Source organism: Rhizobium sp. 18055 (genome assembly GCF_902706285.1).
GTDB lineage: Bacteria > Pseudomonadota > Alphaproteobacteria > Rhizobiales > Rhizobiaceae > Rhizobium.
This window is the reverse complement of the sequence record NZ_CACSKD010000008.1, coordinates 173,014-259,688: the sequence shown is the minus strand read 5'-3', so window position 1 is coordinate 259,688 and position 86,675 is coordinate 173,014. Positions and strand designations below refer to the sequence as shown.

At 58.0% G+C, this 86,675-nt stretch carries 72 protein-coding genes, 1 tRNA gene and 6 pseudogenes (1 of these 79 running past the window's edge); 42 read left to right on the top strand and 37 right to left on the bottom strand.

The genetic code is table 11. The annotated features are described in order from the left end of the window. The first annotated feature begins 269 nt into the window (after positions 1-269). From GVL52_RS16315 to GVL52_RS16305, 3 genes and pseudogenes are all read left to right on the top strand, one after another. Positions 270-346 (top strand) — tRNA-Met (locus tag GVL52_RS16315). Between the two features lie 402 nt (positions 347-748). Then, positions 749-1,087, top strand: a pseudogene (locus GVL52_RS16310) (transposase); the annotation flags it as partial. 80 nt (positions 1,088-1,167) lie between these two features. Then, a complete protein-coding gene (locus tag GVL52_RS16305; protein WP_160008916.1) occupies positions 1,168-1,623 on the top strand; it encodes a hypothetical protein in 456 nt (151 codons plus the stop codon). 370 nt (positions 1,624-1,993) lie between these two features. On the opposite strand, the gene GVL52_RS16300 is transcribed toward GVL52_RS16305, so the two are convergent. The 22 genes and pseudogenes from GVL52_RS16300 to GVL52_RS16200 all read right to left on the bottom strand — a co-directional run bounded on the left by GVL52_RS16300 (position 1,994) and on the right by GVL52_RS16200 (position 26,837). Further along, positions 1,994-3,205 carry an IS110 family transposase gene (locus GVL52_RS16300; RefSeq protein ID WP_244619201.1) on the bottom strand — a complete coding sequence of 404 codons (1,212 nt, stop codon included), beginning with the start codon at positions 3,203-3,205 and terminating at the stop codon, positions 1,994-1,996. A gap of 155 nt (positions 3,206-3,360) precedes the next feature. Next, positions 3,361-3,508: pseudogene (locus GVL52_RS30905) on the bottom strand (sugar ABC transporter ATP-binding protein); the annotation flags it as partial. Between the two features lie 174 nt (positions 3,509-3,682). Next, complete coding sequence (locus tag GVL52_RS16295; protein ID WP_160008912.1) at positions 3,683-6,016, bottom strand: membrane-bound PQQ-dependent dehydrogenase, glucose/quinate/shikimate family; 2,334 nt, start codon at positions 6,014-6,016, stop codon at positions 3,683-3,685. Between the two features lie 181 nt (positions 6,017-6,197). Then, positions 6,198-7,370, bottom strand: a complete 1,173-nt coding sequence (locus GVL52_RS16290) for an acyltransferase (RefSeq protein WP_160008910.1) — start codon at positions 7,368-7,370, stop codon at positions 6,198-6,200. A 43-nt stretch (positions 7,371-7,413) separates the two neighbouring features. After that, positions 7,414-8,376, bottom strand: a complete 963-nt coding sequence (locus GVL52_RS16285) for a glycosyltransferase family A protein (protein WP_160008908.1) — start codon at positions 8,374-8,376, stop codon at positions 7,414-7,416. Between the two features lie 37 nt (positions 8,377-8,413). Then, on the bottom strand, positions 8,414-9,511 hold the full coding sequence (locus GVL52_RS16280; RefSeq protein ID WP_160008906.1) for an O-antigen ligase: 1,098 nt from the start codon (positions 9,509-9,511) through the stop codon (positions 8,414-8,416). 197 nt (positions 9,512-9,708) lie between these two features. After that, positions 9,709-10,932, bottom strand: a complete 1,224-nt coding sequence (locus tag GVL52_RS16275; RefSeq protein WP_160008904.1) for a lipopolysaccharide biosynthesis protein — start codon at positions 10,930-10,932, stop codon at positions 9,709-9,711. Further along, entirely contained in the window at positions 10,929-12,032 is a 1,104-nt protein-coding gene (locus tag GVL52_RS16270) for a glycosyltransferase family 4 protein (RefSeq protein WP_160008902.1), read from the bottom strand. The genes GVL52_RS16275 and GVL52_RS16270 overlap by 4 nt, the downstream gene beginning before the upstream one ends. Positions 12,033-12,146: 114 nt before the next feature. Further along, positions 12,147-13,454: a hypothetical protein gene (locus GVL52_RS16265; protein WP_160008900.1), complete on the bottom strand. Its 1,308-nt coding sequence runs from the start codon at positions 13,452-13,454 to the stop codon at positions 12,147-12,149. Between the two features lie 271 nt (positions 13,455-13,725). Beyond that, on the bottom strand, positions 13,726-14,142 hold the full coding sequence (locus GVL52_RS16260; RefSeq protein ID WP_160008898.1) for a hypothetical protein: 417 nt from the start codon (positions 14,140-14,142) through the stop codon (positions 13,726-13,728). 294 nt (positions 14,143-14,436) lie between these two features. Then, entirely contained in the window at positions 14,437-15,492 is a 1,056-nt protein-coding gene (locus GVL52_RS16255) for a hypothetical protein (protein ID WP_160008896.1), read from the bottom strand. A gap of 449 nt (positions 15,493-15,941) precedes the next feature. Continuing rightward, positions 15,942-16,598, bottom strand: a complete 657-nt coding sequence (locus tag GVL52_RS16250) for a GntR family transcriptional regulator (protein WP_160008894.1) — start codon at positions 16,596-16,598, stop codon at positions 15,942-15,944. Between the two features lie 60 nt (positions 16,599-16,658). Further along, complete coding sequence (locus tag GVL52_RS16245) at positions 16,659-17,429, bottom strand: ABC transporter ATP-binding protein (protein WP_160008892.1); 771 nt, start codon at positions 17,427-17,429, stop codon at positions 16,659-16,661. Continuing rightward, the gene (locus tag GVL52_RS16240; RefSeq protein ID WP_160008963.1) at positions 17,429-18,250 is read right to left on the bottom strand and encodes an ABC transporter ATP-binding protein; all 822 of its coding nucleotides are present in this window, start codon (positions 18,248-18,250) and stop codon (positions 17,429-17,431) included. The genes GVL52_RS16245 and GVL52_RS16240 overlap by 1 nt, the downstream gene beginning before the upstream one ends. A gap of 5 nt (positions 18,251-18,255) precedes the next feature. Continuing rightward, positions 18,256-19,089, bottom strand: coding sequence for an ABC transporter permease (locus GVL52_RS16235; protein ID WP_160008890.1), 834 nt, complete (start codon positions 19,087-19,089; stop codon positions 18,256-18,258). 28 nt (positions 19,090-19,117) lie between these two features. After that, complete coding sequence (locus tag GVL52_RS16230; protein ID WP_160008888.1) at positions 19,118-20,158, bottom strand: ABC transporter permease; 1,041 nt, start codon at positions 20,156-20,158, stop codon at positions 19,118-19,120. Further along, the gene (locus tag GVL52_RS16225; RefSeq protein ID WP_160008886.1) at positions 20,155-21,753 is read right to left on the bottom strand and encodes an ABC transporter substrate-binding protein; all 1,599 of its coding nucleotides are present in this window, start codon (positions 21,751-21,753) and stop codon (positions 20,155-20,157) included. The genes GVL52_RS16230 and GVL52_RS16225 overlap by 4 nt, the downstream gene beginning before the upstream one ends. A gap of 30 nt (positions 21,754-21,783) precedes the next feature. Continuing rightward, positions 21,784-22,977 (bottom strand): dipeptidase, encoded by a 1,194-nt coding sequence (locus GVL52_RS16220; protein ID WP_160008884.1) that lies wholly within the window; start codon positions 22,975-22,977, stop codon positions 21,784-21,786. Between the two features lie 60 nt (positions 22,978-23,037). Beyond that, positions 23,038-24,222: a dipeptidase gene (locus tag GVL52_RS16215; RefSeq protein ID WP_160008882.1), complete on the bottom strand. Its 1,185-nt coding sequence runs from the start codon at positions 24,220-24,222 to the stop codon at positions 23,038-23,040. A 52-nt stretch (positions 24,223-24,274) separates the two neighbouring features. Next, positions 24,275-25,063, bottom strand: coding sequence for an aldolase (locus GVL52_RS16210; RefSeq protein WP_160008880.1), 789 nt, complete (start codon positions 25,061-25,063; stop codon positions 24,275-24,277). Between the two features lie 282 nt (positions 25,064-25,345). Beyond that, positions 25,346-25,621 (bottom strand): annotated as a pseudogene (locus tag GVL52_RS16205) (transposase); the annotation flags it as partial. Positions 25,622-25,688: 67 nt separating this feature from the next. Further along, positions 25,689-26,837 (bottom strand): helix-turn-helix domain-containing protein, encoded by a 1,149-nt coding sequence (locus GVL52_RS16200; protein ID WP_244619200.1) that lies wholly within the window; start codon positions 26,835-26,837, stop codon positions 25,689-25,691. Positions 26,838-26,883: 46 nt separating this feature from the next. Between GVL52_RS16200 and GVL52_RS16195 the strand changes: the two genes are divergently transcribed. The 10 genes from GVL52_RS16195 to GVL52_RS16150 all read left to right on the top strand — a co-directional run bounded on the left by GVL52_RS16195 (position 26,884) and on the right by GVL52_RS16150 (position 40,419). Then, entirely contained in the window at positions 26,884-29,118 is a 2,235-nt protein-coding gene (locus tag GVL52_RS16195; RefSeq protein WP_160008876.1) for a TonB-dependent siderophore receptor, read from the top strand. A gap of 27 nt (positions 29,119-29,145) precedes the next feature. Then, positions 29,146-29,784, top strand: coding sequence for an O-methyltransferase (locus GVL52_RS16190; protein WP_160008874.1), 639 nt, complete (start codon positions 29,146-29,148; stop codon positions 29,782-29,784). A gap of 52 nt (positions 29,785-29,836) precedes the next feature. Further along, the gene (locus tag GVL52_RS16185; protein ID WP_160008872.1) at positions 29,837-30,964 is read left to right on the top strand and encodes an ABC transporter substrate-binding protein; all 1,128 of its coding nucleotides are present in this window, start codon (positions 29,837-29,839) and stop codon (positions 30,962-30,964) included. A 67-nt stretch (positions 30,965-31,031) separates the two neighbouring features. Further along, positions 31,032-32,240, top strand: a complete 1,209-nt coding sequence (locus tag GVL52_RS16180; RefSeq protein WP_200847837.1) for an isochorismate synthase MenF — start codon at positions 31,032-31,034, stop codon at positions 32,238-32,240. Between the two features lie 86 nt (positions 32,241-32,326). Beyond that, positions 32,327-33,877, top strand: a complete 1,551-nt coding sequence (locus tag GVL52_RS16175) for a (2,3-dihydroxybenzoyl)adenylate synthase (protein WP_244619199.1) — start codon at positions 32,327-32,329, stop codon at positions 33,875-33,877. A 1-nt stretch (position 33,878) separates the two neighbouring features. After that, the gene (locus GVL52_RS16170; protein ID WP_160008868.1) at positions 33,879-34,529 is read left to right on the top strand and encodes an isochorismatase family protein; all 651 of its coding nucleotides are present in this window, start codon (positions 33,879-33,881) and stop codon (positions 34,527-34,529) included. Continuing rightward, positions 34,526-34,777 carry a phosphopantetheine-binding protein gene (locus GVL52_RS16165; protein WP_160008866.1) on the top strand — a complete coding sequence of 84 codons (252 nt, stop codon included), beginning with the start codon at positions 34,526-34,528 and terminating at the stop codon, positions 34,775-34,777. The genes GVL52_RS16170 and GVL52_RS16165 overlap by 4 nt, the downstream gene beginning before the upstream one ends. A gap of 2 nt (positions 34,778-34,779) precedes the next feature. Continuing rightward, complete coding sequence (locus GVL52_RS16160) at positions 34,780-38,730, top strand: amino acid adenylation domain-containing protein (protein WP_244619198.1); 3,951 nt, start codon at positions 34,780-34,782, stop codon at positions 38,728-38,730. Beyond that, positions 38,727-39,488: a 2,3-dihydro-2,3-dihydroxybenzoate dehydrogenase gene (locus GVL52_RS16155; protein WP_244619197.1), complete on the top strand. Its 762-nt coding sequence runs from the start codon at positions 38,727-38,729 to the stop codon at positions 39,486-39,488. The genes GVL52_RS16160 and GVL52_RS16155 overlap by 4 nt, the downstream gene beginning before the upstream one ends. Positions 39,489-39,510: 22 nt before the next feature. Then, a complete protein-coding gene (locus GVL52_RS16150) occupies positions 39,511-40,419 on the top strand; it encodes an alpha/beta hydrolase (RefSeq protein WP_244619196.1) in 909 nt (302 codons plus the stop codon). 33 nt (positions 40,420-40,452) lie between these two features. Here GVL52_RS16150 and GVL52_RS16145 read toward each other — a convergent pair. Next, positions 40,453-40,698, bottom strand: a pseudogene (locus GVL52_RS16145) (transposase); the annotation flags it as partial. A gap of 24 nt (positions 40,699-40,722) precedes the next feature. After that, a complete protein-coding gene (locus GVL52_RS16140; RefSeq protein ID WP_160008860.1) occupies positions 40,723-41,712 on the bottom strand; it encodes an ABC transporter substrate-binding protein in 990 nt (329 codons plus the stop codon). A 152-nt stretch (positions 41,713-41,864) separates the two neighbouring features. Here GVL52_RS16140 and GVL52_RS16135 point away from each other — a divergent pair, with 152 nt between their 5' ends. Continuing rightward, positions 41,865-43,049, top strand: coding sequence for a M20 aminoacylase family protein (locus tag GVL52_RS16135; RefSeq protein WP_160008858.1), 1,185 nt, complete (start codon positions 41,865-41,867; stop codon positions 43,047-43,049). A 15-nt stretch (positions 43,050-43,064) separates the two neighbouring features. Here the strand turns inward: GVL52_RS16135 and GVL52_RS16130 are convergent, their stop codons facing one another. Both GVL52_RS16130 and GVL52_RS16125 read right to left on the bottom strand, forming a co-directional pair. Then, positions 43,065-43,829 (bottom strand): ABC transporter permease, encoded by a 765-nt coding sequence (locus GVL52_RS16130; RefSeq protein WP_160008856.1) that lies wholly within the window; start codon positions 43,827-43,829, stop codon positions 43,065-43,067. A 4-nt stretch (positions 43,830-43,833) separates the two neighbouring features. After that, complete coding sequence (locus GVL52_RS16125) at positions 43,834-44,658, bottom strand: ABC transporter ATP-binding protein (RefSeq protein WP_160008854.1); 825 nt, start codon at positions 44,656-44,658, stop codon at positions 43,834-43,836. 303 nt (positions 44,659-44,961) lie between these two features. Here GVL52_RS16125 and GVL52_RS16120 point away from each other — a divergent pair. Further along, positions 44,962-45,321: pseudogene (locus tag GVL52_RS16120) on the top strand (transposase); the annotation flags it as partial. Positions 45,322-45,378: 57 nt separating this feature from the next. Here the strand turns inward: GVL52_RS16120 and GVL52_RS16115 are convergent. The 3 genes from GVL52_RS16115 to GVL52_RS16105 form a co-directional block, all read right to left on the bottom strand. Beyond that, on the bottom strand, positions 45,379-45,597 hold the full coding sequence (locus GVL52_RS16115) for a hypothetical protein (RefSeq protein WP_160008852.1): 219 nt from the start codon (positions 45,595-45,597) through the stop codon (positions 45,379-45,381). A gap of 26 nt (positions 45,598-45,623) precedes the next feature. After that, on the bottom strand, positions 45,624-47,543 hold the full coding sequence (locus tag GVL52_RS16110; protein WP_160008850.1) for a hypothetical protein: 1,920 nt from the start codon (positions 47,541-47,543) through the stop codon (positions 45,624-45,626). A gap of 404 nt (positions 47,544-47,947) precedes the next feature. Then, on the bottom strand, positions 47,948-48,241 hold the full coding sequence (locus GVL52_RS16105; RefSeq protein ID WP_244619195.1) for an NAD(P)-dependent oxidoreductase: 294 nt from the start codon (positions 48,239-48,241) through the stop codon (positions 47,948-47,950). Positions 48,242-48,689: 448 nt separating this feature from the next. Between GVL52_RS16105 and GVL52_RS16100 the strand changes: the two genes are divergently transcribed. From GVL52_RS16100 to GVL52_RS16085, 4 genes are all read left to right on the top strand, one after another. Continuing rightward, entirely contained in the window at positions 48,690-49,412 is a 723-nt protein-coding gene (locus GVL52_RS16100) for a response regulator (RefSeq protein ID WP_160008848.1), read from the top strand. Between the two features lie 470 nt (positions 49,413-49,882). Then, complete coding sequence (locus tag GVL52_RS16095) at positions 49,883-50,776, top strand: ATP-binding protein (protein ID WP_306440363.1); 894 nt, start codon at positions 49,883-49,885, stop codon at positions 50,774-50,776. A gap of 103 nt (positions 50,777-50,879) precedes the next feature. Beyond that, positions 50,880-51,590, top strand: a complete 711-nt coding sequence (locus GVL52_RS16090) for a DUF3313 domain-containing protein (protein ID WP_244619194.1) — start codon at positions 50,880-50,882, stop codon at positions 51,588-51,590. Between the two features lie 149 nt (positions 51,591-51,739). Further along, a complete protein-coding gene (locus GVL52_RS16085; RefSeq protein WP_160008844.1) occupies positions 51,740-52,357 on the top strand; it encodes an outer membrane protein in 618 nt (205 codons plus the stop codon). Positions 52,358-52,743: 386 nt separating this feature from the next. Here GVL52_RS16085 and GVL52_RS16080 read toward each other — a convergent pair whose 3' ends face one another. Further along, complete coding sequence (locus GVL52_RS16080; protein ID WP_160008842.1) at positions 52,744-53,472, bottom strand: GntR family transcriptional regulator; 729 nt, start codon at positions 53,470-53,472, stop codon at positions 52,744-52,746. Positions 53,473-53,651: 179 nt separating this feature from the next. Between GVL52_RS16080 and GVL52_RS16075 the strand changes: the two genes are divergently transcribed. The 3 genes and pseudogenes from GVL52_RS16075 to GVL52_RS16065 all read left to right on the top strand — a co-directional run. Beyond that, on the top strand, positions 53,652-55,679 hold the full coding sequence (locus GVL52_RS16075; RefSeq protein ID WP_200847836.1) for a hydantoinase/oxoprolinase family protein: 2,028 nt from the start codon (positions 53,652-53,654) through the stop codon (positions 55,677-55,679). 3 nt (positions 55,680-55,682) lie between these two features. Further along, entirely contained in the window at positions 55,683-57,596 is a 1,914-nt protein-coding gene (locus tag GVL52_RS16070) for a hydantoinase B/oxoprolinase family protein (RefSeq protein ID WP_244619193.1), read from the top strand. Positions 57,597-57,752: 156 nt separating this feature from the next. Next, a pseudogene (locus GVL52_RS16065) lies at positions 57,753-57,995 on the top strand (ATP-binding cassette domain-containing protein); the annotation flags it as partial. Between the two features lie 81 nt (positions 57,996-58,076). On the opposite strand, the gene ltrA reads toward GVL52_RS16065, so the two are convergent. Further along, the gene (ltrA, locus tag GVL52_RS16060; protein WP_160008840.1) at positions 58,077-59,618 is read right to left on the bottom strand and encodes a group II intron reverse transcriptase/maturase; all 1,542 of its coding nucleotides are present in this window, start codon (positions 59,616-59,618) and stop codon (positions 58,077-58,079) included. Between the two features lie 578 nt (positions 59,619-60,196). Between ltrA and GVL52_RS16055 the strand changes: the two genes are divergently transcribed. From GVL52_RS16055 to GVL52_RS16030, 6 genes are all read left to right on the top strand, one after another. After that, positions 60,197-61,498, top strand: a complete 1,302-nt coding sequence (locus GVL52_RS16055) for a sugar ABC transporter ATP-binding protein (protein ID WP_280179107.1) — start codon at positions 60,197-60,199, stop codon at positions 61,496-61,498. 14 nt (positions 61,499-61,512) lie between these two features. After that, positions 61,513-62,505 carry an ABC transporter permease gene (locus tag GVL52_RS16050; RefSeq protein ID WP_244619192.1) on the top strand — a complete coding sequence of 331 codons (993 nt, stop codon included), beginning with the start codon at positions 61,513-61,515 and terminating at the stop codon, positions 62,503-62,505. Then, a complete protein-coding gene (locus GVL52_RS16045; RefSeq protein WP_160008834.1) occupies positions 62,502-63,494 on the top strand; it encodes an ABC transporter permease in 993 nt (330 codons plus the stop codon). The genes GVL52_RS16050 and GVL52_RS16045 overlap by 4 nt, the downstream gene beginning before the upstream one ends. Before the next feature lie 60 nt (positions 63,495-63,554). Then, positions 63,555-64,529, top strand: a complete 975-nt coding sequence (locus GVL52_RS16040) for a sugar ABC transporter substrate-binding protein (protein WP_160008832.1) — start codon at positions 63,555-63,557, stop codon at positions 64,527-64,529. 90 nt (positions 64,530-64,619) lie between these two features. After that, positions 64,620-66,131 carry a UxaA family hydrolase gene (locus tag GVL52_RS16035; RefSeq protein WP_160008830.1) on the top strand — a complete coding sequence of 504 codons (1,512 nt, stop codon included), beginning with the start codon at positions 64,620-64,622 and terminating at the stop codon, positions 66,129-66,131. 306 nt (positions 66,132-66,437) lie between these two features. Continuing rightward, positions 66,438-67,244: a transglutaminase family protein gene (locus tag GVL52_RS16030; RefSeq protein ID WP_160008828.1), complete on the top strand. Its 807-nt coding sequence runs from the start codon at positions 66,438-66,440 to the stop codon at positions 67,242-67,244. Positions 67,245-67,265: 21 nt separating this feature from the next. Here the strand turns inward: GVL52_RS16030 and GVL52_RS16025 are convergent, their stop codons facing one another. After that, positions 67,266-68,120, bottom strand: a complete 855-nt coding sequence (locus tag GVL52_RS16025; RefSeq protein WP_160008826.1) for a transglutaminase family protein — start codon at positions 68,118-68,120, stop codon at positions 67,266-67,268. Between the two features lie 384 nt (positions 68,121-68,504). Between GVL52_RS16025 and GVL52_RS16020 the strand changes: the two genes are divergently transcribed. After that, positions 68,505-68,714 (top strand): cold-shock protein, encoded by a 210-nt coding sequence (locus GVL52_RS16020; RefSeq protein WP_160008824.1) that lies wholly within the window; start codon positions 68,505-68,507, stop codon positions 68,712-68,714. A 132-nt stretch (positions 68,715-68,846) separates the two neighbouring features. Further along, complete coding sequence (locus tag GVL52_RS16015) at positions 68,847-69,077, top strand: hypothetical protein (RefSeq protein ID WP_160008822.1); 231 nt, start codon at positions 68,847-68,849, stop codon at positions 69,075-69,077. A gap of 364 nt (positions 69,078-69,441) precedes the next feature. Here the strand turns inward: GVL52_RS16015 and GVL52_RS16010 are convergent, their stop codons facing one another. Together GVL52_RS16010 and GVL52_RS16005 are read right to left on the bottom strand one after the other, a co-directional pair. Then, on the bottom strand, positions 69,442-69,933 hold the full coding sequence (locus GVL52_RS16010) for a hypothetical protein (protein WP_160008820.1): 492 nt from the start codon (positions 69,931-69,933) through the stop codon (positions 69,442-69,444). A gap of 131 nt (positions 69,934-70,064) precedes the next feature. Further along, positions 70,065-70,739: a transcriptional regulator gene (locus tag GVL52_RS16005; protein WP_160008818.1), complete on the bottom strand. Its 675-nt coding sequence runs from the start codon at positions 70,737-70,739 to the stop codon at positions 70,065-70,067. 124 nt (positions 70,740-70,863) lie between these two features. Here GVL52_RS16005 and GVL52_RS16000 point away from each other — a divergent pair, with 124 nt between their 5' ends. The 5 genes from GVL52_RS16000 to GVL52_RS15980 all read left to right on the top strand — a co-directional run bounded on the left by GVL52_RS16000 (position 70,864) and on the right by GVL52_RS15980 (position 74,868). Then, positions 70,864-71,856: an ABC transporter ATP-binding protein gene (locus GVL52_RS16000; protein WP_160008816.1), complete on the top strand. Its 993-nt coding sequence runs from the start codon at positions 70,864-70,866 to the stop codon at positions 71,854-71,856. Between the two features lie 43 nt (positions 71,857-71,899). After that, on the top strand, positions 71,900-72,454 hold the full coding sequence (locus GVL52_RS15995; protein WP_160008814.1) for a twin-arginine translocation signal domain-containing protein: 555 nt from the start codon (positions 71,900-71,902) through the stop codon (positions 72,452-72,454). After that, positions 72,454-73,029 carry an extracellular solute-binding protein gene (locus GVL52_RS15990; RefSeq protein ID WP_160008812.1) on the top strand — a complete coding sequence of 192 codons (576 nt, stop codon included), beginning with the start codon at positions 72,454-72,456 and terminating at the stop codon, positions 73,027-73,029. The genes GVL52_RS15995 and GVL52_RS15990 overlap by 1 nt, the downstream gene beginning before the upstream one ends. Positions 73,030-73,102: 73 nt before the next feature. After that, positions 73,103-74,023 carry an ABC transporter permease gene (locus GVL52_RS15985; RefSeq protein WP_160008810.1) on the top strand — a complete coding sequence of 307 codons (921 nt, stop codon included), beginning with the start codon at positions 73,103-73,105 and terminating at the stop codon, positions 74,021-74,023. 2 nt (positions 74,024-74,025) lie between these two features. Next, positions 74,026-74,868, top strand: a complete 843-nt coding sequence (locus tag GVL52_RS15980; RefSeq protein WP_160008808.1) for an ABC transporter permease — start codon at positions 74,026-74,028, stop codon at positions 74,866-74,868. A 264-nt stretch (positions 74,869-75,132) separates the two neighbouring features. Here GVL52_RS15980 and GVL52_RS15975 read toward each other — a convergent pair whose 3' ends face one another. Next, positions 75,133-76,155 (bottom strand): LacI family DNA-binding transcriptional regulator, encoded by a 1,023-nt coding sequence (locus tag GVL52_RS15975; protein ID WP_160008806.1) that lies wholly within the window; start codon positions 76,153-76,155, stop codon positions 75,133-75,135. A gap of 292 nt (positions 76,156-76,447) precedes the next feature. Here GVL52_RS15975 and GVL52_RS15970 point away from each other — a divergent pair, with 292 nt between their 5' ends. The 7 genes from GVL52_RS15970 (at position 76,448) to GVL52_RS15940 (ending at position 83,668) form a co-directional block, all read left to right on the top strand. Further along, positions 76,448-77,782, top strand: a complete 1,335-nt coding sequence (locus GVL52_RS15970; RefSeq protein ID WP_160008804.1) for an ABC transporter substrate-binding protein — start codon at positions 76,448-76,450, stop codon at positions 77,780-77,782. 93 nt (positions 77,783-77,875) lie between these two features. Further along, positions 77,876-78,823, top strand: a complete 948-nt coding sequence (locus GVL52_RS15965; protein ID WP_160008802.1) for a carbohydrate ABC transporter permease — start codon at positions 77,876-77,878, stop codon at positions 78,821-78,823. Further along, positions 78,820-79,761, top strand: a complete 942-nt coding sequence (locus GVL52_RS15960) for a carbohydrate ABC transporter permease (protein ID WP_160008800.1) — start codon at positions 78,820-78,822, stop codon at positions 79,759-79,761. Before GVL52_RS15965 ends, GVL52_RS15960 begins: the two co-directional genes overlap by 4 nt. After that, complete coding sequence (locus GVL52_RS15955; protein ID WP_160008798.1) at positions 79,758-79,946, top strand: hypothetical protein; 189 nt, start codon at positions 79,758-79,760, stop codon at positions 79,944-79,946. Before GVL52_RS15960 ends, GVL52_RS15955 begins: the two co-directional genes overlap by 4 nt. A 3-nt stretch (positions 79,947-79,949) precedes the next feature. Further along, entirely contained in the window at positions 79,950-81,047 is a 1,098-nt protein-coding gene (locus GVL52_RS15950) for an ABC transporter ATP-binding protein (RefSeq protein WP_160008796.1), read from the top strand. Then, on the top strand, positions 81,040-82,035 hold the full coding sequence (locus GVL52_RS15945) for an ABC transporter ATP-binding protein (protein WP_160008794.1): 996 nt from the start codon (positions 81,040-81,042) through the stop codon (positions 82,033-82,035). Before GVL52_RS15950 ends, GVL52_RS15945 begins: the two co-directional genes overlap by 8 nt. A 10-nt stretch (positions 82,036-82,045) precedes the next feature. Continuing rightward, complete coding sequence (locus tag GVL52_RS15940; RefSeq protein ID WP_160008792.1) at positions 82,046-83,668, top strand: dihydroxyacetone kinase subunit DhaK; 1,623 nt, start codon at positions 82,046-82,048, stop codon at positions 83,666-83,668. Between the two features lie 87 nt (positions 83,669-83,755). Here GVL52_RS15940 and GVL52_RS15935 read toward each other — a convergent pair whose 3' ends face one another. Further along, a complete protein-coding gene (locus GVL52_RS15935; RefSeq protein ID WP_160008790.1) occupies positions 83,756-84,016 on the bottom strand; it encodes a formate dehydrogenase subunit delta in 261 nt (86 codons plus the stop codon). A gap of 176 nt (positions 84,017-84,192) precedes the next feature. Beyond that, positions 84,193-86,675: the 3' portion of a formate dehydrogenase subunit alpha gene (fdhF, locus tag GVL52_RS15930; RefSeq protein WP_160008788.1), read on the bottom strand. 397 nt of this gene lie beyond the right edge of the window; the window shows 2,483 of its 2,880 coding nt (coding positions 398-2,880); the start codon falls outside the window, past its right edge; it ends in the stop codon at positions 84,193-84,195.

The following is an 86,675-nucleotide window of genomic DNA, read 5'->3' as shown; positions in this document are numbered from 1 at the left end:
CTTAAGACGCGGGAGAGTCGGTCGCTGCCAGGTCTGCGAAACGCAACAAATCTTCTCTAAACGAATTCTTCGGCCCAGCCGATACCAAAGGGCCGCCCAAAAGCGGTCCTTTCGTGTTATAAAGGGCCAGGAGCAGAACCTAACATGAGACGACTTGGCTGAGCCACGTCGCTCAGGCAGTAAGAGCAAACCGCAAGCGGTTCGCTCGGACGCGATAAATCCCATAGGGATTTACGCTCGATCGGGACGACAAGTGGTCGCCCTGTTGGCGCGGGGTGGAGCAGCCCGGTAGCTCGTCAGGCTCATAACCTGAAGGCCGCAGGTTCAAATCCTGCCCCCGCAACCAAACATTCGTAAGTTCAGATCAGATGCGAAACCAAAGCAGCCCGCGTGGAGAAATCCACCGGGCCGTGCCGCGTTGCGGATAAGTCAGTCGCGGGGTCGCTGACCTGCCTTTGAACTTCCGGTCATGGGGCCTCTCGCTCGCGCACCATCGCGCTCAAGCGCTCATCACGTGTGAATTGCGCGAGGCGTGGTGCGGCAAACCCTATCGTCGATCGATGGTAGGCTTGCACGTAGCGCGGCGGCAACTGACGAACCACATACCGACGAAGCGATCGGCCTGCACGGGAACCAACGCGATACACCCATGGCCGTGCTTCGGGGCGTGGGTATGACGAGACCAAAGTCGTTGGTCGTTGACACGGGGCGTTCGGTCGAAGTGGCTGCATCAGGTTCAGCGATTGACACGAAGTCGCCACTTGGCGAGGCATTGGCCTACATCACCAAATACTGGGATGGTCTCAAGCTCTTCTTGACCGACGGCCGCATTGAGATCGACAACAATAGCGTCGAGCGAACCATCCGGCCGATTGCCCTCAATCGGAAGAACGCACTCTTTGCAGGCCATGACGCGGGAGCAGAGAACTGGGCGACAATCGCCTCGCTGATCGAAACCTGCAAATTCAATGCCGTCGATCCGCTGGCCTATTTGAATGCGACGCTCACCGCCATCGTCAACGGTCACAGGCAGAGTTGCATCAATGAGCTTTTGCCGTGGAATTATTCGAGACGAACAAACGGCTGAAGTCTGCTGTCGGCCCATTGCGGACATTCATCGGAGTGTCACGTTCCTCACCTATCAGACCCAAAATGACAGTACCCTCCATGAGTCATGAATTCGCTGATACGCTAGAGCGCATGGCTGCATGTCTCAACAAGCTTGATGAGGAGTGGATGGTCTTCGGCGGAGCGGCTCTGGCCTTACATGGCATCGCTTCTCATACGCTGAAGGACATTGACGTTATCTTGACCGATGCCGCAGCCGTGCAACTGAATCGGATGTTCTCATGGGAAAACCATGCGGATTGGAATTCAGATCGCTTTCGCTCCGATTTTCTCTTCAGGCCTGACTTCGGTGCAGCTCCTGTTGAGTTGCTTGCTGGGTTCAAGGTGAAGAAAGATGAGTGCTGGATTTCCGTGGACTGTAGCGACACGGTCTCTGTAGTGGTTGGTGCACAATCCGTATTCATCCCCACTCGCAGCCGCCTCGCCAGCATCTTTCGACTTTGCGGGCGCGAGAAAGATTCGCATCGGGCAAGGCTACTTTTACATCCTCAATGACCGCTTCTGGCGCATTCCTGCCATCAATGCCGTAGCGGCATTTTTGGGAAAGCCCAATTGAGCTTGGTCAATGTGCGAGGAAAACACCGCTCTGATGTCCTTTGTCAATGCTCGGGGCGAGTGCAACCACCCGTTCTGACAAACGGTTGTTCATGATGATGATCGCGCATGGGTGGAGGCGGAACTCAAGGACGTCGGTGATCAAGCTCTGATGCGCGGGTTGGCTACCGCATTCCCGATTGTGCGTCCGGGGCTGTTCCTATCTTACTGCGGGCGTCGGTCATTTGCCGGCCACAAAGCGGCTGACGGATGTTCCCCTGCCGTTGTCCCGCCTCCGCCCATGCGCGAGGTGCAAGTTCGTTGCGGCGATCTACGATTTGATGGTTTGCGCCTCCCTTGCAACAGCCCACATAAACCCGGCCAGCTCTCGGGCAATGGCGGTGCAAACCACTGTCGTTCGCTTTCCTCGTGCGGCCAGCATACGATAGCGAGCCGTCAGCCGGCTCTGAGCTTTCCAAGCAATCTCTCGCACTTTTGGTGGCGCGGCCTCCAGGCGGTAAAGCTTTTTCGCGCCAACCTTCGGAGGATGTCGATATGTCCAGGCGCTCTCAACAGGCATGTGCCGAACCCGACCGTTGCCTGCCTTGGTGATCGAGCCCCGTCTGACTGTCTCGCCCGTTGATCGCTCACCAGGTACTAAGCCGAGATAGCCCATCAATTGGCGCGGGCTCTCAAATCTTGTCACATCTCCGACCTCCGTGGCGAAGGTGGCGGCAACGATCAGTTCGACACCTCGTAGTGTCTGCAGTGCTCGGACGACCGGCCCGAGAGACCAGTTCGGGATGAACTCCTCGATTACCTTCTCCAGTCGTTCCACACGCTCCTTCGATACGCGCACCGCATCTACCATTTCCTGAAGTGCTATCTGATGTGCTGGATGGTCGAACTGTTGCTCCTGCAGCCAACGTAGGTATCGCATTGTCCAGCCCTTTTTGCGTGGATAGATGCGACCGTGCTTGAGCATGAATGCGCTGACCTGCTGTCTATGAACCCGCAATGTCTCAACAGCAGCAGCCCGAGCACGAACAAGATCGCGCATAGCCTCATGGCCCTCGTCAGGAACCCACACTGCCGTGAGCTCGCCGGCCCTCAACAGCCGGGCGAGCGCGAGTGCATCTCGACGGTTCGTCTTTACCCGATCGCCAGGCTTCCTCGGGATTAATGACGGGGCGACAACCATACACTCATAATCAAGCGACAGGATTAGACGATGAAGGCCGTACCCCGTCGGGCCCGCCTCGTAGCAGAAATGCACGCGATCAAACTTTGCGGCAATTCGCTGGATTGTCCGGCGCATGTTGACATCCGTTGCCTCGACCTCGCCGAAATAGCGAACCTCTCCGTCCCGGCCAGATTCAGCAACAGCAATCGCATTCTTCAGCTTGGCGACATCGATTCCGACAAAACCTTCTCTATAATCTGCCACGGCTCGTCCTCCTGTGATGAGGATCGGCTCGGGCTGTCCGAGCAACCCTCGGAAGACCAGTGTAGGGCGAGCCGCCTCAGGCGAGAAGAAGGACATACGGTCTTACTCTCAACAAGCGAGCGCACGTTCATCATGTCATTGGTCATCGGTGGTCTTTCCGTCAGGTTGGTCTTCAACAACCCGACCCTAGCGGAAAACACTGATGGCCACCCTACTCCTCAGAACCTACACCACGTGCCGGGACACGATCCCATCTCCAACGGAAACGACATGTTCTGTCCCACCGTCATATGCGGATAAGGCGCGTAGGACTGAAAACACCATGGCGAGGCTGCGATCGCCGCAGGGGGCCGACTTGCCACTGCCCGAAGGGCCGACGAGAACGACAAACTCGCCCTTGGCTCACCGCACGAGGCACAAACCGGCGTCATTCAGATTGCTCCGGCAGCATGGCGACCGCTGTGATCGTCAATGCACCGAAAGAGATTTCGAATGCCCGCTGGGAGATAGTTCGCCCAAGCGCGCCGCGGCTGAAAAAGCGAACGCCATCGCCATACGCAGTCCATTTCACCCTTATTGGTTTACGGTGGCACCCAAAGAAAACGCCATGACATAGTCGCCCACATCCCGGGAGTAAGGCGCGCCGCCCACGGAAACGACGACATACTGTTTTCCGGTTATTGGCGAAACATATGTCATCGGGGTCGCACTGGCACCGACAGGAAGCGCGAATTTCCAGAGTTCCTCGCCGGTTTCGGCGTCATAGGCGCGTATGTAATAGTCCTGAAAGCCGGCAAAGAAAACCAGACCGCCGGCCGTCACAGATGTCCCCGCATATGTCGGCAATCCCATGGCCAGCGGCAACCTGCTCTTGAGACGCAGCGGACCGAGTTGCTCTGCTGTTCCTGCGGGGATCTGCCAGGCAATTTTACGTGTATTGAGATCAACCGCCGTTATGGTCCCGAACGGAGGTTGTGTGCACGGCACCCGAAGAAGCGATGTCCACATCTCTGTTGCCATTCCATAAGGTGTGCCCGCCTGTGGTGAGGGGCCATGGCCGGTTGCGTCGGCGTGAACGCTTTCGGCAAGTGCCGGATAATCCTCACGTGGCACAAGAGAGAATATTGTGGGCACGCGAATATCGTTCACGAACACGCGATTATTGGGGATATCGACCGACACGCTTCCCCAGTTCATGCCACCAAGGTTGCCCGGTTGTTCGATTGCATAGCGTAGTCCAATAGGCGTAAAATCGCCGTCATATCGAAGCCGGCGGAATGCGATGCGGCAGGCCAGCTGATCGAACATTGTCAGTCCCCACATCTTTGCCTCGGTCAGGCGATCGCTTCCGATCGTCGGCATCCCGACTGAATATGGTTGCGTATCAGAGAGCGTTTCCTCGGGCGCGCCGCCGGTTTGCGGCACAGGCTTTTCCTCAACCTCGGCCAGAGGAATGCCTGTTTCGCGGTTGAGAAGAAATAGCTGTCCGCGCTTTGTTGTCTGCAAAACCGCCGCAACCGTGCCGCCGCTCCCATCTGGGACATCGATCAAGGCAGGCTGCGCTGCCAGGTCGTAGTCCCAGAGATCATGATGGACAGTCTGAAATCTCCATCTTTCGCGACCGGTGGTGACATCGAGCGCCACCAATGATGAATTGTACTGATCGGCAAACGCCGGTCGATTGGCCCCGTAGTAGTCAGGTGTACTGTTGCCGAGCGGTGCGTAGATCAGCCCCAGCTTGTCGTCGTAAGCGGCGGTCGTCCACATATTGGGCGTGCCGCGCGTATAGGTTTTCCCCGCGGGTGGGAGTTTGGCAATGGTGGGATCGCCGAGGTCCCACGCCCAGGCAAGTTCGCCAGTCATAACGTCGAAGGCACGAATGACACCTGATGGCTCTCCGACTTCTTCGTTGTCGATCACCCAGCCACCGACGACGATGAGGTTGCGCGCGACCAGCGGCGCTGATGTCTGGAAATAGAAACCTGATTTGATCTGGCCCATGTGCTCGCCAAGCATGACCACGCCCCTGTTGCCAAACCCCTCACAAAGCGCGCCCGTCTTGGCGTCTATTTCGATAAGTCGGGCATCGATCGTCGTCTGGACAAGCCGTTCGCTGCATCGGCCGTCTGCCGTCTCAGCGTGTTGCGCAACCTTGTAGTAACCAAGTCCGCGGCAACGCTGCCAGAGCGGCGCGCTTGCCTTTGGATCAAACGTCCATATCGGTTTGCCTGTATCGACGTCCAAGGCGGTGATGACATTTGTGGGAGTGCAGGTAAAAAGTGCATCGTCGATTTGCAACGGCGTATTCTGGTCGATGCCTGCACCTCGGCCGGTCCGGAAGGTCCAGGCGAGATCGAGCATTCCGACATTTTCCCGATTGATCTGGTCGAACGCCGAATAGCGCAGACCGGCTGTGGTGCGGCCATAGGCTGTCCAGTTCGACGGCTTGTTGTCGCCTTTGACAGGCCGATAGGCTGCTACATCCGCCGAGGGCCTGATCACGCCATGCGGAACGACGGCAAATGCAAACCAGGTCATGACCAAGCACGCGGCGAATGCTGCTCCGAGATACGATAGCGTACGCGGCGCGTCTTTCGACAGCGTTGGCAAGAACAAGAGCGCGAAGCCAGCCAGGATAATGGGCGTTAGAAGACGCGGGAAGAGCGCCCAGAAATCCGTGCCCGCTTCCCATAGAGCCCACGGAAGTGTGAGCATTGCGACGAGCACGGTCAGGATACCACTTGAAGACCTTCCCCGGAGCGCGAGAGCTGCGGCGAGCATGTAGGCCACGCCGGCGATCATATAATAGACCGAACCGCCAAGGTTGGAGAGCCATAGGCCCCCGAGGAATAGCGACAGCCCCAGAAGGGCCAGAATAGCTTCAAATGCAATAGCCAGGAATGTCATGATGTCTCCGCATCAAATATCGTGGAGGCGCGACTTTCTTCACATCCAGGGAGAAGGAAGAATTTGGCGCTGTCACCGGCGGCGCTGGTCGGGTTTGGTTGAAACAGGGCACTGGCAATATCGTCGCAACGCGACAATTCCGGTCGCGCTCGCCTTCGCCCTGTACGCATTGCATCAGCCGTCAACGATGATCCTTGCCGGACACACTTGTTGCCGTTCCCATAATCCGTTCTTGGAGATGGCAGACGGCACGGTGGGCGCGCTGGCCTGCCGCAAGAAACAGATCCTCCAGGTCCAGGACACGTCGTTTCGACGACAAGGCCGGGCGTTCGATAAATGTCCAGGATACCCATGCGATAGCGAGCCCGCCGATCAGACCAACAAAGGCCGTGAGCAACGCCGATTTTGCCTGTGGCAGGAGCGCGACAAGGCATTGCTGGATAGTCCAGTGGTAAAGAAATAGGCCGTAGGAAAAGTCGGACAGCTTGCTGAAGATGGTCTGCTGATAATTGGTCAGACCGAGATAGATGGTCATGTAGACGACCGGCGGGATGGCCAGATATTCGCCCCCGGGAACGGTTTGCAACAGCACGAAAGATAGAGCGACTGACAGGCAAAACAAAAGCGGACCGGCTGGAATACGGTCTCGAAACTGGTAGGCGCAGACACCACCAAGGAAGTAGAGCATCAACTCCCAGCCCGAGAGATTTGCAAGCCCGGCCAGCGGATCGGGCTTGAACTGCCTGAACACGACATAGCCGACAATCAGCGCACCCAAGGCAACGAGCCCGATCCAGCGCTGCTTCTTCAGACCCAGTAAGGTCAACCCCGATAGAAGGAGGTAACAGTAGAGCTCAAACGGTACGGTCCAAAGCTGTGCATTGACAACGGTCGCGTCCGGATTGTGGGCGAACACACCAGGCAGCCAGTAGCTGATGTGCCCTGTGACGTTGGCCAGATAGCGGAAGAACTGCGGGTCGGTAAAATACTGAAGCAGCGGCAGGTCCGTGAAGAATGGCCCGATGATCAGCGCCGAAAGCAGCACCTCGCCAATCAGCGCGGGATAGATGCGAATGGCACGCAGGCCAAGGAAGCTCACCAGGGTCCGGCACCGCACCAGGCTTCCTGCGACCAGAAAGCCGCTGAGCACAAAAAACATTGGCAGCACTGAGCGAAGCGGCCCACGCAACAGCGTCTGCCAGAGCTCATGATCAACCTCCGTGCCAAAGGTGACGCGCACGGAATGGTACAGGGTGATCGCGACGGCAAGACCAATCCGCATGTAGTCAAAGCCGGACGGTCTGCCATCGGCAGCTTGTAGCATTTGCGAGAAAGTCGAGCGATTGGATGCCATGATAACCCCCCAAGAGGACAATGATGTTTCAATCAGGCGTGGTTCAGGCTTTCTTGGCGCGCGACGACATCATAAGGTTCTCGAGCTTGCGCAACTGCCGCTCGGGAATCGCCAGGGACACCAAGGCCGCGGCGGCGCGCGGGTCGGTCAGGAACATCGTGGGGCGCAATTGAAATGCACGGACAAGCAGCCTGCGCGCCCTGTCCATCCTGCCAGCCAAAACCGCCTTCCTGGCGGCGATCCTGTAGTGTCCCGCCCTTGCATGCGTGATCAGTCTGCGGGGAATGTCGCGCATTGACGACTGGATGATGTCAACGGCGAGATCGGCCTGACCGACAAAGCGGTCGATATCAAAAGAAAGGCTGGATCTGCGTAACCTGTAATAGGTCAGCGGGGACGAAAGACCGACTGCGATCGCATCCGTCATCCAGAGGATGCGGCACCACATCTCGTAGTCTTCGCAACTGTGCAGATCTTCGCGAAATGTTCCTGCCGCTTCAAAGCACGATCGCCGGACGACCGGTGTCGATCCGTTTCCTACATGGTTGCGCAGGATCATCGAATGCAATGAGGGCTTCATCGAATCGGGCCGTAGGAGCCTGCCGGTGGGCCTGCCATCCTCCTCAATGTATTCCGATGCAGAGTAGCTGAAGCCGATTGTCTGATCCCGATCCATCACGGCCAAATGTGCCTCGGCCTTGTCCCGGTGCCACAGATCGTCACCATCGAGGAAACCGATATATTCGCCCCGGGCTTCGCGAATACCTAGATTGCGCGCAGCCGACAGACCGCCATTGTCCTGGCGGACAACTCTCAGCCGGTCGTCTTGGCGGCTCCTTGTGAGGCGTGAGAGCTGCAGCGGTGTGGCGTCCGTCGAACCGTCATCGACGACGATGACTTCGAGGTTCCGGTAGGTCTGGTCGAGGGCCGACTCGACAGCTGGAACGATGTAGTCAGCTACATTGTAAGCAGGAATGACGATGCTAAGATGCGGTGTGTGTGCCATTGGGTTAACTCCGTGGATCTCGTTCGCTTTTCAGAGACTATGTCCGGTTCTCAATGTGATTTGCTGGCTCTAGGGCGCCACCGATGAATGCGAAGATGTACGAACACGGCAGCGTGATGCTGAACAGCGACTCGTACTTGCAGAAGAAAAGCAGCGTCAGGGACAGAAGAAACATGACGATCATTTCGTCACGACGTTCGCCTTTTTCGGTCATTAACCGGATGCTGGCGACGATGATGGTTATCGCTATGGCGATCGTAAAGGCGCCAAAAGCCATGCCGCCGCCGGTATAGAGAAGACCATAGACAGTCGAATGGCTTCCGATTGGCAACATCTCTTTGGGATGTACGGATGGCCCGATCCAGCCGTAGCCAAAAATCGGTGACTGGAGAAACCCTTCCCAGCTTTTCTGATAAATCAATTGCCTGGCAAGGCTAGATCCGGCGCGCACGCCATCGACGCGGTCCTGAGCAGAGAGAAGCGATCCGAGCCAGTCTTCGCCAGCCACACTCATGACGAACAGAGCTGCAAGTGCCAGAAACACAAATAGCAGCCTCAGCTTCAGCGATGCCTTCAGCCAGATCCAGCCGATGGCGCAAAGGACCATGGCACCGAGCGCCAGGCGGCTCCAGCTGAAGACCACGGCGATTAGTCCGCCAGTTATACCGGCCAGGCGAATACGCCAGTCTTTTTCCAGGAGGCTGATCAGCGTGATGCCAATGCCGCCCAGCCCGAGTGCCGTGGTGTAGGGGAAAAACAGGATCAGGCGGGTTGTCAGTTCTCCAAGCGTTTCCTCGGTGAGATAGATTGCGACGGACCCGTAAAGGCGTGCCGAGATATTGTTGGGCGCAAGCATGGTCGGCAGTGTGTGGGAAAGCTCCATCGTCCGCATGCCCAGTGCCACGCCGCAGGCGCCGAGCATCGCCAGCGGGATGACCAAGGCACCGAGTATGGCGACGGCGCGAATAACGACCCGGTGCGAGAGCCCGTGGGCGGCGCCAGCCCAAATGGCGAGCCCCCCCATTACCCAGCCGATCACACCGAAGCTCATGATCTGGCCGAGGCCGGTTCCGGCCTGCTCGCGCCAGACCCCCGCGACAATGGAGGCTGCAAGCTGAGACAGACCGATGCACATCCAGCTGATCGCAACGATCCGCGCCATGGATCCAGACGGTGCCCGGGCAAATGCCAGGACGCAGATAACAACCGCCTGCACGGGGGTTAGCAGACCGACAGGCCAGAATGCGATCGTAGACAAAAGCATTAGCACGTAGAGGCTTCGGTCGGCGACGAGCCGCGGCAGCGCGGGGAGAAACGTCAGGCGATGAGCTGTCATAGCCTTTTCCCCGTCATCACGATGGCAGAACGCCCCTGTTTTTTGCGCTTCGATAGCAAAGACTCAACGAGCGCAAGCACGACGAAGAAGCCGGCGAGGGCGACGATATGGCCGAGCAAACCGTTGAGGACCGTTGCCGTGCCGATGACGACAAAACCGGCTATGGCTCGAAGACCGGTCAGCCAATTGGCGACGCTGATTGCTCCCTTGGCCTTGAGCTGCGTTTCAATTGTCAAGACGACGTAGCGTGCCGGTGCCGATACCATCAGAATCGCGGTATAAAACCACAGGTTCTGAACATGAAACACCAGTGCACCGGCAAGGAAAGCCAAGGCTGTAACCACAACACCTAGGAAAGCGCCGGTACGGAACATGACCTGTGTCAGTTGATGGAAATACCGATCACCTTCAGCGACAAGTCTGGGGTAGGAAGATTGCATGTTCGCCCAACCGGGGGTGTCGCTCGCCGTCAACAACTGCCGGCAGATGCCGAGAATGCCAAGGTCCGCCCGCGTGAGGACATGTGCGCTAAGAAGCAAAATGAGATTATCGCTCAGGATCAGGACAGCGTCGGAGAACAGGAAACGCAAACCGCTGCCCAGCTGCTTTGCCGTCTGACGAAGGTTACTGAAATCGTGTGGCAGAAGGGCGTATGGAATGACAATGCCAAGCACCCGGAAGACGAGAACCCACACGCAAAAAGTACTGAAATCCTGCGAAAAAGCACCAAGACCGAGACCCAGCATGTTCATGCCGGGACTGATGATGCTGTGGACCTGCCTGTTTTGCAGGACCTGAAGCGCATTCATCACGTTGCATTGTGCAAAGAATGGCGACGACAATGCGATGACTGCGAGCTGGAATTGCTCGTGCTGGCTGTGTCCGAAGATGAATGCGAACGCCAGCGAGACGCCCAGGATGATCGGCAACGAGACGACGGCCGAGATCAATCCGAGTGTATTGAGAATGGAGTGGTTGGCGTCGATCTGCGCAAATCGGAAGTGCAGCCCGAATGTTCCAAACAGCGTCACCAGTGTGATGGGAATGGTGGCCAGGGTCAACGTGCCCACGGCATCCAAACCATAGCGACCGGCGACGATCGTGGTCAACAGGAAGCCGTTGGCGTTTTGCAACAGCCGTGCGAACAGGATCGTTCGCGTCGCAAAACCCGCTGCGAGGATGCGTTGAAATCGGCTGGCGGGTAGAGGCGTCGGCTTCACGGCGCGTTCCCGTAAAGTGTGCCCATCATAGCGACCGGCTGGGCTGTAACCCGGTGATAGACGTCGCCGTACTGCTTGGCGATGTTGGCCCATGTCGGCCACTTTGCGGTGTGACGGGTTGTGTCGCTGCGCTGGGCCAGAGCAAGGCGCAGCGCTTCGGCGAGGCCGCGGACATCGTGGACAGGGAAGCAAATGGCATCGTTGCCGACCACTCTCCTGTTTTCGGGAATATCGCTGACGACAATCGGTACGCCATAGGCCATAGCCTCCAGCAGAGCCATCGACATGCCCTCCAGGTAAGACGGCAGGACAAACAGCGCGGCATTGCTGTAAAGTTCCTGCAGTTCACGCCCGCTGCGATGACCAACGAACATTACATCACGACCAGCAAGCTGCCTGAGGTGGGCCTCATAGTCTGGCTGGAGGGCCTTGCCGGCAATCACGAGAGCGACGTCATTGTCCAGACCCGCATGTGCCTCGATAAGGTCGTGGCATCCCTTCTCCACAGTCAGCCGGCTGGCAAAGAAAATGTAGCGGCGCTTGAGAAGTCCGAGGCTTGCCAGGACGGGACCGCGCGGTACCTGCGCCACGGTCGGCAGGCCATTCGGAATGTATGACGTTCTGAGATCATGGCGTTCGAGAAAGTGTCGACGAAGGTCCTCGGATACCACCGTCACGCGATCGGCGCACTTGACGATAATGTCCTCGGCGAGAGACAGGCAGGACTTGGCGACTACCCCCCATTTATCGCGCCTTTGGTCGAGCCCGTGAATGGTAACGACAGCCGGCTGGCCGAGGAGTTGCGTCGCGACGGAGAGGATCCCGGGACCGATCGCGTGAAAGTGCACGACGTCATATCGGCCAACGGCGCGCGACAGTGACAAAACGCTGCGCGAAATGGTCTCGCTATGCTTGCCGCGGACGCAGGGAACCCTGACGACCTTCAGACCCGGCAGCTCACTGGATGTCGACATCGCTGCCGCGAAGACGTCGACCTCATGTCCCAACGCTACGAGTTCGGGGCAGACGGCGTCCAGCACCCGCTCGATGCCGCCATATGATGTTCCCAGGCCCCTTGAGCCAATCATGGCAATTTTCAAGATATCGTCCCCCGGAGAGCAACGGTTTTGGCATCGGCTAAAACCTGCCTCGTGCTGCGTCTGGTATCAAATTCCCTGCGCAAAATTTGGGTATGCTGGCTTACGTCGGCATTTTCAGTTTCTCGAAAACCAGCCAAGAGTCAGAATGGCGACGCAGCTGAACAGCGCCAGCATCAGACCGCTCGCCGCAATCAGCATTCGCTGGGTGGTGGGTCGGTCCGCTGGCCGTGGAATGTCCACGAGCTTCACGTTGGATCGTCGGGTCTGGGCGACAGCCTCGATGGACTTCCGGTCCTCGAGCGTTTGCAAACCCTGGGCGTATTGCCGCTCAAGGACTTCCTGGCGAAGCCTGAGATTGTCGAGCCTTGATTCCTGTTCATTGAATGTCTGCAATTCGCGCTGGATCGAAATGATCCGGGCCTTGAGGTCTCCACGCCGCACCGAGGCCGCACTTAACTCCTGTTCAAGCCGGATGGATTCCTGTTCCAATGCCCGCGCGACGTCGCCTTGTCGAACGCTCACGTCCTGATTGTCCAAGCGCCTCACGAAAGCGACGGGCTCCCTGTTGAGCTGGTCAAGCACTGTTGCGCGACGGGCGAGAGCCTCTGTTGCGCTGACTTCGGTTGCCTCCAGGCTTCCATTGAGATCGGCAACGCGTCTCAGGAGCAACTCACGCTGAAGCACGAAGTCAGAGATGGCGTTCACTTGACGAAAGTTCGTCAGCTCCGCGCGTGCGACGGCGAGCTCCTTGCGTTTTGTCTCAACCTGCTGAGCGAGAATGACCGCCTGTTCGTCGGAAAAAAGTGTCGAGCGACGGGCAAAATACGCATCGACCAATGTCGATAGAAATCTGGCAGCAAGGTCTCGATCGGTATTCTCGTAGGTCATCGAAATCACATTGCCGCTTCGGCCCGCGTCGACACTGAGCGATTGCGCCACGGCACGATGTGCCACTTCGCGGGCTTGCTTGGCTTTGTCGTTCTCCTCGGGTCGGAACCCCGAAATGAATTCACCGACGGCGCGCGAGATCGATTTCAAGGTCCCTGGCGGCTTAATCGCGTCGGGATAAAGGACCTGAGCGCCCACTGTTGCGATGGCCTCATCCATGACGCCATCACTCATGAGAATGTCACGTTCGGCCGACATATAAGCATCCCGGTCCATTGCTGTTTGCTGCAGCGCGGCACTACCGCCGGCGATCTGTCGTGCGCCATAATCATCCGACAGCAGAACCAGCAGATTGGCTGTCGTTCGAAACCTGGCAGGAGTCAGGAGCATGGCGGCAACCGCAACTCCAGCGATCATAAAAAATACCAACGAAGCGAAGATACGATAGCGTAGCGGTATCGCCGATGCGCGCCTCAGAAATGCTACCTCGGACGCAACAGCGCCCCTTTGGGCGGAAAGGTCAACGTAGTTCATGCGCCAAGCCCTGATCAGTTCGGTCTAAAATGGACATCGAGGGAATTACTGAATTGACGTTTATGCACGTCTTGCGCCAGGCACTGCTTGTTATTGCGTGAGCACTTCGGGATGGCGCATGGCTCGATTCCCAGTACCAAAGCGATCGAATATTGAAACTGACGTCGCCTTGATCTCTTCAATCAATAGTATTGATTACATAAAGACAAGAGTGAATATATTAGAGAAACGTACCTATATTGACCAATGATCAATTTCAATATTACTTCTATTATCGATGATTATCTGATTTGTTTTTGATCTCTTTTCTCATTTTTTGCGCACTTTTTACGCAATAATACTGATTCTGTTCAGTTGTGATTGCAATTTCCTGACCCCAGGGATTGCCGCGCATGCTATGCACTTTTGCGATGACTCGCCTAATTTGTGACCATCTGAAATCGTTCTCCGCCAGCAGATGGGAACCACGCAACACAAATTGTGAATACTTCCGCTCTATCGACCGACTGAGCTTCTGGAGGTGGTTTCCAACGCCGAAACCGCAAGGCATTGCATTCAGCGGCACCCTTGGGCCACTCACCTGATGACAAAATTCTGCATTATTATTCGCGCGAGGCGCGCTGATATTTTGGATTTCCGTGCAACTTTTCACTTCGAGCGAGCTTGCGTCGCGATGTGCGGCACTCATCCCATTGGGGCCGTTTCACCCTCGTATCGAGCCTGCTGCCACACCGTATCCGCCACGATGATGCAACCCAGAACACAACTTTGACGCTCCATTGCAACAGCAACGGCGCGTCGTGAAGTCTTTGATTAAGCGGATGCTCTGACGGCCGTCGCCCCACGACGGAGAAACGGCCCGCACCGCATTTGCTGTTGAATCCGACCGGCTTGGACTGCCCTGGCCCCGTGCGGTGTCGGATGTTTTCCCCGCCGCTGTTGACGATATACAAGACTGCGTTTCGTTGGCGCTGCCATTCGTTCAGAAGGAAACGACAGCAAGATGCGCGAATATCGTGGCCAGATCACTGTTCAGCCGCGCATCGTAAACGTAGAGTTCGGGCTCCGACCGTGAGCTCGTTGGCCTCACTCTGATGGTAATCCCTTCGCCTCCGCGATCGACAATCAAAAAACCGTAGGCTTTTGCGGCAGCCGCAATCGCCCGTCCTGCGTCGGTCACCAACCGCAGGTCCCCTACCTCTATGCTGGCCGGCAGCGCCAGACGCGACCCCATTGGCAGAGCGCCGGAATAGGGAACCGCATTGGTCATTGCATCGCGGTCGAGGGCGAAGGCGGGGTAGGCAATCTGTGGTGCCAATAGCTTAGCGGGCACGGTGATCGACATGGCATGTCTGATCCCCATGCCGATTTCCTCATCGACAATCGCTCCGGCGTAACTGGGCAGCATCGATGCGGTCTGGCCTCTCTGCCAACCGTCGCCCAGACCGGCCGGATCTGTCACCGAATAGGATAGTGCGACGATCGTCTGATCGGAAAGGACAATCGTGCCATAGATTTCAAGCACGCCGCCCGATGGTTGACGAATGGCGACATGGCCATCTGCGCCGGCAGGGGGCAAGAATTCTGATGACGGCACGTGGAACGTCGCCGCGCCAGATGTACCGTTCATCAACTGATTGTAGAATGGCGGCATGGTCCATCCCGACGTTGACGTCGATGAGAACACATTACCCGGAAACGGAAAGGTCTGAGACGACGACGCACGGATCGCCGCCTCTACATCCCGTGGGTTTCCGGACCTTCGCCAGGAACCGGCGAAAACCGCCATCCATGCCTGCGGATTGTAGAGAATGGGCACAAGCGGATCGCTTTCGCTTGCCTCGTAGTACGGGACAACCCAGTAGCCGTTCGGATCCCACGTATCAAGACCAACGGGCCAGCCAGCAGCAATGCCCGCCGATCGAGCGCTTGCCGTTGCGGGCACAGTGATATTCCAGGGTGACGCCGCGCTGAACAGCGTCTCACACTGTGCGGCGCACGCGGAAGCGAGGGCACTCATGAGGACGGCCCAGCGCAAGATTGACGGGCAGTATTTGCCGGGCTCTGAAGGCCTAACCTGGGTAGAACTTCGCCTGACGCTCACTGGACCCCTCTCAACTTCATTGCTGATTCCTGAGACGCTTGCGGCGCGCCTTCATAAGCGGCCTGCGCTTAAAGTCCGCATCTATCTCCGCTCACGACCTCAATAGACGGGTGCTGCTTCAACCACCGCGCAGCGCTAACCACACTTCGCTCTTCGAGAATATCCATGACTTTGGCCGCAAGTGAATGCAATCGCCGAGACCCAGCTAGTGAACGTTTGCTACCATGATCTGGCTACGCCGAATGTCGATTAGACCTATTTTATGTCGGCCATCTGGTTCGTCACAGCCTCATCCGTCTTAAATGCCGCGATGAAAATAGTTTCCACATTTTCGACCACAATACGAATTTAATCTCCGTTGACCCCGGTTAGTCAACTGTCTTTTAAGCAGGTCTGCGCAGGCTCATCGGCACCGTGATATGTGCGAAAATTTCCTTCTCGACCGGAGCCCAGCGCCCCTCTCGGATAAGGTTTTTCAGGATGACGTGATCCTCAATTGCTCCCGCGTAATTGTATGCCAACACGGGTTCCTGCGTCATGAACACGAAGGTGACGCGGGATAGCACCTCCCAAACCGGGCGAAGTGTTACGCTCTCGGACAAATCGATGAGGCGGCCGTGAAACAAGAGGTCGGCCCGGCAAAATTCAAGGCGATCGCCTACCATCGCCGCCCGTTTCATCTGCTCGATCGGCTCATCCAGGCTGGAGAGAATTTCCGGGCGTCCCTTCACGATCGGTAGCAAACGCCGCAGTGCAATCCGCTCGACAGAGAGCCTTACCTCCTGCGCCTCGGAAATCTCTTTTTTGTCGAAACCGATGATGAAGGTGCCGCGGTTGGGTTCGGTCCGCACCACGCCTTGTGCTTGCAGCAAGCGAAGTGCTTCGCGGAGCGGAATTCGGCTGACGTTCAATGTGTCGCAAAGCTCTTTTTCAAAGAGGCGGTCTCCCCGAGAGAGCTCACCGAGCGCAAGACGATCAACGATATGATCGGCGATCTGGTCGGGTAGATTTCGGTGATGAAATTGGCGATCTAGAGCCATAAGGTTGTCTTCGCCGATCTGTTTATCAATGAACTCGCTCGAGGCAGTTGATTGCGAACGCTATCTTGAGAGCTGGTTCTCGTCAAAGACAAGGTCGTTTTTTAGCGCGATTGCCAAAAGATGTTGTGTGTATGGATGCTTAGCCTCGCCTGCCAGCAGATTATCGACGGTAATCGTCTCGACCATTTTGCCATCCTGCATGACACCAATCTCGTCGCAAAGATGGGCCACCACAGCCAGATCGTGACTGACAAGGACGTATGTCAGCCCTCTTTCCGTCCTCAGTCGGTCCAAAAGATTCAGCACCTCCGCTTGGACAGAAACATCTAGCGCCGATGTTGGCTCGTCGAGCAGAATGACTTGCGGTTCCATGATCAGCGCTCTTGCGATTGCAACCCGCTGTCTTTGTCCGCCGGATAGCTCGTGCGGATATCGGCTTTGCGCTGTTTCTGGGAGGCCGACATCCACGAGTGCCCGGCGAATACGGTCCGCGCGATTGTCGAAAGAATGCAGCCTAAGCGGCTCGTCAAGTATACGGCCTATTCGGTGGGCGGGGTTCAGGGAGCCGAAGGGATCCTGAAATATCATTTGCACCTGCTTGAAGAAGCTCTTCTCAGGATTTTTCAGTGTTGAACCGCCAACAAGGATGTCCCCACTGCTTGCGCGCATGAAGCCGCTGAGGGCCCGCAAGATGGTCGACTTTCCCGATCCCGATTCGCCGACTAGCCCAAAGGAACTACCCTGCGTCACGGTCATTGAAACCTTGTCGACTGCCGTGAATGTCTTTCCACTGCGATTGAACTCGATCGTCAGTTCGCGCGTCTCTAACATCAGATGAAATCCTCCTTCGTCGGGAGCGGACGAACGCGTCTGGTCAAGCTTGGAACACATCGCAGCAGGTTGCGCGTATAAGGGTGCTCCGCATGCAGCAGATCATCGGAGGCGAGCTCTTCAACTATCTTGCCCTTGTACATGACGATCACGCGGTCACAGAACCTGCGGACCAATCGTAAGTCATGAGTGATCATCAACAATCCAACGTGTGATTCCCGTACCATTTCATCAAGGATGGAGATCACTTGTTCCTGGACGCTGACATCAAGCGCTGAGGTTGGCTCGTCGGCAATGAGCAGTTGCGGCTCCGTGACCAACATCATCGCAATCATTGCACGCTGGCCCATGCCGCCCGAAACTTCGTGCGGATAGAGATTGTACATGCGCTTTGGATCGCTGATGCGTACCGATGCAAGCATATCAAGTGTCTTTTCGGTGGCGCTCTTTGTATCGAGCGCCCCTGTGCTCTTGGCCGCTTCCACGATCTGTGCGCCGATCGTCATGGTCGGATTGAGCGAGAACTTCGGGTCCTGCATGATCATCGATATCCGCTTTCCTCGAATACCGCGCCATTGCCTTTCACTAAGCCCATTCAGCTCGATGCCATCGAATTCCAGGCGGTCGGCGTGGACCTTGGCCGACTTTGGCGAAAGACCGAGAATGGCTCTTCCCGTTTGCGATTTACCCGAACCGGATTCGCCGACGATCGCAACGCGTTCCTTACCAACAGTAAGAGAGACGCCATCGACGGCCTTGATTGTGCTTGCCCCATGTCCGAAGGAAACGGAGAGATTTTCGACGATTAGGGAAGGCTTCATTTCCATCATCGCCCGCTCCTCGGATCTAGGTTGTCACGCGCTACGTCTCCGAGCATGTTGAAGCTCAGGCTTAGCAGGCAGATAGCAATGCCGGGCACCGCAGCCACCCACCATTGATCAAGCAGATACCTCTGCCCGGCCGCAATCATCGCACCCCATTCGGCCGCCGGAGCCTGCGCCCCGAGGCCCAAAAAGCCGAGTGCGGCAGCCGTCAGAATGACACTCGAGACATCCAGGGTCGCGCGAACAATGACATTCGGTAGCGTCAGCGGCAAAATGTGGTGTCGTATGATGTAGAACGGCCCGGCCCCCTGCAGGCGGCACGCTGCAACGAAATCGCTGTTGCGCAGGCGCAACGCCTCGGCGCGTGCCAGACGCGCATAGGGCGGCCAGTTTGTCAGTGCGATGGCAACGATGGCGTTTTCAACGCCAGGTCCAAGCGCAGCTGCCAGTGCCAGGGCAAAGACAAGCTTGGGGAACCCGAGCGCCACATCGGTAATGCGCATCAGGATTCCATCGACCAGCCCGCCGAAATAGCCAGATATCACGCCGATCGCCAAACCCAGCGGCAATGAGATCGCCATCGACAGAACGGTTATCAGCAACGTCAACCGGGTGCCGAAGAGCAGGCGGGAATAGATGTCGCGCGCTTGATCATCCGTCCCTAGCCAGAAGTGCAGGCTTGGCGGAAGAAGCCGCTCGGTCTGAAGATCACCGCCGAAATAGGGAGAGTATGGGGCAAGAAAATTGGCAAACAGCGCGGCGCCAACGGTGAAGCCTATGATCAGCACAGCGATGAGAAGCGATGGCGATCGGAGCGATCTGAGAATTTGTTTCATTGGACTCACCAGTTCAAAATGCGCGGCATCAGCCGACCCGTGGATCGAGAGATGCCTGAATGAGATCGGCTATCCAGTTGACGACGATGAACATCGCTCCAATGAACAGCGTGCCGCCAAGAATTGCATTCATATCGGCATTTCGAAGGGAATTGGTCATGTAGGAGCCGAGGCCTGGCCAAGAGAAGACCGTCTCGGTCAGAACCGATCCCTCGAGGAGTAGGCCGAACGTCAAGGCGATCACTGTCGATAGGGACCCCATCGTATTTCGAAAGACATGCCGCCAGACGATCCTGTTAGCGCTCAACCCCTTCACTTTTGCCGTGATCACGTATTCCTGATTCATCTCGCTCAGCATGAGTGCGCGTGTCATTCTGCAGATCAGCGCCAGCGAGAAATATCCGATAACCAGTGAAGGAAGCACGAGGTGCTGCAGCGCGTCATAGAAGACATCCCACTGCCGCTCAAGAAGCGCATCAACGGTTGTCATTCCTGTGATCGGCTCCACCAGATACTCATAGGCAACATCAAGCCTACCGGGCCCTGCAGCCCATCCCAGTTTCCCATAGAGAATGGCCAGGCCCATCAGGCCGAGCCAGAACGACGGAACTGAATAGCCAACCAACGTGAAGACGCGGATTGCATGGTCACTGAAGCGGTCTTTTCGTACTGCAGCCAAGACGCCGAGCGGTACGCCCCCAACGATCCCAATCATGATGCTGGCTATCGACAGTTCCAGTGTTGCAGGGAACGCCCGCAATATATCTTCGACCACCGGCCTGGTCGTCAAGACGGAGCGGCCCAGTTCCCCATGCGCCAGCCGGGTGAGATAAAGCCAGAACTGCTCGAGAACCGGCAGATCCAAGCCCAGGCCCTCGCGAACGTGCCGATATGTTTCGGTCGAAGCCTGGTCTCCAACGATCGCAAGCACCGGATCGGTCGGCATAAGCCGACCGATCAAGAATGTCAGAAGCGCCAATCCGAAAAGCGGAATGACGAAGTTATAGACCAGGCGAAGAATCAATGAGACGACATTGGCCGCCGCACCGCTTCCAAACCAATTCTTCATTGTTTCGACGCCCCGCCGTATAGTGCGAATTTGGATGACATGACGAAGCCACTCACGTCAGTGCGAACGGCCGAGACGTCCAGCGGCTCGAACATCAGAAGGTATGGACCGTCGTCGAGGACTTTCCTCTGGAGCGTCTGATATATTTCTTCGCGCTTGATGGCGTCCTTCTCAAGAACGGCTTCGCCAACCATTTTCGTCAGCTCGGGTATCTCCCAACTCTGACGCCAAGCCGGCGACTTCAATTCGGTATTGTCCGAATTGTCAGGGTTGGACGCGAACGCCTCGGCATTCGAGTTCGGATCCGGATAATCCGATCCCCACTGCATCCAACCAAGCTCATGCTGCCGGGCGAACGTCTTTGACGTGACCTCTTTTGAATCCGCGCTGTTGAGCTTGGCTCTGATGCCGGCTTCCCCAAATGTCTTCAGAAGCGACTCGGCGATGCCAAGCGGTTCGGGGTGGTTCGGCACATCGATCGTGATATCGAAGCCGTTTTCAAGGCCCGCCGCCTTGAGGAGTTCCTTCGCCTTGGCAACATCCAGCGTATAGGGATTTTCGTCCAGGGCGCCAAGCTGGCCTTCTGGGAGGAACGTCTGGTGGACGACGGCCTTGCCCTTCAACAGCGTGTTCGCAAGCCCATTGTAATCGACAAGATATTTCAGTGCCTTGCGAACTTCCGGCTTGGCGAGATACTGGTTTTTCTGGTTCATTCCCAGACTGAAGATTCTTGGAATGGGATAGCTCTCGATTTTGATGTCTTTGTCATCGGCAAGACCGCTGAGTTCGGACGAACCAAGGCTTCTGGCGACATCGACGTCGCCTTTTTCGATCAAGATTTTCTGGGTGGCAATCTCCGGAACGTGCCGGTAGATAACGCGGTTCAACTTCACCTCGCCGCCGGTGAATTCCTTGTTCTTCTCAAGCAAAGCGATTTCATTGGCCCGCCAGTCCTTGATGACAAAAGGACCGGAGCCGGCCGAATGCGTCTTCAGCCAGCCATTGCCGTAGTCATTGTCGGCAGCATGTTCTTTAAGCAGCTTGCTGTCCACGATTGAGCCTACCGGCTCGGAGGAGATGCACTGCAGAACGAAGGTCGGAGCATAAGGCTTGTCGATGACCAACGTCACTTCGTCGTCGCCGGTCTTCTTCACTTTTTCAGCGATGTTGTTTTCATCTAAGCCGAACTGCCTAAGGATGAACGCTGGTCCACGATTGAGCACCACCGCGCGCTCGATTGAATAGACGACATCGTCGGCCGTGAGCGGGTTGCCGGATGCAAATTTCAGACCGGTCCTGATTTTGAACTTGAAGGTCAACCCGTCATCGGAAACGGTCCAGGAATCAGCAACCACGCCGGTAATTTTAGCGGGATCTGCAGGGTCCGTATCGACAAGCGTCTGGTACGCGTTGGCGATCATCTCGCTGGACGTGGCTTCCCAGCCTTCGGCCGGATCCATCGAGACGATGTCATCCATTTGCGTGGCGATCACGAGCGTGTCACGCGGTGTTCCGGCATAACTTTGAGCCGAAAACAGAATTTGCGAGACAGCAGCGATTGCCACTACGCTTGTTTGTGTCTTCCAGTTCTTCATTTTTTGTTCCCTTCTACTTTCTTCTTCGGTCTAATCCACTGCCAAGCGGGGCACCGGCCCCGCTCCGTCCTGAACCTCGGCCATCAGGCGTTTGAAATTTTCGGACGCAATCTTTGCCAGAGCGTCAAAGCTCCAGCCCCGCCGGATCATCTCCGCGAATATGTGCGGAAAGCATTCGACATTCTCCAACCCCTCTGGAGTCGGGCCGCCGTAAAAGTCGGAGCCGATCCCAATCGCTTCCACACCAGCCCGGTTGGCCATATACTCGATATGATCCACAAGTTCAGGCAACGTTCCCGCAACCCATGCATCTCCGCTTTCCTTCGCATGCGCCGCGATCACTGCGGCAGCACTGTCACCGCCGCTTGCCAGGCTGGGCCGGCTTGTATTCGTCGGCAGACCCTTTCCGTATTGGTCCTGGAGTTTCCTGTGCCAATCCCGCGAGGCCTGGCTGATGAAAGCCGGCACGAAGGTGGCCATGACCATGCTTCTTGTCGATCGGATACGATCAAGAATATCGTCAGAGACATTTCGCGGATGATCGCTGAGTGCGAAAGCATTTGAATGCGAAAGCGCGATCGGTGATTTCGTCACGTCGAGGACACGGCGAATTCCTGCATGCGAGACATGCGCGCAATCCACAATAATACCGAGCCTGTTGCATTCCCGGACCACCTGCTCGCCAAACGGCGAGAGGCCTCCGCTGATCGAAACGTCGGTCGCTGAATCCACCCAGCTTAAGCTCTCGTTGTGACACAGAGTAACGAGCCGGACGCCCAACCGATGCCAGCTAGTTAATAGCTCTAAGCTCTCTGAAAGCCCCACGCCCCCCTCCACCGCAATAAACGATGCGATCTTGCCGCGCGCCTTTGCCGCATCGATGTCTGCCACCGTCAAAGCGGGAAGGAAAACGTCGGGATAGGTCTCCGCGATGCGATGGATGAGCTCGATCTGCTCGAGAGTGGTGCGGATTCCGGGGCCTTGGGAGAGCGGTGGAAAAGCTGCCCAGATTTGCGCAGCCACCAAACCGGTGCGAAGGCTGGGAATATCGGTATCGCGGTTGTCCTTATGGACACGCAGATCGTATTTTGCCACGTCGCCCTGGGCATCTTTGTCTCGGCGTATGACCACTGGTAGATCGTTGTGGCAGTCTATCAGGGGGACCCGATTGAGAAATTCCACCGCCTTGGCAAAAGCATTGTCATTCGACCAAAATTTCGACATCGCTGCCCTTACTCGAAGCTTGACATAACGTGTTTACATTCGTGCTTGGACGTTGCTTTCCTAGCGCGAAGCGACGTCTTCTACGGCCGCGAACACGCGGACGAAATTCTGGTAGCTGATCTTGATGAGATCATCCTCTTGCCAGCCGCGTCGAATGAGCTCTGCGAAAATAAAGGGGTAGCATTCGACGGTCTCCATTCCAGGTGCGGCGGCGCCGCCGTAGAAATCAGACCCGATGCCGAGGTGATCCACGCCGATACGCGCGGCAAGATATTCGATATGATCCACGAGATCGAAGAGATCGCCAGACACCCATTTTGTGCCTTTCTGCTCCTCCATCGCGGCAATCATGTTTGCCGGGGTATCGGAAAACAGCGATGGGTTTTCGCAATTGGGATCGAACAAGACACTTGGCGTTTTGCCATATTCATCGTGAATGCCGTCGCGGTACCAATCGCACGACGCCTGGCTGAGAAAGTAGGGCACGAACGTCGCCATTATCATTCCGCCATTCTCCGCGATCCGGTCCAGCACGTCATCGGGAACGTTGCGGGGGTGGTCGGTCAACGAAAATGCGTTTGAGTGTGAAAAGACGACGGGAGCCGACGATGTATCAAGGACATGATGCATTGCATCAGCAGAAATATGCGCGCAATCCACGATGATCCCGAGACGGTTTGCTTCCCGGACAATCTCCTTGCCGAGCTCGGACAGGCCGCCAGATTTTGCTTCATCAGTCGCGGAATCAACCCAATCCAACGACTCATTATGGCAAAGCGTGAACAACCGCACACCAAGGCGGTACCATGTCGCAAGCAACGATGGCCGGTTGTCGAGGCCTACGCCGCCTTCGACCGCGATGATGGAAGCAATTTTCCCTTCGCTTTTAGCAACAGCTATGTCCGACGACTTGTAAGCAGCCAAAAATGCGCCTGGATACTTCTCCGGCAGTTGCGCAATCAACTCGATCTGCTCGAGTGTGATCGCCCAGGGCGGCCCCAGTTCCAGGCCGGGAAACGCAGCCCAAATCTGGCCGCCCACCAAACCCCGTTGAAGCTTGGGGATATCCGTGTCGCGTTCGGGAAGGTCGTGATCGAGTCGATATGCAACCACGTCGCCTCGCGCTTGCGGATCTGTTCTTATTACCAACGGAAGATCGCTATGACCGTCAATAAACGGATGGCTCTCCATCAGCTTGATGGCTCGAGCGTGCGCTTCGTCATAGATGCGATAATTGCGTGCCATAGTTACTCAATCCACTCGGTCGTAAGGAGAAACAAATTCAACGGGCGCAGCCTCACTGCGCATAATCAGGCTCACGCTTTCTCAGGATGCGATGAACGCTGTCGAGATGCCTTCTAGATGTCGCGGGCAAGGCCGCGTGCTCTTCCTCGAAAACCTTTTGTGCAATCTCAGGCCGGACCGGCTTGGTCTTACGCCCGGTGCTGAGCGCTTTGATTTGCACTTCGGCGGCGCGTTCAAGGAAATAGAGATCATCCCAGGCCTGAGCGATCGTCGGCCCGACGACCATGACACCATGGTTTTGCATAAAGACGACATCGGCGTCGCCGACGCTTAAGGCAATACGGTCGCCTTCGAGTTCATCAAGTGCCAGACCGCTGTAGTTCGTATCAAAGGCCAAGCGCCCATAGAATTTTAGCGACGATTGGATGGACCAATCGAAAGGCTCACTGTCAAGCATACTCAATGCCGTCGCATTGGGCATGTGAGTATGAAACGCGACGCGAGCGCGTGGCAGTAATTTGTGAATTCGAGCATGGATGAAAAAGGCGCTTCCCTCAGGCTGCCCATCGCCCTTGACGACATTGCCTTCAAAGTCGCAGATCAGGAGGGAAGAAGCCGTTACCTCGCTGAATGACAATCCATATGGATTGACCAGGAAGAGGTTGTTTTCACCCGGAAGCAACGCAGAAAAGTGATTGTCAATTCCCTCGTGCAGACCCAAGTGCGCGCACATGCGCAGTGCTGCAGCAAGATCAAGCCGCATCTCCTGAATCTCAGGCGTATCCAGATCAATATTAGGAATGTGGGACCGCATTGTCCGCGTTTCTAGCTCCATCGCCATAGCGCTATTCCCTCTTTGGGTGAAAATATTCACGGTCGTCGGCCGCTCGACGTTCGAAGCAAACCTAACCGAACAACATAATGTATACATTATGCGAAGCTAGGGTCAAGGCGCTTGGCGGCGAGTTTTATCAGGCCGTGAAGTGCGGCTGAAAGGCCAAGCCGGCGCCGCCTTCCGTCTGTGCTGTATGCGGCTGGAAGGGACAGCGGCCCGCGGTTCATTGCCGCCTTTATGGGCTTGGACGATTGGGGGGAAATAGTCACTGATACCAACCCTCATTGATCAGAACCCATGCGTGCCTTTCCGCCGCCCGATGGACATGATCTTCCATGGTTGATTTTGTAGAGTTGTCCAAGCGTGGCAGCAGTGATCGACGATGTGGTGGTAGGACGTGAAGACCCGGTTCGATAGCCAGTTTTGGCGCATGAACTGCCAGGTATTCTCGACGGGATTGCGCTCGGGTGATCTAGGCGGCAGGGGCAGGGTGGTGATGTTTACCGCAACGAGAAGAGTGTTGGACATATGCCAACCTGCTTGATCCATGATGAGAATGGGGTGCCCAGCCGCGTTGGGCTCGCATCCATTGCCTGTCGCGCCGGATGGATCAAACATTTGGTGAGGCCTCTCATCGACGTGATCGGGCTTCCCTGGGCGAAAATCCATGCAGCCTCTTGAATGCGGTGGCGAAATTCGCGGGGCTGGTATAGCCGGCGAGGTAGGCGGCCTGCGCGATGGTCACTCCATCATTTTCGAGAGCCGTTCTCGCCTGTCCCAGTTTCAGCGCGCGCACGTAATGGAAGACCGTCATGCCATGGGCAGCGTGAAATAGCCGCTGCAGCGTATTGACGCTCACGCCAGCTTCGACGGCGAGTTCATCGAGGGAAGGCGGGCTGTCGCAGTTTCTCAACAACTCCTCGGCACGTCGCAGCCGCTTGTTCTCGCTGGCACTCAGGCTGGTGGCGAGTGCAGGGGTAGGGCGTCTGTCGACTAGCAGGGAAAAGGCCTCGGCAATAATGCCGAGCGCGCGGCTCTCCATGTAAAGGCGTTTCAGGTAGGGTTCGAGAGGGGGCGGTTTGATTGCCTGCGTGGCCAATGCCACGAGTTGCGCGCTCGGGCGCCAGGAGCGCGCCGCCAGCCTTGTCGAGGTGAAGAGCTTCAGGCTGTGCGCGCCGGCGTCGCCGAAGACGTCCCCCGACTCCAGCCATTCCGGGAAAATTTTGATCGTGAGTTTGCGCAAACGATCGCCGACGGTCGCGCGGCGCCGGAACAACTCCTGTTCCTGCTGGTAGAACAGGGTGGCAGACGGAATCCAGTGGTCGGAGTTTTCGAGCCGATGCGGCATCGGAATATCCTGGTTGCCGATACTGGCGCTCACGCCGCCTTGGAAAAACAGCTTGATTCCCAAATGCGGTGCGGATTCGGCTTCGGTGTGGAGATCGCAAAGGTTGGTGACGTCAGAATAGTGAGCCGTCAGACCGTTTCTGATGGTCGTCTTGCTGAAAGTCCCGTGCAAGACCGTATCACCCGCGCCGATATTCGAGTTGAGCAGGCGAAACGTCTGATTTTCGGTCTGCATCTGCCCGAAGAATTCGTGCGCTTTGACCAGAGAGCTCATCCAGTGGTTATTCCCATACCTTGGCGCGGGCGCCGCGCGCCGTAACACAAACAAAAATGGCGTTTTCTCAAACGAGTTTGCAGTGGCCTTCCGTTCGTAAATCCATATAACAACAAACATGACAAATACAATCATCTTTGTGGCGGATCTTTCGATCATCTAGCTCGCCAAAAGAGTTCGCACGCGGTGCAGTCAAGGGAAACGAATGCTTTACAGACAGGCTCTTGCAGGATTGCTGGCGGGAACGGCGAGCCTTTTTGCGACCATATCGATCGCGTCGGCCGATGATCAGGACCCGACTGTCCTGAAGAAGATCACGCTGACATCCAATGGCATGAGGAATGAAGGGCCGATCACCAAGCATGCTCGTGCCGGCACCAAGACCGATACGCTCATCGCCGAAACGCCTCAGTCCGTGTCGGTGGTGACAAGTGCGCAGTTCACAAAGCAGGGGGCGACCAGCATATCTTCGGCGCTTCGCTATGAGCCAGGGATTACCACCGGCTCACGGCCCGGAGATCGCTTCGACAGCGTCTTCATCCGCGGCTTCGGCGGCTTCGGCCCGAATGCGAACTACGTCCACTATTGGGACGGCTTGAGGCTGCCAACCGGCATCAATTACAATGTCCCGTCGGTCGATCCCTACCTGATAGACAGCATCGAAATCATGCGAGGTCCGGCCTCCGTTCTTTACGGTTCCGGAAATCCCGGCGGTCTGGTCAATCTCGTCAGCAAGAAGCCCGAGGCTGAGGCTTCCCATGAGGTATTTACGCGTGTTGGCAACAACGGACGCGCCGAAACCGGCTTCGATTTCACGGGGCCGATCGATCAGGAAGGGCAGTTCCTCTATCGGCTGACCGGCGTCGGTCGTCTCTACGATCTCGGCTTCGACAATTCCGACAGCGAGCGCTTGGCGCTGGCGCCATCGGTGACCTGGTCGCCGGATGCCGACACGACATTGACGGTGAAGGCGAGCTATACGCGCGACCCGAACGCAGCACTCACCAACTGGATGCCGGCTCTGGGAACCTTGCAGACGAACCCCAACGGCCAGATCCCATCCGATTTCTTCAGCGGCAATCCAAACTACAATTCCTTCTCCCGCACCCAGGCTACGCTCGGATATGAATTCGAGCGTCATCTGAACGATGTCTGGACGCTGCGGCAGAACCTGCGCTTCATGCACAGCAGCAGTGAGTTCGAGGCCTATTCCGTTCCCGCTGGAGGAAGCGCATGGGCCGCGGCTGCAAGCTGCGGCGGCGTCGCCTATCTATGCCTCGGCCGCCAATCGACGCATTACATCGAACAATTCAATGCCCTTGCGGTCGACAACCAGGCGGAGGCTGATTTCGATACCGGGCCGCTCGAGCACAAGGTCCTGATGGGCCTCGACTACCAGCAGCTCGACGCCACTTCGACCTATGGCAACGGCGCGGTCACCTATATCAATTATCTCAATCCGGTGTACGAGAGCGCGCCGACCATCAAGATGACCGGACGACAGGATCAAGTCCGCCATCAGACCGGCGTATATGTTCAAGATCAGATGAAGCTCGACAACTGGGCGTTCGTGCTCGCCGGCCGTCGTGACTGGTCCTCGATCGACAGCACGACGACAACCCTTGCCACAGGCGCAGCGACCAATTCCGACACGCAGGATAGCGCCTTCACATGGAAGGCAGGCCTTCTCTACCAGTTCGACAATGGTGTCGCGCCTTATGCGAGTTATGCCACCTCCTTCGATCCCGCTATGGGAACCGGTTACGGCGGTACGACATTCAAGCCGACGACCGGCCAGCAGTATGAAGTCGGCGTGAAGTATCAGCCTGCCAACTACGACGCAATTTTCACCGTCGCACTCTATGACCTCACGCAGCAGGATGTGCTGACGACAGACTTGCAACACACGAGCACCAACACGACGCTGACCGGCTGCAGTTCGACTGTTTGCCAAACGCAGACAGGCGAAGTTCGCTCGCGCGGCATTGAACTTGGCGCGAAATTTGCGGTCACTGACAATCTCAGTCTCAGCGCCGCCTATACCTATGCCGATGTCGAGGTGACGAAGAGCAATGTTGCAAACACCGTCGGAAAAACGCCGGCGGGTGCACCCGAACACATGGCGAGCCTGTGGGGCGACTACACGATCGATTCCGGCGCGTTGGCCGGGCTCGGCTTCGGGGTCGGCGTCCGCTACATGGGCTCGACGAATGGCGATGCCGCCAATACTGAAGCGATGAAGGTGCCGTCCTACACGCTCTTCGATGCGGCCATCCACTACGACCTCGGTAATTACGATCCGCAGTTCAAGGGCTTCGAATTGGCGGTCAACGCGACAAATCTGTTCAACAAAGAATTCGTCTCCGCCTGCGCTTCGGCCAACCAGTGCTTCTACGGCACCGGCCGGACAGTCATGGCCACCGCCACCTACAAGTGGTGACGGGCGCGCACGGGAAAAGGATCAGTGATGAAACACGTGACGGATATCCAGATACGGCAATACGCGGTCGAATTCGGGACACGTCAGATCGATGTGCAGACCCTGGCGCTGCCCGACGGCAACATGGTGACTTCGCCGCCCGCCGGCCAGCTGCTCACGTTCCTCATGAAGACGCTCGGTGCAAGCCGGGTGCTGGAGATCGGCACCTATACCGGATACAGCGCTCTCGCGATGGCGCTGGCGGTACCGCCCGGCGGGCGCCTCGTCGCGCTGGATGCCAGCGAGGAATGGACGGCGATCGCCCGCCGCTATTGGCAAGAGGCTGGCGTCGCGGACCGCATAGCGCTGAAGCTCGGCGATGCCGTTGCATCCCTGAAGCGCCTTCTGGCCGAGGAAGGTGAGGCGACGTTCGATTTCACCTATATCGATGCCGACAAGGAAAACTATGACGCCTATTACGAGTACAGCCTGCGCCTGACGCGGCCGGGCGGGCTCATCTGCTTTGACAACATGTTCTGGGGTCGCTCGGTTGCCGATCCGCAAGACCACAGCGTCGAAACCGTGGCGCTACGCAATCTCAATCTGAAGATCCGCGACGACGAGCGCGTCGATATGTCGATGCTGCCGCTCGGCGACGGCATGACCCTGGTTCGTCGGCGATCCTGAAGAGCGCACCGCTCGCATCGACCGTAGAAGTCCCGACACTGGAATAGATGCAATGCCCAACACCAAACTCAGCACCAAGACACATTCCATTGCCTGCAAGCCGATCGCTGCGATCGCCTCATTGCTAATCGCACTGGCGCTGCCGCAGTTCGCGCACGCCGACATCATCATCAATGACCTCAAGGGGCGCACGGTCACCTTGGAAAAGCCTGCCAGCCGCCTGCTGGTCGATGACGGCCGCCTGATTTTGGCGCTCTCCTTTCTCACCGACGATCCGGTCCGCCTGATCGCGGCCTGGCCGCACGATGTCGATCGCTTCGGCCGCGAACTCTATGCCACCTATCAGCAGAAATTTCCGGCGATTGAGACCCTGCCGAAGTCAACGAGCAACGCCCAGGACATGCTTGTCGAGCAGGTCATGGCTGCAAAGCCCGACCTAGTGGTTCTGTCGCTTTATTCGCATCCGGCCGAACAGCAAATCGAGCAGCTCCATCAGGCAGGGATTCCGGTCGTGTTCATCGATTTCGTCGTCGATCCGGCCGCAAATTCGGATCAGAGCCTCGCGATTCTGGGCAGGATTATCGGTCGGGAAGCCGCCGCAGCCAAGGTCATATCGTTCCGCAAGCAGCAGAAGAGCTTGATCGCCGAGCGGATTGCCGGCGCCAATCCATCCAACAAGCCTGCGGTCTTCATGGAAACACACGCATCCACGCAAGAGCCGTGCTGCAACTCTCCGGGCACCGGCAACGTCGGCAAATTCATCGACTTCGTGGATGCGCGCAACATCGGTGACGTTCTCGTCGGCAGGCCGTTCGGCCAAATCAGCCTCGAATATGCCATTGCCTCGAAGCCGGACGTCTATATCGCCACCGGCGGTGAATACATGGCAAGCCGTGGCGGCCTTCTCATCGGGCCGCGCTACAGCGCCGAAGAGACTCATGACTCGATGGCGCAGCTACTCGCCCGAACCGGCTTTTCTGCGCTTCCCGCCGTCGAAAAAGGAACCGTTCACGGCCTGTCGCAACAGATCTTCAACTCACCCCTCGACCTGCTGGCGCTCGAACTGATCGCCAAATGGACCCACCCGCAGCTATTTGCGGACCTCGACATCGAAGCGGCGCGGCAAACGCTCAACGGCTTCATGGCGGTGCCGCTCACCGGAACCTACTGGACCAACTGAAAATCGCCAAGGCGCGCTGAGCATAGAAACAGATATCCCGAATCCACGACAAAGACTGGAGAGCAACATGGCACATCCCTTGATCTGGATCGATGAGGACAAGCAGCCGGAGACCGCGCTCGCCCGTCCTATTCCCTTTGTCCTCAAGACGGCGGGAGAGACGATGCTCGCACTCGGGCAGACCGGCACACTTGATAATGGGCCTCTTTGCAATCTCGCAGACCGCATCGCTGAATTCTTCGACAAGCAAACCGAGGGCCCCGATGTCCTGGTGGGCGCCCTGCCGTTTGATTCGTCCGAGACAGGTCATCTCATCCAGCCCGAGCGCGTGTTGCGTGTGCAGGGAAAGCACGACATCGCCGCTATTCCGGGATTGGGCGACCGTGCACCGTTGCGATCCGCGGCAGCCAAGATCCTGTCGGTCGATCCATATCCTGCCCCCGCCGACTTCGCCGATGCCGTTGGTGCGGCCCTCGACCTGTTGAACACGCCCGGCGCGGCCTTGCGCAAGGTCGTCTTGTCGCGCAGCTTGAAAGTCACGGCGAACCGGGATTTTGCCGTGACCGACCTGATGCGCAGGCTTTCCGTCGACGAGAGCGTCACGGTGTTCGCCACTCCACTGCCGGTTCGCACGCATCGCCCGCGCAGCCTGATCGGCGCGACGCCGGAACTTCTGCTCGAGAAGAGGGGCGGGCATATTGCTTCACATCCGCTTGCAGGGTCGGCCCGCCGTCATAAGGATGCGCAGCAGGATCGCGATGCGGCCAACGCCCTGCTTGGCTCTGAAAAGGATCGTCGCGAACATGAGATGGTGGTCGAGTCCATTCTGGACGTGCTGGCACCATATTGCATTGACCTTTCGACGCCTGATGGCACCGGGTTGCGGGCGACAGCCAGCATGTGGCATCTCGGCACGCGCATCGTCGGCCGGCTGAAGGACGCTTCTCTGTCGTCGGTCTATTTTGCGGCGCTGCTGCATCCGACACCCGCCGTTTGTGGTCTGCCACGCAGGCTTGCCCACGACCAGATCGTCAGCCTCGAACAACACAGCCGCGAATTCTATGCCGGTGCGGTCGGCTGGTGTGATTCAGCCGGGGACGGGCGCTGGTATGTGTCGATCCGCTGCGCTGAAGTCGATGGCGATCAGGCACGGCTTTACGCCGGCGCCGGTATTGTGCCGGGATCGACGCCGGAGGGCGAACTGGCCGAAACGTCCGCCAAGTTTCGTGCGATGCTGGATGCCTTCGGCATCGACGGCAGCAAGTTCGGCGTGTGAGGTCCGTCATGCTGGAATTGAAGCAAGTCTGGCCGCAAGAATATGCAGCCCGCTACCGTGAAAAAGGGTATTGGCGCGGGGAGACCATGTTCGGCTTTCTCGAGCAACGTGCCCGTGAGATTCCGGACCATATTGCCGTCATCGGCGGCGAGCAGCAGTGGACCTATGCCGAACTGCTGCGACGGGTCAATGAAAGCGCCGCCCGTTTCCTCTCGCTCGGGCTTCATCCGGGCGAGCGCGTCGTCGTGCAGTTGCCCAATGTCCCGGAATTCCTATCCGTCGTTTTCGGACTGTTTCGTGCGAATCTCATTCCGGTTTTCGCGCTGCCCGCCCACCGCATCACGGAGATTTCGCATTTCGTCGAGAAAGCGGAGGCGAGCGCCTATGTGGTCGTCGCAAAGGATGGCGATTTCGACTATCGCGTGCTTGCTCGTGAGGTAAAGGCGAGGGCCGCCGGCCTTCGCACCATTGTGGTGATCGGCGAGGCGGAGGAGTTCGATGCACTCGACCACCTGCCGCAGGCCCTCGTACAGCTTCCGCAGCCGCCTTCGCCGTCCTCGATCGCTTTCCTGCAGATATCGGGCGGTAGCACCGGTCTTTCCAAGCTCATTCCGCGCACCCATGACGACTATGTCTACAGTTTCCGTGCAAGCGCCGATATCTGCGGCCTCGATGAGGAAAGTGTTTTCATGGCTGCGCTACCGGTCGCACATAATTTTCCGATGAGCTCGCCCGGCGTCTTCGGCGCGCTTTATGCCGGCAGCCGGATCGTCATGTGTCCGTCCCCAAGTGCCGAAACTGCCTTCGCCCTGATCGAAAAGCACCGCGTTACGATAACGGGCGTCGTTCCGCCGTTGGCGCTCTTGTGGATGCAGGCAGCATCGGCATCGGTGCATGACATATCGACTCTCGACGTCCTGCTTGTCGGTGGTGCGAAATTCACGCCGGAGGCTGCCAGCCGCGTCCGCGAGACGCTGGGCTGCACCCTGCAGCAGGTCTTCGGTATGGCTGAGGGGCTTGTGAACTATACGCGGCTGGACGATCCGCAGGACATTATCGTCAACACCCAAGGCCGTCCGATCAGCCCGGACGATGAGGTGCTGATCGTTGACGATCAAGGTGAACCTGTCATGGACGGCGAGCCGGGACTGCTTCTGACGCGTGGACCCTATACCATTCGGGGCTATCACAACGACGACGCCGCAAACGCCCGCGCCTTTACACAGGATGGCTATTATCGCACCGGCGATATCGTGTCGCGCACCGCGGAAGGCTATCTCGTGGTGCGGGGACGAGCGGGCGATCATATCAACCGCGCCGGCGAGAAGGTCTCGGCCGAGGAAATCGAAGATCATCTCCTGGCGCACCCCGCGGTCTTCGATGCTGCCGTGGTGTCGATCCCCGATCCGTATCTCGGCGAACGAAGCTGCGCTTTCGTCATACCGCGGGGAGAGAAGCCGAAGACGGCGGCACTCAGGAGTTTCGTACGTGGCCGCGGCCTGGCCGAGTTCAAGGTCCCCGATCAGATCGTCTTCGTCGATGCCTTCGAGACGACCGCCGTGGGCAAAGTCAGCCGCAAGGTGCTTCGCCAGCAGTTGCGCCAACAATTTCTGAAGACAATACCGATGGAGGCCTGAGATGGGGCTACCGAAGATAGCAAATTACGAACTTCCCTCCGCTACCGAAATTCCTGCTGCGCGCGCAAAATGGGCCTTCGATCCCGGCCGCGCCGCGCTATTGATCCACGATATGCAGAACTACTTCGTCGCCGCCTTCGAGCGGAACGCTTCGCCGATTACCCCTGTCATTGCCAACATTGCGCGCCTCAAAGCCGCGGCCGCCGCGGCGGGCATGCCGGTTTTCTACACGGCGCAGAACGGCGGTCAGGATCGTCGCGACCGCGGCCTGCAGGCCGATCTCTGGGGGCCGGGCATGACCGGCGCGCCGGAGCATCAGCCGATCATCGATCCTCTGCGTCCGGCGGGTGAGGATATCGTGCTCGTCAAGCACCGCTACAGCGCGTTCCAGATGAGCAACCTTGCTCATCTGATGCAGGTGCGCGGCCGCGACCAGATCGTCATCAGCGGGATCTACGCGCATATCGGCTGCCTGATGACGGCGGGCGAGGCATTCCAGCGCGATATCAAGCCTTTCTTGGCGGCTGACGCAGTGGCCGATTTCTCGCGGGAGCGGCACGACATGGCATTGAACTATGTCGCGGCGACGTGCGGCATTCCCTTGACTGTCGGTTCTCTCGTTTCCACGATCGAGGCGAGGGCGGCCGCATGACGAAGCCTCTCAGCCTCGACCTCATGCGCCGTGACATCGCGGCGATGATCCATATCGATCCGGACGAGATCGGCGCCGATGACAATCTGATGGATCTCGGGCTGGACTCGATGCGGGCCATGAACCTCGTGCTGCTCTGGCAGGAGCGCGGCGTACAACTCGACTTCTCGGAACTGGCCACAGGCCCGACACTCGCCGGATGGTGGCAGTTCGCCAAGCGGCGCATGGACGCCATCGTGGAGGCATGATCGTGGCGAGGCCAAGAGCGACGGCGGCGGCGGGCCAGCAGGCATGCGCTTTTCCACTGACACAGGCGCAGGCCGGCATCTGGTTCGCGCAAAGCATCGAGCCATCCAATCCCGTCTTCAACACCGGGCACTATATCGAGATCGAAGGCAGGCTTGATGTCTCGGCGTTGAAGAGCGCGGTGCGTCAAGTCGCGATCGAGGCCGACAGCCTGTCGGTTCGCATCGTCGGCAAGGACGCGCAGACCGTTGCAGAAAGCAATCGTCCACTGCTGCGCGTGGAGGATCTATCGAACCAGGCTGATCCGAGAGGATATGCGCTTGCGGCGATGCAGGCCGACATGCGCGCGCCGCTCGATTTGGCGAATGAGCCGCTCGCGCGCCAGGTGCTCTACCAACTCGGCGGCGGCCGTTTCGTCTGGTACCAGCGTATACATCACGTCGTGACCGATGGCTTTGCGACCGGACTTGTCATCCAACGCATCGCTGAAATCTACAATGCTCTGGTCGCCGGCGAACCGCTCGGTGCACAACTCGCCCCTCTTGATGTCGCTGTCAGCGAGGAGAGCACCTATCGAGGATCGGAGCGGGCCGATCGGGATGCAGCCTACTGGCGCGAGAACTTGCAGGACCTGCCTGATGTGACCGGCATGAAACCGGCGCTGGCGCGCACCTCGACGTCCTACACGCATGTCGAAAACCAGCTTCCCCAGGAAATGTGCGACAGTCTAATACAGCTTGCCCGCGCAACGAAACTATCCTGGCCTGACATCCTGACGGCGCTGGCCGCTGCCTATGTCGCCCGGCACGTCCGGCGCGATGAGGTCGTGATCGGCGTCCCCTTCATGGGGCGGTTCGGCTCGCCCGCGGCACGCGTCCCGACGATGCTGATGAATATTTTGCCGCTGCGCCTTGACGTGGATGAGGATGCCACGCTGGTCGAGTGGCTCAATCGGGCGGCCGGCCGCATCGCCGGTGACCGCCGCCATGGGCGCTACCGCGGCGAACAGATGCGCCGCGACCTCGGCCTGGTCGGTGGTCAGCGACGGCTCTATGGTCCGCTCGTCAACGTGTTGCCCTTCGACGCGCCGCCAAGGCTTGTCGAGGTGGAGACCAAGCTGGTGCCTCTGGGGACCGGCCCCGTTGACGACATCACGTTCAGTTTCCGCGGCGACCCAGCGGCGCAGCGCTTCAGCCTCGCAGTCGATACCAATCCCACCCTTTACGAGGCGGGCGAGGCGGAGAGCCATGCCACGCGCCTTACAGCCTTCATTGGCGCCGCCATCGAGGCTGCCCTTGCAGACCGGCCATTGCGCGACGTTGAGACAGTGACCGACGAGGAGCGTTGCTGGCTGCTCGAAAGCCTGAACGATACGGCGCATCCGGTTACAGACAGGACGTTATCGCAGCTGCTGGAAGACAGCTTCTCGTCCTTTGCCGGCAGGGAGGCTATGCGCTTCGGCAATATGTCGCTTACCTATGCCGATCTCGATCGCCGCACGGCGGCGCTGGCCGAAGCGCTTATGGCGCGCGGTGCCGAGCGGAATGCGATCGTTGCCGTGACGCTGCCGCGCTCGCTGGATCTCGTTGTGGCACTGATCGCGATCCTGCGCGCTGGCGCCGCCTACATGCCGTTGGATCTCAGCCATCCGAAAGAACGGCTGGAGAGGATCCTTGCATCTTCGCGCCCAGTGGTTGTCCTCGGCGCCCATCATGCGGAGCTACCCGGCACGGTTCCGGCCTTTCCCCCTTCTGCATGGCCGGTCGAGCCGCGTCGCACGGCCCTTGCGGAGACCGACGGCAACAGTGCCGCCTATGTGATCTATACGTCCGGTTCGACCGGCGAGCCGAAGGGGGTCGTCGTTGAGCATGCCGCGATCGTCAACCGGCTCGAATGGATGCGCCAGCACTACGGTTTTGGCCCTGACGATGTCATTCTTCAAAAGACGCCGATGACGTTCGACGTTTCGGTTTGGGAATTCTTTCTGGCCTTCCTTTCCGGTGGATGCCTGGTGATTGCGCCGCCCGAGGCGCACAGGGACCCGAGAGTGATGGCGCAGATGATCCGCGACGAGAAGATCACAACGGCGCACTTCGTACCGTCCATGCTGTCAGCCTTTCTGGCTGAACCCAGCGCGCGGGATATTTCCATGAAAAGGGTCTTCTGCAGCGGCGAGGAACTCACCGTCGATCTGCGCGACCGATTTCATGAACGGGTGACGGCGGAGCTGCACAATCTCTATGGTCCGACGGAGGCCGCGGTCGATGTCAGCTATTGGCCGGCAGGCCCTGATGATGTCTCTCGCCCGGTTCCGATCGGCCGTCCGGTTTGGAACACTCGTCTCTACGTGCTCGACGAGCAGATGCGGCCGGTTCCCGTCGGCGTCGAGGGGCATCTTTATCTCGCCGGCGTCCAACTGGCCCGCGAATATCTCGGCCAGACGGCGCTGACGGCAGAGCGCTTCATCGCCGATCCTTTCCATCCAGGCAAACGCATGTATCGCACCGGCGATCTCGCGCGCATTCGCGCCGACGGCGCAATCCTCTATCTCGGGCGCTCCGATCATCAGATCAAGCTGCGTGGTTTGCGCATTGAACTTGGAGAAATCGAAGCGGCGATCCTCTCGCATCCAGAGGTGACACAGGCAGTCGTCGTTCTGCGGGAAGACCCGGCGGGAGAAAAGCGTATCATCGCCTATGCGACCCTTGAGAACGGGAAGGCAGGTGATGGGGTTGAGGCAGATATTCTCGCACGTGCCGGACGCCTGGTGCCCGATTACATGCTGCCGTCTGCGATTGTCGTCGTCGATGCGCTGCCGGTGAATGGCAGCGGCAAACTCGACCGCAAACGCCTACCGGAGCCCGTTTTCGCCGGCGGCCGGGGAAGGGCGCCGGCAACGGAAAGCGAAAAGCTGATCGCCATGTTATTCCAGCGGGTCCTGCAGGCGCGCGAGCCGTTTCAGGTCGATGACGATTTCTTCGATCTCGGCGGGCATTCGCTTCTGGCGGTGGAACTGATGCTGCACCTGCGCGAAATCAGCGGCCATGAGCCGGGTATCGGCGTCCTGTTCGAACATTCGACCATCGGCAGATTTGCCCAGTATCTCGATCGCGGACCAACAACTGCGGGTGCAGGATTGCAGCCGATCATCAAACTCAACACTGCAGATGCTGGAAAATCCCCAATCTTCATGCTTCACCCGGCCGGCGGACTTTCCTGGTGCTACAACGGGCTTGCCCGGGCGCTCGGTGCCGACCGTCCCGCCTGGGGCGTTCAGGCGCAGGCGCTCGATCGGGATGCGGAGGCGCCGCAAAGTCTTGCGGAGATGGCACTCGACTACGCGCGGCGCATCGCGTTCATCGCTGCCGGAGAGACGATCCATCTTGTCGGCTGGTCGGTCGGCGGCATTCTCGCCCATGCCGTGGCGATACAGCTGAAGGAGATGGGCCATCGGGTCGGCATCACCGCCATGCTGGATGCCTATCCCTGCGACAACTGGCGCAACGAGCCAGATCCGGGACCGGGCGCCGAACTCAAGGCGCTGCTTGCAATCGGCGGGCATGATCCTGATGCGCTGCCAGACCTGCCGCTGACCCGCGACGCAGTGATGACCTTTCTGGCTGAAAGCGGCAGTCCTCTCGCCAAGCTGCCGCCGGCGGCCCTGGACGGTATGGTCCGCGTGGTTGCCCTCAACAATCGCTACGTGCGCGCCCACCATCATCGCCTCTACGATGGTCCGGTTCTGCATTTCAGGGCGGCCAACGATCATGCGGATGACGGGCGCAGCCTTCGGCCGGAGAGCTGGATGCCATACGTCGGTTCGCTCGATATTCGCAATGTCCCCTTCGTTCATGCGCATATGACCGGGGCGGAGGCAACGTCCCATATAGCGCCAACCTTGAAGGCGGCGCTTCTTGATTATGACATGCATGAGGAATTGGGAGACGCGTTGTGAATGAGTTCGAAGGAATGACAGCGTTCCTGACGGGGGCTGCCGGCGGGATCGGTCTTGCCGTGGCCAAGGCGCTTTTGCGCGAGGGTGCAAGAGTTTTTGCGACCGACGTTTCGGTGGACAGGCTGGCGGAGCTTGCATGCGACGATCTCTGGGCTTGCTCGCTCGACGTGACGACGAGCGCCGAGGTGAACCGCGTGATAGACGAGATCGCGGCGCGATCGGGTGGCATCGACCTTGGCGTCAATATCGCTGGTGTGCTTTCAACGGCGACGGTTCTGGAAACAAGCGATGCGGAATGGGAGCGGGTATTTGCGGTCAATTCGACAGGTGTGCTTCATGTCTCGCGCGCGCTGGCGCGTCATATGGTGCCGCGTCGCAAAGGCAGCATTGTCACGGTGAGTTCCAATGCCGCCGGGATTCCGCGCAAGAATATGGCGGCCTACGCCGCCTCGAAGGCAGCAGCGACGATGTTCACCCGCTGCCTCGGCCTGGAACTGGCCGAGCATGGTATTCGCTGCAATATCGTTGCGCCCGGCTCGACGCTGACATCGATGCAGACGGGTATGTGGAGCGATAAAAGCGGCGGGGAGCGCGTGATCGAAGGCTCTCTGGAAAATTTCAAGACCGGCATTCCGCTTCGCAAGCTTGCGACCCCGGAGGATATCGCCAATTCGGTCCTCTTCCTGCTGTCGGAGAAAGCAGCGCATATCACCATGGCTGACATCTACGTCGATGGAGGCGCGACCCTTCATGCGTGACGAAGCCAAAGGAAAGACACCAGTGCCCCTCCAGCCACGCAGCGACATCTCCGAGGACGTATCGGGGATGTCGATTCCGCAATCGCTGGCCATGCCGGGCTGTCAGCGGTTTGCGTTGCGGTCATCGGAAACGGGGCTGGATTACGAAATCTTCGTCTATGTCCCGGAGACCGAGCGGCCCGCTTCTGGCTTTCCTGTCATTTATGTTCTCGATGCCAATTCGGATTTCATCACCGTCGCGGAGACCGTCCGGCGTGTTTCCCGGCGTCCGAAAGCGACCGGGATCGTTCCTTCGATCGTCGTCGGTATCGGCTACCCCAACACAAACGGATACAATATCGACCGCCGCCATCTGGATTTCACGCGCGGCCCCGCGGACGCAAGCGTATTTCCGGACAAGGCGAGGGACGGGTGGGGCGGCCAGGCGGCCTATATCCGGTTCCTCGGCAATCAGTTGCTGCCACACATCCAGTCATGGCTGAATGCCGATCCGGACTGTCGTGTTCTTCTCGGCCATTCGCTTGCCGGCTATTTCGTGCTTGATCTGCTGGCGCAACACCCTGACATGTTCAACAGCTATATCAGCTTCAGTCCTTCGGTCTGGTGGGACAGGTCCGGTCTATTGCGGACGCTGGCGTCGGCACAGCGCATTGCGCGGCCGATCCGCCTCTATACGGCCGTTGGACGTTGGGAGCAGGAACTTGCGCCCTGGCAGCGAAGCGAGAATTTCAGCGACCAATATCATGAGGTCCGCAAGGTCAGGCGGATGATCGACAATGCCCGTGAGATCTCACACGAAGTCGGCATGGCCTTTGGCGACCAAGCGAATGTCGGTTTCGAGGTCGGCCATGACGAGGACCATGCGACGATCGTGACGGCGTCTCTCTGCCGAGCACTGCGCTTCGTCGGAGCAGGTTTTGCGGTCTGCTGATTTATCCCGGCTGTTCAAATTTCCGAGCCAACTATGCTTGACCATGATCTGCGCCATCGCGCCCAGATATGGCAATCGCCGGATGTATTGGTTTCCCCTCTTGGAAATCCGTCCCATTTTCCGTTTGCCGCCGGTGGAATGCGGTTTGGGTGTGAGAGCAAGCCAAGCAGCATGGTCTCTGTCATTGTCGAAATTGCGGACATCGGTTGTCGTCGCGGCGATGATGGTCGCCGAAAGCACGCCTGCAACGGTGGCCAGCCGTTGGCTTGTCTCATCCTGCTCGGCGCATCAGTATGCTGCTGCCTATGGCTTGACGACGTAGGCAACCTTTTCAGCAGTGGGTTTCTGGGCCAGCGGCTGCATCCTGGTGACGACATCGATGTTGTGTTGGACCCGCGCCATGTCCCACGCATAGCCGTTCTTCTTGAACGTCGCACTGTTAAAGGCAAACCCGAAGGAGAATGGTACGATCTCCACCTGGCTCGACTTCTGCATGCCTTCCACGCGTGCCACCATCGCATCAATCGCGCCATCCGGATTTGCCAGGGCAAGATCGTAAGTGCACTTGGACGCCGCAACAAAACGGGCCACGAGGTCCGGCTTGTCCGCCAACAGCTTGGTGGAGGTGAAGACAGAAGCATTGTAGATGCCGAGTTCTTCCCCGTAGCTGATTGAGCGCACTTTCTTCCCTGCCTTCGATGCAACGGCCTGGATGCCGACGACCGAGGTGACATAGCTTGCCAGCGAATCCGCCTGCCCCTGCAGAAGCAGGCCGTTGAGCGTCGAAGGGTCGGATGTGATGATCTTGACCTTGGAAATATCTGCGCCCGCCAGCTCCATGCCAAGCGGCAGGGTTTGCATGGCGGCATTGCCGTTGGACGAAGCGATGCTGTGGCCTTCGAGATCCTTCAGGGTCCTGATGGGACTGCTGTCCATGACGGCGATACCGGCAGGCGAGTCCGAGACAACAGGCATGATCGCTATCACAGGCACATTGGAATTGCCGATGCTGGCGATGATCGTGCTCAAGTCGGTAATCCCGAAATCGGCAACGCCCGTGCCGATCTTCGTTACCGCATCGGCTGCCCCATAGCCGCGGTTGATTGTCAGATCGATTCCCTCGTCGCTGAAGCAGCCCTTTTCCAACCCGAGATACCAGGCCGCCGAAATGCCGCCCGGCGTCCAGTCCAGCTGGAAGGTCACTTTGTCTGCAGCAGCAGCGGCGCTAGAGCCGGCGGCGGCGACGCTGACAAGCAAGGCGGCGGCGATGCCGCTTTTGACGAAATAGATCAATGTAATTCTCCCAACCGACCGATCAAAAAAGCGCTGGCTTGTGGAATACCAGTAGAATACCGTTAGAATTCTGTCTAGTGCCGTTTCGTTGTGCGCTGCTTCTTGATGGTCAACGAATGGGCAGGCGGGAATAGCGAGAGAGGATCGATCAAATGGACAAGAACGCGGTGATGGCGGGCCTCAAGGTCTACGAAGGTGAGTTGAAAGCTCTGCGCCATGATATCCACATGCATCCAGAAACCAGCTACGAGGAGTTTCGTACCTCCGCATTGGTGATGGAAAAGCTCTCCGCCTGGGGGATCCAAGCCGAAGGCACAATCGCAGGCACCGGCGTCGTTGCGACGATCAAGGGGAGCAGGCCGGGGCAGCGGGCAATTGCCCTGCGTGCCGACATGGATGCACTCAACATGGACGAAACCAATACGTTCGGGCATCGCTCTACAATCCCCGGCAAGATGCATGGATGCGGTCATGACGGGCATACGACCATGCTTCTCGGCGCTGCTCGCTACCTGAAGGAAAATCCGGATTTCGCGGGCACAGTACACTGTATCTTCCAGCCGGCCGAAGAGGGCGGGGCAGGTGGCAAGCGTATGATCGACGAAGGGCTGTTCGAGCGTTTTCCAAGCGACGCGGTCTATTCGCTGCACAACAAGCCGGGCTTGGAAGTGGGCAAGTTCATCACGCGCAAAGGCCCGCAATTGGCATGTGCGGACAGTTGGACCGTCACGTTCAAGGGAACGGGTGGCCACGGTGGGGCGCCGGAAAAATCGACGGATACCACGATCCCGCTCGCGCATTTCATTCTCGGGCTGCAGTCGATCATAGCCCGCAACGTACCGGCGTTGGATTCGGCTGTGCTGAGCATCGGCATCATCCGGGCCGGCACGAGCCATAATGTCATTCCGGCCGAAATTCAGGTCACGGGAACGAGCCGCTGCCACAAGCCGGAGGTCCGTGCTCTTCTCGAAAAGCGCCTGCGCGAGATCGCGCAACACTGCGCCGCGATGTCAGATTGCTCCGCCGTGGTCGACTATGTGCAGGGATACCCGCCGGTCATCAATGCACCGCGCGAGACCGACACGGCGATCGCGGCGATTGCCGCTCTGGTCGGCAGCGGCAATGTCGATGGCGACAGCCCGCCGATCAATGCGGCAGACGATATCGCCTACATGCTGGAGAAGCGCCCCGGCTGCAACGTGATGATCGGCAACGGCAAAGGGCCCAGCTTCAAGAACAACCACATGCCGGACTATGATTTCAACGACGACATTCTTGTTCTCGGCGCCGCCTATTGGGTGAGCCTCGTACACCAGGAACTGAATGCCGCGACCTGACGCGATGGTACGGGCTCAGCGGCCGACGGAAGCATTGGTCCAGGGAAAGAACAGTCTCTGGACCAGTCCGACCGCCTGGTAGAGAAGCACGCTGATGATGGCGAGCATAGTGACGCATGCCATCGCCATGGCGATCTCGAACTGCGAGGTCGACGAAATGACCAGAAAGCCAAGCCCCTTGTTGGCATTCACGAATTCCGCCACGACCGCACCGACGACGGCCACCGTCACGCCGATACGCAGTCCGCCAAAGATAAAGGTCATCGCATGCGGCAGGCGGATGGTCAGGACCTCGGTCAGCGTGCTAGCGCCGGTAACCGCTGCAAGGTCACGCATCTCCTCGGGCGTATCGAGAATGCCGGTCGCGGTAGCGACCATGATCGGGAAGAAGGCGATCAGCATGACGATGATCAATCGCGCGGTCATGTCGGTGCCGAAAATGACCACGATGACCGGCGCGATTGCCACGATCGGAATTGCGTTGAGGAATACGATGATCGGATAGATCGCTTCCGAGACCATTCGGTTGACGGAGACTAGCACGCCAAGCGGAATGCCGACGAGACAGGAGAGGGCAAAGCCGAGCAATATGGTTTTCATCGTCTCGGCCGTATTGGTCACGATCGTGAAACCGAGACGCGAACCGCCTTCCAAGATGTCCATAGGCGACGGCAGGAGATAGACCGGGATCTGCAGAATGGTGCTGATTGCTTGCCAGACTGCCAGAAAAAGCACGAAGGCGGCGATCGGCAGGATGATCGATCTGTAACGGTTGAACATGGGTTTACCTCACCGGCCGCGGTTCAAAAATCTGATCGCGAATGTCTTGCGTCAGCGAAACGAATCTCGGATCCGACGGTGTGTTGTGCGTGCGCGGCTTGGGAATGTCGATCTCCAGCAACTCCTGCAACCGCCCGGGCCGCGCCGACATGACCGCGACGCGATCGGAAAGCAGCACCGCCTCGCTGATCGAATGAGTGACGAGCAGGATGGTTTTGCCGGTTTCGGCGTGGATGCGCAGAAGATCGATCTGCAGGTCCTCGCGGGTCAGCGCATCGAGCGCGCCGAACGGCTCGTCCATCAGCAGCACTTTCGGGTCCAGCACGAGGCTTCGACAGATCGCCACACGCTGCTGCATGCCGCCGGAAAGTTCGCGCGGCATTTTTGTCGCCATGTCCGCGAGCCCGACCAGATCGAGCAGCCGCATCGCTTGCTGATGATCTTCGCCCGGGATACGTCCCTTCAAAACACGCACCGGATAAAGAACGTTGCGCAGCACGTTCAGCCAGGGCAACAATGTCGGTCGCTGAAACACGATCGCAACTTCCGAAAAACCCTTGCGACGTTCTCCACCATGGATGCGCAGTTCGCCCTCGCTGGGCTTGAGAAGGCCGGCGATCAGCCGAAGCGTCGTCGACTTGCCGCAGCCGGACGGGCCGACCAGCGACAGGATTTCTCCCGGATAGATGGACAGATTAAGTGAGGACAAGGCAGTGACCCGGCTGCCGTCCCGAGTGTCAAAATAAACCGAGATTTTGTTGAGATCTATCAAGGCCGGCGGTCGGATGATTTCACAGGACTGAGTGGACTGTCTTTCGGGGATGGCCATGCTATATCCTCAGCTGGCGGGCTGTGATGAAAATTTGAGCGCGCCTAATAAGCGATCAAGACAAGTGATAATTTATGGAATACCGTTTGTCGACCGCTATGGAGTAATTTCTCAATCCTCTCTTTTGTTGGTCATTGGGAATATCGGCAGCTCCCCGACGTTTGACTGTTCCCGTTGCGGTCTTTCCAGGAGTTCTGGGTGCTTGGCCTTGCGGAATTTCACCACGAAATCGATCAGTAGGCGCTCTTGTCGCCGAACTTTCTCGGCAGGAATTTTTCGATCATGGTCTTGTCGGTGACGCGGTTGATCGATAGCCACAGCGTCAAAACTACTGAAAGCGGCGGCATCCGGGACTATGATGCGGGCAAGAAGACCAAAGGCCACAAACGCCATATTATCGTCGATATGCTCGGCCTGATGGTCGGTCTCATGGTACACAGCGCCGAGATCCAGGATTGCGACGGCGCTCCCGGTCTCCTGAAATCCATCCGCCACAGGTGGCTATGGTTACTGCATGTCTTTGCCGATGGTGGCTATGCGGGCGACAAGTCGAAGCGGCGACTGAAAAGTTAGCGCCGGACGGTGGAGATCATCACGCGCTCAGACAAGGCGAAAGGCTTCCAGCTTCTGCCGCGTCGGTTGCGGGGCGAACGGACCTTCGCCTGATTTGGCAGATGCCGAAGCTTGGCCAACGACGTCGAACGCTTTCGAATCCGTCTCTTAGACAACGAAGCGTCCCGAGAAGGCGTCCTGTGCAGAGTCAACGACGACAGCCACGTTCACATCCTTCGTAATGATTGACCCCTTCATTGCAAGGTCAGTCACAACCTTCAACCCACCTGACTTTGGCGGGGCGAGCGGCACGACCGTTCCGTTCGTCAGATCGGCGACCCAAAGACCTATTTCCCCGACGATGCTTATGACAACGACCTTCGACATTTTTTCTCTCCTGAGATGATGACTGTCTAAAATCCGGCCTTCTTGAGGCCCTCACGGTATAAGTCCCGATGCCACGCCTGCTTTATTGGAATCACAGAAAGCCATTTTTCCACGTCAAATTCAGGGTTAGCGCGCCGAGCCCTCTGCACGATCATCGATGCCTGGTCCAATTGGCCGAGCATCGCCAGATTGGCGGCTGCAAGTCTATCGGCCAAACCCGGATCGGTCATCTGGTTGATGTAATCCAGTGATTGCTCAAATTGGCGCAGCGCATATGTCGCCCCGGCGGCCGTCCATAGATAGGTATCTGGGCTGAGAGGATTGAGGTCGATAGCGTGTTCGATTTTCCGTAAAGCCGGTTCCGGACGGGAAAAATGAACCAATGTATCGGCGTGGTCTGCTATAACATCCGCGTAGTGCGGGCCGAGAATTTCGGCCACTTCCATCGCTTCGGCGCTTTCATCAATTGCGCCCTGCAAAAGTTTGGCGAAACCAAACTCTCGATAACCATCTGCAGAATCCCCGCGCGCTGCTATCGCCTGTGCAGCGAAGCCCTCCGCCTGCTTCAGCAATCCCGCATCGCCTCGTGCGGTCAGAAGCCATTCTTCCGAATAGGTCCGAGCCAGGGTGCTGAGCGCCGGAGCGAAGTCCGGGCTAGCACTCAGAGATGCCCTCATCTGGTTGCGTGCGCGTTGCAAGTTCGGGAGAGTGAGCTGCGAAAGATACCGTTTGCCGACAAGGTAGCGATGGTAAGCCGTTGGATTAAGAGCAACATCGGCGCGCTCGATATCATGTCGCGCGATCTCAGTTGAAATGCAAAGTGCGACATGTCGCGAAATCAATCGCCTGTCGCGCACAAGATCCAGATTGTTCAGGCTAAACCGCTCTGCCCAGACAATTTCATTGTTATCAACGAATATCAACTGCGAGTACAGTCTGAGACTGTCTCCACTGTCACTGATGCGAGTATCGAGCACATAGTTGATGGAATGCTGTTTGAAGAATGCCTGCTGTACTTCCATCTGGTGGCCAATTTGCACGGCGGAATAAGGGGCGATAACCTGAAGGCTGTTGAACGCACAAAAACCGATCGTGATATCGTCAATCAGCGAGGATGCCAGGACACCCGCGGCCGGGGCGATGGCTTGGTTGCTGGGTGGCAGCAGAACCAGGCGTGGGAGGGATTTTTCAAGCGGGGCAACGAGTTCAGATTTCGCCGATGGGGGCAATCGGCCCAAAGAGTTTATCTGGCGTTCAACGGGCACGCCGTTCACGATAGTGCTGCCGCGTAACACCGCCTTCCTCCGTTGATCGAAGTGGGCCTGAAACGCATTGACGTCCTCTTCGGCGTTCAACGCCTTTACAAGCAATTGCAATGTGTCGTCATCGGACGGTTCATCACGGAAGAGGATAAGCGCGGCCTCCCTGAGAAGTGCAGCTTCGTCTTGACTATGTCTTTGGTTCGCAACGATCCTTAAGGCATCTTTGAGGAGGGCCGCGTGATAGAACCTCCGCGCCGCCTGCCAGCTTTCAAATATGTCGCTTCGGCAATTGACCGATGCCATGAAGGTTTGGCGCATCAATTCGACAATAATCTTCAGCGCATAGAAGGAATCAACGGATTGCAAGAGCTTTTCGGAGGGGAAATCAAGCGACACGAAGCGCCGATCAACGCGAACCTGGCCGCCGGCGAACGTAAGGAGCGCTGCTCCAAGTTGAATTTGCCGCGCCTCGATACTTGCAATCGTTTTCCGCATTCTCGACAGCGATCCACTGACATCGGCTTCTCCCCAAAGGAATTCGGCCAATGTCGTCCGATCATCTGAACCCGCTTCCTTGGCAAGCAGATAGCCGAGAAGAAGCAGGCCATTTTCTGGGAATGGAGCCACATGACCCGCCTCATCGACAAGTTGCAGAACTCCGAATGTTTTCAGCACAAACGCCATTCTATGCTCCTGGAAGGGCGAAGCGCCACTGGCGATGTTTCACCTCAGGCAACGATTTAAAACTCTAGATCGCATATGATTGACTTGTGCATGCCTTGCTTCAATGCTGACGGAAATCAGTTGGGCCATTCGGGCATGCATCCACTCTGGGTTACGCGCAGCTAAGATTGATGCATACCGGTTCCGCGGGAAAATGTTACACCGGCATCTCATAGCACGGAGATAAACAACTTAAAAATGCATTCTGCGATGCAGAATTTAATTTCTGAATCGCGGTTGCACGGTTAGCCTGAGAGGCTCCACGTGCGCGCCACTTCGGGGTGACGGTGGAGACGACGCCCCATCGGTTTCAGAGCGTGAGCAAAGAGACGCCGGAGCGCCAACCCCGATGCGAAGCTATCCAGTCATTGTGTTATCTGGTTTCGCATGTGGCCCTGCTCCAGCAATATTTTGACCGTTTGGGCCGCGTTCCGGCGCATCTCGACAGCGGCGTGATCGGAGTAAAAGGCGTTGTGCGGCGTGATTATCAATCGCCCTCCAAGCCACGTGTCACGCTTGCGCCACGCTGCCAGCAGCGGATGGTCGCCTGGAGGCTCCTGCGCCAAGGTGTCAATGGCGGCTGCAGCCAGACGGCCATCTCGCAAAGACCCTTCGAGCGCATCGAGATCATCGAGAAGTTCACCGCGCGCGGTGTTCACCAGGATCGCTTCCTCGATGACATCGACATCTATGCCGCAGATCTGCGATGCCCATTGCAGGGTCTTCCGCCCTGTGCCGGCCCCGAACTGGCCAGAGAAAGCCGGGATTGATACCCGTTGCGCTGAACGAGCCAGCTATCAGTCGCAAAGCCAGCTTCAGCGACTTGGGTAACGCCGGGGGATATCACGGGCTATCGTCTGTGGCTTGCACCGCGATTGCTCACATCCCTTTGCCTTTGATCGCCACCGCGCGACATCACGTTTCCGCTGCTTGCGCAAATCTTGAAGTCACAACATATCTCAACATATCGGAATATTTTCGTGCACATCAAATGCTATAGTCGCCGACGTCGCGTCGTTGAGAATCTGCGCCGATTTCGTTTCGAAGGCGAGGGCGCTCGCGATCACGTTGCGGCGAAAGATCCGTAACCATGCTGAAGTGATGTGAATGGCTGAAAGAGATCAACCAAAAATCCTGGTCGTCGAGGATGACAAGGAGATTGCCTGCATGCTGGTTGATCTCCTCAGAACGAATGGATTCTCTGCCTTTTCGGCGGGAAGCGGCGTCGAGATGGACGCGCTGATGAAGCAATCGGATTTCGATCTGCTGCTGCTCGATGTGATGCTTCCCGGCGAGGACGGTTTCAGCATTTGCCTGCGGCTCCGTGGGGCAGGAAAAATGCCTATCCTGATGCTCACCGCGCAACGCGAGGATATTGATCGCATTCTCGGATTGGAACTGGGCGCAGACGATTACGTCACCAAGCCGTTCAATTCGCGCGAGCTGCTTGCCCGTGTCAGAAGCATATTGCGCAGGGCCGCCTACACCGAGGAGCGCGACGATGCATTGGGGCCGCTGACATTTGCAGAATGGCGCATCGATCCGAAGAGCCGGGAGCTCCATGATCCCGAAGGGGCGCAGGTGTCTATGACGACGGCCGAATTTGACCTGCTTCTGGCGTTCTGCCGTAACCCGAACAAAATTCTCACGCGTGAGCAGCTTTTGTCGATGACACATGCAGGGTCTGCAGGGCCGGTCGAGCGCAGCATCGACGCGCATATCAGCCGCGTCCGGCAAAAGATCGAGCCCAATCTGAAAGACCCGACCTTCATAAAGACCGTGCGATTGGGGGGCTACCTTTTTGCCTCCAAAGTGGAACATGCAGCGTGAAATTTCTCCGTGGCGCATCGCTCAGAAATCAGATTCTGCTTCTGGCAATTTTGCTTGTCGTTCTGGTGTCTCTGGTCGCGGTGGTATCGGAACCGTTCATCTACGGGCGGCATGACAAGGGCCTGGAGATTGGCCTTTTCGCGGGAAAGGCCGAACTCGTCGTTTCCCGGTTTGCACGTGCCGCAACGATCGCAGATGAGGACGCTGCACTGCAAACGGCCGCAGAAAATGGCCTGCGCTTAAAGCGGATATCTGCACAGGAGATGACAGGGCAGGCGGTCGTCAACCTCCCAAAGGACGTTCTGGCGGCCACACGAGCTGCAATCGACCCAAGCTTCTTCCAGGCTCTTGCAGATCTCGTGACCCATCGCCACCGGCCGGAAGACCTGGTCATCAGGATCGATGCTGACAGAGCGCTTCAACTGCAACTGCCGACGTTTCCCGACTACCTGTGGTTTGCCCCAGCCGTCTTGAGCGGGCTGCTGAAGATCATCGTTCCGCTGGTGGTGCTTGGTTATTTCAGCAGTTGGCTGATCACTCGGCCTTTGGAGCGCATTGCCGCGGCTGCAGAGCGTGAGAGCGTGCTGGACGAGACCTGGGCCGAGCCGTTCGATGTGGAGGGAGCGTCAGAAATTCGAAGCCTTGCAAACTCCCTCAACCTGATGAGGGCACGCATCCAGCATATGGCTGTTGACCGGACCCGTGTACTGCGTGCTGTCAGTCATGATCTGCGCACGCCATTGACGCGTTTGCGGATGCGAGCCGAGCGGTTCGAACAATCAGACCTGAGGGATCTGATGCTGCGTGATATTTCGACGTTGGCTGCGATGATCGATGAGAGTCTCGCCTTTCTCAACAACACGCCTGAGGAAAGCCGGAAGGTTGATCTATCAAGCCTGATCCAGACCATATGTTCCGATTTTACCGACACGGGACACCATGTCGTGTTTGAGGGGCCGCGTAGGCAGGTCTTCGTCTGCAAGCCACAGGGCATCACCCGGGCAATTTCCAACCTTGTCAGCAATTCTGCGCGCTATGCCGAAAAGGTGACGATCGAGCTGGAGCCGATGGCAGCGGGCGGCGTGAGGATTATTGTCAGAGACAATGGTCCGGGTCTTTCGGACGACCTCAAGAGGCGTGTTGCAGAGCCGTTCTTCAAGGCGGACGAGGCCCGACAGAGCGGCAAGGCGGGCGGCGGATTTGGATTGGGTTTGCCGATCACCAAGGGCATCGTCGAGAAGGGACACAACGGGACATTCCTTTTGCTCGATAACAAGCCTACGGGCCTCGCCGCGGTGATCGAACTCCCTCCGCTTGATGCATTGCCGACTGCGTCCGGTCGTCGTGATGGGCCTTCGGGCTGATCCTGACGCGCGCCGCACCGAGATGTGTGTCGTCGTTAGCGCGCAGGAACGCGAACATTTCGTAATATTAAAGAAAACTAGGCAACACGGATATTCGTTACCCGTGTTCCAGCAAAACATGCCGATCGGCATATCTCAGGCTGGAGCAAATCTGTTGGCGAATACATGTCGAATTGGCGCAATCTTCGCGCTTGTCAGCTTGGTTGTTACTGGCTGTACCACGCCCAACCCGGTTGTCTATGAGGGCCTGGCATCTGCGGCGGAGCTTCTGCCGAATACGGTGGACAAATCGGGCCGGGAGCCGTTTCGCTATCAGGGTAACGCGGATTGGAGCCAGTACGACAAAATCATCGTCGATCCGGTTACGGTCTACAAAGGCAGGGACAACCAGTTTGGCAAGGTCCCGGACAAAGACCGGAGTGAGCTCGCGGGCTATATGCAGGCAACGTTCACCGGCCGTCTGAGAGGCCGATTTGCGATGGTGGCCGCGCCCGGACCACAAACGCTGAGGCTCCGCCTGACACTCACCGGGGCAAAGACCACGACGCCGGTTCTCGGCCCGTTCTCCCATCTTGATGTCGGCGGGGGCGTTTACAATGGCGTCCAGGCAGTGCGTGGCCGCGAGGGTGCCATGACCGGATCGGTGACATACGCCGTCGAGGTCTACGACGCTGCGAGTGATCGCCTGCTGCTCGCCTATGTGGCCAAGCAGTATCCGAATGCCATGAACGTCGGTGCGACCTTCGGCGCGCTGAAAGCGTCGATGGTGGGCATCGACAAAGCTGCGGACGAGCTTGCGCAGAAGCTTAGATAGGTGCGGCGAGGAACGCGCGCATTCCGCAACATAATGCAATCTTAAAAGACACTCCTGAACACGGATCGGCGGCATAGTCCGCGGGTGATCGGTCGGGTGGCCGCTCTTGCTAACCCGACTTCATTTCTGAAACAATATGAGGGATTTACATGTATCTGAAAATCGTAGCCGCGGCCGCTCTAGCTCTCTGCCCGGCGCTGCCAACCTTTGCCGCTGACATGATCACTGAAGAGGCCGCGCCTCAGGCCCAGGAGCAGGCCTACTCATTCTATGACTGGTCCGGTTTCTATCTTGGCGCGCAAGGTGGCTATTCCTGGAACCAGGCAAGCTATCCGGGTGCCGACCAGAAGCTCGACAGCGGTTCGTTTGGCGCTCACGCCGGCTACAACTTCCAGCATGGCAACATCGTCTACGGCATCGAAAACGACTTCAACTACAATTTCGAAAAGAGCGATGAAACGGGATTGGAATGGGACGCCTCGGGTCGTGCCCGTGTGGGTTATGCCTGGGACCGCACCCTGTTTTTCGCAACAGCCGGTCTCGCTGCTGCGGGTGCCAAAGTCGATGTGCCGGCCGCCGGAAAGAAAGACGACATTCTGATCGGCTGGACTGCCGGCGGCGGTGTTGAGCATGCGATTACCGACAACATCCTCGTCAGAGGTGAGTATCGCTATTCCGACTTCGGCAAGAAGGATTTCGGATCAACGATTGGCGAGGTCGGAGCCACGCAGAACAAGTTTGTGGTGGGTGCCAGCTACAAATTCTAACAGGCTGTAGGGATCGGCCGCGTGCCGGTCCCTCTTGTCCGAAATGGGGCAACGATCGGCGGTCGGTGTGGAGGTCCATATCCGGAAGGGTAGGTTGCTCTACACACCCTTCTGCATTGTGCCATCACGACGGTCACGCCCATACAGGGATAGAAGGTGATTCCATTGTAGGTTGTCGCTTCCAGACCTGCGGAGCCCTCTCGATGTCGTCCGATCAATCGGACCACGTTGCACGCTTATCCCGGTTGGGACGACCGCCGCTCCATTTGGTGGCAAGGTCGTCGGGGTGGGGCAGCATTCACAGGTCGTCGCTTAAGCTGATTTATCCAGAATAAACGCGTTCTGCGTGTGCATATTCTGTTGCGAATGGAGAAAAGGCCGATTTGTTAGCGGGTCCTGCCGCGCTTTTTTTGGCCCATTTCAGCTCGCTGCTGCTCGAGATACGCCAGGATTGGTTCAACGCCATCGGTGAGGTCTTCTTGCAAGGCGGCGACAAGCGCTTGCGGGTCGGAGGCTTTTAAGGCCTTCGTCATTGCGCCGTGGTGAACATGGTCTTCCTTGGTGCGTGAGCGCGTGCTTGCGCGAAGCAGCGGGCCAATCCTCAGCCACAATCCTTCCACGACAGATGACAAAATCGGCATCTGCGCGATCTCATAGATCGCAAAGTGAAAACGACGATGAACGGCAAGATACTCCTCAATGCATGTTTCACCGATCGACAGCATTTCCTCGTAAAGGTCGCTCACCCTTTTCACATCTTGGCTCGTCGCAAGGACCGCCGCTTTTTCGCAGGCGCATGATTCAACACGGAGACGAAGAAGTATCACTTCGCGATACGAATTTGCGCTCAAGATTGGAACGCGAAAGGTGCGGTTTGGGAGCGCTTCGACTGCCCCTTCCGATCGCAGGCTGGACAAGGCCTCCCGCACGGGCATCGGGCTGATCTTCAGCTGAGCCGCCAAGGGTCTGAGCTTCAACATCGAGCCAGGTTCAAACGCTCCAGACAGCAAAGCCTCGCGAAGGATCATATAAACCTTCTGATTGAGTGCGAGCGTGGGCTGGTTGCCCTCCGCTCCCGCAGCTTTGTATGCAAGCGCCGGCGCTTCTTTTTGCATCAAAAACCCCACATAAAATCGTGATCACAAAATAGCGCATTCCTGATCCGAATTGCAATAAAAATCATAAGAAAGTTCAAGGACATGCGCTGATTCATCAGCATATTGTATAATATGGCCTTGATGCACGTCGTATTTTGTGATCACAATTGTCACATAACAAGAGGGAGACTGACGGCGTGCGATACACAGTGGGAATTGATGTCGGCGGGACGTTTACAGACTTTGTCGCGTTCGACCGCTCTAACAATCAGGTCGAGGCCTGGAAGCAGCTTACCGTCCCAGGTGATCCGGTGACCGGAATTCTGACGGGGCTGGTTGATAGAGTGGACCCCGCCGAGATTGGCAATCTGCGTATCGGCACCACTGTCGCGACCAACGCCGTGCTTGAGCGCACAGGCGCCAAAGTTGCCTACATTACCACCAGAGGCTTTCGCGATGTTCCCTTCATCCAGCGCGGAAATCGCCAGTTCCACTACGACATGAGCTGGGTGAAGCCCAAGCCGCTTGTCGAGCGGAAGTTCTGCTTTGAAATCGTCGAGCGAATTGATGCCAAGGGTCGCGTTTCCACGCCGCTCGACGAGCAGTCGGTGCGCGACGTTGCGAAGCAGATTGCCGGATCCAATGTGGAAGCCATTGCTGTCTGTCTGCTCTTTTCCTATCTGAACCCGAGCCACGAGTTGCGGGTTCGCGAGATCCTGCAGGAGGAACTGCCGGATCTGCCAGTCTCCATATCCTATGACGTGGTGCCAAAATGGAAGGAGTATGAGCGGGCATCGACCACGATCGCCGACGCCTATCTCAAGCCGATTGTCGCCAGCCAGATGATCGAAATGCGCAGCCGCCTCGATGACGGTGGGCAAACGGCGCCAACCGCGGTGATCAAGTCGAATGGTGGAGAGGCGCTTCCTGAAGCCGTCGCCAATTATCCGATCCATCTTCTCGTCTCTGGCCCGTCCGGCGGCGTTATCGCCAGCCGCTTCCTTGCGGAAACCGTCGGCGCCGAGAAGCTGATTACCCTCGACATGGGCGGCACCTCGACCGATGTCGCGACCGTCATCAACGGCAAGGAGAGCTTCACCACCTCGTTCGAGATCGAATGGGGCCTGCCGGTGCAGATCCCGATGCTCGACATCCGCACAATTGGGGCCGGCGGCGGATCAATCGCCTGGGTCGACAAGGGCGGCATGCTTCGGGTCGGTCCGCAAAGTGCCGGTTCGGCGCCCGGTCCCGCCTGCTATGGTCGCGGCGGCCTGCAGCCGACGGTCACCGACGCCAATGTCGTGCTCGGACGTATTGCGCCGGACAATTTCCTTGGCGGCAAGATGAAGCTGGACGCGGAGAAGGCGCGCACTGCGATCGCGACGCTTGGCAATCAACTCGACATGGATGTCGATCAGACGGCGCTTGCGATCCTCCGCATTGCGACGACCAGTATGATCGGCGCGCTTCGTTCCGTCTTCATTGAGGGTGGCCTTGATCATCGTGAATTCATCCTGGCCGCTTTTGGCGGCGCCGGCCCGCCGCATGCCGCCGAACTGATCGACGAAATGGGGCTGCCGAGCGCGATCATTCCTCACAATCCCGGCCAGTTTTCCGCTTATGGCTTCCTGCATGCCAGCGCCCGCGTCGATCGCCAGCGGACCATGCAGATGACCAGCCGCGACTTCGAAGCGGCGTCGGCGCAGGCTCTCATGGCCGAGTTGATCGGCGAGGCAACGGCTGAATTGCACCAGCAGGGCTACAAGCAGGACCTCCTGGTCAGCTGCCGCCTCGAAATGCGCTACCTCGGGCAGAACTACGAACTCGAACTCGATGTCAGCGCGGACCTGACGCCAGCTACGGGCGCCGATCTTTGGACTGCCTTCCACAATGCGCATGAAGACCGTTTCGGCTTCAGCATTGCCGGCGAAACGATCGAGGTCGTGACGTTCTCCACAACCGTCTCGGCGAAGACCAAGAACCCATCTCTTCCTGCCCTGCCGCAGGCAACAGCAAAGGCTGATCCGCGCAGCCGTCGTAGCGTCGGCTTCATTGATGGGCGGCATGACACGCCGATCTACTGGCGTGGCGATCTGCTGGCCGGCCATGAAATCGAGGGCCCGGCGGTTGTCGAGGAGCCGGCGTCGATCACGATGGTTCTCCCCACGCAAATTCTGTCCGTGGATGCCTTCGGACACCTCGTACTCAATTCGAAGAAGGCCTGAGCGATGCGTTTCTCTTCCAACGGATATTACATCGAACAGTATGTGAAATGCTGCAACTGCGGCCGGTTGATCTACGGTGAACCCGCGGTCAAGCAAGAGGCTTCAATCTTCTGCTCCGAATGGTGCGTCGAATGGTCGGCACGGCCGTCGGCCGCAACCACGGCGATACCGCTGCCCGCGCAACCCATCCGCGCCTCCAAGCGCGACTTCGTGATGATGAACATCCTCGATTCGATGATGGTGTCGATCTGCCGCGAAATGGGCATCCTCCTGATGAAGACGTCCTATTCGACGATCTTCAACGAGGGGCTCGACTTCGCCTGCGCCGTTGCAAATGAGAAGGGCGAGATGATCGCCTGTGCGGAATTCTGCCCGACAATGATTGGCGGCGTTCAGTTGCTGATGCAGTCGTGCCTGAAGGAAGTGGACCTGCAGTCGCTACGTCCGGGCGACGTCATCCTCCACAACGATCCCTATCGCGGCGGGCTGCATATGCCCGAGCATACATTCTTCGAGCCCATCTTTATCGATGGCGAGTTGATGGGCTTTGCAGTCTGTATCGGACATATCGCCGAAATCGGTGGGATGGTGCCCGGCGCTTTCGCCGGCGAATCGACGGAAATCTTCCACGAGGGCCTGCGGGTTCCACCGGTGAAGATCCGCCGGGAGGGTGTCGATATGGAAGACGTCTGGCGTCTTCTTCTGGCGAACACCCGAACTCCGCGGACGAACTTCGGTGATCTGCGCGCCATGATCGGAGCGGTTGACCTCGGCGTAGAGAGAATTGCCGGTGTGATCGAGAAATACGGCAAGGATATTTTCCGGGAAACCTGTGATGACCTGATGGACTATTCGGAACGCCGGATGCGCGCCGAGATAGCCCAGTTTCCGGACGGCGTTTATGGCTTCGACGATCTGATCGAGAACGACGGGATCACTTCGGATCAGCACAAGATTGCAGTGCAGGTCCTGGTTCAAGGCGAAGAAATCGTCGCCGATTTCTCCGGCAGTTCGAAGCAGGCGCGGGGGCCGATCAATGCGACGCTCGGTGTGACGATGGGCGCGACCTATAATGGCGTGCTGCACATGACCGATCCCACCATCCCGAAAAATAGCGGCTGTTTCAGACCGATCCGCATCGTTACGCCGCCTGGCCGCATCACCAATGTCGATTATCCCGGCCCGCTCGTCGCAGGAAATACGGAAACCCACCCGCGCCTGGCCAATATTGTCATTGGCGCCTTGTCGAAGGCCGTGCCGCAGCGTGCAATGGCTGCCGAGAGCTCGACCAGCAACAACTTCGTCTTTGGTGGCAACGACCCGGTAACCGGCGACTATTTCGCCTGCTACGATCTGATGTCCGGCGGTTGGGGTGGGCGCGTTGGTGCCGATGGCAACGACTGCGTTATTGCCATCAATGGCAATTGCCGCTTCAGCCCTACCGAAGTGTTCGAGTCCCGCTATCCCTTGACCGTCGAAACGTTTGAACTGGTGCAGGATTCCGGCGGCGCCGGTGAGTGGCGCGGCGGACTGGGCATGCGGAGGGTTCTGCGTCTCGAGAATGCGGAAATTACTGCCAGCCAATGCACCGATCATCACGAGTTCGGTCCCCACGGTTTGATCGGCGGATCGACTGGCGGCCTTGGTCGTACCCGGTTCGAGCCTGCGGGCGATGACGGCTGGTCCACGGCCGGCACGACCTTTGGAAAGACCTGCGACAGCAAATACGCCAACATCCGCCTGGGGCCCGGAACGCGCGTCGAACTGGTGACGCCGGGTGGCGGTGGTTACGGCGTTGCGGGCAACCGAAGCCGCAAGATGATCGAGAACGACATCGCCGAGGGCTATGTGAGCGAAGCTGCCGCCTACCATCTTTACGGCTATCGCGGCGAGACCACCGCGCAGGCTGCCGAATAGGCTGACGACGACATTCTCGCTACCGGCGGGGACAGGCGTCCTGTCCTCCCCAAACCGAGCTCGGAAGAGTGCGGCAGCAGATCTGCGCGCATCTCCTTCGGCAGGACCCGACATGAAATCTCGATCGAAGCGGAATCAAAAAAAGGGGAACCGCCGATGACCTGGAAAAATGTTCTGACAGCCAAAAACGTGGTGAAATCCTACCGCGGCGTGCAGGCTCTCAAGGGCGTCGATTTCGAACTCTCTGCGGGCGAGATCCACGCGCTTTGCGGCGAAAACGGGGCGGGGAAGAGCACGCTTGTCAAGCTCATTGCCGGTCTCTCAAGGCCTGACGAGGGCGAAATCCATATTGATGGCGAGTTGCAGCGCAGCGGGCAGAAGACCGATTCAAAGCTTGTCTCCGTTGTGTCGGGTAGGAACGACCCGTTGCCGGGCCGCTCCTCCCTAAGAACTGTACGTGCGAGTTTCCCAGCATACAGCTCAAGCCTCCGCCAAGCCCTGTTTGACCAGAGCCGCCAGTTCCTGTGCATCGGTATGAGATGTGGAATCACCGGGCCGATCCGTAACTTCCGACGGCAGACCGCGCCTTGCGGCGAAGTAGCTGTCCCACATGGGATCGAAAGGATTTGCTTCGGCCCGGATTTTGCAGTGGCGACGTATCGGTACGTCGGACGCGTGGATGAGGCGGATGAACTTGAGGTCTCCTGCCTTATCATTCATCCCTGCGCGGAATACCCAGTCTCGCGTACCTTCCCGAGCGAAGTAACGATACTTCACCCAGCGAAGCGGCTTGTCCGGGTGTCTACGACAGGCCCACTGCCAGAGACACTTCCAGATGAGATGCTCGACCTTGCGAAAGGTCTCCTTCGCCACCTGGTTGTGATGATAATTGGTCCATCCCCGTATGACCGGGTTCAGCCGCATTATCAGATACTCCTGCTTCACATCGGCGGCACCCTTGATGATCGTCCGGATCTTGCGCATGAACGCCGCCACGTTCTTCTTGGCGGGTTTGATATGAGTGTGTCCATCATATCTACGCACGTTCCAACCGAGGAAGTCGAAGCCTTCCTCGACCCGCACGATGCGAGTCTTTTCTTCAGACAGAGACAGGCCCCGTTCCGACAGAAAGTCCTCGACTAGAGATTTCGCCTCCTCAAGCACCTCTTTCGAAGCACCTGTGACGACGAAGTCATCGGCGTAACGTATCAAGTGGACCTTGGTCAGGCTGTTGCGACGTCTTGGGCCGTAGAAGTCCCGTAACATCTTCTCCATTCCGTCCAAGGCCATGTTGGCAAGCGTGGGCGAGATTATCCCCCCTTGCGGAGTTCCCGCTTTCGTCGCGTGCCAGTCACCGTCCTTTATGTAACCGGAGTCCAGCCACTTCCGGAGCACCACCTTGTCCATGGGGATGTTGGCGATGAGCCAGTCCTTGCTGATTTCGTCGAAGCAGCCAGCAATGTCCGCATCCAAGACCCATTCCGCCGTTCCGCGCCCGCGCAGCGCGATAAAACACTGCCGGGCCGCATCACGGGTTGCTCGATACGGTCGGAAACCGTACGAATTCGGGTCTGCCGTCGTTTCCGCGACAGGTAGTAGAGCGAGCAGGTGAAGTGCCTGCATGGCCCTGTCCTTCATCGTCGGAATACCGAGCGGACGCAGTTTCTTGCTATTTGCTTTCGGGATATATACCCGCCTCAACGGCAAAGGATGATACCCACGCCGTTTGAGCGACAATAATCCTCTGACGCACTTATCCGGTGTGTCCCAGATGATCCGGTCAACTCCGGGTGTTCTCTTTCCCTGATTTCCAGTAACCCGTTTCACGGCAAGCGCTTTGCCGCTGAACGAGTGGGTCAGCAGCCGTTGCAAGGCTTTCACCTTGCCCCAGCGACCTTCCCTAACCGCCTTCGCAATACGCATCTGCAGCCGTCGCACGTGTTGGTAAACCTTGCGCCAGTCAATCTGGTCCCAGCTCACCGCTTCGCGGGAGGCCGCACCAGCCACTGTTGTGACCGTCATTTGCCTGTCCTCCTGCCGAGGGTTCTGCACATTCTCTCGCGACGGGAGACCCGTCGGAAGTCTGCTCCCTTTCGGGCGGGGTGATGTTGGCGAGCCGCAACCCCTGTCCAAACCATTACAGTCCGGCGTTCGCTTTCTCCGACATCCTCTGCCCGCACCGCCAACAACTTTCCTTGCGGTCGGCCTGCCCGTTGCCGGGCGACGATACGGGTTTACCGTGTTTCACCTAAATAACGCGGGTGGGTTAGATCCTGCCTATCCGCCGGCGGTCCAGTTGTCCGTGTGCCTCCAAGGTAAAGGGAAGCAGCCGACCGCACACCTTTTGGTTCAAGCCTGTCAGCATCTTTGGCTTGTCAAATTTCACGACGTTTATCAGCAGTTCATTTGCATTGATCATACCACCCAGCCTAGCGCCCCATCCGCACTGATGCTCGCAGAAGATACCTCTGTCTCACGACATCGACATGGCCCAAAGGCCCGGCTACATTGTCCCGGCAGCTTCACACCGGACCGTTACCAGTCCCGCATGTGCCGGTAGGCTACTGATGACGGAACATCAGGTTTGGCCCGGGATATAAATCCCGTACAAACAATTACTTAGGCGACTTTCACGTCGCACCTACCAGGAACTTTCCATAATTCCAGATCTCACGGTTCTTGAGAATGTCCTGATGGGCGATCCGCGGCTGGGGATGGTGTTTAGATCGTCGCGATATTCGGGGGAGGTCAGGGAGCTTCTTGATCGGATTGGCCTGAGCGAAATTCCGCTGGACATCTCCGCCGGCAGACTGACGGTAGCCGAGCAGCAGCTGTTAGAAATCTGTCGCGCGGTCATGCGCCAATCGAAGGTGCTGATCCTCGATGAACCGACAGCCAGTCTCTCGGATGCAGAAATACAGCGGGTTTTCGAGACAGTGCGGTGGCTACGCCAATCCGGCACGGCCGTCATCTACATCAGCCACCGGCTGCCCGAAATCTTTGCACTTACCGACCGGATAACGGTGTTTCGCAACGGACTTCGAATCCAGACAAAAAACACTGCCGATTGGGACAGCGAGGAGCTAATTCGCGAGATGATCGGTCGCGACGTTTTGGCGATCGAGCAATCGACCGGCAAGGACGACGATGATCGGCCGACCGCGATAGAGTTCAGGGATTTCGCGGTACCCGGCAAGATTGAGCGTCTCAATCTCCATGTACGGCGTGGGCAGGTTGTCGGCATCATTGGCCAGCTGGGTTCCGGCGCGAACACGATTGCCGAGGCCCTGGCTGGCTTGGAGCGAAAATATTCCGGCGCGATTTCCGTCGAAGGCGTCGAGGTGTCGCTGAACTCGCAATCCGCAGCCAAGCGCGCTGGGATTTCGTACGTCACGGAGGATCGCGGCGCAAAGAGCCTCTTCAAGGGCGCCACGGTCCAGCAGAATCTTACATGTGCCAATCTGGCAATGCTCACCCGGAGTGGCATCGTCGACAGAAAAGCGGTGGCAACCTGCGGGAAAAAGCTGGCAGAGCGGTTTCAAATAGACCTTGGCAAACTCGGATTTGACATATCGAGCCTGAGCGGTGGCAACCAGCAGAAGGTGGCGATCGCGAAGTCCGTCGCCGTCGATCCCAAAGTTCTCGTGCTCAACGAACCCACCCGGGGGGTCGATGTCGGCGCCAGAACAGAAATATACCGCGAGTTGAAATCGCTGGCCGATTTGGGAATGACCATTGTGTTCTTTTCAACCGATCTGGAGGAAATCAAAGAACTCTCCGATCGGGTTGTTTCAGTCTTCAAAGGTTGTGTTGTCAACGATCGGCGGGCTTCCGAAACAAGCACGGACCAGATCCTTTCAGACATCCTTCGGGGAGCGGACAGACAGGGGTTGGCAGCATGACAACCGGAAACACCATGACAGCAGAAAAATCAACGTCGGGCGGTTTGCTTGCGCGGATTCCGCCGGGATTGATCCACGTAGACCGCCTGCAGGCCAACGCTGTCCGAACAGGTATCGTTGTGCTGACGATATGGGCGGCCATTGCCGTCCCCGGCTTCGCGACACAGTCGAATGCATCGTCAATCATGTACGCCACTGCCGCAATCGGGATTGCCGCAGTCGGAATGGCTCTGATCACGCTCAGTGGCAATCTTTTCATGCTCAGCATGGGAGCGACCACTGCTGTCTCGACAATTTTGTTCGCTTCAACTCTGCATTTCGGATTGGCGCAGTCGGTTTTGCTTGTTTCGCTGGTGGGGCTGTTCATCGGTTGTGCACAAGGAGTTGCCGTCGCTTTTGCAAAAGCAAACCCCATCATCGCCACGATCGCTGCATCATCGATCATCACCGGCTTTGGCCAGTATTACAGCGGCGGCTTGACGGTAACAGGTGAAGGCGACGCCAGCTGGTTGGCCATAGGCTCTATGGTTTCTGGTATCCCCAATCAGATCGTCATTTTCGGCGTCTTCGCAATTCTTGTCCATATCGCCTTTGAGCGCACGCGTCTCGGTCACGAATTGCGGTTGGTCGGTCTGAACGCGAGGGCGAGCGAATTTGCCTGGCTCCGCGCCAGGACGGTGCTTGTCATCGCTTACACGGTTGCCGGGATCGCTGCAGCTCTGGCTGGCGCGCTTTACGGCTCCCAGGCTGCGCAAGGCAATCTCGGTCTGGGCGTTGGAATTGATTTCGATGCCATTGCCGCTGTGTTGGTCGGTGGCGTCGCGATCAAGGGTGGCAGGGGCTTTGTGATCGATGCCGCCATTGGCGCACTCTTTCTCGCGCTCATCAGCAATATCCTGCTTCTGCATGGCCTCTCGCTGGAAGTCCAACTCGTGATCAAGGGTCTGGTCGTTATCGGTTCAGTCGTCTTCGGCGCATTGGCGCAGAAAGTCGGGAGACAATCATGAAGAACGCACGCTTCCACGAAACCAAAGTGCTCGGCATCTCGATGCCCATGATCTTGCGCATTGGATTGCTGGTTCTCATCATCGCCAGTTTCGCGATTATCGATCCCTCATTTGTCCGCGCACGAAACATCTTCGCGATTACTCAAACGTTCGCGCTGTTGGGGTTGGTGGCACTGGGTCTTTACCTGACCATGCTCGCGGGCGAATTCGATCTCAGCTCGGGCGCCATGGTTGCGGTTGCCGGCTTGATTACCTTGCTGGCTGGCCAGGACAATCTCCTGACAGGTTTGGTCTGTGCGCTCGCATTCGGTCTGACGGTCGGTCTGATAAACGCGGGCCTGATGACGTACCTGCGCGTTTCTTCACTTGTGGTGACGCTAGGTGTGATGATGACCCTGAACGGCTTGGCATATTGGCTAGCGGGCGGACGCGTGATCAGCACAGATCAATTTGATCTCGGGTTCTGGCTCGATGATCCGCACTTTTCCGTCATCTCGATACGTTGTCTCATCACCGTCGCAGCATATGTGCTTATCGCCGCGGCGCTTTGCTTCTCCCGCGTGGGCCGCGACACACGCGCTATCGGCAGCAAGCGAGAGGTTGCCGGCGCGAGCGGTGCAAGCGTCGGCATTGCTCTCGCATTTGCTTTCGGGTTCTCGTCAGTATCTGCTGCTGCAGCTGGAGGCCTTCTCTCGCTTAGCCTCGCAAGCGCATCGGCGACGACCGGCAGCACACTCATGCTTCAAGCCGTTTCGGCGGCAATTGTTGGGGGCGTTTCGCTCGCTGGTGGCTCAGGAAAGCCGTCGGGCGTCTTGGTCGGCACGTTGATCCTTGCGACATTGAACAATGGTCTCTCGCTCGTCGGTCTCGGCGCCGCAGCCGTGCTTCTCTCAAATGGTTTGGTTCTTCTCCTGGTTGTCCTCCTGGATGGTCAACTGGGCACATTCATTCGGGAGCACTTCAGCTCCCCCAAGGTTCCTGCGCGATAGGCAGGGAGTGCCGGCCTGGCACCACGGTATGGTGCCAATTCAATCAAAAAGGGGAATGCAATGAAAATATCGAATCTTATCAAGACGGCACTTGCCGTTGGCCTGACAGTCTCTTCACTCGGTGCGCCGGCATTTGCCGGGGCAAAAGGCTCTAAGATCATCCTACTCACCGTGACCGATGAGTGTGAATATTGCGCGCGCCACGGTCGAGCATTCAGGGATGAGGCCGCAAAACTTGGTCTTGAAGTCGAAACCAAGATCAGCAAGTACGACGCCGCAGAACAGGCCAACCAGATCGATCAGGCCATCGCTCAAAATCCTGCTGGCATCGTCATCTTGCCAGCAGACTCGCAGGCAATCGTACCCTCATTGAGGAAAATCAAGCAGGCGGGGATTCCTGTCGTCGTCAGCAATTCGAAGCCGAATGATAAATTCTCGGACTTCTGGACTGCCTACACCGGCCCGGACGATATCGGAAACGGGATGTCGGCCGCGAAAGCAATGATCGCGGGCTTCGAACAGAAGGGCTTCGGAAAATCGGGAACGATCTTCATGATTGAAGGCGTGCCCGGAACGCCGCCGCAAATTCAGCGCGCTGAAGGTTTCAAGAAAGTCTTGGCTGAAGAAGCGCCGGGTATCAAGATTGCGGGCACGCAAGCCGCCAATTGGGATCAGGCCAAGGGTACGGACGCCGCTGCCGCGCTGTTCACTCAGCTCGGGCCGGATGTGAAAGGCGTCTATGCGCAGAACGATACGATGATGGCTGGAGTGATCGTTGCCGCGCAGCGCGCTGGACTGGACCCGTCGAAATTGGTTTTTGTTGGCAGCAATTGCAATGCCGCTGGCGTTTCCGGAGTGAAGTCCGGCAATCAGTACGCAACCGTGCTGCAATCTGCTGTCGATGACGGTCAGTACGCTGCGAAGGCGATGGCCGATATCCTGGACGGCAAGTCGGTCGAGAAAAATATCTACCTGCCAAAGGAAATCGTCACCAAGGACAACCTCGCAATCTGCGATGCGGCGAACGCCACCTAAGCTCCAACGGCGGCCATTCAACTGCCTGGGCGCGGCCGAATTCGGCTCGCGCCCAGATCCCGGCATAGGCTCAGAATTAAGGTTACTCAAATGACTGTTGTGCTTCGTCTCGCTGCCAATGACCAGGTGGCTATCGCTCTTCGTCCCCTGGCGAAGGGAACAGATCTGCGTCCGGATTTCGCTGTTACGCTCCAATCGGACATTCCTGCTGGGCATAAAGTGGCGTTGTCTTCCATCGAGGTCGGCGATCGAGTACGGCGTTTGGGTCAACCGATTGGCTTGGCAAGTCAGAAGATCGAAGCTGGTGATCATGTTCATGAGCACAATCTTTCCTATCCCGGCACGATGGCCAACCGCAACATTTCGACACGTGAACGCGCACCGGTCGTCAACGATATTGCGAACTTCCAGGGCTATCGCCGGGCGAATGGCAGCGTCGGCACACGCAATTTCATCGGTGTTATTTCCACCGTCAACTGTTCAGCGCGCGTCACACGGATGATCGCAGCGTATTTCACGCCCGACGTGCTGAAATCCTATCCTTGGATCGATGGGGTCATGCCGTTGACCCATGCGTCAGGGTGCAGCATTTCGGATGGGACCCCGTCAATGGACATGCTTCGCCGCACGACTGCGGGGTATGCAGAGCATCCGAATTTTGTCGGTGTGCTGCTCGTCAGTCTTGGATGCGAAGACAACCAGGTCGAAACGCTTTGTGACAATACCGGATTGCTTCTCGGCCCAAGCATCCGCAGCATAACGATGCAGAGGCTCGGTGGGACGACGGCTTCCGTGGCGGCTGGGGTCAAGGAAATCGAGGAAATGATCTTGCTCGCCAAGGACTTTCAGCGCGAACCCATCCCCGTCAGTGAACTCGTTGTCGGCCTTCAGTGTGGGGGGTCTGATTCTTTTTCGGGCCTTAGCGCCAACCCGGCGCTTGGCGTTGCGGTCGATATGTTGGTCTCCCAGGGTGGAACAGCGATCCTGTCCGAGACTCCAGAGATATACGGGGCGGAAAACCTCTTGCTGGAGCGCGTTGCCAATGAAGAAATCGGCAACAAGCTTATCGATCTGCTTGCATGGTGGGATCAATACACGTCGAAGGAACCACACGGATTCGATCACAATGCGTCTCCTGGAAACAGAGCCGGTGGTCTCACCACTATTCTCGAAAAATCGATCGGTGCAATTGCAAAGGGTGGCACGACGTCGGTGAATGCCATCTACCAATATGCGGAAAAGGTTCGAGACAAAGGACTTGTGTTCATGGATTCCCCCGGCTTCGATCCGGTTTCGGCGACCGGCCAAGTTGCGGGCGGGGCAAATCTTATCGTGTTCACCACGGGTCGCGGATCTTGCTTTGGCTGCCGGCCTTCTCCGTCTCTGAAGCTTGCCACGAACACACCGATGTATGATCGCATGAAAGAAGACATGGACGTCAATTGCGGTGTGATCATTGAAGGTACCGCCAGTATCGAAGAGGTTGGAAAGACTATTTTCCAACGTATCATCCGAACGGCATCCGGTGAGAAAACAGCAAGCGAAATCCTAGGGTATGGCGACGATGAATTTGCGCCATGGCATATCAACGCCTGGACCTAAAGGCGCACGCGGCGAGGTTTGGCGGCATGGAGCATGCTCATCTCCCTGAGCGGCCGCCAACCGCGCTTTTGGCTGGAACTTTTCATCCGCGCAGGTCCGGGTGCAACAGCCACTGTAGCAGGGGCTGCGTCGAGCGGGAGTCCATATCGGTCCGATCGGTCCTGCCCGCTCTCTGGACACGATCGGCGGACGTGCTATGCCTGATGGGCAAGCAACTCTTGTTTCGTTTTGCATCGCGGATTGTCCGCTTCGGTTGACGGCGACGCCCCGTTAGCCTGCCGTCCTACGCGTCGAGGGAAATGCCTCATGCTGATCCGCTACGGCTACGATATTACCGTTACCTGCCCGCAGGATACGCCGATACTGACGATGCTGGCCCCGCGAACGGAACGTGCCGGCGATGTACGTTCTCCGGATGTCGTTGTCACCAGTCCCCAGACGGCAAGCACCACCTATTCCGACCTGTTTGGCAACATCTGCCGGCGGTTCATCGCTCCGGCTGGTGACTTGCAGATATGGGGTGACGGAACGCTCGAAGACAGTGGCGCTCATGATCCGGCATTTTGGGACGCACAGGAAATTCCTGTGGCTCAGTTGCCGGACGACTGCCTGATCTATCTCATGGGCAGCCGATACTGTGAAACCGATCGATTGAGCCAGATCGCCTGGGACACGTTCGGGCATGTCGCGCCGGGTTGGGGCAGGGTCCAGGCGATCTGCGACTTCGTTCATCAGCATATCACCTTCGGCTACCAGGACGCCCGTTCGACGCGAACGGCGCTGGAGGCTTATCAGGAGCGGATCGGGGTCTGCCGCGATTACGCTCATCTCGCGATCGCGCTTTGCCGCTGCATGAATATTCCTGCCCGCTATATAAACGGCCACCTCGGGGATATCGGCGTCCCGATCCTCGATCCGATGGACTTCAGCGCCTGGATCGAAGTCTATCTCAGCGGCCGGTGGATGACGTTCGATCCCCGCAATAATATTCCCCGCATCGGCCGGATTGTCGTGGCTCGCGGTCGGGACGCCGCCGACGTGCCGTTGATCGTGTCCTTCGGTCCGCATGTGCTGACGTCGTTTCGGGTCTGGACTTATGATCTGAAGGAATAGGGATGCTGGTGCCGGTTGCTGCTATTCGTGTATCTCGACAACCGTGACTGATACGTCCATTTCCACGAAGTCCTCCGGGGCTCCGGCATATCCTCCGGTCACCGGCATGATCTGGCCATTGTTGCAAGCAAACGCCACGGGAATGAGACAGGCTTCGCCCACCCGTCTGTGGGTTGGATCGAACGCGATCCAGCCGGCTCCGGGAAGATAGACTTCCGCCCAGGCATGGGTGGATCCGCCGTCATCGATAGAGGCATGTGGGTCGTAGAGGTAGCCGGAGACGGCACGCGCACCGAAGCCCAGGCAGCGGACAGCTTCGATGAAGAGCGCTGCAATATCCCTGCATGAGCCGCTTGCGAGTTCCAGGGTTTGTTCCGGCGTCTGCGTGCCTTCTTCGTCGCGGATGCGATAGCTGACATTTGTGAGAATGCCGGCATTCACGTCCTTGAGGAGCGACAGCGTGTCGGTTGGGCGGCTGCGCACGAACGCCTCTGCCCAATCCGACACACGGCCACCGGAGGACGTTGCAACAGCAAGTGCGCCAAGGTCGGTCTTGTCTTCGCTTGAATAGGCAAAGGGATAGGCATGGGCCGAGATGTCGATATTGAATACAGGCCACGGGTCGGCGGTTTGCTCGACGACGGCATCACTGGAGATCGTCAGTTCCGCTGTCGCTTCAGAAAATGTCACCGTGGCGATCGTGTTGCCGAAGACGTCCTGCGCCCAGTCGATCGACCCGCGCGCACTACAGTCAATGCTGAAAGACAGGGTTCGAAGATGTTGGTCGGTTCGAGGCGACAGTATCAATCGGTGTGCAAACAGCCCCACAGGCCGCGAGTACCGGTATGTCGTTCGATGGTTGATCCGAAGTTTCATTGTGGTCTCCCGACCGCCAGATTGTTATGCCCTTGTCGAACGTCGAGCTGGTAATTGCTCCGATCGTGGCAGGGTCGGGTTGCGGAAATGCGCCGTAAACTGTGGAGGTAAGCCGAGCGATCTTTGATCTCCGCCTGGTCACGATGGCGGGCTTGCTTGGACGATCCTACTTTTGCGGGTGGGTATCGACAAGCGAAAACTAAAAGTTGACGTTTGGTCCGGGATAGACTATCTGGTGTACATCGATCTTTTGCTTGCTGAACTTTGGTTGCCGCGCGATTAGCACCGCGCCTGAACGAACTTCCCTTTCAAAATTCATCGTTGTTTAAAAACGCAGAGCCGTCGGCTCCGCGGTTCCTCTTGTATGCTTTGAAAGGGTTTTTCATGACCACGGGCACAGTAAAATGGTTTAATTCCACCAAGGGCTTCGGCTTCATCCAGCCCGACAACGGCGAGGCTGACGCCTTCGTTCACATCTCCGCTGTCGAACGCGCCGGAATGCGCGAAATTGTCGAAGGCCAGAAGATCAGTTTTGATCTCGAGCGCGATGCCAAGTCGGGCAAGATGTCAGCCTGCAATCTCCAGGCCGCATAACATCAGTTTTCGATAGCTGTTTCGCGGTGACCACGGATGTACTGGCACTGCTGAAGCACGATATCGTCGAGGCCGGGCAATTGTCCGGCCTTTTTCATGGCTGCGCATCGCTCAAATCTTGAAAGACGCACAATGACCGAGACACCATCCAAATCCCGCGAACGCGCCGAAATCGCTTTTGCGCAGACACAAACTCAGTTTTTCTCCCGCGGTGCTGCCGTTGAAGAGATGGATTCCATCGTTGCTGCTCGTGAGGCCAAAACCCAGCGGTTGCGCGAAGCAAGACTGGCGAAAGAGGCTGAGGGTCAGGCAGCAGCAACCTCGGCAATGCTCGCAAGGCGTGGCGAGATCAACGGACACTGATGCCGCCGAGTGGGGTCAGGCGCGAATGCACCGCGTATGATCTCTAAAGCCTGAAGGCCGAAAGTTCCTTGCTATGCGAGGCAAAAGGTCGGCCGCTTTTATCACGCCAAGACAACGATCTCTTCTGATGGAAGTCCAGCGCTGCGAAGCAGTTGACTTCTTCAACCTGGATTGGGTCGTGGAGCCGTCTGGTGCCCTACAAGACGCCAAATTCCGTCGCCCTTTGACCAGACCGTCATAAAGCGGCTGTCGACGGAGCGGGAATCTGCACGCGCGCCATTCAAGTCCGATGGTTGATTTTCAGATTTCAGCTTTGGTAATCGCACGTCGCATCGCCCGTTCCGCCTCGGGCCGCGGTCGTCATTCAACGATTAAACCGCTCCAGCATTCGTCTTAGCTGTGCGTTTTGTACCGTGAGTTTCTCTGCTAGCTGGACGCGTAATCGACGAATTTCATCATCGAGCATTTGGTCATTGCTCAGGGTGCTGTGAGATAACACGGGTGGTGTTTGCGTGTGTTCGCGCGGAGCAAGGTGAGCAGGCTTTTGAACGCGACCTGCCGGCTTCTTCCGGAGGGCTTTAGTGTTCTTTTCAGGTTTAACGCGTGCAACACGCGACGCGATATCCGCTACCGCAACAACATCATCGACCCGCGGAGACGCGTCCCCGTCCGGCTCAATTGGGGCATTGCTTTCGACCCCTGCAGCGGGTGAACCACTCTCCGGCACAGTCGATGGCGTCTCATTTCCAGGGACGTTGGAAGATGCATCGTCAGGCAAAACAGCTGGAGATTCCAGCAGGTCATTCCTGTTGTGTCGCCCGGTGAGGCCGACTAGAAATTTCCAGGGAGACTTCATGAACGCTATTCAACCTTATGCTGTCAATCGAACAGTGAACTTCGGCAACACCTTGGCGTCGCCGAAATCATGACCGGATGAGACAGGCCAAAACCTCTGGAGGTTTCGGTCAATGAATCGGTTGTCGAGGCTCAGGACTGGCCGAGACGCTTGCGAAGATTCGCGTTTTCGCTCCGCAACTTTTCCGCAAGCTGTTTGCGCAGCTTCTGGTTTTCTTCTTCGAGCTGAAGAAGATCGGCCATCTCGTCTCCTGCAGGAGTATTCGCAGCCGCAGCCACCTGTTTGGGCGTGCGCGTCTTGCGGGGCTGCTTGGTCGCAACTTTCGCCTCTGCCGCCGCTGGGAACTTCGCTGCGCGCGGTTGTTTGCCGCGCTTCGCGGGAGTGGCATTGGTATCAACAGATGCAGCGGGTTTTTCGTTGCCGGCCACCACTTGGGAGGCAACAGCTTTGGCCTGTCGCCCACGGCGCTTTTTAGGTTCTGTGATCGGTGTCCCAGTCTCGGTACTTGAGTTGTCGGCACTAAGGACTGGGGTGGTTTCTTCGGCCATGCGTTCCTCCTGTGGTGGCAATACAGTTTTTGGCTGCTCGATGGTTTTAGTCAATAGTTGCGCACGTGCTTTCAGTCTCGGCGCTGGACTGTTCGCGCTTTTCACGTCGGGCTGACGAGTTTTATTGCTTCCGTCTGCTTCGACCTCAAGCGAAATAGCCTTGAGATCTACATTCCCCCAGATGGAGGTCGGCTTCGGGGATTGTCGGCGACTGCCTGATTTGAACTCGACTACGAAGTTCCTTTGCGGCTTTTTCATAAAGTCTGGTCCTTCGTAATTGATTGGCCGTTCGATCGGCCACGATCTCTTTGCCGGTATGGGATGCCTGGCCATAGGATGAGAGTGGCCACCTTTAGCGAAGAGTTGAAGCTAAGTCATCAGTGTGTCGAAGATCCCTGAGGCAAGCCGCTCTGCCCTGCTTGTCAGGCTCCTGCAAAGCGAGTGGTCAATCGACGATCACCACGGGGATAAGCTTGAGATTGGTGGGGAGAACGTTATCGGCGTGCCTCCGGCGAAACGAAACTGCACGACGGTTTTTCAGAGCTACGCGCTATTTCCCCACATGTCGGTTTCCGAGAATATCGCCTACGATCTGCTTGTGCGGGGTATCCCGAGAGAAGATGCGCGCCGTGCCGCCAGCAAAGCACTCGACACGGTTCGCCTGAGCGGCTTTGAGGCAAGAAGTGTTTCACAACTGTCGGGCGGCCAGAATCAGCGCGTGGCGATTGCCCGCGCCATGGTCACACAGCCGGCAATCCTTCTGCTGGATGAGCCACTTGGAGCTCTCGATGAGCGGCTTCGACTGGATATGCAGACAGAACTCGTCGATCTGCAACGCCAACTTGGAACGACCTTCATCTACATTACCCATAGCCAGGAAGAAGCGCTCGCCATGAGCGACCGCATCGTTCTGATGCGGTCTGGTCGGATCGAGCAACTGGGTACGCCGTCTGATCTTTTCGATCGGCCGACGAGTGTCTTCAGCGCGAAATTCATGGGTTTCGAGAACCTCATGAGCGTAACGGTCAAGGGCAGCGAGAACGGCCGAACCAAGGTTGAACTCGCTGGTGGCACGGTCGTCGCCGGTGTTGCCCTGAGCGAGGAAACGTCGGCGCCCGGGTCCCGCGTTCAGGTTGCTCTCAGAGCCGAGCGCGTTTCACCGTTCGACGCGAGCAAGCAGGTGGACGCCTCCATAAACGTCATCAAAGGACGCCGTATCGACCAGCGATACCGCGGAAAATACTCCGATATTCTAGTGGAGACATCAGCGGGGGCGCTGAAGATCCGAAGCTGGGATGTCTCCAGTCTTCCAGCGGATTTTGATTCCGTAAGCTGGAGAGCCGACGACTGCATCATTCTACCAACGGTGGATTAGGGCTTCCCAATTCCGCATTCACCACAACAAGGGGAACTGAAGAATGAAAGACAAATTCTCAACCACATCGCAGCTGGAGTATTCCAGACGCGGCTTTATGAAGACGACGGCAGCAATCGCCGGCGCAGCGGCAATGTCGCAGGCTTTTGGCGGATTTGCGGCGGCAAAGGACGACGTCGTTCGTGGCTACGGCGTAACGACGTCTCAGCTGAAAGACTGGTCCATCATGGAGAAGTCGATTGGCGTCAAGATGCAGTTCAACGGCACCAACAATTCCGTTGGCGTGTTCCTGCGTGATGTTGTTGCCTCCTCGCTTGGCGATCAGACTGATATCTTTGTCTTTGAATCGGGAACGCAGGACATTCTTGGGCCCCAGGGTGCTTACCTCAAGATCGACGAGAAGAACCCGGAGCTGAAGCTTTGGGATCGGACGCCGGACGAGTGGAAGCGCTCGACGACGGTCGTTGGCAAGGATGGCGTGCAGTACGGTGTGCCGGTGATCGGCAACGCTGACAGCTTCGGCTATTACCCGGACAAGGTCGGTGCGGCGGCCGATGGCAATGACGAGCTTTCCTGGGCGTTGCTGCGCTGTACCTGATGGGTCTTGGCAAAATCGAGGTCAAGAACGTCGCGGATATGACCGGTCCCGAGGCTGGCAAGGTTGTCGACTTCCTCATCGAGCGCAAGAAGGCCGGCCAGTTCCGTACCCTTCACTCTGCCTTCGAAGAACAGATCCAGCTGCTGTCGAGCGGCAGCGTTGACGTCATCAACTGCTGGGAGCCGGCCGTGCGCGAGGCAAACAAGGCTCTCGGCTCTGACAAGACGCGCTACGCCTACACCAAGGAAGGCTACTTCAAGTGGGGCCATGGCGCCTACATCGCCTCGCAGGCTGAAGGACGTGGCAACCTCGACAACATCTACAAGGTGTTGAACTACTATCTCGGCGGCGAATACCGGGCGCTGCAGGCCCGTGATCGCGGTTATGCCGGCCCCAACATGGACCTCGGCGTGAAGTATGCGACCGAAAACGGCTGGTCGGCCGAGGACATCGACAACTTGAGCAAGACCGAGAAGAAGGTCGCGCGCAAGTTTACGAAGCCTTACACCAGCACCACGACGCCGACGAATGCCGATGCGATTGAAGAAGAATGGCAGCGTTTCCTGAACGCCTAAGCTGAACAGGACTGCCCGTTCCATCGGGCGGGCAGTCTACCGCCTGCAATCGAAAAGAGATGTTGAGACTTTGATGAGCAACAGGCCAAGCCCTCAATCGAACGGGATGAAACCGAGTGTCCTGGGATCGCTTATGACGAGTGAAAACGTCGTCAGGCTGTTCTTCCTGTTCTGGTCGTTGATCGTCATGGTTCCGCTTCTGGTTCTGTTCGCCTATAGCTTTTTTGAAACCAAGAATTTCGCGACGATCTACAAGCCGACGATGACGACCTGGTATTCGCTGTTTGATTCCGGTCGGCTTGAGGTGACTGTCAGAACTCTGCGCATTGCGCTTACCGTTACGCTTATTGCGTTCGTGATCGCCTTCCCGTTTTCCCTTTGGCTTGCCAAAGGAACGCGAAACAAGACAACCAAGGCCATCGTCCTGGCTCTGCTGACCATCCCGTTCTTTCTGGATCTGTCGTCGCGTATCATCATCTGGCGTTCCGTGCTCAGCAACACCGGTCTGATAAACTATGTCTTCCTCAACCTGGGGCTGACAAAGGAGCCGATTGACTGGCTGCTTTACAATGAGTGGTCCGTCCATTTCGGGATGCTTGTCACCTATTTCCCGACCATGGTTTTGCCGATCTATATGGCAATTACCATTATCGATGACTCCTTGATTGCGGCCAGCGGCGACCTAGGCGCGAGCCCCGCCCAGACGCTCTTCAAGATCATTGTCCCGCTTTCTTTGCCCGGCATTCTCACGGGCTTTATCCTGACGCTGGGGCCGGCGATTGCGGCGTGGATCGAGCCGAGCATGTTGGGCGGCGGATTTGTAAATCTGTTGAGCAACTCGGTCGAGAGCGCCTACACCGCGCTTAAATATCCGGTCGTCGCGGCGCTATCGAGCTTCGTCATGCTTTTGTTGGGGATTTTGGTTGTCGCCCTTGGGCTGCTGACCCGCCGCTTGGGTGGTTTCGGCTCCGTCTTTGCGGTCTTGAGGAGCTAGATATGAATATCCAGATCAACGATCGCCTTTCAGTCCGGCGTGTGCAGCCTCAGTGGAGCTATTGGCCCATGTGGTCGAGGCTGGCACAATGGGGCGGAATCGTCTCCATATTTCTGATCTACTTCCCGCTCGCCTGGCTGGCTTTGATGTCCATTAGTCAGCAGCCCCTGTCCGGGATTCCGCTTCCGTTTACGGTCGAAAACTACGCTTCGCTCGCTTCCGACACGCGCTGGATGGCACCATTCGGCGTGAGCGTTGTGATTGCCGCGATCGTCGGCATGGCCAGTGCCGCCGCTGCAACGCTTGTTGGCCGAAACCTACCGCTGGCAAAGAACTCGACGCGCAAGCTGCTCATCTGTGTCATCCCGCTGTTTGTGCCAGGCATGTCCATGGGCGCGGCATTGTTCATCTTCTTCCGGGCCATTCTCGGTCTCAAGCTCGGCTACTGGTCGATTGTGGTCGGCCACTTCGTCTGGGCATTTCCCTTCGGGCTGCTGATCGTTTTGGTGTTGACGTCGCGTTTCGATCATCGATTGATCGAGGCTGCCAATGATCTTGGCGCGTCAAAATGGCAGACATTCAGGGACATCGAATTTCCAATTCTGCGGCCGGCAATCGTGGGCGCTGGTCTATTCGGGTTTCTGCTGTCGTTTACCGAGGTATTGCGGACCATATTTCTGCGCGGCACGTCAACGACCATGCCGATCTACAATTGGACGATGGCGTCTTCGCAGCAATCCCAGGTTCCGATCATTTTCGCCCTCGCCACGATCGTTCTTCTTGTGACACTTCCGCTGTTGGCGGGCTTCTTCTGGTTTCTGTATGTGAAGGTTGACCGGTCGTAGTTCAGTGAACGGTGCCCCAAGCTCTTGTCGGATACCCGGCGTCGCGCAGCGTTTTGCCGGCAACGACCGGGCCGTGGTGGCTGGCGAGCAGGGCCGCATGGCTATCCCCTGGCTTTTCATTGGCGGCAGGACATCGCTTCGGTCTGCATCATCCACACTACTGAGGGCCACGGCGTAGATTGAAGGGCGCGAGCAGATCTGGTCATGCCGCCAGATTGCACCTTGGCAGGCCACTCAATTTTACGGTGCTGCGGCAGTTCGGGCTTAGAGGTTCTCTTTCAGCAAAACCTCGATGCGGATTTTCTCCTGGGAGGCAATGGGCTCGCGCAGATCCGTGCGCGCCCTCATGATGCGTATCGCGCTGCGCACCGCGTGCCCCGGGTCTTGCGCGATGATCGCATCGATCTGCTCGCTGCGCAGGGCCTGCTCCGTGAAGGGCGTGCGTTCGTGCACGATGACGGTCAGTTTGCGCGGACCTGCGCTTTGAGCAATCGCCGACACTGGCGTCCTCGCTTCCGCGCTGAGAACATAGACGGCGTTGATCTCTGAATTGTTTTCCAGTGTCCGCTGGATGATCGCCTGTGCCCGCCTCTCGTCGCCATAGGTCTCCAGCGACGGCAGACCCTGCAGATGCGGAAACTGGCTGTTGATGATGCTGTCGAAGCCCAGTCGGCGCTCGATGCTGTCCTGCGCCATCATGGTTTCAGCCACGACCATGATCTTGCCGGGCTCGCGGTGCAGGAACCGGCCTATAATCTTTCCGGCCGTGGCACCGGCAGCGAGATTGTCGATGCCGACAAAGTCTGCATGTTCCAGCTTTTCCTGTCCGGACAGGAACTGGACGACCTTGATGCCGCGTTCCAGCAGTCTGGCCATCGCATCACGTACCTGGGGTGACTCTGGAGCCATGATGGCAACGCCATCCATCATGTGTCCGTCGATTGACGTCAGATATTTTGCGACAAAATGGGGATCGCTGATCGGAATTTGTGCGACCTCGACAACGGTGAGGTCAGACTGGAGCGCGTCCTTGGCTTCGGCGACGCGTTGCAGGAGTTCAATCAGGTATTCGTCTCCGGTATTGGGCAGCACAAACAGAAATCGGTATGTCTTGCTGCGCGCCAAATTCACGGCGGCGGGGTTTTTTGAGAAGCCTATTCGCTCAATTGCCTCGTTGACCTTCCGGACGGCTTTCTTGCTGACATAAGCGCGGTCGTTCAGCACGCGATCGACCGTCGCAAGGCTTACGCCTGCTGCTTCGGCAAGATCCTTCGCAGTTGGCCGCATCGGATTTCAGTCCTTCAAAAATCGTGTTCGTCGAACTTCTCCAACAGAATCATACAAAATGCAAGAAATTGAGGCGCGCACCTCAGAAATCGCTTGCATTGAGGTGCGCACCTCAATTATTAATATCACAGCATCAATTGCTGTGGGTCCGATTGCGGTCGGTGGAGGGCATTGTTGTTCGAGAGGGCAGGAGGATCTGCGACAGTCCGCCGTTTCCGTCTGTCCTGTTTGCCCATTGGGCATGGTCTGTTTCCCGATGGAGGTCGGGCGGCACAAAGGGAGGTATGCTGTCATGCAATGCAAGCTATTGAATTCTGTGGTTGCCGCTGGAGCCCTTCTGGGCGCTGCCGCAGTCGGCGGGACGTCAGCGCGCGCTGACGACTTGACGCTGTGCTGGGCCGCATGGGATCCGGCAAACGCTCTCGTCGAGCTCAGCAAGGATTTCGAGGCGAAGTCCGGCCACAAGATGAAGTTTGAATTTGTGCCTTGGCCCAACTTTGCCGACCGCATGCTCAATGAGCTTAACTCAGGTGGCAAGCTTTGTGACTTGATGATCGGTGACAGCCAGTGGATCGGCGGTGCCGCGGAAAATGCCCAGTACGTCAAGCTCAACGATTTCTTCGACAAGGAAGGCATCAAGATGAGCGACTTCATTCCGGCAACCGTGACAGGTTATTCGGAGTGGCCGAAGAACACGCCGAACTACTGGGCGCTTCCAGCCTTTGGCGACGTGGTCGGCTGGACCTATCGCAAGGACTGGTTTGCCCGTCCGGAACTGCAGGCGGAATTCAAGAAGAAGTATGGTCGTGATCTTGCCGTCCCGAAGACCTTTGCGGAACTGAAGGATATCGCCGCGTTCTTCCAGGGGCGCCAGATTGACGGCACCACCGTTTACGGTGCTGCGATCTATACCGAGCGTGGCTCGGAGGGCATCACGATGGGTGCCATGGATGTGTTGTACAGCTATGGCTTCCAATACCAGAATCCGGAGAAGCCCTATGAGCTGGAAGGCTTCGTGAATTCGCCCGATGCCGTTGCCGGCCTGGAATTTTACAAGGCGCTCTACGACTGCTGCACGCCGCCCGGCTCTTCCGACGCCTATATGTCAGAAAATGTCGATGCCTATAAATCAGGCCAGGTCGCGCTTCAGATGAACTTCGCCTTCATCTGGCCAGGCATTCACGCTGATGCCAAGGTGGGTGGTGAAAAGTCGGGCTACTTCGCCAATCCTGCCGGACCGGGGGGCAAGCAATTCGCCCAGCTCGGCGGTCAGGGTATTTCGGTCGTATCCTCTTCCGGAAAGCAGGCTGCAGCACTCGAATATATCAAGTGGTTTGCCCAGCCGGAGATCCAGGCCAAGTGGTGGAAGCTTGGAGGCTACTCTGCCTTGCGCGCTGTGGTCGAAGATCCGGGCTTTGCGACCAGCCAGCCCTATGCGCAGACCTTCCTCGATTCCATGGCGATCGTGAAGGATTTCTGGGCCGAGCCGTCCTACGCGTCGCTGCTGCAGGCATCACAGAAGCGCTTCCACGACTATGTGATTGCCGGCCAGGGCACCTCCAAGCAGGCGCTGGATGGTCTGGTGAAGGATTGGACCGCTGTCTTCGAAGACGACGGCAAGTACTGAGCCGGCCCGTCCAGCGGTGCAAGGCAGGGAAAGTGCAGGGCCGCTGGAACGTCTCCGGCCCTGCCATTCATCCAACATATCGTAGGGGGTATCATGTCCGATACACCGATGGATCGCGTCGCGCGGGCGACGCCGCCGACGGTCGCCAGGCGCATAAGAGGGCTATCCGATCGCTCGATCGCCTGGCTTTTCGTTGCACCGTCGATCGTCTTGCTGCTCGCCGTCAACATCTTCCCGTTGATCTGGACGATCCGGCTGAGCTTCACCAATTTTCGCGTCAATCGTCCGAATGCCGAGGTCGAGTTTATCGGCCTGCAGAACTACAAGCGAATCCTGACGGACGGCGATATCTGGCTGACGATGCAGGCCACGGCCCATTTCCTGATCTGGACGATTGTCCTGCAGGTGCTGATCGGCTTTTCGCTGGCCTATCTCATCAACAAGAAGTTCCGCGGCAATGACATGTGGACGACCATCATCGTGCTGCCGATGATGCTGAGCCCTGCCGTGGTCGGTAATTTCTGGACTTTTCTGTATCAGCCGCAGATCGGGCTGTTCAACTATGCGGTCGGCTTCCTGACCGGAATTGATCCGTCCAGCTTCTCGATGATCGGCAGCGTCAATCTGGCGCCATGGGCCATCGTCATCGTCGATACGTGGATGTGGACGCCCTTCGTCATGCTGATCTGCCTCGCTGGCCTGCGCTCCATTCCTGAGAGCATCTACGAGGCGGCCGAGTGCGACCGCGCCAGCAAATGGCGTCAGTTCTGGACGATCACCATCCCTTTGGTGCTGCCGTTCCTCATGCTGGCAATCCTGTTTCGCGGTATCGAGAACTTCAAGATGTTCGACCTGGTGGTGCAACTGACCGGCGGCGGTCCCGGCTCCATAACCGAACTCACCTCGATCAATCTCAAGCGTGAAGCATTCGAGAAATGGCGCACCGGTTACGCCTCGGCTTACGCCGTCATCCTGTTCGTCACCGTCTTCGGTCTCGCGTCGATCTATGTCAAAGCGCTGAACAAGGTCAAACAGCGATGAGCAGCTATTCCGTTACAGAGCCGTCTGCCCGCCAGAAATGGTTCGCTGGTATTCTGGTGGTGCTCTATGCGGTGATCACCATCCTGCCGCTCATCTGGATCATCGCCACCGGCTTCAAATCGCCGTCCGATGCCATCGCCTATCCGCCCAAGGTCGTTTTCCAGCCGACGCTGGAAGGCTATGTCAACCTCTTCACCACCCGCACACGCGTCTCCGACGAGACCCTCCAGCAATTGGGCGAGCCGAAGACCTGGTATGAGCGCCTGGTGCGCAAGGACGGCCTGGTCATTGCCGGTGCATCGAGGTTTGGAGAGCGGTTCACCAATTCGGTGATTATCGGGTTCGGCTCGACGGTGCTCTGCATCGTGCTCGGAACGGCTGCGGCTTATGCCTTCTCGCGTTTCAAGGTTCCGCTGAAGGATGACCTGCTGTTCTTCATCCTCTCGACCCGGATGATGCCGCCGATTGCCGTTGCCATCCCGATCTTCCTGATGTTCCGTCAGCTGGGTCTGAGCGACACGCATGCCGGCATGATCCTGCTCTATACCGCCGTCAACCTCTCGCTGTCGGTCTGGCTCTTGAAAGGCTTCATCGACGAGATACCCGTCGAATATGAAGAGGCAGCGCTGATCGACGGCTACACCCGGTTCCAGGCATTCTACAAGGTCGTACTGCCGCAGGCCGCCACCGGCATCGCCTCGACAGCCATCTTCTGTCTGATCTTTGCCTGGAACGAATATGCATTCGCTGTTCTTCTGACGTCAGGCACGGCGCAAACCGCCCCGCCCTTCATCCCCACGATCATTGGCGTTGCCGGCCAGGACTGGCCGGCGGTCGCCGCCGGTGCAACGCTATTCCTTGTTCCTGTCATGGTTTTCACCATTGTCCTGCGCAAGCATTTGCTGCGTGGCATTACGTTCGGAGCAGTTCGAAAATGAATATCTTTTTCAACGGATTGCGCCGGTTTCGGCGCAGTCAGTGGGAGCTGGTCGCCTCCATTCTCATTGCCGCAGGTGTGGTGATGCTGATGCAGCCATTTGCGCTCTGGATGTTTTCCTACTCGTTCATCGTCACCCTTGTCGGGACTGTGATGTTCATCATCGTAAGCCACTTTCCGGAGTGATCCATGGCGCAAATCAGAATTGAAAATGTGCGCAAGGAGTTCGGAAGCTTTACGGCAGTCCAGTCTTCCACATTCACCGTCGAAGACGGCGAGTTCTTCATGCTTCTCGGCCCGTCGGGCTGCGGCAAAACCACCACACTGCGCATGATGGCAGGCCTCGAGCTGCCGACGAGTGGCGAGATCTACATCGATGGCGAAGAGGTCGGAATGAAACCCGCAAGCCAGCGGGACATTGCTTTCGTGTTTCAGATGTTCGCGCTCTACCCACACATGAATGTCCGCAGGAACATCTCCTATCCGTTGTTCAGCCAAGGTGTGCCAAGGGCGGAGGTCAAGGCGCGCGTGGCAGAGGTGGCGCGGATACTGAAGATCGAAGACATCATCGACAAGCCCGTCGGCGGGCTGTCGGGGGGCGACCGGCAGCGGGTGGCGCTCGGCCGGGCGATCGTCCGCCGCCCCAAGGCGTTTCTGATGGATGAGCCGCTCGGCGCGCTGGATGCCGAGTTCCGCGAGCATATGGCGGAGGAACTGCGAGCCCTGCACGACCGGATGGGGGCGACAACGGTCTATGTGACGCATGATCAGCTCGAAGCCATGCAGATGGGAGACAAGATCGTGGTGATGAACCATGGCGTCGTCGAGCAGTTCGGCAAGCCGCAGCAGATCTATGACTGGCCTGCGACCAAGTTCGTCGCCAAGTTCATCGGTTCGCCAGCCATGAATTTTCTGGAATTCGAGGGCATGGTCGGCATTGGCGCAAACTGCATCGATTTGCCGGGAAAGAGGGTTGATATCCCGATCTCGCGCCAAGGCGCCAAGGGCAAACTCACGCTTGGCGTTCGCCCCGAGAACATCCATTTCTCTGATGCTTCGCACTACCGGGGCCGGGTGATCGCCACCGAATATCTCGGCACGACGCAGATTGTGACACTGACAACACCCAATGGGGACGTGAAGGCTCGGCTTGCCTCCAGTCAGCTGATCAATCCGGGCGAAACGATCGGCCTGGAATTCGATCGGCGCACGTTGACGCTATTCACCGAGGAGAAGGGGCGGGCGCTTCTGTCGGAAGCAAACGAGGGGGTGCTGCAAAATGGCTGAGATCGTCCTCAAAGATGTGACCAAGAGGTTCGGCGCTCACCTGGCGCTGGATAAGGTGTCGATGACGGTTCCTGACGGATCGTTCGTTGTTCTTCTGGGCCCGACCGGCGCCGGCAAGACCACGACGTTGCGGATGGTGTCCGGTCTCGATCATCCTGATAGCGGCGAGGTCTATATCGGCGGTCAGCCGATGCGCGGCCTGACGCCTGCACAAAGAAACGTCGCGATGGTGTTTCAGCAATACTCGCTTTATCCGCACCTGACGGTTCGCCAGAACCTGGCATTTCCGTTGAAATCACCACTGCTGAAGACGCCACCAGCTGAAATCGAGCGTAAGGTAAACGCGATCGCGGAGATCCTGCAGATTTCCCACAAGCTGGACAACAAGGCGACGGCCTTGTCAGGGGGCGAGATGCAGCGCGTTTCCATCGGGCGTGCTCTGGTCAGGAATCCCCAGATCTACCTCATGGACGAGCCCCTGAGTTCGCTGGATGCGAAGCTGCGTGCGGATCTGCGCATCGAATTGAAAAGCATCCAGGCCAATTCCGGCGCCACGTTGCTCTATGTGACACATGACCAGACCGAGGCAATGACAATGGCCACGCATGTCGGTGTTTTGCACCACGGCAGGCTGGTGCAGTTCGGTTCGCCGCGTGAAATCTACGAAAATCCGGTCAGTACCTATGCGGCAACGCGGCTTGGCCAACCGCGCATCAACTTCCTGCCCGCCGATATATTCCCGAGTGCGCCGCGCGGAGCGGTCACAATCGGGCTCAGACCCGAGCACATTGCCCAGGGGCTGGGGGAGGATAGTTTTGTCAAGCGTGTGGAACATCTGGGCGACCAGACGCGTCTCCATCTCTCGTTCAGAAACCATGACCTTATCACCGTAACAGGCGCTCATACGGAGCTACGAAACGGCGATATCGTGAAAATTCAGCCGGACAGACCGCTCTACTTCGATGCGGACGGCATGCGGCTAACCTAGGGAGCGACCAATGGCACAATTCATCAACAAAAAAGAAGACGTCGTTACCGAAGCGATTGATGGGCTGCTGGCAGCCTCCGGTGGTGCTCTCGCTCGACTGGATGGCTACCCGCACATCCGCGTCGTGATCCGCAGCGATTGGGACAAGTCAAGAGTGGCGCTGGTGTCCGGCGGCGGGTCGGGGCACGAGCCGGCGCATGCGGGGTTTGTCGGCGCCGGCATGTTGACGGCTGCCGTGTGCGGCGATGTCTTTGCCTCTCCGAGCGTGGACGCTGTTCTTGCCGGCATTCTTGCCGTGACCGGCCCCGCCGGTTGCCTGCTCATCGTGAAGAACTATACCGGCGACCGGTTGAATTTTGGTCTGGCGGCGGAGCGTGCCAGGGCGTTCGGTTTGAATGTCAGCATGGTCATCGTTGATGACGATATCGCTTTGCCCGATCTGCCGCAGGCACGCGGCGTTGCCGGCACCCTGTTCGTGCACAAGATTGCCGGCGCTGTTGCGGAAACCGGCGGGGACCTGGAAACGGTGACCGCGGCCGCCAAGCGGGTCGTTGCCTCGACCAGGAGCATCGGGATGTCGCTGGACACCTGCACCGTCCCGGGGTCGCCGAAAGAGCATCGTATTCCTGCCGGCATGGCCGAGCTCGGCCTTGGCATCCACGGCGAGGCGGGGATCGAACAGGTGGAGTTCTCGGATGCCAGAACGGCAATGGCCGCTGTCGCTGCCAAACTCCTACGGACCCTCAAGGACGGGCCTCATGTCGCATTGATCAACAATCTCGGTGGCACGTCTGTTCTCGAGATGTCCGTGCTGACGCATGAATTGCTGAATTCGGCAGCTGGTCGGTATATCTCCCATGTCGTTGGACCGGCTCCGATGATGACGTCGCTCGACATGCGCGGCTTTTCGATCTCTCTCTGCCCGGTCGAGGACATCGATCTGGACAGGCTCCGTCACAAGGTTGCGTCGCCGGCCTGGCCCGGCATTTCAGCCGTCAAGCCGATTGTGGTGATGGAACTGCCAGACGGCTTGAAGCCGATCACGCCGCTTCCCTCCGATCACCAGCCTACGCGCGATTTCCTGATTGGCTGCTGTAACACCATGATTGCTGCGGAGCGGGATTTGAATGCATTGGATGCCAAATCTGGCGATGGCGACACCGGCTCGACGCTTGCCGGTGCCGCACGGGCGCTGATCAAGGCGATGGACAGATTGCCATTGTCTGATCAGACGCAGTTGTACCGGGCCATAGGCCTCGAACTCAGCCAGACCATGGGCGGTTCATCGGGTGTCCTGCTCGCCATTTTCTTCGCCGCGACCGGCGACGGTGCTTCCAGCGGATTGCCGATGCGAGATGCTTTCAAGGCAGGGCTCACCCGCATGAAGGAGATAGGCGGAGCCGGCATCGGTGACCGGACGATGATCGATGCACTGGAGCCGGCTCTGGATGCGCTGGAAGACGGGGTCGCCGCAGCTGCAAAGGCTGCGCGCCTCGGGGCCAATGCGACGGCCGGTTTTGCAAGGGCAAAGGTCGGGCGCGCCGCTTACTTGAATGCGAAGCAGTTGGAGGGGCATATCGACCCGGGGGCCGAAGCCGTGGCCCGCCTGTTCGAGCATCTGGCGGGTTCATGACGAGAGGGAACGCTCACCGGGTCGTTCGCTTGCCACCGGTGTACGTTTCACGACCGCGGCGAGGATGCCGCCGGTCCCTCATCGTGATCAGGGTTGAAAAGCTACATTCGCTGGCATGGTTGGCGGCGCAGGCTTTTTTATCAACGACGACGCCTGCCTGACCAGCGGGCTGAGGCCATTGTCGTCACGTTCCAACAGTTCGAACAGTTGGCGGCGCATCCGTGGTTCCCAGAATTTGTTGATGTGGGTTGCAACACCCTGCGCCGCGCCAGCCGCCGGCTGGGACTCGAAGAAGGCGGCGATCTGGTTGGCCATGTAGACAAGTTTGTCATTCGTATCATGCGACATAGGTTACACTTTCTGGCCAGGCCTGGTCCCAATGCTTGAAAATCTCGAAGTCTCTGTGGTGCTCGGCGCGGTCATCGTCTTGCCGGCTTGCTTGGCAAGGGATGGGCGGGCAGTTTTCGCTGCGCCGCCCACGTGTGCCGTTCGCGTAAATGCGATCCGGTCCGGGCATTCCCGCCTCACTCAGCCGGCTCGAGCTTTCCCGATATCCGACGGCTTTGCCGTGCCTGCTCATCATATTCGACTTGCCAATCCGACGGGCCGTTGGAAGGTGATACCTGCACCGCAGTCACCTTGTACTCCGGACAGTTGGTCGCCCAGTCCGAGTAGTCGGTCGTAATGACATTGGCCTGCGTGTCGGGGTGGTGGAACGTGGTGTAGACGACGCCCGGCGATACCCGATCCGTGATCAGCGAACGCAGCGTGGTGTCGCCCGAACGGCTTATCAGCTTCACCCAGTCGCCATCTCGAATACCGCGCTGTTCGGCGTCGTGCGGGTGGATTTCCAAGCGGTCCTCGGCGTGCCACACCACATTGTCCGTGCGTCGGGTCTGCGCACCGACATTGTACTGGCTGAGAATGCGCCCGGTGGTGAGGAGCAGGGGAAAACGCGGTCCGGTGCGCTCGTCTGTCGCGATATATTCGGTGCGGATGAACTTGCCCTTGCCACGCACGAAGCCATCGACGTGCATGATCGGCGAGCCCAGCGGATGCGCCTCGTTGCAGGGCCACTGCACGGAGCCCATCTTCTCCAGGTAGTCGTAGGAGACGAGAGCAAAGCTTGGGGTCGTCAGCGCGATTTCGTCCATGATCTGTGACGGATGCTTGTAGTTCCACCCCAGGCCCATTGCCTGCGCCAGCTTTTGCGTCACCTCCCAATCGGCGTATCCGTTCTTCGGGCTCATCACCTTGCGCACGCGATTGATGCGGCGCTCGGCATTGGTGAAGGTCCCGTCCTTCTCGAGGAAGCTCGATCCCGGCAGGAAGACATGCGCATAGTTCGCCGTCTCGTTCAGGAAGAGGTCATGGACCACCACGCATTCCATCGCAGCCAGCCCTGCCGCGACGTGCTTGGTGTCGGGGTCCGATTGCAGGATATCCTCGCCCTGCACATAGAGCCCCTTGAACGATCCATCGACCGCGGCATCCAGCATGTTGGGAATGCGCAGGCCCGGCTCGTCGCTGATCGTCACGCCCCAGAGCTTCTCGAAGATATCGCGGGTTGCGTCGTCGGACACATGGCGATAGCCCGGCAGTTCATGGGGGAAGGAGCCCATGTCGCAGGAGCCCTGTACGTTGTTCTGCCCGCGCAGCGGGTTCACGCCCACACCGGGGCGGCCGATATTGCCTGTCACCATCGCCAGATTGGCGATTGCCATGACGGTGGTCGAACCCTGGCTGTGCTCGGTAACACCGAGACCGTAATAGATCGCGCCGTTGCCGCCGGTCGCATAAAGCCGGGCAGCGCCGCGCAGCATGTCGGCGGGAACCCCGGTGAAGCTCTCCGTCTGCTCCGGGCTGTGTTCCGGCGCGGTCACGAAGGCGGCCCAGTCCTCGAATTCCGACCAGTCGCAACGCTCGCGAATGAAGCGCTCGTCGCACAGTCCCTCGGTCACGATCACATGTGCCAGAGAGGTCATCACCGCAACGTTGGTGCCGGGTTTCAGCGGCAGGTGAAAGGCCGCTTCCACATGGGGCGAGCGGACGATATCCGTGCGCCGGGGATCGATGACGATCAGCTTGGCGCCCTGCCTCAGTCGCTTCTTCAGCCGGGAGGCAAAAACCGGATGTCCATCGGTCGGGTTGGCGCCGATAATGACAACGACATCGCTTTGATCGACGCTGTCGAAATTTTGCGTTCCGGCCGATGTGCCGAAGGCCTGGCCGAGACCGTATCCGGTCGGCGAATGGCAGACACGGGCACAGGTATCGACATTGTTGTTGCCGAAGCCGGCGCGCACCAGCTTCTGCACCAGATAAGTCTCTTCGTTGGTGCAGCGTGACGACGTGATGCCACCAACCGAATCCCGGCCATACTGGTACTGTATCCGCCGAAACTCTGTCGCGACATGTGCGAAAGCCTCGTCCCAGCTGACCTCACGCCAGGGATCGGTGATCTTCTCGCGCATCATCGGGTTGAGGATCCGGTCCTTGTGGCTGGAATAGCCATAGGCGAAGCGGCCTTTGACGCAGGAGTGCCCGCGGTTGGCCTGTCCATCCTTCCACGGTACCATGCGCACCAGTTCCTCGCCGCGCATTTCCGCCTTGAACGAACAGCCGACGCCGCAATACGCGCAGGTGGTGACGACGGAATGCTCCGGCTGGCCGATCGCGATCACCGATTTCTCGGTCAGTGTCGCGGTCGGGCAAGCTTGCACACAGGCGCCGCAGGAGACGCATTCCGACGAGATGAAATCCTCGTGCATGCCGGCCGAAACCCTGGAATCGAAGCCGCGGCCTTCGATCGTCAGCGCGAATGTTCCCTGAACCTCTTCGCAAGCCCGGACGCACCGCGAGCAGACAATACATTTGGCGGGGTCGAAGGTGAAATAGGGATTGGTCTCATCCTTTGGCGCCCATTTGAGATTGATGCCGCCGGTGTCTCGCGCCTTGACGTGGTTGTCGCCTTCGTAGCCGAAGCGCACGTCGCGCAGCCCGACGG

Bases quoted from the DNA above. Each gene is read 5' to 3' on its own strand.
- GVL52_RS16115 (WP_160008852.1), bottom strand. From the start codon at position 45,597: ATGTCGAAGGTCGTTGTCATAAGCATCGTCGGGGAAATAGGTCTTTGG.
- GVL52_RS16280 (WP_160008906.1), bottom strand. From the start codon at position 9,511: ATGTGCATCGGTCTGTCTCAGCTTGCAGCCTCCATTGTCGCGGGGGTC.
- GVL52_RS16020 (WP_160008824.1), top strand. From the start codon at position 68,505: ATGACCACGGGCACAGTAAAATGGTTTAATTCCACCAAGGGCTTCGGC.
- GVL52_RS16125 (WP_160008854.1), bottom strand. From the start codon at position 44,658: ATGGCCATCCCCGAAAGACAGTCCACTCAGTCCTGTGAAATCATCCGA.
- GVL52_RS16030 (WP_160008828.1), top strand. From the start codon at position 66,438: ATGCTGATCCGCTACGGCTACGATATTACCGTTACCTGCCCGCAGGAT.
- GVL52_RS16100 (WP_160008848.1), top strand. From the start codon at position 48,690: ATGGCTGAAAGAGATCAACCAAAAATCCTGGTCGTCGAGGATGACAAG.
- GVL52_RS16085 (WP_160008844.1), top strand. From the start codon at position 51,740: ATGTATCTGAAAATCGTAGCCGCGGCCGCTCTAGCTCTCTGCCCGGCG.
- GVL52_RS15935 (WP_160008790.1), bottom strand. From the start codon at position 84,016: ATGTCGCATGATACGAATGACAAACTTGTCTACATGGCCAACCAGATC.
- GVL52_RS16040 (WP_160008832.1), top strand. From the start codon at position 63,555: ATGAAAATATCGAATCTTATCAAGACGGCACTTGCCGTTGGCCTGACA.
- GVL52_RS16300 (WP_244619201.1), bottom strand. From the start codon at position 3,205: ATGTCCTTCTTCTCGCCTGAGGCGGCTCGCCCTACACTGGTCTTCCGA.
- GVL52_RS15970 (WP_160008804.1), top strand. From the start codon at position 76,448: ATGCAATGCAAGCTATTGAATTCTGTGGTTGCCGCTGGAGCCCTTCTG.
- GVL52_RS16005 (WP_160008818.1), bottom strand. From the start codon at position 70,739: ATGAAAAAGCCGCAAAGGAACTTCGTAGTCGAGTTCAAATCAGGCAGT.
- GVL52_RS16165 (WP_160008866.1), top strand. From the start codon at position 34,526: ATGACGAAGCCTCTCAGCCTCGACCTCATGCGCCGTGACATCGCGGCG.
- GVL52_RS16285 (WP_160008908.1), bottom strand. From the start codon at position 8,376: ATGGCACACACACCGCATCTTAGCATCGTCATTCCTGCTTACAATGTA.
- GVL52_RS15960 (WP_160008800.1), top strand. From the start codon at position 78,820: ATGAGCAGCTATTCCGTTACAGAGCCGTCTGCCCGCCAGAAATGGTTC.
- GVL52_RS16225 (WP_160008886.1), bottom strand. From the start codon at position 21,753: ATGAAGAACTGGAAGACACAAACAAGCGTAGTGGCAATCGCTGCTGTC.
- GVL52_RS16025 (WP_160008826.1), bottom strand. From the start codon at position 68,120: ATGAAACTTCGGATCAACCATCGAACGACATACCGGTACTCGCGGCCT.
- GVL52_RS16015 (WP_160008822.1), top strand. From the start codon at position 68,847: ATGACCGAGACACCATCCAAATCCCGCGAACGCGCCGAAATCGCTTTT.
- GVL52_RS16305 (WP_160008916.1), top strand. From the start codon at position 1,168: ATGAGTCATGAATTCGCTGATACGCTAGAGCGCATGGCTGCATGTCTC.
- GVL52_RS16130 (WP_160008856.1), bottom strand. From the start codon at position 43,829: ATGTTCAACCGTTACAGATCGATCATCCTGCCGATCGCCGCCTTCGTG.
- GVL52_RS16175 (WP_244619199.1), top strand. From the start codon at position 32,327: ATGTTCGGCTTTCTCGAGCAACGTGCCCGTGAGATTCCGGACCATATT.
- GVL52_RS16170 (WP_160008868.1), top strand. From the start codon at position 33,879: ATGGGGCTACCGAAGATAGCAAATTACGAACTTCCCTCCGCTACCGAA.
- GVL52_RS16240 (WP_160008963.1), bottom strand. From the start codon at position 18,250: ATGAAGCCTTCCCTAATCGTCGAAAATCTCTCCGTTTCCTTCGGACAT.
- ltrA (WP_160008840.1), bottom strand. From the start codon at position 59,618: ATGACGGTCACAACAGTGGCTGGTGCGGCCTCCCGCGAAGCGGTGAGC.
- GVL52_RS16045 (WP_160008834.1), top strand. From the start codon at position 62,502: ATGAAGAACGCACGCTTCCACGAAACCAAAGTGCTCGGCATCTCGATG.
- GVL52_RS16295 (WP_160008912.1), bottom strand. From the start codon at position 6,016: ATGACATTCCTGGCTATTGCATTTGAAGCTATTCTGGCCCTTCTGGGG.
- GVL52_RS16135 (WP_160008858.1), top strand. From the start codon at position 41,865: ATGGACAAGAACGCGGTGATGGCGGGCCTCAAGGTCTACGAAGGTGAG.
- GVL52_RS15945 (WP_160008794.1), top strand. From the start codon at position 81,040: ATGGCTGAGATCGTCCTCAAAGATGTGACCAAGAGGTTCGGCGCTCAC.
- GVL52_RS16110 (WP_160008850.1), bottom strand. From the start codon at position 47,543: ATGGCGTTTGTGCTGAAAACATTCGGAGTTCTGCAACTTGTCGATGAG.
- GVL52_RS16215 (WP_160008882.1), bottom strand. From the start codon at position 24,222: ATGGCACGCAATTATCGCATCTATGACGAAGCGCACGCTCGAGCCATC.
- GVL52_RS16250 (WP_160008894.1), bottom strand. From the start codon at position 16,598: ATGGCTCTAGATCGCCAATTTCATCACCGAAATCTACCCGACCAGATC.
- GVL52_RS16035 (WP_160008830.1), top strand. From the start codon at position 64,620: ATGACTGTTGTGCTTCGTCTCGCTGCCAATGACCAGGTGGCTATCGCT.
- GVL52_RS16050 (WP_244619192.1), top strand. From the start codon at position 61,513: ATGACAGCAGAAAAATCAACGTCGGGCGGTTTGCTTGCGCGGATTCCG.
- GVL52_RS16010 (WP_160008820.1), bottom strand. From the start codon at position 69,933: ATGAAGTCTCCCTGGAAATTTCTAGTCGGCCTCACCGGGCGACACAAC.
- GVL52_RS15975 (WP_160008806.1), bottom strand. From the start codon at position 76,155: ATGCGGCCAACTGCGAAGGATCTTGCCGAAGCAGCAGGCGTAAGCCTT.
- GVL52_RS16200 (WP_244619200.1), bottom strand. From the start codon at position 26,837: ATGATCGAAAGATCCGCCACAAAGATGATTGTATTTGTCATGTTTGTT.
- GVL52_RS16265 (WP_160008900.1), bottom strand. From the start codon at position 13,454: ATGAACTACGTTGACCTTTCCGCCCAAAGGGGCGCTGTTGCGTCCGAG.
- GVL52_RS15980 (WP_160008808.1), top strand. From the start codon at position 74,026: ATGAATATCCAGATCAACGATCGCCTTTCAGTCCGGCGTGTGCAGCCT.
- GVL52_RS16195 (WP_160008876.1), top strand. From the start codon at position 26,884: ATGCTTTACAGACAGGCTCTTGCAGGATTGCTGGCGGGAACGGCGAGC.
- GVL52_RS15940 (WP_160008792.1), top strand. From the start codon at position 82,046: ATGGCACAATTCATCAACAAAAAAGAAGACGTCGTTACCGAAGCGATT.
- GVL52_RS15955 (WP_160008798.1), top strand. From the start codon at position 79,758: ATGAATATCTTTTTCAACGGATTGCGCCGGTTTCGGCGCAGTCAGTGG.
- GVL52_RS16230 (WP_160008888.1), bottom strand. From the start codon at position 20,158: ATGAAGAATTGGTTTGGAAGCGGTGCGGCGGCCAATGTCGTCTCATTG.
- GVL52_RS15950 (WP_160008796.1), top strand. From the start codon at position 79,950: ATGGCGCAAATCAGAATTGAAAATGTGCGCAAGGAGTTCGGAAGCTTT.
- GVL52_RS16290 (WP_160008910.1), bottom strand. From the start codon at position 7,370: ATGGCATCCAATCGCTCGACTTTCTCGCAAATGCTACAAGCTGCCGAT.
- GVL52_RS15965 (WP_160008802.1), top strand. From the start codon at position 77,876: ATGTCCGATACACCGATGGATCGCGTCGCGCGGGCGACGCCGCCGACG.
- GVL52_RS16190 (WP_160008874.1), top strand. From the start codon at position 29,146: ATGAAACACGTGACGGATATCCAGATACGGCAATACGCGGTCGAATTC.
- GVL52_RS16070 (WP_244619193.1), top strand. From the start codon at position 55,683: ATGCGTTTCTCTTCCAACGGATATTACATCGAACAGTATGTGAAATGC.
- GVL52_RS16210 (WP_160008880.1), bottom strand. From the start codon at position 25,063: ATGGCGATGGAGCTAGAAACGCGGACAATGCGGTCCCACATTCCTAAT.
- GVL52_RS16180 (WP_200847837.1), top strand. From the start codon at position 31,032: ATGGCACATCCCTTGATCTGGATCGATGAGGACAAGCAGCCGGAGACC.
- GVL52_RS15990 (WP_160008812.1), top strand. From the start codon at position 72,454: ATGGGTCTTGGCAAAATCGAGGTCAAGAACGTCGCGGATATGACCGGT.
- GVL52_RS15985 (WP_160008810.1), top strand. From the start codon at position 73,103: ATGAGCAACAGGCCAAGCCCTCAATCGAACGGGATGAAACCGAGTGTC.
- GVL52_RS16245 (WP_160008892.1), bottom strand. From the start codon at position 17,429: ATGTTAGAGACGCGCGAACTGACGATCGAGTTCAATCGCAGTGGAAAG.
- GVL52_RS15995 (WP_160008814.1), top strand. From the start codon at position 71,900: ATGAAAGACAAATTCTCAACCACATCGCAGCTGGAGTATTCCAGACGC.
- GVL52_RS16080 (WP_160008842.1), bottom strand. From the start codon at position 53,472: ATGCAAAAAGAAGCGCCGGCGCTTGCATACAAAGCTGCGGGAGCGGAG.
- GVL52_RS16185 (WP_160008872.1), top strand. From the start codon at position 29,837: ATGCCCAACACCAAACTCAGCACCAAGACACATTCCATTGCCTGCAAG.
- GVL52_RS16235 (WP_160008890.1), bottom strand. From the start codon at position 19,089: ATGAAACAAATTCTCAGATCGCTCCGATCGCCATCGCTTCTCATCGCT.
- GVL52_RS16260 (WP_160008898.1), bottom strand. From the start codon at position 14,142: ATGAGTGCCGCACATCGCGACGCAAGCTCGCTCGAAGTGAAAAGTTGC.
- GVL52_RS16220 (WP_160008884.1), bottom strand. From the start codon at position 22,977: ATGTCGAAATTTTGGTCGAATGACAATGCTTTTGCCAAGGCGGTGGAA.